83 protein-coding genes, 2 tRNA genes, 3 rRNA genes, 1 other RNA gene and 1 pseudogene (2 of these 90 running past the window's edge) are annotated in these 115,343 nt (G+C 60.0%); 51 read left to right on the forward strand and 39 right to left on the reverse strand.

Annotation, left to right across the window (positions count from 1 at the left end; genetic code table 11):
- The 8 genes from tsaB to PSDT_RS02990 form a co-directional block, all read left to right on the forward strand.
- Positions 1 to 415: the final stretch of a tRNA (adenosine(37)-N6)-threonylcarbamoyltransferase complex dimerization subunit type 1 TsaB gene (gene tsaB, locus PSDT_RS02955; protein WP_006290523.1), read on the forward strand. The gene continues 725 nt to the left of window position 1, outside the view; only the last 415 of its 1,140 coding nucleotides appear in the window; its start codon lies off the left edge, out of view; its stop codon occupies positions 413 to 415.
- Positions 412 to 1,023: a ribosomal protein S18-alanine N-acetyltransferase gene (rimI, locus tag PSDT_RS02960; protein ID WP_006289944.1), complete on the forward strand. Its 612-nt coding sequence runs from the start codon at positions 412 to 414 to the stop codon at positions 1,021 to 1,023. Before tsaB ends, rimI begins: the two co-directional genes overlap by 4 nt.
- Positions 1,024 to 1,071: 48 nt before the next feature.
- Positions 1,072 to 2,118, forward strand: a complete 1,047-nt coding sequence (tsaD, locus tag PSDT_RS02965; protein ID WP_006289945.1) for a tRNA (adenosine(37)-N6)-threonylcarbamoyltransferase complex transferase subunit TsaD — start codon at positions 1,072 to 1,074, stop codon at positions 2,116 to 2,118.
- 21 nt (positions 2,119 to 2,139) lie between these two features.
- On the forward strand, positions 2,140 to 3,573 hold the full coding sequence (locus PSDT_RS02970) for an alpha/beta hydrolase (protein WP_006290521.1): 1,434 nt from the start codon (positions 2,140 to 2,142) through the stop codon (positions 3,571 to 3,573).
- Positions 3,574 to 3,747: 174 nt separating this feature from the next.
- A complete protein-coding gene (locus PSDT_RS02975; protein WP_006289947.1) occupies positions 3,748 to 6,426 on the forward strand; it encodes a bifunctional lysylphosphatidylglycerol flippase/synthetase MprF in 2,679 nt (892 codons plus the stop codon).
- 273 nt (positions 6,427 to 6,699) lie between these two features.
- Positions 6,700 to 6,773 (forward strand) — tRNA-Arg (locus tag PSDT_RS02980).
- A 129-nt stretch (positions 6,774 to 6,902) separates the two neighbouring features.
- Positions 6,903 to 8,243: a Na+/H+ antiporter NhaA gene (locus PSDT_RS02985; protein ID WP_006290520.1), complete on the forward strand. Its 1,341-nt coding sequence runs from the start codon at positions 6,903 to 6,905 to the stop codon at positions 8,241 to 8,243.
- 361 nt (positions 8,244 to 8,604) lie between these two features.
- Positions 8,605 to 9,246: an LOG family protein gene (locus PSDT_RS02990; RefSeq protein WP_006289948.1), complete on the forward strand. Its 642-nt coding sequence runs from the start codon at positions 8,605 to 8,607 to the stop codon at positions 9,244 to 9,246.
- A gap of 146 nt (positions 9,247 to 9,392) precedes the next feature.
- Here PSDT_RS02990 and PSDT_RS02995 read toward each other — a convergent pair whose 3' ends face one another.
- The 9 genes from PSDT_RS02995 to PSDT_RS08335 all read right to left on the reverse strand — a co-directional run bounded on the left by PSDT_RS02995 (position 9,393) and on the right by PSDT_RS08335 (position 19,027).
- Entirely contained in the window at positions 9,393 to 10,088 is a 696-nt protein-coding gene (locus PSDT_RS02995; protein WP_006289949.1) for an O-methyltransferase, read from the reverse strand.
- A 57-nt stretch (positions 10,089 to 10,145) separates the two neighbouring features.
- Positions 10,146 to 11,021 carry a succinate dehydrogenase/fumarate reductase iron-sulfur subunit gene (locus tag PSDT_RS03000; protein WP_143828325.1) on the reverse strand — a complete coding sequence of 292 codons (876 nt, stop codon included), beginning with the start codon at positions 11,019 to 11,021 and terminating at the stop codon, positions 10,146 to 10,148.
- A gap of 795 nt (positions 11,022 to 11,816) precedes the next feature.
- Positions 11,817 to 14,045, reverse strand: a complete 2,229-nt coding sequence (locus PSDT_RS03005; RefSeq protein ID WP_006289951.1) for an FAD-binding protein — start codon at positions 14,043 to 14,045, stop codon at positions 11,817 to 11,819.
- Between the two features lie 22 nt (positions 14,046 to 14,067).
- The gene (locus PSDT_RS08560; protein WP_006289952.1) at positions 14,068 to 14,688 is read right to left on the reverse strand and encodes a DNA-processing protein DprA; all 621 of its coding nucleotides are present in this window, start codon (positions 14,686 to 14,688) and stop codon (positions 14,068 to 14,070) included.
- A complete protein-coding gene (locus PSDT_RS08565; RefSeq protein ID WP_006289953.1) occupies positions 14,661 to 15,389 on the reverse strand; it encodes a hypothetical protein in 729 nt (242 codons plus the stop codon). Before PSDT_RS08565 ends, PSDT_RS08560 begins: the two co-directional genes overlap by 28 nt.
- Positions 15,382 to 17,040, reverse strand: coding sequence for a YifB family Mg chelatase-like AAA ATPase (locus tag PSDT_RS03020; RefSeq protein WP_006289954.1), 1,659 nt, complete (start codon positions 17,038 to 17,040; stop codon positions 15,382 to 15,384). Before PSDT_RS03020 ends, PSDT_RS08565 begins: the two co-directional genes overlap by 8 nt.
- Positions 17,040 to 17,492, reverse strand: coding sequence for a YraN family protein (locus PSDT_RS03025; protein WP_006290516.1), 453 nt, complete (start codon positions 17,490 to 17,492; stop codon positions 17,040 to 17,042). The genes PSDT_RS03020 and PSDT_RS03025 overlap by 1 nt, the downstream gene beginning before the upstream one ends.
- Positions 17,493 to 17,608: 116 nt before the next feature.
- Entirely contained in the window at positions 17,609 to 18,508 is a 900-nt protein-coding gene (locus tag PSDT_RS03030; protein WP_006289956.1) for a pyridoxamine kinase, read from the reverse strand.
- Positions 18,509 to 18,850: 342 nt separating this feature from the next.
- Positions 18,851 to 19,027, reverse strand: coding sequence for a hypothetical protein (locus PSDT_RS08335; RefSeq protein ID WP_154645718.1), 177 nt, complete (start codon positions 19,025 to 19,027; stop codon positions 18,851 to 18,853).
- Positions 19,028 to 19,033: 6 nt separating this feature from the next.
- Between PSDT_RS08335 and PSDT_RS03035 the strand changes: the two genes are divergently transcribed.
- The 3 genes from PSDT_RS03035 to rrf all read left to right on the forward strand — a co-directional run bounded on the left by PSDT_RS03035 (position 19,034) and on the right by rrf (position 24,298).
- A 16S ribosomal RNA gene (locus PSDT_RS03035) occupies positions 19,034 to 20,561 on the forward strand.
- A 400-nt stretch (positions 20,562 to 20,961) separates the two neighbouring features.
- Positions 20,962 to 24,032 (forward strand): 23S ribosomal RNA (locus PSDT_RS03040).
- Between the two features lie 149 nt (positions 24,033 to 24,181).
- Positions 24,182 to 24,298, forward strand: a 5S ribosomal RNA gene (rrf, locus tag PSDT_RS03045).
- Together the 16S, 23S and 5S rRNA genes form the textbook arrangement of a ribosomal RNA operon.
- A 265-nt stretch (positions 24,299 to 24,563) precedes the next feature.
- Here rrf and PSDT_RS03050 read toward each other — a convergent pair.
- The 3 genes from PSDT_RS03050 to PSDT_RS03060 all read right to left on the reverse strand — a co-directional run bounded on the left by PSDT_RS03050 (position 24,564) and on the right by PSDT_RS03060 (position 29,121).
- On the reverse strand, positions 24,564 to 24,923 hold the full coding sequence (locus tag PSDT_RS03050) for a YccF domain-containing protein (RefSeq protein WP_006289435.1): 360 nt from the start codon (positions 24,921 to 24,923) through the stop codon (positions 24,564 to 24,566).
- Between the two features lie 563 nt (positions 24,924 to 25,486).
- A complete protein-coding gene (locus PSDT_RS03055; RefSeq protein WP_006289434.1) occupies positions 25,487 to 28,081 on the reverse strand; it encodes a mannosyltransferase YkcB-related protein in 2,595 nt (864 codons plus the stop codon).
- A gap of 50 nt (positions 28,082 to 28,131) precedes the next feature.
- Positions 28,132 to 29,121: a dolichyl-phosphate beta-glucosyltransferase gene (locus PSDT_RS03060; RefSeq protein ID WP_006290514.1), complete on the reverse strand. Its 990-nt coding sequence runs from the start codon at positions 29,119 to 29,121 to the stop codon at positions 28,132 to 28,134.
- Positions 29,122 to 29,461: 340 nt separating this feature from the next.
- Between PSDT_RS03060 and purE the strand changes: the two genes are divergently transcribed.
- The 4 genes from purE to PSDT_RS03080 all read left to right on the forward strand — a co-directional run bounded on the left by purE (position 29,462) and on the right by PSDT_RS03080 (position 33,757).
- Complete coding sequence (gene purE / locus PSDT_RS03065; protein ID WP_006289431.1) at positions 29,462 to 29,971, forward strand: 5-(carboxyamino)imidazole ribonucleotide mutase; 510 nt, start codon at positions 29,462 to 29,464, stop codon at positions 29,969 to 29,971.
- Positions 29,955 to 31,142, forward strand: coding sequence for a 5-(carboxyamino)imidazole ribonucleotide synthase (purK, locus tag PSDT_RS03070; protein WP_006289429.1), 1,188 nt, complete (start codon positions 29,955 to 29,957; stop codon positions 31,140 to 31,142). Before purE ends, purK begins: the two co-directional genes overlap by 17 nt.
- A gap of 76 nt (positions 31,143 to 31,218) precedes the next feature.
- On the forward strand, positions 31,219 to 32,214 hold the full coding sequence (locus tag PSDT_RS03075; RefSeq protein ID WP_006289427.1) for an Rgg/GadR/MutR family transcriptional regulator: 996 nt from the start codon (positions 31,219 to 31,221) through the stop codon (positions 32,212 to 32,214).
- A gap of 199 nt (positions 32,215 to 32,413) precedes the next feature.
- Entirely contained in the window at positions 32,414 to 33,757 is a 1,344-nt protein-coding gene (locus PSDT_RS03080; RefSeq protein ID WP_006289426.1) for an MFS transporter, read from the forward strand.
- A gap of 268 nt (positions 33,758 to 34,025) precedes the next feature.
- Here PSDT_RS03080 and PSDT_RS03090 read toward each other — a convergent pair whose 3' ends face one another.
- From PSDT_RS03090 to purT, 8 genes are all read right to left on the reverse strand, one after another.
- Positions 34,026 to 34,508: an HIT family protein gene (locus tag PSDT_RS03090; protein ID WP_006290511.1), complete on the reverse strand. Its 483-nt coding sequence runs from the start codon at positions 34,506 to 34,508 to the stop codon at positions 34,026 to 34,028.
- A gap of 5 nt (positions 34,509 to 34,513) precedes the next feature.
- Positions 34,514 to 35,296, reverse strand: coding sequence for a class I SAM-dependent methyltransferase (locus PSDT_RS03095; RefSeq protein ID WP_006289422.1), 783 nt, complete (start codon positions 35,294 to 35,296; stop codon positions 34,514 to 34,516).
- Positions 35,297 to 35,328: 32 nt separating this feature from the next.
- Positions 35,329 to 36,645 (reverse strand): phosphoribosylamine--glycine ligase, encoded by a 1,317-nt coding sequence (gene purD, locus PSDT_RS03100; protein WP_006289421.1) that lies wholly within the window; start codon positions 36,643 to 36,645, stop codon positions 35,329 to 35,331.
- A gap of 87 nt (positions 36,646 to 36,732) precedes the next feature.
- Positions 36,733 to 37,779, reverse strand: a complete 1,047-nt coding sequence (gene purM, locus PSDT_RS03105; protein ID WP_006289420.1) for a phosphoribosylformylglycinamidine cyclo-ligase — start codon at positions 37,777 to 37,779, stop codon at positions 36,733 to 36,735.
- A gap of 57 nt (positions 37,780 to 37,836) precedes the next feature.
- Entirely contained in the window at positions 37,837 to 39,375 is a 1,539-nt protein-coding gene (gene purF / locus PSDT_RS03110; RefSeq protein WP_006289419.1) for an amidophosphoribosyltransferase, read from the reverse strand.
- A 110-nt stretch (positions 39,376 to 39,485) separates the two neighbouring features.
- Positions 39,486 to 43,298 carry a phosphoribosylformylglycinamidine synthase gene (locus tag PSDT_RS03115; protein WP_006289418.1) on the reverse strand — a complete coding sequence of 1,271 codons (3,813 nt, stop codon included), beginning with the start codon at positions 43,296 to 43,298 and terminating at the stop codon, positions 39,486 to 39,488.
- Positions 43,299 to 43,317: 19 nt separating this feature from the next.
- Positions 43,318 to 44,073 (reverse strand): phosphoribosylaminoimidazolesuccinocarboxamide synthase, encoded by a 756-nt coding sequence (purC, locus tag PSDT_RS03120; protein WP_006289417.1) that lies wholly within the window; start codon positions 44,071 to 44,073, stop codon positions 43,318 to 43,320.
- A 170-nt stretch (positions 44,074 to 44,243) separates the two neighbouring features.
- Complete coding sequence (gene purT, locus PSDT_RS03125; RefSeq protein WP_006289416.1) at positions 44,244 to 45,605, reverse strand: formate-dependent phosphoribosylglycinamide formyltransferase; 1,362 nt, start codon at positions 45,603 to 45,605, stop codon at positions 44,244 to 44,246.
- Positions 45,606 to 45,729: 124 nt separating this feature from the next.
- Here purT and PSDT_RS03130 point away from each other — a divergent pair, with 124 nt between their 5' ends.
- Together PSDT_RS03130 and PSDT_RS03135 are read left to right on the forward strand one after the other, a co-directional pair.
- Entirely contained in the window at positions 45,730 to 46,836 is a 1,107-nt protein-coding gene (locus PSDT_RS03130) for a D-2-hydroxyacid dehydrogenase (RefSeq protein WP_006290509.1), read from the forward strand.
- A 212-nt stretch (positions 46,837 to 47,048) separates the two neighbouring features.
- The gene (locus PSDT_RS03135; protein WP_006291560.1) at positions 47,049 to 47,795 is read left to right on the forward strand and encodes a hypothetical protein; all 747 of its coding nucleotides are present in this window, start codon (positions 47,049 to 47,051) and stop codon (positions 47,793 to 47,795) included.
- A 339-nt stretch (positions 47,796 to 48,134) separates the two neighbouring features.
- On the opposite strand, the gene PSDT_RS03140 is transcribed toward PSDT_RS03135, so the two are convergent.
- Together PSDT_RS03140 and PSDT_RS03145 are read right to left on the reverse strand one after the other, a co-directional pair.
- Positions 48,135 to 48,210: transfer RNA gene (locus tag PSDT_RS03140), tRNA-His, on the reverse strand.
- An 81-nt stretch (positions 48,211 to 48,291) separates the two neighbouring features.
- A complete protein-coding gene (locus PSDT_RS03145; RefSeq protein ID WP_006289413.1) occupies positions 48,292 to 50,364 on the reverse strand; it encodes a glycoside hydrolase family 2 protein in 2,073 nt (690 codons plus the stop codon).
- A 167-nt stretch (positions 50,365 to 50,531) separates the two neighbouring features.
- Here PSDT_RS03145 and PSDT_RS03150 point away from each other — a divergent pair, with 167 nt between their 5' ends.
- The 8 genes from PSDT_RS03150 (at position 50,532) to dnaG (ending at position 60,970) form a co-directional block, all read left to right on the forward strand.
- Complete coding sequence (locus tag PSDT_RS03150) at positions 50,532 to 52,244, forward strand: ABC transporter substrate-binding protein (protein WP_006289412.1); 1,713 nt, start codon at positions 50,532 to 50,534, stop codon at positions 52,242 to 52,244.
- A 37-nt stretch (positions 52,245 to 52,281) separates the two neighbouring features.
- Positions 52,282 to 53,265, forward strand: coding sequence for an ABC transporter permease (locus PSDT_RS03155; protein WP_263053135.1), 984 nt, complete (start codon positions 52,282 to 52,284; stop codon positions 53,263 to 53,265).
- Positions 53,262 to 54,221, forward strand: a complete 960-nt coding sequence (locus tag PSDT_RS03160) for an ABC transporter permease (RefSeq protein ID WP_006289410.1) — start codon at positions 53,262 to 53,264, stop codon at positions 54,219 to 54,221. The genes PSDT_RS03155 and PSDT_RS03160 overlap by 4 nt, the downstream gene beginning before the upstream one ends.
- Positions 54,202 to 55,014, forward strand: coding sequence for an ATP-binding cassette domain-containing protein (locus tag PSDT_RS03165; protein ID WP_006289409.1), 813 nt, complete (start codon positions 54,202 to 54,204; stop codon positions 55,012 to 55,014). The genes PSDT_RS03160 and PSDT_RS03165 overlap by 20 nt, the downstream gene beginning before the upstream one ends.
- Positions 55,001 to 55,870, forward strand: coding sequence for an ABC transporter ATP-binding protein (locus tag PSDT_RS03170; protein WP_006290500.1), 870 nt, complete (start codon positions 55,001 to 55,003; stop codon positions 55,868 to 55,870). Before PSDT_RS03165 ends, PSDT_RS03170 begins: the two co-directional genes overlap by 14 nt.
- Positions 55,871 to 55,930: 60 nt before the next feature.
- A complete protein-coding gene (alr, locus tag PSDT_RS03175; RefSeq protein WP_006289407.1) occupies positions 55,931 to 57,286 on the forward strand; it encodes an alanine racemase in 1,356 nt (451 codons plus the stop codon).
- A gap of 57 nt (positions 57,287 to 57,343) precedes the next feature.
- Positions 57,344 to 58,642, forward strand: a complete 1,299-nt coding sequence (locus PSDT_RS03180; RefSeq protein ID WP_006289406.1) for a deoxyguanosinetriphosphate triphosphohydrolase — start codon at positions 57,344 to 57,346, stop codon at positions 58,640 to 58,642.
- A 156-nt stretch (positions 58,643 to 58,798) separates the two neighbouring features.
- A complete protein-coding gene (gene dnaG / locus PSDT_RS03185; protein WP_006289405.1) occupies positions 58,799 to 60,970 on the forward strand; it encodes a DNA primase in 2,172 nt (723 codons plus the stop codon).
- Positions 60,971 to 61,136: 166 nt separating this feature from the next.
- Here the strand turns inward: dnaG and lexA are convergent, their stop codons facing one another.
- Positions 61,137 to 61,967 (reverse strand): transcriptional repressor LexA, encoded by an 831-nt coding sequence (lexA, locus tag PSDT_RS03190; RefSeq protein WP_006289404.1) that lies wholly within the window; start codon positions 61,965 to 61,967, stop codon positions 61,137 to 61,139.
- A 271-nt stretch (positions 61,968 to 62,238) separates the two neighbouring features.
- On the opposite strand from lexA, the gene PSDT_RS03195 reads away from it, so the two are divergent.
- The 4 genes from PSDT_RS03195 (at position 62,239) to nrdR (ending at position 66,234) form a co-directional block, all read left to right on the forward strand.
- Complete coding sequence (locus tag PSDT_RS03195; protein ID WP_006291550.1) at positions 62,239 to 62,610, forward strand: LysM peptidoglycan-binding domain-containing protein; 372 nt, start codon at positions 62,239 to 62,241, stop codon at positions 62,608 to 62,610.
- Positions 62,611 to 62,830: 220 nt separating this feature from the next.
- Positions 62,831 to 63,931 carry a beta-carotene 15,15'-monooxygenase gene (locus PSDT_RS03200; protein WP_143828291.1) on the forward strand — a complete coding sequence of 367 codons (1,101 nt, stop codon included), beginning with the start codon at positions 62,831 to 62,833 and terminating at the stop codon, positions 63,929 to 63,931.
- Between the two features lie 9 nt (positions 63,932 to 63,940).
- Positions 63,941 to 65,638 (forward strand): zinc ribbon domain-containing protein, encoded by a 1,698-nt coding sequence (locus PSDT_RS03205; RefSeq protein ID WP_006290494.1) that lies wholly within the window; start codon positions 63,941 to 63,943, stop codon positions 65,636 to 65,638.
- Positions 65,639 to 65,757: 119 nt separating this feature from the next.
- Positions 65,758 to 66,234, forward strand: coding sequence for a transcriptional regulator NrdR (gene nrdR / locus PSDT_RS03210; RefSeq protein ID WP_006289400.1), 477 nt, complete (start codon positions 65,758 to 65,760; stop codon positions 66,232 to 66,234).
- Positions 66,235 to 66,382: 148 nt separating this feature from the next.
- Here nrdR and PSDT_RS03215 read toward each other — a convergent pair whose 3' ends face one another.
- Positions 66,383 to 68,686, reverse strand: coding sequence for a HelD family protein (locus PSDT_RS03215; protein WP_006289399.1), 2,304 nt, complete (start codon positions 68,684 to 68,686; stop codon positions 66,383 to 66,385).
- 421 nt (positions 68,687 to 69,107) lie between these two features.
- Between PSDT_RS03215 and mraZ the strand changes: the two genes are divergently transcribed.
- From mraZ to PSDT_RS03275, 12 genes are all read left to right on the forward strand, one after another.
- Positions 69,108 to 69,578: a division/cell wall cluster transcriptional repressor MraZ gene (gene mraZ, locus PSDT_RS03220; protein ID WP_397224561.1), complete on the forward strand. Its 471-nt coding sequence runs from the start codon at positions 69,108 to 69,110 to the stop codon at positions 69,576 to 69,578.
- Positions 69,578 to 70,624: a 16S rRNA (cytosine(1402)-N(4))-methyltransferase RsmH gene (gene rsmH / locus PSDT_RS03225; protein WP_006289393.1), complete on the forward strand. Its 1,047-nt coding sequence runs from the start codon at positions 69,578 to 69,580 to the stop codon at positions 70,622 to 70,624. The genes mraZ and rsmH overlap by 1 nt, the downstream gene beginning before the upstream one ends.
- Positions 70,625 to 70,733: 109 nt before the next feature.
- Positions 70,734 to 71,192, forward strand: coding sequence for a hypothetical protein (locus PSDT_RS03230; RefSeq protein WP_006289392.1), 459 nt, complete (start codon positions 70,734 to 70,736; stop codon positions 71,190 to 71,192).
- Positions 71,193 to 71,307: 115 nt separating this feature from the next.
- The gene (locus tag PSDT_RS03235; RefSeq protein ID WP_006290492.1) at positions 71,308 to 73,164 is read left to right on the forward strand and encodes a peptidoglycan D,D-transpeptidase FtsI family protein; all 1,857 of its coding nucleotides are present in this window, start codon (positions 71,308 to 71,310) and stop codon (positions 73,162 to 73,164) included.
- Positions 73,165 to 73,309: 145 nt separating this feature from the next.
- Positions 73,310 to 74,551 carry a hypothetical protein gene (locus tag PSDT_RS03240; RefSeq protein WP_006289389.1) on the forward strand — a complete coding sequence of 414 codons (1,242 nt, stop codon included), beginning with the start codon at positions 73,310 to 73,312 and terminating at the stop codon, positions 74,549 to 74,551.
- A gap of 123 nt (positions 74,552 to 74,674) precedes the next feature.
- The gene (locus tag PSDT_RS03245; protein ID WP_006289388.1) at positions 74,675 to 76,252 is read left to right on the forward strand and encodes a UDP-N-acetylmuramoyl-tripeptide--D-alanyl-D-alanine ligase; all 1,578 of its coding nucleotides are present in this window, start codon (positions 74,675 to 74,677) and stop codon (positions 76,250 to 76,252) included.
- Between the two features lie 4 nt (positions 76,253 to 76,256).
- A complete protein-coding gene (gene mraY / locus PSDT_RS03250) occupies positions 76,257 to 77,378 on the forward strand; it encodes a phospho-N-acetylmuramoyl-pentapeptide-transferase (RefSeq protein ID WP_006290491.1) in 1,122 nt (373 codons plus the stop codon).
- 133 nt (positions 77,379 to 77,511) lie between these two features.
- Positions 77,512 to 78,996, forward strand: a complete 1,485-nt coding sequence (gene murD / locus PSDT_RS03255) for a UDP-N-acetylmuramoyl-L-alanine--D-glutamate ligase (RefSeq protein ID WP_223293584.1) — start codon at positions 77,512 to 77,514, stop codon at positions 78,994 to 78,996.
- Positions 78,997 to 79,006: 10 nt separating this feature from the next.
- Positions 79,007 to 80,383 carry an FtsW/RodA/SpoVE family cell cycle protein gene (locus PSDT_RS03260; protein ID WP_006289385.1) on the forward strand — a complete coding sequence of 459 codons (1,377 nt, stop codon included), beginning with the start codon at positions 79,007 to 79,009 and terminating at the stop codon, positions 80,381 to 80,383.
- Between the two features lie 23 nt (positions 80,384 to 80,406).
- On the forward strand, positions 80,407 to 81,588 hold the full coding sequence (murG, locus tag PSDT_RS03265; RefSeq protein ID WP_006289384.1) for an undecaprenyldiphospho-muramoylpentapeptide beta-N-acetylglucosaminyltransferase: 1,182 nt from the start codon (positions 80,407 to 80,409) through the stop codon (positions 81,586 to 81,588).
- A gap of 98 nt (positions 81,589 to 81,686) precedes the next feature.
- Entirely contained in the window at positions 81,687 to 83,273 is a 1,587-nt protein-coding gene (locus tag PSDT_RS03270) for a UDP-N-acetylmuramate--L-alanine ligase (RefSeq protein ID WP_006289383.1), read from the forward strand.
- Positions 83,273 to 84,244, forward strand: a complete 972-nt coding sequence (locus tag PSDT_RS03275) for a cell division protein FtsQ/DivIB (protein ID WP_006289382.1) — start codon at positions 83,273 to 83,275, stop codon at positions 84,242 to 84,244. The genes PSDT_RS03270 and PSDT_RS03275 overlap by 1 nt, the downstream gene beginning before the upstream one ends.
- Before the next feature lie 59 nt (positions 84,245 to 84,303).
- Here PSDT_RS03275 and ssrA read toward each other — a convergent pair.
- From ssrA to PSDT_RS03285, 3 genes are all read right to left on the reverse strand, one after another.
- Positions 84,304 to 84,701: a transfer-messenger RNA gene (gene ssrA, locus PSDT_RS07915) on the reverse strand.
- A 133-nt stretch (positions 84,702 to 84,834) separates the two neighbouring features.
- Positions 84,835 to 85,788 carry a PfkB family carbohydrate kinase gene (locus PSDT_RS03280; protein ID WP_006289381.1) on the reverse strand — a complete coding sequence of 318 codons (954 nt, stop codon included), beginning with the start codon at positions 85,786 to 85,788 and terminating at the stop codon, positions 84,835 to 84,837.
- A 234-nt stretch (positions 85,789 to 86,022) separates the two neighbouring features.
- Entirely contained in the window at positions 86,023 to 87,630 is a 1,608-nt protein-coding gene (locus tag PSDT_RS03285) for an aminopeptidase P family protein (protein WP_006289380.1), read from the reverse strand.
- Positions 87,631 to 87,752: 122 nt separating this feature from the next.
- Between PSDT_RS03285 and PSDT_RS03290 the strand changes: the two genes are divergently transcribed.
- Both PSDT_RS03290 and smc read left to right on the forward strand, forming a co-directional pair.
- The gene (locus PSDT_RS03290) at positions 87,753 to 89,345 is read left to right on the forward strand and encodes a bifunctional folylpolyglutamate synthase/dihydrofolate synthase (protein WP_006289379.1); all 1,593 of its coding nucleotides are present in this window, start codon (positions 87,753 to 87,755) and stop codon (positions 89,343 to 89,345) included.
- 2 nt (positions 89,346 to 89,347) lie between these two features.
- Positions 89,348 to 93,025: a chromosome segregation protein SMC gene (smc, locus tag PSDT_RS03295; RefSeq protein WP_006289378.1), complete on the forward strand. Its 3,678-nt coding sequence runs from the start codon at positions 89,348 to 89,350 to the stop codon at positions 93,023 to 93,025.
- Position 93,026: 1 nt separating this feature from the next.
- Here the strand turns inward: smc and PSDT_RS03300 are convergent, their stop codons facing one another.
- Positions 93,027 to 94,667, reverse strand: a complete 1,641-nt coding sequence (locus PSDT_RS03300; protein WP_006289377.1) for a Mur ligase family protein — start codon at positions 94,665 to 94,667, stop codon at positions 93,027 to 93,029.
- Positions 94,668 to 94,729: 62 nt separating this feature from the next.
- Positions 94,730 to 95,497, reverse strand: a complete 768-nt coding sequence (locus PSDT_RS03305) for an exonuclease domain-containing protein (RefSeq protein WP_036737430.1) — start codon at positions 95,495 to 95,497, stop codon at positions 94,730 to 94,732.
- 201 nt (positions 95,498 to 95,698) lie between these two features.
- Here PSDT_RS03305 and PSDT_RS03310 point away from each other — a divergent pair, with 201 nt between their 5' ends.
- Both PSDT_RS03310 and PSDT_RS03315 read left to right on the forward strand, forming a co-directional pair.
- The gene (locus tag PSDT_RS03310) at positions 95,699 to 96,454 is read left to right on the forward strand and encodes a sigma-70 family RNA polymerase sigma factor (protein WP_006289375.1); all 756 of its coding nucleotides are present in this window, start codon (positions 95,699 to 95,701) and stop codon (positions 96,452 to 96,454) included.
- Positions 96,455 to 96,789: 335 nt separating this feature from the next.
- Positions 96,790 to 97,167: a hypothetical protein gene (locus PSDT_RS03315; protein ID WP_006289374.1), complete on the forward strand. Its 378-nt coding sequence runs from the start codon at positions 96,790 to 96,792 to the stop codon at positions 97,165 to 97,167.
- A 704-nt stretch (positions 97,168 to 97,871) separates the two neighbouring features.
- Here the strand turns inward: PSDT_RS03315 and PSDT_RS08725 are convergent.
- The 9 genes from PSDT_RS08725 to PSDT_RS03355 form a co-directional block, all read right to left on the reverse strand.
- Positions 97,872 to 97,946: a 50S ribosomal protein bL37 gene (locus tag PSDT_RS08725; RefSeq protein ID WP_372656330.1), complete on the reverse strand. Its 75-nt coding sequence runs from the start codon at positions 97,944 to 97,946 to the stop codon at positions 97,872 to 97,874.
- Between the two features lie 88 nt (positions 97,947 to 98,034).
- Positions 98,035 to 98,988 (reverse strand): aldose 1-epimerase family protein, encoded by a 954-nt coding sequence (locus PSDT_RS03320; RefSeq protein WP_006289373.1) that lies wholly within the window; start codon positions 98,986 to 98,988, stop codon positions 98,035 to 98,037.
- 88 nt (positions 98,989 to 99,076) lie between these two features.
- Positions 99,077 to 99,607 carry a YbaK/EbsC family protein gene (locus PSDT_RS03325; RefSeq protein ID WP_006289372.1) on the reverse strand — a complete coding sequence of 177 codons (531 nt, stop codon included), beginning with the start codon at positions 99,605 to 99,607 and terminating at the stop codon, positions 99,077 to 99,079.
- Positions 99,608 to 99,805: 198 nt separating this feature from the next.
- The gene (gene gap, locus PSDT_RS03330; protein WP_006289371.1) at positions 99,806 to 100,861 is read right to left on the reverse strand and encodes a type I glyceraldehyde-3-phosphate dehydrogenase; all 1,056 of its coding nucleotides are present in this window, start codon (positions 100,859 to 100,861) and stop codon (positions 99,806 to 99,808) included.
- A gap of 401 nt (positions 100,862 to 101,262) precedes the next feature.
- The gene (gene ptsP, locus PSDT_RS03335) at positions 101,263 to 102,954 is read right to left on the reverse strand and encodes a phosphoenolpyruvate--protein phosphotransferase (protein WP_006289370.1); all 1,692 of its coding nucleotides are present in this window, start codon (positions 102,952 to 102,954) and stop codon (positions 101,263 to 101,265) included.
- Positions 102,955 to 103,022: 68 nt separating this feature from the next.
- Entirely contained in the window at positions 103,023 to 103,289 is a 267-nt protein-coding gene (locus tag PSDT_RS03340; RefSeq protein WP_006289369.1) for an HPr family phosphocarrier protein, read from the reverse strand.
- A gap of 88 nt (positions 103,290 to 103,377) precedes the next feature.
- Positions 103,378 to 104,283 (reverse strand): PRD domain-containing protein, encoded by a 906-nt coding sequence (locus PSDT_RS03345; RefSeq protein ID WP_048349446.1) that lies wholly within the window; start codon positions 104,281 to 104,283, stop codon positions 103,378 to 103,380.
- A 37-nt stretch (positions 104,284 to 104,320) separates the two neighbouring features.
- Positions 104,321 to 106,432, reverse strand: coding sequence for a glucose PTS transporter subunit IIA (locus PSDT_RS03350; protein ID WP_006289367.1), 2,112 nt, complete (start codon positions 106,430 to 106,432; stop codon positions 104,321 to 104,323).
- A gap of 284 nt (positions 106,433 to 106,716) precedes the next feature.
- On the reverse strand, positions 106,717 to 107,361 hold the full coding sequence (locus PSDT_RS03355) for a PTS sugar transporter subunit IIA (RefSeq protein WP_006289366.1): 645 nt from the start codon (positions 107,359 to 107,361) through the stop codon (positions 106,717 to 106,719).
- Positions 107,362 to 107,544: 183 nt separating this feature from the next.
- Here PSDT_RS03355 and PSDT_RS08570 point away from each other — a divergent pair.
- From PSDT_RS08570 to PSDT_RS03365, 3 genes and pseudogenes are all read left to right on the forward strand, one after another.
- Positions 107,545 to 107,820, forward strand: a pseudogene (locus tag PSDT_RS08570) (LytR/AlgR family response regulator transcription factor); the annotation flags it as partial.
- A gap of 200 nt (positions 107,821 to 108,020) precedes the next feature.
- Positions 108,021 to 108,266, forward strand: coding sequence for a LytTR family DNA-binding domain-containing protein (locus PSDT_RS08575; protein WP_231859837.1), 246 nt, complete (start codon positions 108,021 to 108,023; stop codon positions 108,264 to 108,266).
- Positions 108,256 to 109,671 carry an ATP-binding protein gene (locus PSDT_RS03365; protein ID WP_006290483.1) on the forward strand — a complete coding sequence of 472 codons (1,416 nt, stop codon included), beginning with the start codon at positions 108,256 to 108,258 and terminating at the stop codon, positions 109,669 to 109,671. The genes PSDT_RS08575 and PSDT_RS03365 overlap by 11 nt, the downstream gene beginning before the upstream one ends.
- A 5-nt stretch (positions 109,672 to 109,676) precedes the next feature.
- On the opposite strand, the gene PSDT_RS03370 is transcribed toward PSDT_RS03365, so the two are convergent.
- Positions 109,677 to 110,540: a thiamine diphosphokinase gene (locus PSDT_RS03370; protein ID WP_006290482.1), complete on the reverse strand. Its 864-nt coding sequence runs from the start codon at positions 110,538 to 110,540 to the stop codon at positions 109,677 to 109,679.
- 51 nt (positions 110,541 to 110,591) lie between these two features.
- Here PSDT_RS03370 and PSDT_RS03375 point away from each other — a divergent pair, with 51 nt between their 5' ends.
- The 3 genes from PSDT_RS03375 to PSDT_RS03385 all read left to right on the forward strand — a co-directional run.
- Complete coding sequence (locus PSDT_RS03375) at positions 110,592 to 111,401, forward strand: Cof-type HAD-IIB family hydrolase (protein WP_006289363.1); 810 nt, start codon at positions 110,592 to 110,594, stop codon at positions 111,399 to 111,401.
- Positions 111,402 to 111,589: 188 nt separating this feature from the next.
- Complete coding sequence (locus tag PSDT_RS03380) at positions 111,590 to 114,157, forward strand: beta-glucosidase (protein WP_006289362.1); 2,568 nt, start codon at positions 111,590 to 111,592, stop codon at positions 114,155 to 114,157.
- Between the two features lie 297 nt (positions 114,158 to 114,454).
- Positions 114,455 to 115,343: the 5' portion of an amino acid ABC transporter ATP-binding protein gene (locus PSDT_RS03385; protein WP_006290481.1), read on the forward strand. The gene runs 44 nt beyond the window's last position; 889 of the gene's 933 nt are visible here — the first part of the coding sequence; it begins with the start codon at positions 114,455 to 114,457; its stop codon lies beyond the right edge, outside the window.

Raw genomic sequence — 115,343 nt, forward strand, 5'->3', positions numbered from 1 at the left:
ATCCGGCGAGGGGGTCGGAGGGATTTCCGTCCAGGTCGATGTGGTCGGCCATGGGGCCGGAAAGTACGCATCCTCCTGGGCGGGTCTGCGACCTTATCTGGGGGAGGTCAGGGACCAGTCCCCTCTGGGGGATGGCGGCAGGAAGGGCCTGGCCCTTTTCGCCCAGACGGCGCTTTTCCACCGGAGTCAAGGGGATTCCTGCCTGACGGATCCGCTGTACTTGCGTCGGCCGGACATCAGCCTTCCTCCAGCCCGCAAACACGCTTTAGGCCAGACGGGGATTTCGCTCACCCTACCTGACATGCAGACCGACGCTCAGACCGACACGGGCGGCGACTCGCAAAACGGTTCGCCCAGCCAGGAAGGGCAAGCCGGGTCCCCGTCCGCTTTTCCCCAGTCTGTGAGACTTTTATGAGCGATTCGATCCAGAAGGCAAGCGATTCGGCCCAGAACGAGTCAAACGGGAAAGCAGAGGCCTTAAGGAGAGGCGGACAGGCCGCGCTCCCGGACTCCTTGGTGGTGAGGCCCTTGGAGGAATCGGATTTGGACGCCATCGCTGGTCTGGAAAGCGATCTTTTCGCCGAAGGGGCCTGGAGTCGAGACCTAGTGGAGGAGGAGGTCCATTCCCCGACACGTACCTACCTGGTCGTCTCGGACATGGCCGATCCCTCCCATCCACTGGCTTACGGCGGTTTCTGGTTCGACGGCGATGACGCGGAGCTCATGACCATCGGCGTGGACCGGGCTTGGCAGGGCAGGGGCATCGGGAAGACCCTCCTTCGGACCCTCATGGACCGGGCCAGGATCCTCAAAGCCCGACGGATGCTCCTGGAAGTGCGGGTGGATAACGATCCCGCCCTGGTCCTTTACCGCGGCCTCGGCTTCAGTATCCTAGGAATCCGGAAAAGATACTATCAGCCCGGAAACGTGGACGCGTACACGATGTCGGTGGATTTGGGAGTGCGGCCTGGAAGGAAACCGGCCGGCTTCAGCCTGCCCGTCCAGCCTTCGGCCGACATGTAGTGCCTGCGGGTATGATGGCAGAAGCAAAACGAAGGGATGGCAGAGGTCATGAGCGAACCGATTGTTCTGGGCATCGAATCCACCTGTGATGAGACGGCGGCGGCCGTAGTGGAGGGCGGCAAGCTTTTGTCCAACGTCGTCGCCTCTTCCATGGACGAACACGCCCGTTATGGTGGCGTGATCCCTGAACTGGCTTCCCGCGCCCATGCGGAGGCCTTCGTCCCCGTCATCTCCCAAGCCTTGGCCGACGCTGGGCTGGATCTGTCACAAGTGGACGCCATCGCCGTGTCCGCCGGCCCCGGTCTGGCGGGCTGCCTGGCGGTCGGGGTCTCCGGGGCCAAAGCCCTGGCTTACGCCGCAGGCAAGCCTTTGTATGGAATCAACCACGTGATCGGGCACATCGCCGTCACCCAGCTGCAATTCGGCCCCTTCCCCCCGGATACCTTGGCACTCATCGTCTCCGGAGGCCATACCTCCCTCCTGCATGTCCGGGACGTCGCCCGTCAGGTGGATGTAGTGGGGACCACCCTGGATGACGCGGCGGGGGAGTGCTTCGACAAGATCGCCCGCCTGCTCGGCTTCCCCTACCCCGGAGGCCCGCATATCGACCGGCACGCCCAGAAAGGCGACCCCCATGCCCTTAAGGTCCCGCAAGGACTGACCCAGGGCCGGTCCGCCGCAAAACATCCGTATGATTTCAGTTTTTCCGGGGTGAAAACGGCGGTGGCCCGGTGGTTGGAAGAGCAGGATTCCCTAGGCAGGCCGATTCCGGTCGATGACGTCTGCGCCTCCTTGGCCGACTCCGTGGCCACCGTTTTGGCGCGCAAGGCCATCGAAGGCTGCAAACGCTACGATTCCCAGATCTTGATCGTCGGCGGCGGTTTCAGCGCCAACTCCCAGCTGAGGGGGAAACTCCAGGAATTCGGCCAGACGGCGGGGATCGAGATCCGCATTCCCCGGTTTGAACTGTGCACCGACAACGGGGCCATGGTGGCCATGCTCGGCTCGAACCTGGTCTCAGCCGGCCTGCCCCCTTCCCCGGAGGACTTCTCCATTGATTCATCCATGCCCATGGATCAGATCTACATGGCGTGAAAGCCAAGGAAAGGTAGACGGATGAAACAGTTGTGGGCGCATATCTCCACATGGTTCTTGGAGGTCCCCTTGAACAAGGGGGTCTTCCCTCAAGCGGTCGCGGGCCTGGCCCTGCTCCTGCTGGTGGTTCTCTTGCCCTATTCCGCCACCAAGATGAAAGGATGGGCGGCCAAGAGGAAACATCCACGCGCGAGCCTCCTCCTGATGCAGCTTTTAGTGGCGGCCGGCCTGTATGGGATCGGCTTCGGCCTGACCTACCTCCTGTCCAACGTCTGGGTGGTTTTCGGGGTCGAACTCGGGCTTCTGGTCATCCGGAAGGTGGCCTTGGCCTTGGCCTTGCTTGGGTTCTCCATCATCAGTCTGGTCTCTTACCGGGGCTGGCGCAAAGTCGTCTCCGTCTTCCTGCTCATCGTCTCCCTCCTTTACGGGACTTTGGGGGTGAACGCCATTTACGGGCAATATCCCACCCTCAAATCCCTCCTGGGCTATAGGTCTTTCCCCTGGCTGTCGAGCTCGGAGGTCCATCAGGCCGACAGGACCGTCGCCCAGTGGCAGAAACAGGCCGAGAAGGGGACCCTACCGGCCATGCCGGCCAAAGGGATCGTGCGGACGGTGGTCATTCCCGCCTCCCAGTCCGGCTTCGTCGCCCGGCCCGCCACGATTTATCTGCCCCCCGCGGCTCTGAGCAAACATCCGCCCAAGCTGCCGGTCATGATCGTCCTCGCCGGGCAGCCGGGCAGCCCGGATCGCTTTTTCCTAGCCGGGGATTACCAGGCCTATCTCAACGCTTTCGCCGCCCGCCACCATGGGTTGGCCCCCATCGTGGTCTCTCCCGACCAGCTTGGCGCTTCCAGCCATAACACCCTCTGTTCCGACACCCCGATCTACGGGAAGGCCGAGACCTACATCAGCAAGGACGTCCCCGCCTGGATCTCCTCCACCCTCCCGGTAGAACATCCGGGGAAAAGCTGGCTGATCGGCGGGTTTTCCATGGGAGGGACTTGCGCCACCCACCTCGGTCCGCGTTACCACGACACTTTCGGCAACGTCATTTCGGTGGGAGGGGAGATCCACGAGACCGATGGCAGCGAGCAGGAGATGATCTCCCGTTTCTACCGGGGGGACCGGGAAGCTTATGAAGACCATATTCCCGCCCGGGCCATCGAGAAATACGGACGCAGTTGGCAGACCTTCCTTTTCGGGGATGGACAGTACGACCAGATCGGGCAAAAGAACGCCAAGGCCATAGCCAAGGCGGCCTTGCGCAAGGGCATGAGGGTCAAGGCTTTCGTTGCTGATGGCAGCGGGCATGACTGGCATACCGTCCAAGCTGTTTTCGACTATGGCCTCCATCAGTTCTGTTGGGACCAGGGATTGACGAGCCAGGAGCCCAATCTCAAAGACTTCAAGAAGCTTTCGCCCCTGGCCCTCAATGAGCCGGAAACGGGGTTATGATAGGGCAAGAAGCTATCGGAACCGCATCAGGCGGATCAAGCATGTAAAGTGATAAGACATATCAGGTTTATCAGGCATATACATACAAAGTGAAGGCCCTAACCCAATCCGGAACTGCGGAACCTTCACCAAGATTCGGACCAACCGAAGATCGAAAGAAGCGAAGGTAGAACGATGACCGAACAGACAAAGCGTTCGCAGACGGCAGTCAAGGCCAAGAAACCCTTGGATTCCGCCCGGCACCCCCTGGCCGCCCTTCTGCGCGACTGCGGCGATTGGAACCGGGGACACCCCCTGACCCTGTCCATGGTCCTTTTCTTCCTCTTGGTCAACGTCCTAGTGAGGATCTTCGCCCTCCACCACGCCAATCTCAGTCCTTTGACCACTTTCGGCGGGCAGAACGACTTCAGGACCAGCTTCATCAAACTGGCCCATGGCCGATGGTATACGGCCATCAATTCCACCTTCTTCGTGGACGCCGTTTGGCAGATCGTCCTGGGGGTCATCGTCATCCTCTTCGCCATGGGGGTGGCCGAGACTTATCTCAGCCGGGTGAAGATCGGGGCCACGATCGTCGTCACCTACATCATCGGCCTCAGTTCGGGTTTGGCCCTGTGTTATCTTTTCCAGCATTTCTCCATGGCCTGGCGCACCTTGTCGGTCATGTCACTCTCCTTGGGGCCGGGGATCCTGATCATCGGACCCTTCATGGCGGCCGGGGCGGCCTTGAGCCCCCTCTGGCGCCGTCGTCTGTACATCTTCACCTACGCCTTGATCTCCGTCGACTTGCTTTACCGGGGGGAACCCATCGATTACGCCCTCTTGGTCGGGGCTTTCGTCGGTCAGGCCTGCGGCTTCATGTTCGTCAGGCAGGACGTCAGCGATTTCGTCGTGGAGCCGGCAGAGGCGTCAGAAGTCTGGAACATCCTGGGGATCATCACGGCAATCACCGGCCTGGGTCCTCTGGTCTCAGCCACGTCGCCCATCCATGCCGGACCTTTGTCCACCATCGGCCTCCTGCTGAGTCCGGCTCAGGAGGATTTCGGGGCGGTGGCCCGCTGCATGCACGGGGCCAAACGTATCGATTGCTACGCCCATTATGGGATCATCCGCGCCCACAACCCCAGCCTCGTGGCTGTCTCCGCCCTCGCCCTGGTGGCTATCCTGATCATCGCTTGGGGCATTTATCGCGGTCGGAGGACGGCCGTCAACATAGCCATCGCCTGGAACGCGGCCGAGATCATCCTGGCCGTCATCTACTACTTCCTCCTGCCGGTCTTGCTTGACGTCCTCATGTATGATGAAAAGTCCAATGTCACCATCCTCAGCATGATAGCGCATGGGTCTTTGCACGCTTTCCTGGTGACCAGCCTCTTGCCTTTCGTCCTCATCGTCATTTACGCTTCCCAGCACCGCCGTTTCCACATCGTCACCCGCCGCAGCCGTCTGTATGCCGGCATGGTCATCATCGCCGTCTCTTTCGTGGGATTGAGCCTCCTCTACTATCTGACCGCTCGCCTCACATCGGGGCCGTGGGTCTACGAAGGTGATTTCTTGTCTTCGGAACAGATGGGCGATTTCGACATCTTCGTCTCTCTACTGACCCAGTACATGCCGATCGGGTTCCTCTCCTTCCTGCGACTGGAGCCCCATCCTCTGGCCGCCTTCCCTCGGTTGCTCTTCCACTTGATCGGGCCGCTCGTGTGGATCATCGCCATCAGGGTCCTCATCTCATGGTTCTCCCAGGACGGGGTGGTCGGCTTCCGGGAGCACAGGCAGGCTGACCGTCTGGTTGAGCAAGGCGGCGAGTCCATGTCCTTCATGACCACTTGGGAAGGCAATGAGTACTGGTTCTCTCCCAGCGGCAAGTCTGCCATCGCTTACCGGGTCTATCTGGGCATCGCTTTGACGGTGACCGGGCCTTTCGGCGACCCCCAGGAATACAAACAGGACCTCATCGACTTCACCCGCTTCTGCGAGAAGAACTCGTGGATGCCCGTTTTCTACGCCGTCCACGAAGATCAGCGGCAGGCGTTGGAGGACATGCAGTGGAGCAGCCTGGACGTGGGCACGGAGATGATCATCGACCCTCGGCAATGGAAAACCACTGGGAAGAAATGGCAGGACGTGCGCACGGCCATCAATAAGGCCAAGCGGCAGGGGATCGTGGACGTTCTCAGCACTTACCAGGAAGCCTCGCTGGACGTTCGCTCCCAAATCATCGGAATCTCCGATTCCTGGGCGGACGAGAAGTCCCTTCCGGAGATGAAGTTCACCCTTGGCGGGGTGGAGGAGCTGCGGGATCCCCGGGTGAAGCTGCTCTACGCCGTGGACGCCCAAGGCGAAGTGATCGCCGTGACTTCCTGGCTGCCCACCTACCGCCAGGGGAAGGTGGTCGGCTGGACTTTGGACTTCATGCGTCATCGGCCCGACGCCGTCAACGGCATCATGGAGTTCCTCATCGCCCGCATGGCTGAGCGCCTGAGGGATGGGCAGTCGGACAACCCGCAAGGGGCCGATACGGACGATCCGACCATGAAGGACGTGGAATTCCTCAGCCTGTCCGCCGCCCCTTTGTCGGGAATCCAGCCCCTAGGCAAGGGGTCTGCCGTCCCGACCCATGTCCTGCAGATGACCGCGAAGATCTTGGAACCGGCGTACGGCTTCCATTCCTTGCTCTTCTTCAAGAAGAAGTTCCAGCCTCAGGAGAGCCACGTCTTCGTGGCCTATCCTGACGCCTCCCGGCTGCCTCAGCTGGCCTTGGCCGTCACTCACGCCTATCTGCCCGATATGAGCATGAGGGATGTCATCTCCCTGATGGAGGCCGTCTCCAAGAAGAAGGAGGAAAAGTAGGCGGAAGTAAGCACGAGACGGATGCAGGTGGTTGGCCTGAGCCATGAAGCTATGCTGGCTGCTGGCTGCCGGCCTGGGTGAGGAGCCGTGGGAAGCTGCAGTTGGCATGCTTAGGCGAGGAGCTGGTTGTCGCATGATTGATTGGCGGTATGGCTGATTGGCAAAGAACTGAGAGCGGGGCCAGGGGCTGCGCCAGCAACACGCCGTGTTTGCTTTTTCCGCATATCGTGCTTAAATAGATGACTGTTGTCAGGAAGAAATGAATGACGGCATGCGCCAGTAGCCCAACGGATTAGAGCATCTGACTACGGATCAGAAGGTTGCAGGTTCGAATCCTGTCTGGCGCACGGACAAGCCGGGAGCAATCGCTTCCGGCTTTTTCTGTTTGCTTCCGTGTGCGGCTTCAATCCGTCGCATATCCGATTGGCGCGGCGTCCCCGCGCCACACCCCTAGGCCGGTTTTCGAAAGGAATCTCATGACCGAAGAGGCAAGGTTGGACACCGACTTCCATCAGGTGGCCCTAGACGAGGAGCGGGGAAGGGGCCGAACGCTGACCCTGGTGGCCCGCTTGTCTTACTCGGACCGGGCTTCCGGTCTGATCATGCTCGCCTTCGCCCTCGCCGGGCTCCTGTGCGCCAACCTTCCCTTGACTAGAGGCTTCTACCATGGTCTTTCGGAGTGGACCATCGGTCTGCCCGGGACGAATCTCATGCTGGGGATAGGGCATTGGGCCCAGGACGGCCTGCTGACCATCTTCTTCCTGGTGGTGGGGTTGGAGCTGAAACAGGAGTTGACGACCGGTTCCTTGGCCAATCCCCGGGCCGCGGCTGTCCCGATGATCGCCGCCTTAGGTGGAGTCCTTCTGCCCCCTGCGGTTTTTCTGGTAGTGGCGGGCATCGGTTCCCGCCTGGACCTGATGCATGGGTTGGCCTTCTCCTTGGTCGCTCACGGATGGGCGGTGCCGACCGCCACGGACATCGCTTTCTCCCTGGCCATCCTGGCGATTTTCGCCAAAAGCCTGCCCGGCTCCATCCGGGCCTTTCTCATGACCCTGGCCACGGTCGATGACCTCTTGGGAATCATCATCATCGCCCTTTTCTACTCGTCTTTGAACGCCTGGTATTGGTTCCTGGCGGTCATCATCCTGGCCGCCTGTTGGGCCTTTCTGGTCCGCCGCCGGCGGGTTCCGTGGGTCCTGGTCGCTCTTGTGGGGATTTGCGCCTGGGCGGCCATGTATGAGGCCGGAATCCATCCCACCCTGGCCGGGGTCCTTGTGGGGCTTTTGACCCCTTCGCGTCCTCTGTTTGAGGAGGAATCGCCCCGGGCGGAGCGTTACCATGACAAGCTGCAGCCCTTCTCCGCCCTTCTGGCCCTGCCGATTTTCGCCTTTTTCGCCACGGGCATCAGTTTTACCGGCTCCGAGGCTGGGATTGCGGCTGCAGCTGGCTCCGCGGCTGGAACCGCTGCTGGTTCGGTCTCGGCTTTCACCTTGTCTCCCATCGTCTGGGGGATCGTCGCGGCCTTGGTCATCGGCAAGCCTGTGGGGGTGGTAGCCGCCACCTGGATCAGCACCCACCTTTTCCGACTCAAGCTCGCTCCCGGTCTGAAGGTCAGGGCCTTGATTCCCATGGCCACGGCTTGCGGCATCGGTTTCACCGTCGCCTTCCTCATGGCCTCCTTGGCCTATCATCATGAGCTTTTGCAGAATGAGGCCCGATTCGGCGTTTTGATTGGCTCTCTCCTGTCCGCCGCCTTGGCCGCTATTCTTTTGCGCAGGCAGGAGAAACGGTTCAAGCGGACGGGGGCCTTGGCCTGAGTATTTGCTGGCACTGAATCAGCTGGGGGACTTTAAGGCCTCTTGGTATCTTTTAGATCCTCTAGGGGCCTGGACGCTTCTCGTGATTCTGAGGCTTCCCTGGCTTTGAGTCTTCCTTGCCCCATGATTTCCCCGCCCTTTTTCTCCTCCCGCCGGGCAGACATTGACGAATCGCGTTAAGCATCGTTTACTGGTACCTTTTTCCCTCGGGCAGACAAGGCGCTAGAGTGAGGGAGGACGTTGGGGAGCGGGGGAAGTGGGGATAGGACGATGAGATAGGGGAGCGGGGGGATGAAAGAACCAAATGAAGGGCACAAGGGATGGATGCCGGCGAATGGCATCCAGGAAATGAAGGATCATCATGACTGAAGCGGATTTTTCCGGCATTGGCGAAGAGAACGCGGAGCAATGGATCGATGGGGTGGCGGAGGAATTCCGCGAAGGTTTCCAGACCCTTTCCGCCATCGGCCCCGCCATTTCCATCTTTGGCTCCGCCCGGCTCTCCCAAGATAACAAGTACTGCCTGGCGGCCGAGAGGATGGCCCGGCTGGCCGTCGGAAAGGGGAGGGCCGTCATCACCGGCGGAGGGCCGGGAATCATGGAGGCCGCCAACCGAGGGGCCAAACTGGCCGGGGGAAGGTCGGTCGGCTTGGGCATCATCCTCCCGCATGAGCAAAAGCTGAACCCCTACGTGGACACCTCCATCACCTTCAAACACTTCTTCGTGCGCAAGACCATGTTCATGCAGCATTCGCAAGGTATCATCGTCTGCCCGGGCGGTTTCGGCACTTTCGACGAGATGTTCGAGGCCCTGACCCTGGTCCAGACGCATAAGGCCCCGCACATGCCCATCGTCCTGTTCGAAAAAGACTATTGGCAGGAGCTATTCACGTGGCTGAAGACCACGGTCCTGGATAGCGGGATGATCTCCACCTTCGACCCGGGGACGGTTTTCTTCACAAACAGCGAGGCCGAAGCCGTCGACCTGGTCACCCGGGACTGAGCCAATTCACGAAGCATCAAGCATTTTCAGATTCTGGAATCCGGACTCTGAAAATGGAATCAGGAATCCGGAACCCAAGGCAGAGCCAACCAATCTGAAATCTGAATCCGGAATCAGAAATTTTCCGAATTCAGAGACGAAAAATCCTACCGACGGACGGAGAAGAAAAGACCAGTGCCGATGGGAAGGAGGACGGAAGAGAAATCTTCGTCCTCGGGCAGCTGCGCGACTAGGTCCCTCATAGCCACGGTTTGGCTCGTGCGGTCGGCTGGGTTGACCACTCCGCCCTTATTCCCCGGGTTGCTGAGGGCCATGAGGTCGTTGATGATTAGGACGCCCCCTGACCGCAGAAGGCGGGAAGACATGGTGATGGCCTGGTCCCAGTCGCTGACGCCTTTGCCGAGGATGACCAGGTCGTAATCGTTTTCGTTCAACCGGGGCAAGTAGTTCTCCACGGCCGCGTTCACCATACGCAGGGTGAGGGCGGTCTCGTTCTGGATTCGGGTCAGTTCACGGCGGGTTTCCTCGTTGGCGTGTCCGCTGGGATTCACCACGGTGACGACGGCTTCGTCGGATAGGACCTTGACCAAGTGCAAGGTCTCCAGCAGGGGGTTGGTGCTGATGATGATCACCGACGTGGCCTGCGAAGCAAGGGCCTGGTTGGCGATGAAGGCGCACTGTCCAGCGCTCGCGCAAGCCGGGCTGGGGAAGGGAAAGTCGGAAGAGGCGGCCGCCGTCTCTTTGCCCCGGATCGCCCGGGTGCGTTCGTCCTCCTGATCCAACTCATGCTGTTCGATGAATTCCCACATCTTGGCTATCGAAGTATGTCGTGCACTGTCCATACTTCGATTGTAAAGGATTCGTGCGAAATCACAGGCTGCGGATTCGCCGGGCGTCTCCTACTCGTTGCGCTGATTCTGGAGTCGCTTTTTCTTGGTGATCGCCTGCCAGATGACTTCGCCGACGTCAATGCCTTGTGGACAGTTCAGAGAACAGGCGCGGACGGATTGGCAGGCAGACAGGGCGTCGGATGCGCCCAGGTCGGTCCAGCGCTTTTCCGTCGCCTGATCGCGGGAATCCTCGATGAAACGCATCTCGTGGACCAGGGCCGCAGGACCGACGAAAGCTTCTCCGCCGGAATAGATCGGACAAGCCCCTTCGCAGACCCCGCAGGAGATGCAGGTGGAGAGCTGCTCGAACCTGGTCAGTTCCTGTGGGCTTTGCAGATATTCGAAAGCGTCGATTTTGCCGGATTCGGTCGTTTTCAGCTGACCTGTCGCCTGCAGGTAAGGTTGGAAACGTTTGATTGCCTCCAGCATCGGGTCGATGTCCACAATCAAGTCCTTGAGGATGGGGAAGCCGGCCAAGGGGGAGATATCGATGACCTTCGCAGGAGCGGGACCGTCGGACGGCTCGCTTTGAGCGTCCCTGGTATCCTTGGTGTCTTCGGCCTTAATCCGAGTTTTTCCGACCAGAGTTTCCTCCTCGCCTGTCTCCCCGACCTGGGCGGGCGCGGGAATGGTCCTTCGGAAAAGACGATGACCGTTTTCCGCCGCGTCCTTGGCCCAATACTCCACGGTCGCCGTGCATAAGAGGGTAGGAGCGCCGTTGACCCGGACCGCGTCGGACCCGCACATGCCGTGTCCGCAGGAGTAGCGGAAGGCCAGTCCGGGATCTTGCTGGCGTTTGATCATCAGCAGGACGTTCAGAAGGGTCTCCTGTTTGGGGACGGTCACTTCGTACTCTTGCACCCACGAGATCCCCTGCTTTTGCACCGGAGTTTCAGTCTGGATCTGGTCAAGAGCCGATGGCTGATTTTGTCGGGAACCATGGTTCAAGTTTTCGGCGGTTGCGGCAGCGGTGACGGTTGGGATAGCCGCGGCCGTTGAGACCTCAGTGGCGGTTGCGGCATCAAAGGTGTCATCTATGCCAATGGAGCCGGATAGGCTTGCGGACGAGTTTTCGGATGAGGACCTCGGATTCTCGTCATTCGTCGAAGCTGTTTGGAAGGGATTGCTGTGATGCCGCTGACACAAGCCCCCTGTTCTTACGGCTGCTTCCTCAACAGAGGTTCTCCTCGAAGAAGTCTGAGAAGAATTGGATATGTCCTGAGCATCCACCGAGGCGAAGGGATTGCTGCGATGGTGCCTTCGTGGCAGGGGCCGTGTTTGATTCGCGGCGGAGGCAGAGCTGTTCGAAGAGGAATTCGCCAGGGGGAAGGCCCGCGACGCCGAACCTGCGGATGAGACGTTGGATGGCTCATCGGCGAAGGCCGGTTGGGGGGAGAACCTATGCACTCGCATGGTGACCGTCATCAAATGTTCGGTTCGCTGCTTGTTCATGTTCTCACACTTTCCATCGTTTCGGGCTTGCCTCTATGCGGAATCGCCTTCATCCGGTCCACATGTCTTTTCATACCGCATGTTTCTTCAGCCGATTTTATGCGCATTGATAGATTTGGCTTATCGTGGTTTTTGCGCCCGGATGTTTCCAATCTGATGCATGCGTATGGGGGAGGAGGCCTTATAGGCATGCATTATGCTGATGGAGAGCGGATGGAGAAATGAGACTCAATAGTCTCTTCGGCTGATGGCGAAACGCGTCACAACCACTGGCTTGCGGCGTATGGCCCCATCTTGGTCGATGAAGGTGTGAGTAAGGAAATGCTCATCGTCGCGAAGGGGGAAATCTCTGCGGTAGAAGGAGCCGCGGGATTCCTGACGATCAAGAGCGCTACGGATCAGAGTCTGGGCCACCAAGAGCAGGTTCTTGGCTTCCATGATGGCGACCAGCTCCTGATTGAAGACCATGCTTTGGTCGTGCGCGCGTAGGTTCTCGGCTAGGGGGGTGAGCTCCACATCGAGTTCTTCCTGCGCTTGCTCAAGGGAATCGGCGTCGCAGCGAATGGCGAAATATCTCTCGAGGCATCGTCCCAGCCGGACGATGAATTCATACGGATTCGTCTCGGTTCCGGCCTCCGGCGAACCGGTGTCTCCCATTCGTCCATCACTCTTGCCGACCTCGCGGCCAAGCAGAAAAGCGATGTCCCTTTTCCTTCTGGCATAGGACTGGTCCAGAGGGGACAGGGCGTCTTCGTCGATTCGGTCCATCTCGGACTCGGACTGACTGCGATCAACGGATCTGTCTGATTCGTCTGATCCGGCGGCTTCGAAAGGCTCGTTGGACCGAATGGCTATGGATGATGCCAGCGCTCCCGAAATCGACTCGGCGAGCTTTTGCCCTGCTCGGTGACCGAAGAGACAGGCGTCAAGCAAGGAATTCGCCCCCAAGCGGTTGGCTCCGTGAACGCTGAGACAAGAGCACTCGCCAGCGGCGAAAAGACCGCGCACGATGGTCGTCTCGCCGACCGTTTCCCCCTGTACTTCCGGCTGGTCTTCCGGCTGCCTGTTGGGCTGATTGCTAGGCTGATCATCAGGTTGATCATCAGGCTGATTCATCTCCGTGGAAGTGGCCGTCGATTCATCCGGTTGCCGGCGTCCCCAGGTATCGACTTGTCCCCATTCGTCGATGGGGATGCCTCCCATGGTGTAATGGGCGGTCGGTTTGACGGGGACCAAGTCGACGCTGGGATTAAGGCCGGCATACCGTTCAATCGTTTGCAGTACTTCGGGTAGGGATTTTTCCATGTCGGAGCGGTCGATTGAGCGCAAATCCAGCCAAACGCAGTCTGCGGGACCATCGGGGTCTTGCGGGTCGCGGACGCCTCGACCGGCATCGATTTCGGACATGATGGCGCGGGTGACCACGTCGCGGGCCGCCAAATCCTTATGTTCAGGGGCATAGCCTTCCATGAAGGCCTCTCCACTGGAGTTGCGTAAGACCCCGCCTTCGCCACGTGCCGCTTCTGACAGGAGGATGCCCGTGTGAGCGAGTCCAGTGGGATGGAATTGGACGAATTCCATATCTTCCAATTGCAAGCCGGCGCGTAGGACCAAAGCCATCCCATCCCCGGTCAAATCCCAGGAATTCGACGTGGTATGGAACAGATGACCCGCCCCGCCGGTGGCGAGGAGCACGTTCTTCGCCGCCAACTTGCGCAAACAGCCCGCCTTGAAGTCGAAGACGATAATGCCTTCGACCTTTTTTCCACCGGTTTCGCCCGTATTCTCCGCCCTGACTGTTTCACCGTCCTTTACGGCTTTTCCTGCCTTGTCTACTTCCCCAACCAAGTTTGTCCTATCAGCGTCTTCTTCGCCAGCCTCTCCTTTCTGCTGGAGAGGGCGGGCGATTGGGCTGAGGACCAGGTCAGTCACATACCATTCCTCGGCGAATTCCACGCCTTCTTTCACGCACTGCTGCCAGAGGGAATAGAGGATCTGATGCCCGATGCGGTCGGCCGCATAAGCGGTACGCTCGATCGGTTCTTTGCCGAAGTCAGCTGTGTGCCCACCGAACTTACGTTGGGCGATTTTCCCATTCTCCATTCGGCTGAAAGCAACCCCATCATGTTCGAGGGCGATCACCGTTTGAGGGGCGTCCTTCGCGAGAATCTCCGCCTTATCCTGGTCAACCAGCCAATCTCCCCCCTTGACTGTGTCATACCAATGCCATTCCCACGAATCCGGACGCTTATTACCCAAACTTGCGGCGATACCGCCTTCCGCCGATCCGGTATGGGAACGCAAAGCCTCAAGTTTGGAAACGACAAGGACACTTGGTCTGCCGGACAGACCTCGGTCTTCCCATGTCCTCAGCAGTTCCAGCGTCGCGGAAAGACCCGCGGCCCCTGCTCCCACGATGATTGCGTCATAGCTTTCATGGATCGTCGTTGGTGTCATACTGCGATTCTGTCACGGTCCTTCAACATTTTTCATGATCATGCTCCTTTCCACAAATGCTCGAAAAGTCATTGTCCGATTGGAGAAGAACCGCTTTTTGCTGGGCGATCAGGGCGTTGCATCCGGTGTTGTAAGGCTTGTTGATGTCGCCGGGAGCCGCATAGACCAAGCGGTTCAAGTCCGCAGCCCATGTCGCTGTGTTCAGGGCTCCCGAACGATGCCGCGCCTGCGCCACGATGATAATCTTCGATAGGGCCGCTATCAGCCTGTTGCGCATGAGAAACCGATACCCTTCAGGCACGGTGTCGGGTGGCAATTCGGAGATGAGCGCACCACCTCGCAGACGGATTTGATCAAAAAGGCGGGAATTGCTCAGTGGGCCACAATTGTTGAGTCCCCCGGCGAAGATAGCGATCGTTTTTCCCGCGTTCTCGCCCAGATCGGGGAAGGCGGAGAGGGCGCCCCAGTGCGCCGTCGCATCGACCCCGCTCGCTCCTCCGGAAATGACCGTATGGCCGAGCAAGGCGGCCTGTCTTCCTGCGTGGAAGGCGATGTTCTTCCCATAATCGGTACAATCGCGGGAACCGACGACCCCTACCGGCTGGACGCAGGCCATCAAGGCGGAAGAATCGCCCTGCCCCATAGGCAAAGCGGAGGCGTGCTGTCTGCCATGGTCGCCAGATCATCAAGATGCCGCGGCCACAGCGGGGATTGAGGACTGATGATCCACAATTTCCCATTTTGCGTGAAATACGTTTCCCTCTGCCTATCGTCCATATCTCTGATAGGCCCCATCCTTTCCACCCATCGCTCAAGTGCTTGGTTGAAGGCCGCGACGGCGGATGACGGCTTGCGAAGATGACCGGTGACGATCGTCTTTTCCAAAGCTTTCAGAAGCAGGGGACTCTCCATCCGCCCTAAGTCATGAAGTCTTTCAAGCTCGTGGACGATGCGTTCCGGCTCCAGGCCGTACCTACCGGGACTTGTCCTGTATGGCTGCAACACATGTGGCTGAGATTCTTGCGATTGCGATTCATACGTTCGCTTCCCCAGTCCCTCGCTCTCCGGTTGCTGGTCCGCGGTTTCCCTGGCGGTCTTTTGCCCGCCCCCCATGCGGGGAATCACGAGCTCGGATTTCACGGAGTCGGAGGAGGCGCCCAAGGGATGAGGCCTCCCTTGGTCGGCTGCCTCGGGATACGGCCCTCCTTGATCCAACATTTCCTGGAAATATCCCTCTTGAGGGTAAATGAGATGATACATGATGGCGCTCGCCGTATTGCAGCAATAAGTGAGCGTAGCCAAAGCCAGGGTATGGCGGTCGACCCTCAGCAGTGTGTCAGTCATCGATGCCTCCCAACCTCAAATCCATGGCCTGGAGGATGTCCTCTTCTTTTGGCTTGTTCCGTCCAGAAAGATCGCTCAGAGTCCAAGCAAGCCGAAGGACCCTGTCAGCTCCTCGCATGCTCAGGTCTTGTTTGTGCAAGGCGGAATTCACCATACGAAGGCAAGGTACAGGGGTCGTCTCCCTCAGCCATCCTCCCGGCGCCTGGGCGTTGGTGGACCAGGGGAAGGCGTCGAAACGGCGGGAGGCATGGTCGCGGGCTTCGATGACGCGGTCTCGCATCCGGGAAGATGAGTGGCGATCGTCCGCGACCGCCTGGCCGTCTTTTTCCAAGAGGCGGCGGGTGGTTTCCGCCGTGATCATGCTGGGCGAACCGACGGGGATATGGAGGTCGATCCTGTCCATGATCGGTCCCGATAATCTCCCCCAATATTTCTGCCTCTGACGGGGAGTGCAGGTGCATCTTTCCCCATTTCCCCAGTTGAAGCCACAAGGGCAAGGGTTCGCCGCCATCACCAGTTGGAAACGTGCGGGATAAAATGTCGTTCCCTTGGAGCGCGAAAGGCTGATCACCCCGTTTTCCAACGGTTCGCGGAGGGCCTGAATGCAGGCCGTCGAAAACTCAGGCGCCTCATCCATGAAAAGGACCCCATGATGCGCCCGGGTGATGGCTCCGGGTTGGGCGAATCCGTTCCCTCCCCCGATGAGCGAAGGGACGCTGGCCGTATGATGCGGAGCTTCGAAAGGAGGCAGAAAATCCATCGAATTGGCCTGCAAAGTCCCACAGAGGGATTTGATGGAAGCGACCTCTATTCTCTCCTGAGGATCCAGCGGTGGAAGGATCGTCGGGAGGCGTTTGGCCAGCATAGTTTTCCCCGCTCCTGGAGGGCCGGTCATGATGAGATGGTGCCCGCCGGCTGCTGCCACGACCAAAGCCTCTTTCGCCTGGTCTTGACCGATGACTTGGTCGAAATCCAAGACTTGAGGGTCTTCGTTCAAAGCGTCGGAGGAGTCCGAAAAGTCAGGAGGGCAGGAACGCTGTTTGAAGGGAAGGACGCGCTCCCATTCTTGGCTCGCTGCCAGAGGGCCTTTCAGGATGAGGCTTCCGAATCGTTTCCCCATGGTCGCCGATAATTCCGCATTGGGGTGGCAATTGGCGATGAATTGGCCGATATGGCTCAACCCAATCAGGTCCATCCCTTCCACCAGTCGGGCCTCCGCCAGGTTCGCTTCAGGCAGGTAGACCGTCCGTAACCCGCTTTTCTTAGCGAAAAGCAACATGGGAAGTATGCCACGCACTGGCATAATGCTTCCATCCAGATTGAGCTCTCCGATGAGGAGGCTATCGGCCAGGTAGGAAGGGTCGATCGCCCGCGAGGAAGCCAGTATGCTCGCCGCGATCGCAAGGTCGAAGGACGAACCGGACTTGGGCAAAGAAGCTGGCGAGAGATTGACTGTCACCCGTGTTTGTGGCCAGGAGAATCCCGTGACCGTGCAGGCTGATTTCACGCGTTCCCTTGCCTCGCCAAGAGAGGTATCCGGCAAGCCGATGATGGAGAAGTAGGGGAGACCATTGCTGGTGAAAGCCTGAACCTGGATGATATAGGCCTTCAACCCCCACAGGCCTATGCAATAGGAAGTTCCGATAGCCATCAGACCTCCTTCACATGGGAGATGATCGGGGCATAACCGTGCTCATCTTCATGCAGGGAAATCCCGATGACGTCGATTCTCATGGGGTGATGTGGAAAATGGGGATGGGCGTCCAACCAGAGGAAAGCGGCCCGGCGCAAGTGGGCGAGTTTACGGTCGGTGACCGCTTCCAAAGGAGAACCGCAGATGTCCGTGCGTCTGGTCTTGACTTCCGCAACCACGATGAATTGCTTGGAATGAAAGGGCGGAGAGAGGGCGACGATATCCAGCTCCCCATAGCGGCAATTCCAGTTACGGTCAAGAATGCGGTAACCGAGGCTGCCGAGATAATCGGCGGCTATGTCTTCGCCGATTCTCCCGACCTCCTTCCCGGTCAGGTCATTCAGTCGTGTGTACATGTGGCCCGGACCGCTGACGTGGTCGATCGCGGACTCTAGCAGTTGCTGTGTCATACTTGACATTTCAGCACAAAACCGGAGGGGATGGCCACTTATTTTTCGAATGTGGTCAAATGTGTGACACGCCTGCGATCATTGGGAAAAAGCGATGTGGATGGATTGTGGAAAACTCAGCGGGAAGCCACCAGACCGGTGAGTTCGGAAAGGGTGAGTTCAAAACTCACTCCCCGTTCTTCGAAATTGGGCTGGTTTCTCGTCGATTCCATGGCATGCCGCACGAATTCGCCTGCGATATGGGCTGCCTGGGGCACGGTGCGCTCCGCCATGATGGCCCCGCAGAGGGCGGAAGCGAAGGCGTCCCCCGTCCCGTGAATCATATACGGCAGTTTGACGTGGGCAAGCTCCGCCTTCCGCTCCACTCCGGCTGCGGCGGAAGCCACGTAGTTGTGCAGTTTCCCATCCTCGTGGTCGATTCCTTTGAGGACGACGTTTTTCGCACCCAGGTTGAGCAGGCTTTCCAGGACTTCGTTCACCTGGGCATCGGTCAGGTTCTGGCCAGCGTATTCCTGGTGGGTAAGGATGGAGGCCTCCGTCAGATTGGGCATGAGGACGTCCGCCCCGTCCGCCAAGCGGCCCATGGCGTCGCAGAGCTCCTGCGTATAAGTCGGATACATCTGCCCCCCGTCGCCCATGACGGGATCGACGAGGCGCAAGGCATGCGGATATTCCGAATACAGGCGTTCGATCAGAGAGACCTGCCCCGCGTTGCCGAGGAAACCGGAGTAGATGGCGTCCAAGTCAACGTTTTCCTGCCTCCAAGCGTCAAGATATCCCGAAAGGATATCGGTCGTGTCATGCATGGTGAATACCTGATACCGCGTATGGGCGGACAGGATGGCCGTCGGCACCGGGCAGACGTCGCAACCGGCGGCGGAGAGGATGGGGATCGCCGCGGTCAGGGAGCACTTTCCATAACCGCACATGTCATGCACGGCGGCGACGCGGGGGATGTAAAGAGGGTCCCGTCGGTAGAGGGGCTGCGGTGTCGGCTGGATAGTCTGAACTGTCATGGTTCCCTTTCTGATGATCGATGTTTCATATGTTTATCTCATATGTCTATGTGGAGAACCCACGAAAAGGCGGCTCCACGAGTCGTTCCCGTAAGAATTTCCTCCTCCAGTGTATTGCGGACATTGGTCCGAATGCGATGAAGGACCGCGACACGCCGAGAGACATGGTCTGAAGACCTTTGTTTCCAAGGGTTTGAGAATGAAGCCTGAAATAGGGGCTTGCTTTCTAGCGTGCTTCGTGTATAGTTCTTTTTTGCTGCCTGGTGCGGTGGCTTGCTGGTTCGTCTGGTGGGTCGCTTGTTGGTGTGGTGGTGGTTTGAGAACTCAAGAGCGTGTTTTGTGCTACTTTTTATGCTTGATCGACTGGGCATTCCTGTTTGGGGGTGTTTGGTTGTTTTTGGTTATTGTTTTTTGATATGCCAGTTTGTGTGCTTCCATGGGTTCTGCCGGGTTTTCGTTTGGTGGGGTTTGTGGTTGCGCCGTTTTTTCTTGTTTTTGTTGGGCCGTTTGGCTTTCCATGAGTTTTTTGTGGAGGGTTCGATTCTGGCTCAGGACGAACGCTGGCGGCGTGCTTAACACATGCAAGTCGAACGGGATCCTCTCCAGCTTGCTGGGGGGGTGAGAGTGGCGAACGGGTGAGTAATGCGTGACTAACCTGCCTCATGGTCTGGAATAGCTCCTGGAAACGGGTGGTAATGCCGGATGGTCCAACTTTCCGCATGGTTTGTTGGGAAAGCTTTTGCGCCATGGGATGGGGTCGCGTCCTATCAGCTTGTTGGTGGGGTGTTGGCCTACCAAGGCTTCGACGGGTAGCCGGCCTAAGAGGGCGACCGGCCACATTGGGACTGAGATACGGCCCAGACTCCTACGGGAGGCAGCAGTGGGGAATATTGCACAATGGGGGGAACCCTGATGCAGCGACGCCGCGTGCGGGATGGAGGCCTTCGGGTCGTGAACCGCTTTTACAGGGGAGCAAGCTTTCGGGTGAGTTAACTTTGTGAATAAGCACCGGCTAACTACGTGCCAGCAGCCGCGGTAATACGTAGGGTGCAAGCGTTGTCCGGATTTATTGGGCGTAAAGGGCTCGTAGGCGGTTCGTCGCGTCTGGTGTGAAAGCCCGCTGCTTAACGGTGGGTTTGCGTTGGATACGGGCGGGCTTGAGTGCAGTAGGGGAGACTGGAATTCTCGGTGTAACGGTGGAATGTGTAGATATCGGGAAGAACACCTATGGCGAAGGCAGGTCTCTGGGCTGTTACTGACGCTGAGGAGCGAAAGCGTGGGGAGCGAACAGGATTAGATACCCTGGTAGTCCACGCTGTAAACGGTGGACGCTGGATGTGGGGCCCATTTCCACGGGTTCCGTGTCGGAGCTAACGCGTTAAGCGTCCCGCCTGGGGAGTACGGCCGCAAGGCTAAAACTCAAAGAAATTGACGGGGGCCCGCACAAGCGGCGGAGCATGCGGATTAATTCGATGCAACGCGAAGAACCTTACCAGGGCTTGACATGTTGACGATCGCCTCAGAGATGGGGCTTCCCTTCGGGGCGTCTTCACAGGTGGTGCATGGTCGTCGTCAGCTCGTGTCGTGAGATGTTGGGTTAAGTCCCGCAACGAGCGCAACCCTCGCTTTGTGTTGCCAGCGGGTCGTGCCGGGTACTCGCAAGGGACCGCCGGGGTTAACTCGGAGGAAGGTGGGGATGACGTCAGATCATCATGCCCCTTACGTCCTGGGCTTCACGCATGCTACAATGGCCGGTACAGCGGGATGCGATGCCGTGAGGCGGAGCGGATCCTGTAAAACCGGTCTCAGTTCGGATCGGAGCCTGCAACTCGGCTCCGTGAAGGTGGAGTCGCTAGTAATCGCGGATCAGCAACGCCGCGGTGAATGCGTTCCCGGGCCTTGTACACACCGCCCGTCAAGTCATGAAAGTGGGCAGCACCCGAAGCCGGTGGCCTAACCCTTGTGGGGGGAGCCGTCTAAGGTGAGGTCCGCGATTGGGACTAAGTCGTAACAAGGTAGCCGTACCGGAAGGTGCGGCTGGATCACCTCCTTTCTACGGAGAATTTTCAGGGCGCCTGGTTGGGCGCCTGTCGTGTGGGCCGGCGTTCCGCCGGTCGTGGTGTGGAGAATGTCAAGAGACATGAAGTGGTATGGGGCGCGCTGTTGGGTTCCCGGATCGCGACTGCGAGACGGGTAGGGCCCTCCGGTTCGGGGGCGTGGGGCGTGGTTCCTCGTCGTCGGCTGGTGTGGCGTGGTTGTTTGAGAACTGGATAGTGGACGCGAGCAGACACCGGCCTTTTTCGCGGCTGGTGTTTGTGTTGCATTTCATCAGGTTCCACGGTGTGTTTCACCGTGGTTCTTGTTTGGATGCTTTAGTTTAGTGTGATCATTTGATTTGTTGTGATGATTTGTGTTGTCTGGATTGATAGGCTGTGAGTGTTTTGGCGTTGCGTTGATTTGCTTGCTAAGGCTCATGGTGGATGCCTGGGCGCGCATTGCCGATGAAAGACGCGTGGGGCCGCGATAGGCCTCGGGGAGCCGCCGACTGGGCTTTGATCCGAGGGTGTCTGAATGGGGGAACCCGCCAGCTTGTGGCTGGCACCGCCGTTGAGGCGGGGGGTACGCAGGGAAGTGAAACATCTCAGTACCTGCAGGAAAGGATATTCCGTGAGTAGTGGCGAGCGAAAGCGGAGCAGACCAAACCGGTCGCGTGTGATAGGCTCCAGCCGTTGCGCGTCCGGTGTTGTGGGACGCTGCTGCGCCCTCCTGGAGGGGGGTGGGGCAGTGATAAAGCCGTGTGTGAGCCGAGAGCGGTTGAATACGCTGCCGGAGAGGGTGATGGCCCCGTAGGCGAAGGCGCACGGCCTGTCTTGTGGCGTTCCCAAGTAGCGCGGGACTCGTGGAATCCCGCGTGAATCCGCCCCGACCGTGGGGTAAGTCTAAATATGAGTGCGTGACCGATAGTGGACGAGTACCGTGAGGGAAAGGTGAAAAGTAGCCCGGGAGGGTAGTGAAATAGTTCCTGAAACCATGTGCTGTCAAACCGTCAGAGCCTTGAGGGGTGATGGCGTGCCTATCGAAAAATGAGTCTGCGAGTCAGTGGCGTGTAGCGAGGTTAAGCCGTGTGGCGGAGCCGTAGCGAAAGCGAGTGTGAAGAGCGCGATTTTCTAGTTGCATGTTCTGGACCCGAAGCGGGATGATCTAGCCTTGAGCAGGTTGAAGCGCGGGTGAGACCGCGTGGAGGACCGCACCCACCTAGGTTGAAAACTGGGGGGATGACTTGTGGCTAGGGGTGAAAGGCCAATCAAATTCCGTGATAGCTGGTTCTCTCCGAAATGCATTTAGGTGCAGCGTCAACGGCCGCCTGGTGGGGGTAGAGCTACTGGATGCCAAAGGGCCCGTCTGGGGTACCGATGGCAACCAAACTCCGAATACCATGCAGGTTTCGCGTTGGCAGTGAGTCAGCGGGGGATAAGCTCCGTTGTCGAAAGGGAAACAGCCCAGATCGTCGTCTAAGGTCCCTAAGCGTGTGCTAAGTGGGAAAGGATGTGGAGTCGCATGGACAGCCAGGAGGTTGGCTCAGAAGCAGCTATCCTTGAAAGAGTGCGTAACAGCTCACTGGTCTAGTGGTTCCGCGCCGACAATGTAGCGGGGCTCAAGCACACCACCGAAGACGCGGCGACCGGTATTCTTGCTGGTTGGGTAGGAGAGCGTTCCCCAGGGGGTGAAGCGGCGGTGGAAACCGTCGTGGACCGTGGGGAAGTGAGAATGCAGACATGAGTAACGAGACGCGGGGTACGATCCCGCGCGCTGGATGACCGAGGGTTCCGGGGCCACGTTCGACGTCCCCGGGTGAGTCGGGTCCTAAGGCGAGGCCGACAGGCGTAGTCGAATGGATGAACGGGTTGATATTCCCGTACCGGTTCGCAACCGTCCGATCCGAGGCGTCAGGCCTCATGGTCGGCTGGCGGCCGCCCGCCCCTTCGGGGGCGGCTGGTCCGCTTGTCTTTCCGTGATGGCGGGCGTAGTAGGGTAGCAGAGGAGTGACGCATGGGGGATGCCGCGCGGCCTGGTGGTTATGGTCGTGCAAGCAGGTAGGCCGCGGGAGAGGCAAATCCGTCCCGCTTGAGGCTGAGATGTGACGCCGTCGGCCCTTCTGGGGTCGGCGTGCGGCTGGTCCTCGTGCCGAGAAAAGCTTCGCTGCGAGGGTGCGGACCGCCCGTACCGCAAACCGACACTGGTGGTCAAGTAGAGTATACTAAAGCGTTCGAGTGAATCCTGGTCAAGGAACTCGGCAAATTGCTCCCGTGCCTTCGGCATAAGGGAGACCCCGGGGGGTGAAGCCACACGCTGGTGGAGCCTTCTGGGGTGGCACAGGCCAGGGGGTAGCGACTGTTTACCAAAAACACAGGTGCATGCGAAGACGTAAGTCGCTGTATATGCACTGACGCCTGCCCGGTGCCGGAAGGTTAAGAGGATCCGTCAACGCTTCGGCGCGAAGCGGTGAATTCAAGCCCCGGTAAACGGCGGTGGTAACTATAACCATCCTAAGGTAGCGAAATTCCTTGTCGGGTAAGTTCCGACCTGCACGAATGGCGTAACGACTTCCCCACTGTCTCGACCAGGACCTCGGTGAAATTGCAGTACGAGTAAAGATGCTCGTTAAGCGCAGAAGGACGAAAAGACCCCGGGACCTTTACTATACCTTGGTATTGTCGTTCGCTGCTGGTTGTGTAGAATAGGCGGGAGACCGTGAAGCGTGGACGCTAGTTCGTGCGGAGTCGCCAAGTGAAATACCGTTCTGCTGGCAGTGGGCGTCTAACCTGGAACAGTCATCCTGTTCAGGGACAGTGCCTGGCGGGTAGTTTAACTGGGGCGGTTGCCTCCTAAAGAGTAACGGAGGCGCTCAAAGGTTCCCTCAACCCGGTTGGCAATCGGGTGGTGAGTGTAATCGCACAAGGGAGCTTGACTGCGAGAGTGACGGCTCGAGCAGGGACGAAAGTCGGAGATAGTGATCCGGTGCCGGTGTACGGACGCGGCATCGCTCAACGGATAAAAGGTACCCCGGGGATAACAGGCTGATCATTCCCAAGAGTCCATATCGACGGGATGGTTTGGCACCTCGATGTCGGCTCGTCGCATCCTGGGGCTGGAGCAGGTCCCAAGGGTTCGGCCGTTCGCCGATTAAAGCGGCACGCGAGCTGGGTTCAGAACGTCGTGAGACAGTTTGGTCTCTATCCTCTGCGCTCGTTGGAATCTTGAGGAGCCCTGCCCATAGTACGAGAGGACCTGGGTGGACGAACCTCTGGTATGCCAGTTGTCACGCCAGTGGCACGGCTGGTTAGCTACGTTCGGAGGGGATAACCGCTGAAAGCATCTAAGCGGGAAGCCCTCTCCCAGATAAGGATTCCTTCCCACCTCGAGTGGGTGAAGCCTCCCCGCCAGAACACGGGGTCGATAGGCCGGACGTGGAAGCATGGCGACATGCGCAGCCGACCGGTACTAACAGGCGACGGCAAACACACGCATCACACACTCCTTACTGCAGCCTGCGATCCTTGACGACACAAGGAACAGCGGATTCACACGCGATCACACGCGGCGTCCACCATCCGGTCCCCCGACAACCACACAACCCCCCACCACCCGGTGGGGACGCATAACAGAAAGACTTGTGGCGGCCATGGCCCAGGGGAAACGCCCAGCACCATTCCGAACCTGGAAGCTAAGACCTGGCACGGCAATGATACTCCACCCGACAGGGTGCGGGAAAGTAGCACGCCGCCACACCACAACGCGGAAGCCCCTCCCGACGAACAACCCGGAAGGGGCCTCCCCTTATATATACACCCGCCCCCCTCGCAACAGCGTAAGACGACAACCAACAACACCGACAACCACAAAAACAACCACACACACAACCGCCCGATCCTCCGTCCGCACATCCATCCAGCGCAAAAACGTACAAGATATACATCTCTATGTCGTGCGATGACGCACATCATATTCCTGCGGACGATGACCTGTTAATTCTGTCTCTTGTTCGATCTCCCGTTCAGTCGTTTGTGACGACGGCTCCGAAAGGCCAGGCAGCCAGGGCGGCTAGCTTCATCGATTGCCGTCCAAACGGTATGCCGATGATGGTGATGTAATTCAGCAAGGCAAAAACGACATAAGCGGAAGCAAGCTCCCATCCGAAGAAAATCAGCCAAAGGATATTAAAGAAGATCGTATTCTGGGAAAGGCGGACGCTTTTTCCGAATGGAGCGAGGGTCAATCCCGCGAATTTGAAGCATTGAACGCCTAACGGTACGCCGATAATGGTGATGCAGAAGGCGATTCCAAGCAAGGACCAAACAAGAGCCGTGATGAGGCCACCCAAAAGAAGCCAGATCAGATTTCCAAGGAAGCGCATTATATCCTCCGTTTGTCTTAGGGACATTGAGCGATGTCTAAAAGTCAGAGAGTCAGCGCTGTGGACCGACTCTTGGGTCTGCATCAGAAATTATCTTGATACCGTTGGTATTGGATTGTACCAGAGAACTTCCACCGGAGGAGAGTTTCAGCGGAGGAGGATCAATCATCTCGGAAGATTTGTGTCGGCAAATGATTCATGTCGCCCGAGGGTGGATTGGGCAATAAGGTGCTTGGGCAATAAGGGGATTGAGCGATAAGGTGTTTAGACAATACGCGGATTGGGTAACACGCGGATCTCCACGAAGCATGAATCCTGGACGAGAATTGCGGCCTGAATAAGATAAGCCCCAGCCGATTGAACAGCCGGGGCCCATTTTTCAATTGCTAATTTTTCAATCCAAAGATCATCCTCCCTTCACCGGGCTTCGGACTCTCATCTGGCTCTGAACTTTCACCAGGGTCTGAACTTTCACTAGGATCCGGATTTTCATCAGGCTCTGGCATACTATTGGGTTATATTATTGGTTTGTCGTGTCCCGCAGTCGTTGTTGGACCATACGGTCACTTGCCTTTTGTCAGATCGTAAACGGTAGTTCCGTTGACGGTCTTGGCGGTGAAATTCTTCGCGACCCAGGCAGCGATGGCGGAAGCTGAGGATGAACCGCCGTTCTGCTGTCCTCCCATGCCTCCACCTGCGATGAAGTAGTGGATCAATCCTTGTGAGACGTACTCTTTGAATTGAGCCAGGGTGGGATAGTTATCGGATCCGTTGAATCCGCCTATCGCCATCACCGCTTCTTCGCTGGCCAGCTGATAACCGGCCGCTGATTGGGACCCCACGGTCGCGGCGACCCATCGGTAAGAGGAGGCGTTCTTCTTGAGCATGGACACGAGCGTGCTGTTGGTCGAAGCTCCTTGTCCGCCCATAAGACCGCCGTTCAGGCCGCCTCCCATTCCATCCTTTGCACTCTCACGGGGACCAAATCCGAAACGATTGCCTTGGCTGCCTTGGTTCCCCTGGGATCCTTGGGCGCCCTGAAGCCCTTGTAAGCCTTGGGAATTCATGTCCGAGCCACCATCAGGACCGCCGGTCCCTGATTCACCTGATTCAGGGGACGAAGACATTCCTTGCTGTCCGTTTTGAGAAGGCGGCTGTCCTTGTCCGAATCCCCGCCCTTGCGGCATTTGATTCCCCTGCTGCAGTTGTTGTCTTTGCTGCATTTGCTGCCCTTGGGCATTCTGAGAGTTCTGGGAATTGTTTCCGGGAAGTGATGGGCGAGAGCTAATCGAACCGTCAGAGCCCATCATGCCTTTTCCTTGAGGTCCGCCCATGATGCCACCAAAGCCACCAGCTGTTTGAGGACCAGCCGTCGGCATTGATCCCTGATGACCGGTGGAAATGGTCGCCAGAGTCCACGCGGTCGGTCCGGCGAAGACGGCGAAGGCGGAAAGGACGAGGGCGAAGCTGATGATGCCTTTAGCCGTAAGGCCGACGGGGCTTGAGGATCCTGTGGATTTCGAGGATTCTGAGGCTCCGGAGAGTCTGGAGGACTCCGAAAGGCCTGAAAGTCCTGAGGACCTTGCAGGACCAGAAAGGTCGCGGGTTTGGGCGGGTGTAGCAGCCCTGTTTCGATGAATCAGATGAGCGAGTCCAGGAAGAATCAGGAGGATTCCTCCAAGGATTCCGCAGATCAGGATGGCCGTGGCAAGGGCGGAGTAGCCGTTCGCGGAAGAGACCAGCTTATGAGACCAGAGTGAGGTAAGGATTGCCAGGCCGCCTGCTGTCAGCGGAGCCCAAGCCGTGGACCTGCGTGACCAGAGCCCCACGATGGCGATGGCGGTCAGGACGGCGATGGCCGGAGCTAGCGCGACCGTATAGTAAGCGTGGAAAATCCCGGACATGAAACTGAAAGTCAGCCAGGTGACCAGGAGCCAGCCGCCGAAAATCAGGGTCGAAGCCCGGCGAAGGCTGGTCCGCTTGCTCTTCCGGCTGAGAATCAGGCCGATGACCAGGCCAGCGAGGGCGAAGAGGGCCAGCCAGGTGATTTGCCCGGCGAATTCAGAGCCGAACAGGCGGGTCCAACCGGTTTCGCCCCACATGCCTCCTTTACTGCCCATGGTGCCGTTGGCTCCCATGGTGCCGGCGCCGCCGGCAGGAGCTTCGGTTCCCATGCCGTGGCCGGAGGCTTCGAGCCCGGTCCCATTCGCCCCGGCTCCATTCCGCCCGTCGCCGGGAACGACGGACCCTGTTTCATTTCCGGTCAGACGCCCGAAGCCATTATAACCGAAGGTCAGTTCCAGGAAGGAGTTGTTTTGCGACCCACCGATATAAGGACGATCCGAGGCGGGAACGATGACGGTGAGCAGAACCCACCAGCCGGCGGAGATGATCATGGAGACGATCGCAGCCAGACTATCAAGGATTCTTCGGCCGATTTTGGTGGGAGAGGCGAGGAGGAAGGCGACCGCGATTCCAGGGAGGATCAGCATGACTTGCAGCTGCTTGGTCAGGAATCCGAAGCCGACGAACATGCCGGCGAGGATCATCCACCTGGTCCGCGCCCGATTTCCTTTACGACTGGTATCCAGTTCCAAAGACCGCATGACCGCGTAGCAGGCGGCGACCATCAGCAGGACCAGCAGGGCGTCAGGATTGTTGAAACGGAACATGAGAGCGGTGACCGGGGTCGTGATGAAGGAAGCTCCGGCGATGATTCCGGCCCAGTTGCCCCAGTATCGGCGTACCAGAGCGTAAATCAGGTAGGTGGTCGTCACGCCCATCAAGGCTTGCGGGAGAAGAATCGCGAAAGAGTTGAGTCCGAAAAGACGCACCGAGAGGGCCATGAACCAGAGCGAGGCAGGTGGCTTATCCACGGTGATGGCGTTCCCCGAGTCGAGCGATCCCCACAGGAAGGCTTTCCAGCTCTTCGACCCGGCTTGGGCTGCGGCCGAGTAGAATTCGTTCGCATAACCGGAAGCCGTCAGATTGATGAAGAAGACGCAAGCGGCCGCGATGAGCAGCAGGCCGACCGCAGCCCAATCAGTCGCTCGTCTTTTAGGGAGGAGGAAACGGTTGGCGTTGGTCAGGCCGTTTTCCCTTTGAGTTCTTCGAATTCTTTGAAGAACTCTTTGAGGTTGTTGGACCGATGAGGTCATGATGGTTCCTTTCCTTTCCGAAGGCAAGACTTGGATGATGAAGTCGAGCGCTATACCGTATAGCTCAACTTGCGCGGAATCAGGGCCCCACGGAAATCGGGGAGGAGAGCCGGCGCTGGATTCGCGCTGGCGCCTGCGCCCGCCTTCGCCGTAGCATTCGCTCCGGTCTTCGCTCTGGCATTCTCCTTTTCGCCTGTGCCCTCCGAAGAGAGCGAATTCAGGGTTCTGCGCGTCCGGGCCATCCCTTGAAGGTCTTTGACCGCGGTGTCGAAGATGTCCACTGTGGACCCCGCATCCTCCACCCAGCGGACCGGAATCTCTCGCAGCCGCAGGCCTTGGTACTGAGCCAAAAGAAGGAGCTCGGTGTCGAAGAACCAGGCGTCATCCTGAATCAGGGGCAACAGTTTCCGCGCGGTTTCAAGCCTCAGGGCTTTAAACCCGCATTGGGCATCATGGAAACGGGCCTGGCAGTAGGTCCGCAGCAGCAGGTTATAAGAGCGGGAAATGAACTCGCGCTTGATCGAGCGCCGAATCCGGGACTGGGGAAGCAGGCGGGATCCAATCGCCAGATCGGCCTGGTTGCCCAGCAAAGGCAGAATCAGGTCGTCAAGATTGGCCAGGCTGGTGGAAAGATCCACATCCATGTAAGCGACGACCCGGGCTTGCGACTGGCCCCAAGCCGTTTTGAGCGCGCGTCCACGACCCTTCTCGTCAAGGTGAATGGCCCTGATAAAGCCGGGGAAATCCTCGCAGAGCTTGGCCGCAATCGCCCAAGTGAAATCCGTGCTGGCGTTATCGGCTATGACGATGTTCCAGGTGAAAGCGGCTCTGGTCCCATCGGCGACAGGGGCTCCGAACTCGTTCGTGCGCCCGAGGAGATAGGAGGCGAGGAGCCGGACCGAATCGTCCAATTCCTCCTCTTCGTTATAGACCGGGATGACCAGGTCCACATCCACCCGTTTGGGGCGGACCCAGCTGATGATGCCTCCCTCGCTTTCGGTATGTGCAACGTTTTCCGTGGCGCTGTCGATGACAGTCATGATTTCCTCCAATCAGTCAGTGGCCGGGTGGGAAACGCGGCCGGAATCCAACGGAATTGATTTTGATTTAAGGCCCCTTACCTGCGTGACTGGTCCCAAGCCCGTAGGAAGGGACGGTGAATCCGGTCGGCTTTTTCTGGATTTTTCTCGGAAGGAAGCTGGGAATGACGGATTCCGACATATGAAATCCCAGTCTTGGGAACCACTCGGATACATAGGCGTCTGAGGATAAAATCAAAGAAAGGTCCAGCTCGATACGACCGTCGAACGGCTGTTGAACGGTCATCGAACGGTCGTTGAACGGACGGAGTGGATAACCGGACCATAAGCAGGAGGAATCATGGCTCACTATCAGCAATCGGATAAGCCCGTGGTGGCGGTCGTCATGGGATCTGCCAGCGATTGGGAGACCATGAAGAAAGCTTGCGACATTCTGGACCTTTTCAAAGTCCCCTACAGCAAGCAGGTCGTCTCCGCTCATCGGACCCCTGAATTGATGGCTGATTTCGCTCACGGCGCTCGCGAGAAGGGAATCCATGTCATTATTGCCGGAGCTGGGGGAGCCGCCCATTTGCCCGGTATGATCGCCGCCCAGACCACTGTGCCGGTCATCGGCGTTCCTGTGCGCTCGCATGCTTTGAGCGGTTGGGATTCTTTGCTGTCCATCGTTCAGATGCCGGGCGGCATCCCCGTGGCCACCACCGCAGTCGGCAATTCCGGGGCTACCAACGCTGGCCTTCTGGCGGTCAGCATCCTGTCGACCACGGACGAGGTTCTGGCTCAGGCTCTGGCCGATTATCGGCAGGAGCTGAAGGACCTGGTGGAGGAATCGAATGCCAAGCTTGTCTGAAATCACGGAGGGAAGGATTCTCAGCTTGGGCAGGGGAGCGACCGTAGGCATCGTCGGTGGAGGCCAGCTGGGGCGGATGATGGCCATCTCCGCCCGGTACATGGGGTTGAAGGTCGGCGTCTTGGACCCTACTGATGATTGCCCGACCGGGCAGGTGGCCGATTTTCAGATTGTGGCCGACTACGATGACCAGGAGGCCATTCGTCAATTAGCCCAGCGCTGCGACGTGCTCACCTACGAGTTTGAGAACGTGGATGCCGACGCTTTGGACCAGGTGTCCGATTTGGTCGCCATTCCCCAGGGGACGGATCTGCTCCGGGTGACCCAGCATCGGATTCATGAGAAGACTTTCATCAACCAGCATGGCATCGAAACCGCCCCCTGGAAACAGGTGGATTCCCGCTTTGACTTGGAAGCCGCTCTGAGCGAGATCGGTTATCCAGCCGTCTTGAAAACAGCGACCGGTGGTTACGACGGCCACGGTCAGCTGGTCATCAAATCCGAGGATGACCTTGAACAGCTGGATAAGCTCCAGCCGTGGGCCGGCCACCGGACTTCCGCTGATGGCTTCCCTCCCTGTGTTCTTGAAGGCTTTGTCGACTTCGACTTCGAGGCCTCCATCCTGGTTTCCGGCAATGGCCGCGACTATGTGACTTTCCCCCTGGTCCGCAATGACCACAGGAACAACATCCTGCATATGACCATCGCTCCCGCCCAAGTGCCGGAAACGGTTGCTGATGAAGCCTGGAAATTGGCCCTGACCTTAGCCGAAGGATTCCGACTCGCCGGCACCTTGGCCATCGAGCTTTTCGTCACCAAGAATGGGCGGGTCCTGGTCAACGAGCTGGCCCCCCGGCCCCATAATTCCGGTCATTACACCATAGAGGCCTGCTCGATCAGCCAGTATGACGCCCATATCCGTGGCATCATCGGCTGGGATCTGGAGCAGCCTCGTCTGCTCAGCCCCGCCGTCATGGTCAACATTCTTGGCCAGCATGTGGCCGCCACGCAGAAGCTGGCTCCCAGCCATCCGGAGTGGAACGTCCATGATTACGGCAAGGCCCAGATCAAGACCAACCGGAAGATGGGCCATATCACCGTTTTGACAGAAGATACCGGGCGAACAGTCCAGGAGCTGGAAGCGACCGGCTGCTGGGATGACCTCGACTAGGGTCTTCGGGGGCGGGATCACAGCTCGGAAGCATTGTTGAGAATCAAATTTCGGAACCACATTTCAGGATCATTTTATGGGCTTCAGTTTAGGCGGCGCTTTCAAAAGTTTGCGGGAGTCCCGGCACATGTCCCTGGCTCAGGCGACAGGCGGACAGTTCTCGAGGTCCATGCTGTCTAAATTCGAATCAGGGGAGCATGATATTTCCGCCACCAAACTTTTGCAGGCTTTGAATAATATTCATTGTTCCTGGGACGATTTCATGTCTTTGGCGATTCCCGAAGAGGCTCGCCAAACGGACCCGACCAGTCCCGCGGATGAAACAAGGCAGTCCGGCTTGGCCAGTGGCCCAGGCAGCGATGATTTCGCTTTCCTGGATAAGGAATTGAATGACCTGATGGGACGGTTGGCTATGGATAAGGTCCCTTTCGCCTTGAAGGAGATTTATGAGCGGGAATCCGCTATCGCGGATCAAGGGGTCGAGTGCGCTTACTTCATGCTGCGGGCCATTGTGGTCAAGTCCGTCTGGGTTGCCTACGATGACTCGGTCCGTCTGACCGACCAGGAGGAGGAACTTCTCAGCGATTATCTTTTCGGCATCGGCTTCTGGACCCAAATGGATTATTTTATCCTTTCCCATGTCAGCACCCTGATGCCGGCCGCGCGATTCACCGCCTATGTGAAGGAGATGCTGGAGAAGAGCCGATACTTCCACACAGAGAAAACAAACCATATGGCCATGGTGACCGCCTTGCTCAACGGGTATCTGCGTTGCATAGGCCAGCATGACTTTCCCGATGCCGCCTTTCTGCGCAAGCGGCTGGGCTCGTTGCTGGATCCCGGCACCGACGGCTACATCCAGATCGTCTTCCTTTTCGCCCAGGGATACGAGCTCTACGCGAGGGGGAAGAGAGCCGACGGCGAGAGGAAGATGAAGCAGACCATCCTAATTCTGCGGCTCTTGGGGGATAATCAGCAGGCTGCTTACTATCTGCAAAGCATGAAGGGGATCTTCCAGGAGGAAGGATACGATTCCGAAGATTCCGTCACGTCTGATGAGGCGGATGAGTGAGCAAAGCTTGAATCAACAAGGCATGAATCAATAAAACTTGAATCAATAAAGCAAAAACATCCCTCATATCGTCTCATATATTCAACAAAAGCGATGAATCGGGTTTCCTCTCTGTAGGGTGAAAACTATTCACATTCCTCCACGAAAGGACAGGTCGCTGATTATGAGGCTGCTATTCAGAAACAAGTTCTTCAGGTTCATGACTTTATCCAGGGTCCTGAGCGCTCTGGGATCATCCATTTACAACCTGGTCTTCGTCGTTTTCGCCGCCAGCATGTATCACTCGTCCATCGCCGTCAACATCGCCAACATCACCATGGCCCTGCCGGCCCTTTTCACGGTTTTCGTGGGAATGGCCGCTGATAAGACCAGGGAGAAAGCCCGCTGGGTGATTGTTTTCGGCTTCGCCCAGGCGGTGATCTTCACCCTCGTGGCCATCGTCGTCAGGCAAAGCGGTTGGTTCGCCTTCTCCGTAGTCTGTCTGTTCAATGTGATTTCCGATGTGATGGGGGATTACGGGACCGGACTGCGGATGCCGATGATCCAAAGAAACGTGGCCAAGGATGATCTGATGGAGGCTTTTTCCTTCTCCTCGGTCATGGGGACGCTCTGCTCTTTGGCTGGTCAGGCATTGGGGGTCTGGATCCTGAAGATTTCCGCAAATAATTATTCCATCGTGGCCTTGTTCAACGCCCTTTCCTTCCTCCTGGCCAGCCTGGTCCTCTTCTTCATCAGGGACATGCTCACCTACGGTCCCTCCGTGGAAGGGGAGTCGGGAAGGGGCTCAAAAGAGGGCTCGAAAAGGGACGGCACTCTGGAAAAAGACACCGCGGAGGCGGACTTTCGAGAGGATGGCGAACCGCAGGTTGAAGACAGGCCTCAGGAAGGGCAGAGGCCTCAATCGGAGAAAAACGGCTTCATATCGCACATGAAGACCTTGTTCGGCAACCTGCAGAAAATCTTCGACCAGAATGGGGAGGGAGGCTTCATCGGCCTGCTGACCACAGCGCTCTTCATCAACGCTTTAGGCGGGAGCGTGGAAGGCATCTATAACATCTACTTGCTTCACCATTCCATTTTCTCTTTGACCTACAGCCAGTCCCTGCTCCTGGTCTCGGTGATTCTGGTCGTCGGTCAGCTGGCGGGTGGCTTGACTCCTCATGACTTTTTCGCCAAGCAGTCCTTCGGCACTTTGATCACTCTTATCTCAGGTGTTTTCCTGACTATGGGCCTGTTGAACACCCTCAATGCTCCCGTGCTGATTTCCCTGGTGGTCTACGCCTTTGGAGTCTTCCTGTCAGGAAAGGTCAACCCTAAGATGAGCTCCATGATCATGACGAGCCTGCCTGCGGATGTGCTTGCGGAGACCAGCAATCTGCTCACTCTGCTTTTCACCCTTTCCATTCCTATCGGCACGGCCCTGTTCGGGACCATCGCCGCCTGGAATGTAAAGGCCGGATGGATCGTCTTCCTGGTCCTTTCCGTGGTCACTCTTATGGTCGCCTTGCTGAATCGGAAAGGAATCGATGGGAAGAAGCGCTAGATTGCGCGATTCCGTGGAAAACTCGTCATGCGCAGAAGCAGGTACTGCTCGGCGGCTCCGAGTCCGCGTTTTAGAGCTGATATGTTTGAACGTCGCCAATCGCGTCATCCACCTTTCGCAGAAGTTCATATTTGAGATTTACGCACTCGTCATTGACCGGGGAGACTTTGATGTTGAGATGGATGGGCGGCGGTCATGCAGTTTTTGACGACAGCGCAGAAACACCGTTTTGCATCCTTTATGCCGCATATTGGATAAATCGACATTATCATAACAACATGCTTTCAAGTTCTTTCCGTAAGGTTTGCTTCATTGCTTCAAGCTCCTTATCGCTCGGCCTGTTGCAATCCGAATACATCTTTTCCCTTGGATACCACCAAACAGGGCCCCTGCCATTGTTCCCATAGTCTTCAAGGTCGCCTGTCGTTCTTGGGAACAGGTGCCAGTGCAGATGTGCGTCACCGTTTCCTAAGCATTCATAGTTCATCTTTTCCGCACAAAAAGCCTTCGAAACCGCTTGTGCTACAGTGGTCATTTCTTCAAGGAACCGTGCTTTGATATCCCCTTCAAGGTCAAAAAGTTCTGTTACATGTTCCTTCAGCAAAAACAATGTGTATCCCTTGAAGTGCTGATTATCCCCAAGAACAACGTATCCCGTTTCAAGCTCTTTCACAAAATATGGATTTGTGCCATTTCTTATCATCTGTATTCTTTCACAAATAATGCACATCTGCTTCTCCTTAAAACTCAATGTGTCTATCGCTTCTTTCTTGCCACGATATAAAATCTGTGGATGCTTCCCTCAATCACGCCATTCTTATCAAAGATGTCCTGCGCCTTGCAAAGTTGTTCGAGTCTGTTTTTCACGGAAAAACCGGGAAACTCCCACTCTATGATTCTTGCAAACCAGACAAGAGCGCCCACGTCAAAAAAACGGATCGGCTGGTGGGCTTCTCCGCTTTCCAGCACTTCAAAGCCGTCTTCGAGAAGCTCCGCTTTTCTCACATCAAGGTATTGTTTGGGATAAGGGACTTTCGAGATATGGGGAAGAAGAAGCTGAACCAACTCCCGGTCATTTTCGGCTCCCACCTGCTGAGTAAGGAACAACCCATCCGGTTTCAATACGCGCCGCAGCTCTGCGGCGTCATAATCGCCATGCCGGTTTGTGATCATATCAAAACTTTCGTCAGAGAATGGAAGTGTTTCGCCTCCGTCAGCCTCCTTAAAATCAATTCCCAGCGGCGGCAGAACTTCTTCGCATAATTCCACGTTGGGCGGGTATCCCTCAATTGCCGCTGTATTTTCATTGGGGTGATGAAGCGAAAGCAGGAACTCTCCGCCGCCGGTTTCCATATCCATCAGCTCCATGCTGTCTTTCCGATAGCTCTGAATGACCGCTCGAAAGTCCCACGGCAAAACATCTTCTTCCTCGTATCTGCCGTGGATATGGGAAAAATCCCATCCGTGGGTATGGGCAATGGATTCTTCCTGTTTCCAGAGTTCTTTTAATTGTGCTGTGTTTAATCGGTCTGCGTTCATTTTACTGCTTCTTCATTGAGAATGCCTGAGGCTTACTCCTGCAAGGCTTTGCTCCCGATGTCATGACGGTAGAAGAAGCCTTCGGCCTGATGGGAATCCAACAAGGAATAGATTCGCTCCCGGGCCTCGGGGATGGTGTCCGCCGTGGTCTCTACCAGCAGGACGCGGCCCGAGGAAGACACTAGTCCGGCCTGAGGGTCGCCAGCCTGGTCGATATCGGACAAGGCGGCTCCTGCATAGTAGATATGGGTGGAATCGGCCAGTCCAGCCTGATTGATCGCCTCCTGAAGCGGGGGAAGGGGAGAACCGGTCCGGGGCTTTTCCGGGTATCCTTCTGAAGCGAGGACCACTCCCAAAGTGACCTTGTCCGCAGGCTCCCAGGTGAATTGTGGCTCCTGATCGGTCAGGATCGCCTTGATGGCGGCCCCGAAATCGGAAGTCAGGCGGGGCAGGATCACCTCGGCCTCCGGATCTCCGAAGCGGGCGTTAAATTCAATGACCTTGGAACCGTCGGCGGTCGCGATGAGACCAGCGTAAAGGACTCCGGTGAAAGGCGTTCCTTCCGCTTCCATGCCTTCCACCACAGGGCGGATGATGGTGGCAACGGCGGTCCGCACGGTCTGTTCCGAAATCTGGGGGACCGGGCAATAGGCTCCCATGCCGCCGGTATTGGGCCCTTTATCGCCGTCACAGGCCCGCTTATGGTCCTGGGAGATGGGCATGGTCCAGAACCTGCCACCCTTGACGAAGCTCATCAGGGAGAACTCCTGGCCTTCCAGAAACTCTTCGATGACCACGGACGAACCGGCGGAACCGAATTTATTGTCCACGAAAATATCCCGCAAGGCGGCTTCGGCAGTCTCCACGTCCATGGCCACGGTCACGCCTTTTCCGGCGGCCAGGCCGTCGGCCTTGACCACGATGGGAGCGCCTTCCCGCTCCACATAAGCCAGGGAGGCCTCCAAATCGTCAAAATGGGCGTAACGGGCGGTCGGCACCTGATGGCGGCCCATCAGTTCCTTGGCGAAAGTCTTGGACCCCTCAATCTGTGCCGCGGCTCGGGAAGGGCCAAAAGCCTTGATCCCCGCCTCTTCCAGATCGTCGACCAGGCCTTCCATCAAAGGATTCTCGGGGCCAACGAAGACCCAGTCCACTCCCTTATCCTGAGCGAAACGAATGATGGCCGCGTGATTAGTCTGAGCCAGGTGGACCACCTGGATGCCATCAGCCAGCATGCCAGGATTGCCAGGGGCGCAGTAGACCTCCTCCACCGATTTTCCCTTCAGCAGGGTCTGCGCGATCACATGCTCGCGAGCGCCTGAGCCGATGACCAAAACCTTGTCTGCCATTGTCATTCCTATCCCTAGTGTCTGAGTTTTGAATCTGTCTTTGAAAGAGTCGAAGAATTCAAGGAATTCGCTTTACCGGCCTACATACTACTTGTCGGACGCGCTATGAAGCTCCACCCGGTCTTCATTCTGCTTGATGATGGAACCCACCTGGTAATGGGTTTCGTCATGGGCGTCCAGAATCGATTCGACTTGCCCCACATCCGCGGGCCGGACCATGAGGACCATGCCGATGCCCATGTTGAAGATGTTGTACATCTCCTTATGATCCACCTGGCCGTACTTCTCCAGGACCTGGAAGATGGGAGGAACTGGCCAGGAATCGATGTCGAAGCTGGCCGCCAGACCTTCGGGGATGATGCGGGGGACCTTCTCCAGGAAAGCGCCGCCGGTGATGTGGGCGATGCCTTGCAGGATGCCTTTGCCGAAGAGGGGTTTGAGGGCCTGGGCGTAAATGCGGGTGGGGGTCAGCAGGACCTGGCCCAGGCTCTGGTCTCCCAGCTCGGGCAGGCGCGAATCCACGGTCAAGCCGCCATCCTTGAAAAGGGCCTTGCGGACCAGGGAGAAGCCGTTGGAATGGACTCCGGATGAAGGCAGGCCGATCAGGACGTCCCCTTCCTGAATGGTGGAACCGTCAATGACCTGGCTCTTTTCGACCACGCCGGAAGTGAAACCGGCCAGATCGTATTCATCGGGATCGTACATATCGGGCATCTCCGCGGTTTCCCCGCCGACCAAGGCGGCCCCGGCCTGAACGCAGCCTTCGGCGACCCCAGCCACGACCTGCTCCAGGAGGGCGGGATCGTTCTTGCCGCAAGCGATGTAATCCAGGAAGTAAAGGGGCTCAGCGCCTTGAGCCAGGATGTCGTTGACGCACATGGCCACGCAGTCGATGCCAATGGTGTCGTGCCTGCCCATCATCTTGGCGATCAGGAGCTTGGTTCCCACCCCATCGGTGCCGGACACGAGGACCGGCTCCTTCACCTGCAGGCTGGACAGGTCGAAGAGGCCGCCGAAGCCTCCGATGCCGCCGGCGTCGGGGCGGGCCGTTCTAGCGACATGCTGCTGAATCCGGCGGACCACCTCGTATCCGGCCTCGACGCTGACTCCCGCCTTTTCGTATGCTTCTGGCATGGCTCTTCCTTTCGGTCCGTGGTCTTTCCACGAAGTTTTTGTCTGATTATCGGTTGTTTACGCTTGGTCTTGGTCTTGGTCTTCGGCCTGCTCATGGCCAATGAACTCATTGCCTAGGTAATGGGAATGGTCTTTGGCGTAGGCGGGGATCCGGGCCTGGTCCTCAGGGCTGAGGGAGGAGAGGAATTCGCGTTCATAGTCCCCGAGACTGGTCGGGTAGTCCCCGTTGAAATAAGCCACGCAGAGCCCCCCGTAAGGAGAGTCGGCCTTCAAGCCCACGGTCTCCACCAGGCCATCCAGGCTCAGATAAGCCAAAGAATCGGCCTCGATGTACTGACGGATCTCCTCCACCGACTTCTTGGCGGCGATCAGCTCGGAAGTGCGGGAGATGTCGATTCCGTAGTAGCAAGGGTATTTCAAGGGCGGGGAGGCGATGCGCATATGGACCTCGCGGGCTCCGGCCTCGCGCAGCAGGCGGACGATGCGTTTGGAGGTGGTGCCGCGGACGATGGAATCGTCCACCACGATCACCCTCTTGCCTTCCACCACGCCCCGCACGGCGGACAGCTTCATGCGGACCCCTTGCTCGCGCAGTTCCTGGGTCGGCTGGATGAAGGTGCGGGCCACGTACTGGTTCTTGACCAGACCCATCTCGTTGGGAATCCCGGACGCTTCCGAATAGCCGGAAGCGGCTGAGAGGGAAGAATTGGGGACGGCCACCACCATGTCGGCCTCGACCGGGGATTCCTGGGCCAGACGGGCTCCGGCCCGTTTGCGGGCCGAGTGGACGTTGACCCCGTAAATGTTGGAATCGGGGCGGGCGAAGTAGATGAATTCCATGGAGCAGATGGCCTTCTGCACATGGTCCGTGTACCTGACGATCCGGTAGCCCTGGTCGTCGATGATGATGATTTCGCCCGGTTCGATGTCCCGGATGAATTCGGCGGAGACGATGTCCAAAGCGCAGGTCTCGGAAGCCAGGACGTAAGCCCCGTTCTTCATGCGGCCCAGGCTCAGGGGGCGGAAACCATTGGGGTCCAAGGCCCCATACATGGCGTCGGGGGTCATGAGCAGGTAGGCGAAACCTCCGTGAACGGTGTTGAGGGAATCCTTGAGTTTGTCCAGGAAAGTCTCTTCCAAGGAGCGACGGATCAGGTGCATGAGCACTTCCGTATCCGAATTGGAATGGAAGATGGCCCCATCGTTCTCCAACTGGGTGCGCAGGGTATCGCAATTGGTCAGGTTCCCGTTGTGGCAGAGGGCTACGTCCCCGTCATGGAAGTGGAAGAGGAAAGGCTGCACGTTGTTGAGGCTGCCGGTGCCTGACGCCCCGGAGGTGGCGTAACGCACATGCCCGATCGCCCTTTCCCCCTGAAGCCCGGCCAGGTCGTAATCGTTCTTGAAGACTTCGCTGAGCAGGCCCAAACCGGTATGGGCCTTCAGCCGGCCCTGGTCATTGACGACTATGCCCGCCCCTTCCTGACCGCGGTGTTGCAAGGCATGGAGGCCGAAGTAGGTCAGGCGGGCGGCGTCGGGATGGCCCCAAACGCCGAAGATGCCGCATTCCTCGTGAAGGCCTTCAAGCTCCGCTGACATGACCCCACCTTTCTTTTGGATTTGGACTGGTTTTGGATTTGGACTGGTTTGCGTAGGTTTACATAGGTATATTAGGTTATAAATTTTGGACGGGTTCGGGTCGGTCCCGGCTAATCCAGGAAGTAGCCGACTCCGCCTTCGAACAGGGGCTGGAAAGCATCGCCAGGGACGTTCTGGAAAACGTCTCGGCCACCGCGTTCGGTGTGTCCCATTTTACCGAGGACACGCCCATCCTGGCTGGTGATTCCTTCCACGGCCAGGAGGGACCCGTTCGGGTTGACATCCAGGCTGTAGGAGGGGTTCCCCTCCCGGTCCACGTACTGGGTGGCGATCTGGCCGCCTTCGATCAACCTCCGGACCGTCTGTTCGTTCGCCACGAAACGGCCTTCCCCATGGGAGATGGCGATGGTGTGGATGTCGCCGACTTCCATTCGGGACAGCCAGGGGCTCTTGGTAGAAGCGACCCGGGTGCGCACCAGACGGCTTTGATGGCGGCCGATGGTGTTGAAAGTCAAGGTGGGGCAGGACTCATCCATGGGGACGATATCGCCGAAAGGCACCAGGCCCAGCTTGATCAGGGCCTGGAAACCGTTGCAGATGCCCAGCATGAGCCCGTCCCGGTTCTGCAGCAGGTCCCGGACCGCGTCCGTCACCTGGGGGGAGCGGAAGAAGGAAGCGATGAATTTGGCCGAACCATCAGGCTCGTCTCCTCCGGAGAAGCCCCCGGGGATCATGACGATCTGGCTCTTGCGAATCCGGTCCGCCAACTCCCGCGAACTGGCGGTGATGGACTGGGCGTCCAGATTGTTGATCACGAAGACGTCGGCCTCCGCCCCCGCCTGATGGAAGGCCTTGGCGGAATCGTATTCGCAATTGTTGCCGGGAAAGACGGGGATGATCACCCGGGGCTTGGCCAGGCGGAAGGAAGGATGGGGAAGAGGGGGCCGGCCATCGGCGGCAGGAACCTGGTAAGAAATCCGGGGCAGGTCCTGCCTGGTCCTGTCCTCGTTTCCGGCGGCCTTGTCCCTATAAGGGAAGACGGACTCCATCCCGGACTCCCAGATCTCCCGGAGAGAGGCCAGATCCAGGTCATCATCGCCGAATTTCAGACGGAAATCCTCCCTGGTATGTCCAATGATTTCAGCATGGAAGTCAGCCGATTCCACAGCCTGGGTCAGAAGGTCTCCGCTAGCTGCCGCCTGGTCGGACAATTCCAGGAGGAAGGAACCATAACGGGGCTGGAAAAGGTCATCCAAACGGAGGGAGGAAGCCGCATCCAGGTCCGCCCCGATCCCATTGCCCACGGTCTGCAGGAAGAGGGCCTGGGCCAGACCACCGAAGCCAGGAGTCGTGGCGGCGGATACGGGGCCGGCCTGGGCCAGATTCTGCACGCAATTCATGACTTTCACCAAGCTGGTAGGCTCTGGGGTGAGCCCATCGGCCTGATAGGCGGGAGTCAGCAGGAGCAGGCGGTGCCCGGCCTGTTTGAACTCGGGGGAGAGGGCCTGCTGGGCCCTGCCGACGGAGACGGCGAAGGAAACCAAGGTGGGAGGGACGTCCAGATCCTCGAAGGACCCGCTCATGGAATCCTTGCCTCCGATGGCTCCGACCCCCAGATCGATCTGGGCCATAAGGGCCCCCAAAAGGGCCGCGGTCGGCTTGCCCCAACGGCTGGGATCCTGACGAAGCTTCTCGAAATATTCCTGGAAGGACAGGTAAGCCTTCTCCCTGAGGAAACCGGCCGCGACCAGTTTGGCAATCGACTCGACCACGGACAGGTAGGCCCCGGTGAACTGGTTGGCCTCCATCAGATAAGGGTTGAAACCCCAGGCCATGGCGCTGGCCGTGTTGGTCTGACCGTCGGTGGGGAACTTGGCAACCATGGCCATGGTGGGGGTCAGCTGGTTCTTGCCGCCGAAAGGCATAAGGACGGTGGCGGCGCCGATAGTGGAATCGAACCGCTCCGACAGGCCCTTGTTGGAAGCCACATTGATATTGGACAGGAGAGCTTCCAGGCGGTCCTGCAGGCTGCCCTGGGACCAGGATTCGGGAATCGTGTAAGCCTTCTGGGCTTCCACATGCACTGCTTGATGCTTGGGGACCCCATTGGAGGCCAGGAATCGACGGGAGAGGTCCACGATCGTCTCTCCTCGCCAGCTCATACGCATGCGGCCGGAATCGGTGACCGTAGCCACCAGGCTGGCTTCCAGATTCTCTTCACGGGCGATGGACAGGAAACGGTCCAAGTCTTGTGGATCCAAGACCACGGCCATGCGTTCTTGGCTCTCCGAGATCGCCAGTTCGGTCCCATCCAGGCCTTCGTATTTCTTGGGGACTTCGTCCAGATTCACATCCAGGCTGTCAGCCAATTCGCCCACGGCGACGGAGACGCCGCCGGCCCCAAAATCGTTGCAACGCTTGATCAGGCTGGCAGCGTCCTGACGGCGGAAAAGGCGCTGGAGCTTGCGCTCTTCTGGAGCGTTGCCCTTTTGGACTTCGGCCCCGTCTTTTTCAATCGATTCCACATTATGGGACTTGGACGCGCCGGTCGCTCCCCCGATTCCATCGCGGCCTGTGCGCCCGCCCAAGAGGATGATCAGGTCTCCGGGAACCGGCTTCTCCCGCTTCACGTTGGTCTGGGGGGCGGCGCCTACGACGGCTCCCGCTTCCAGGCGTTTGGCTACGTAGCCCGGATGGTAAAGCTCATTCACCTGACCGTTGGCCAGGCCGATCTGATTGCCATAAGAAGAGTAGCCGGCCGCGGCGGTGGTGACCAGCTTCCGCTGGGGAAGTTTGCCTTTCAAAGTCTGGCTGATGGGCTGACGGGGGTCTCCGGCTCCGGTGACCCTCATGGCCTGGTAAACGTAGCTGCGGCCGGAAAGGGGGTCGCGGATGCAGCCGCCGATGCAGGTGGCCGCGCCGCCGAAAGGCTCGATTTCCGTGGGATGGTTATGGGTCTCGTTCTTGAAGAGGAAGAGCCAATCCTGGTCATGGCCGTCCACATCCACGGTCACTTTGACCGTGCAGGCGTTGATTTCCTCCGATTCGTCCAGATTCTTCAGAATGCCCTGGCTCTTGAGGTATTTGGCCCCGATGGTCCCCATATCCATGAGGGTGACAGGGTGGTCTTGCCGGCCCAGCTCCTGCCGCATCAGCAGATACTTCCGGAAGGCGGCGGCCACGGCCTTGTCATCGATCTCCACCCGGTCCAGTTCGGTCCCGAAAGTGGTGTGGCGGCAGTGGTCGGACCAATAGGTGTCAATCACCCTGATCTCGGTGATGGAGGGGTCCCGGTCTTCCTGGCGGAAATAGTCCTGGCAGAAAAGGAGATCGGCCTGATCCATAGCCAGACCATAAAAATCAATGAAGGATTGCAGGTCTTGCTCACCCATCTGACGGAACCCGTCCAAAACGGCCACCGGCTGAGGTTGGGGGACGGTCAGGGTCAAGGTTTCCGGCTTATCCAGACGGGCCAGGCGGGAATCCACCGGGTTGATCACATAAGACCGGATCGCTTGGGCATCGGTTTCGGTCAGATCCTGGCCTTCCAAAAGATAGACTTCGGCCGTGCGCACGGTTGGTCGCTCGCCTTGGGAGATGAGCTGGACGCATTCGCTCGCCGAGGCGGCCCGCTGATCGAATTGTCCGGGCAGGGATTCCACTGCGAAAACATGGAGGGAGTCGGACCCGTCAATGCCGGCATCGGACAGATGGGCATAGGTCAGATCGGTCTGGGGCTCCGAAAAAACGGTAGGGACGCAGGTCCGCATGAGCTCAGGCGAGATGCCTTCCACATCGTACCTTTTGAGCAGACGCAGGCCGGTCAGGGAGCTGACCCCCACGATGGTCCTCAGCTCAGCGAACAGCTGAGCGGTAGGGGTGTCGAACTGGGGCCTTTTTTCCACATAGATGCGTTCTACCACGGGAATCCCTTGATCCTTCCTAGTCGACCTGGTTGAGGGGGTGGGACTGGTGAAGCTTGGTCAGTCGGTCCAGGATATCTTCATAGGCGGGAATGATGTCGCCCAAATCGCGGCGGAAAAGATCCTTGTCCAGATGCTCCACGTGGCCTTCGCCCGTCTTGGACTTGTCCCAGAGGCGGCAGGTGTCGGGGGTGATCTCATCGGCCAGGAGGATGGTGTCATCGCTGGTCTTGCCCATCTCCACCTTGAAGTCCACCAAAGTGACGTCGATGTCGTTGAAGATGGCGGTCAAAGCGTGATTGATCTCGCGGGCCTTGGCGGCGATGATTTCCAGCTCGTCGGCGGTGGCCAGGCCCAGACCCTGGATGTCGTCATCGTTGATGAAGGGGTCGCCCAAAGCGTCATCCTTGAGGCAGAGCTCCAAAGTCGGACGCTTGAGGAGGGTGCCTTCCTCCACTCCGTAACGCTGGGAGAAGGAGCCTGCGGCCACGTTGCGCATGATGATTTCCAAAGGATACATATCCATCTTGCGGACCAGTTGTTCGGTCTCGCTGATCCGGGAAATAAAATGGCTCGCGATACCGCGGTACGCGAGCTCTTGAAAGATGACGGTCGTGATCTGGTTGTTCAGACGCCCTTTGCCTTCGATCTGGGCCTTCTTGGCCCCGTTGCCCGCAGTGGCCTGGTTCATGTACTCGACCCAGAGAACCTCGGGGTTGTCGGTCGCGTACATTTTCTTGGCTTTGCCCATGTAGAGCTGCGTCAATTTCTGCATGATGACGAATCGCCTTTCTTGTGGATGATGGCATGAAAGCAAGCAGATCAGGCCCGCCCAGCAGTCTCCAATCTACTCGAAATGGACTACACGGGCAGAGGCGGAAAGGGGCGGGGTCTCATCATACGGACCCTGGTCAAAGGGATGGAGAGTCCCTGCCTGCGATCTGTTTATTGTTTGTCGTCGGGCTGTTGGCTTGCTGGGGAAAGAGTGATTTCCAAACGACCCATCAGTTCCTCCGTTTTCCGCCGGGCCTGCTCGACCGTGTCCGCAAAGGCCAGGGCCACTCCCATCCGGCGGTGGCCATGGACCTCCGGCTTGCCGAAGATCCGCAGATCACTGTCTGGCAGACTCAGGGCCTGAGGAAGATGGGAGAAAGCCGCATGCCCTTCCCCGTTGACGACTATGGCCCGGCTGGCCGCAGCCTGGCAAGGATGGAGGAGCCGCAAGGCTTCTTCCGGGATGGGGACCCCCAAAACGGCCCGGGCATGCAAGGCGAATTCGCTCAACCGCTGGGAGATCATGGTGACCATGCCCGTATCGTGCGGGCGAGGGGAGACCTCATTGAAAAGCACCCGCCCGTCGGTCAAAACGAAAAGCTCCACCCCGTAAAGACCCCAACCGCGCTCGCCGGTCTTCGCGGCCTCTTTCACCAGCCCGCCTACCATGGTCTTGGCGATCGTCTGGCCTTGAACCAGGACCTGGTCGGGCACCTGGGCAGGCTGCCAGGATTCGCGGTAATCACCGTCTTTTTGAACATGGCCGATCGGAGCGCAAGTGACGACTCCGGCAGACGAGGCGACGGTCAGGATGGTGAGCTCATAATCCAGAGGGACCAAGGCTTCCACGATCACCCGGGAGACCTGCCCTTCGCGGGCCGCTCGCCGGCCTTCCTGTGCGTTCTCCCAGGCTTGAGGCAGCTCTTGCTCCGATCGGACGACGGTCTGCCCGTGGCCGGACGAGCTCATGATTGGTTTGACGACGCAAGGGAAACCCACCTGCCGGGCCCCTTCCTGGAGCTCTTTCGGACTATCGGCGAAGCGGTAAGGGGTGGTGGGCAGGTCCAGAATCTCATGGGCCAGGACCCGCAAGGCCTGCCGGTCCATGCAGGTTTGCGCTATGGAGGCCGAAGGGACCACCTGAATCCCCTCCCTGGCGGCCGAGCTGAGGACGTCAGTGGCTATGGCTTCGACTTCGGGGATGATGATGTCCGGCCGGATACGATCGATCAAGGCCTGCAGTTGATGGGAGTCGGACATGTCGATCACGGCCGACCCCTGGGCCACCTGCATGGCGGGGGCTGGGGAGTAGGAGTCGACGGCGATGACGACGACCCCCAGGCGGATGAGCTCGATGGCGATCTCCTTGCCCAGCTCCCCCGACCCGAGGAGCATGGCCGTGACCGCACGCTCGGAAGTCGGGTATGGGTCCGTCTGACCATCCTGAGAGGGGGTAGGGGGGAGGAGGAAGGGGTCCGGCAATCCGTAGCGGCGATTCCGGTCGGTCGTATCGAACGTGTCGAAGTCTGTCATAATCCCATTGTGCCATCGGGGCCGGTGCTGGGGGCCGGGTCTTCTCAGTCTCTGGTCGTTTCCGTCCGCTTCCCGTTCTCGTGAGCCCTCGTCGGCCGTGCCGGACACTGGCTAAAATGAAAGCATGACCACTATCGTTAGTTTCGTTTCTTTGAAACCGGCCCTTCTGCAAGACTTGCGCCGGGCCATTCCCGATCTGGATTTCCGCTATCTGGGCGACGGCGGCGGGCGGAAGGATCGGAGAGAGAACCACAAGGAGGGCCGGGGAGAGTCGCAGGAGGAGGCCGTCTCCCAAGCCGATATCATCTTCGGTTGGTCGCCTCTCGTGGAGCGGGTCTTGAGACAAGGGAGGACGGATGAGCAAGGAAAGGCCGCGCAGGGGAAAGCCAGGCAGGGGAAAGCCGACGAGCAAGGAACGGCTGGCGAGCAAGGAAAGGTCGGACCGGGAAACCCGCCCCTAAAATGGATCCAGACCTGGTCGGCCGGGGTTGACTACCTGCCTCTGGACCTTCTGAAGGAGCTGGACATAGTGGTCACCACCTCCAGTGGGGCTAACGCTCCCTCCATCGCCCAACAGACCTTGGCCTGCCTGCTGTCCTGGACCCGCTGCCTGCCCCAATTGGCCCAGGCCCAAGCGCGCAAAGAATGGATTACCCTGCATGGCTACGGGGAAGCGACCGGGAAGACCCTGCTTATTTTGGGCACCGGTCATATCGGGCGGACTCTGGCCAGTTATTGCCTCGCTCTCGGCATGCGGGTGGTGGGAGCCAATTGGTCCGGACATCCCCAGCCCCCGTTCGAGCGGACCATATCCATCCAGGATGCGGACTCCCTCCAAGCGGCGGTGGCCTCAGCCGATTTCGTGGTCAACGCCCTGCCTTTGACCCAAGAGACCTATCATTTGGCGGATGAGGGCTTCCTCGGATGGATGAAGGCCTCCGCTTATTACGTCAACGTCGGTCGGGGGAAGACCACGGATACTGAGGCCTTGCGGCTCGCCTTGGAAGAGGGGAGATTGGCCGGGGCGGCATTGGACGTCTTCGAGGAAGAGCCCCTGCCTGCCGTCAGCCCTCTGTGGGGGACCAGGAATCTGATCATCACCCCGCATACGGCCGGTTTAGCCGAGGACTACAACAGGCGGACCGTGGCCATTTTCCTGGAGAACTGGGCCAGTCTGCAGGCTGGGCATGGTCTCCGCCGTAACTTGGTCGATTTCCGGCGTCAGTACTGAGCTATCGGATGATCGCCCGCAAAGCCGGACTGTTCTTCGGTAATCAGGCTTCCCTTGGACGGGCAGGAAAGTTGCCAAGGAAGGTCGCCAGGGAAAGCTGGCAGGGAAGTTTTCAGGAGAAGCTCGTAAGGGGAGAGTATAAAGAGTGGAAAGAAACAAAAGAGATGCAGTTAAGATACGGGGCTGCGAAAAAGGCGGAAAGGATCCTGAGTATGGACGAGAGCCAGGAAGGAATGAAGGAAATCGAAGAGATGGAGGGTGAAAAGATCGCGGGGGAAGCCGCTTATGCGGAAACAGATTACGCGGCTGGCCACCCGCAGACCAATCCCGTAAGGGACGAGTCCGGGAGCAGCCTTCCTTCTTATGATATTTTGAAGAAGATGACCTGGTGGCAGGTCCCTTTTCTGGTTGAAGGTCTTTTCGTCGTCACCCTGGTCCTCTATGCCTTTCTGGCCTTCCGCTTCCCGTCTTTCTTGGATGGAGGGGAAGGGTCTTTCGCGGTCGTCCTGTACGTCGGCTATGTGGTGGGGATCATGATAGCCATCATATGGATAGTGGCTGGCATTGGGGAAGGATTCGCCTTGCATTACGCGAGGGTATCGATGAAGTCATCGGCTTCCCCCGATCCTTTGGTGAAGTCTTACCAGGCGGGGGCCAACCTTATGCTGGTCGGCGCGATAGGAGGGGTCTTACTCATCTTATCCATCTTCCTGCGTTACGTGGCGGCAGTGTATTACGTGACGGCAGTGTATTACGTGGCGTCAGTGGCGGCAGCGACGTCCCCCCTTTTCCTGCTTATGGCCGTCATCGGGATGACCATCTGTTGGCTCTGCCTTCACGGGATGTGGAAGCGCATGGATTCGCTTGATGAATTCTGGCGCATCGTCCGTGGCGCCGCCATCATCCTGCTGGTTCTGGTCCTCATCCCGGTGGCGGTCGTGATGAACTCTTCTCGGTGAGTTCTCATAGGGGGTGCGAAGTCTCATTCCCGTTGGTTGGACATGTGGTATACGGGTTCGGATAGTGCGGCGGCTGGGTTCGCTTCCGGGCTGGTCGGCGTGCGGGTGCCCGTGGCGAAGACCCGGATGTGGAGAACTCGAGGCCGGGTCGACGTGCGTAGGACGGATGAGCCGGGATTGTACCGTTGGAACATCTCGACTTTGGCGAGGCAGGCTTCCCGGTTGAAGTAGGGTCGTCGACTTGTGTACCACGTGTGTCATGCCCGGGCATGTCCCGGTGGTCGTCGGTGGCGTTGGGGGAACCCTTGGAATCTTCGTGGTTCCAAGGGTTTCATCATATGGGGTGGCTGACGCGGCTCGAACGCGCGACCTCCTGAACCACAATCAGGTGCTCTACCAACTGAGCTACAGCCACCATGCGCAGGTAATTTCCATCATGTGACCGACCAAGGTCTCATGGGGCTCATTACCGCAACAGATGAAAACTATATACCATTCAGTGGACCCGTGGTGGCTGCGCCACGCCGAGGGGGCCGCCTGGGGAATCGCCGGGAGGAACACCGAGCTTATTGACCCTGCGGTCGTAGGTGAGGATCCCGTTGGTCTCTTCTTCCACGTCCGATACCTGCGTATAGATGTAGCCGCTGAAACCTTTGGATTCCAAGGCGCCCGCGGCCGCCAGCATCCTGGTCAGTCCTTCCCGCCAGGCCTGCGGGTCGGGGAAGGAATGGTAGCCATAGACGGATCCATACATGGTGTGGCCTTCCACAGGCAGGGTCAGTCCTCCGAATTCCGACAGGATGATGGCCCTGCCGTCTCCCGTTCCCCGCTTCCGCCTCCCTTTTCCGCAGGTGGTTTTACGGGTGCCCCTGCGGATGCTTTTGCGGATGTCCCTGCGGATGAAAGCGGGGAGGAAGTCCAGATCACGGAAATAGTTGTGCAGGCTGAAGTAATCCCCGCAGGATTGGTCATACCAGCCGCTGGTCGCATCGATGGGCCGGGTCCGGTCCAGACCGCGGACCATCCGGGCGGCGCGGCGCGCGTCGAACTGCCCCCACCCTTCGTTGAAAAGAACCCAGGTGACGATCGAAGGATGGTTGCGCAGGGTCCGCACCGTGTCCCGGCATTGCCCAAGCCATTCATCCTGGAATCGGGGGTCGGCCCCTCCCAGCCGGGCCTGCCTGCGTCTGCCCCGGTCGCTGACGTGACTCCAGGACCAGCTGAAGAGGGTGGGCCGCTGGTTGCTGGGCCAGGGGCAGTAAGGCTCGTCCCCGCCGGAGACCATGTCTTGCCAGACCAGCATCCCCAGCTTGTCGCAGAGATAGTACCAGCGTTCGCTCTCCACCTTTATATGCATGCGAAGCATGGTGAATCCCAGGGACTTCATGGTTTGGATATCGCTGATCAGGGCTTCTTCGCCGGGGGCGGTCAGGAGGCCGTCAGGCCAGTATCCCTGGTCCAGCAGGCCTTTCAGGAAGAAAGGCCGATGATTCAGGCAGAACCGGGGGAGGCCGGCCTCATCCTTTTCTATGCCGACCGTGCGGAAGGCGCAGTAAGACTCCACCTGGTCCACGGTTTCACCTCCCAGAAGGAGGCCTATGGTCAGGCTGTAGAGAAAAGGGTCGTCGGGGAACCAGGGGTGGGGATCCTCCAGGGGGAGGACCAGGCCGAGCCGGTCGCCATGGACGGTCACCTCGGTTTGGGCGTGGACGGTGCCCTGGGGGTCTTTCAGGATGAGGTTCAGGCGCAGACTGCCCGCCTGGTCCTGGTTTTTTCCTCCTGGTGCGGTCGGTTTCGCCACAGTCAGGCGGAGGCGGAGGACTTGGGCGTCCAGGTCCGGATCCAGCTCCAGGTCCGTCAGGCTGATGGCGGGCAGGGCTTCCAGCCAGACGGTCTGCCAGACGCCGCTGGTGGCCGTATACCAGATGGATTCGGCCTCCAACCTTTGTTTTCCTTTCGGCTGGGGGCCGGCTTCGGTCGGGTCCCAGGCGCACAGGTCTATGCTCAAGGTCCCTTTTTTCAGGGCTTCCGCCGGAATCGGGCAGGAGAAAGGAAGATAGCCGCCTTCATGCTGGGCGGATTTCCTCCCGTTGATATAGCAGGCGCAGGCGTAATCCACCGCCTGGAAATGGAGGAGGTAGCGGGAGCCGGTCGGCAGGTCGGACAGGGGGATTTCCTTGTGGTACCAGAGCAAGTCGTCCGGTTCGACGGGCCGATGGATGCCCGACAAGGGGGACTCAGGGCAGAAGGGGACCAGAATCGTCTCTTCCCAGGCAGCAGGAGGTGTCAGCTTGTCCCAATCGGGCTGATCGCCCTGGGTCAGGCGGGAGGAACCGGTCCGGACGGGCCGGGGGACTTGGGCGAAGTCCCAAGGGCCATTGAGGTTGAGCCAGGTCTGGTCGCCTCTTTTCAGCTGCGGACGAGGATAAGAGGGGAAGAGGGGGACCAGCCTGCCTGAAGAACGGGAGTCCAGTATCTCCCGGCCCCAGGGGGTCGTCAAATCCCTCTGGGGGCCTTTGCCATGTTTCCGGGGCCGACTGGCCCATACTCGTTTGAGGTCAAGCATCATGCCCTCCTTTGCCGCTCCATCGCTGGAGGATTCCCATCTCCATGATAGCGGTCAGCGATGAACGGTAAAATGGGCTTGTCAACATCCCAAGGCGGGCAACGACTCGGAAGCGGTCCGAGCGGGGACCCGCCACGGACAAGCTGCTGTGGCGGCGGAATGGTTTCATCATGCGTGATTTGCACAGGCCTCCAAGGGCCAGGGAGAACGATCAGGGATCCTTCAAGGGGACGGAAGGATCCGGCGAACCCGAAGGGCTCGACGAATCCGAGGGGCCGAAGAAGTCCGGGGAATCCCAGGGACCAGACCCGTATCAAGTCTCGGATTTGCTGAATCAGGGGGGGAGAAAAGGCAAGAGTCTTTGGGTCACGGTTTCGCTGATCATCCTTGTCTGCATCATCGTCTTCGGCTGCGTCTGCGCTTTCGTCATCAACCAATCCAAAGCCGGCCGGAAAAGATCCGGGACCGAGAGTTCCTCCTCCCTGTCCATCGGCCTTCAGCTGGCCCCCACCAATCTGGACATCCGCACCCAATCCGGATCCACCTTGGACCAGCTGCTCATCGGCAACGTTTACGAAGGTTTGGTCTCGCGGACGTCCAGGAACTCCGTGGCCCCCGGATTGGCCAAAGATTGGGGGAAATCGGCGGACGGCAAGACCTACACCTTCCATTTGAACGAGAACATGCATTTTTCCAATGGGGACCGTCTGGACGCTTCGGATGTGGCCTGGTCCATCCAGACCATGATGGAGAGGAAATACCAGGGATCGACCCTGATCAGGAACTTCCGTTCCGTCAAGGCCGCAGGCCCCCGCACCGTGGTCATCAACCTGTCCGCCCCTTACTCCGAACTGCTCTGGCAGCTGTCGGGCAGGGCCGGCCTGGTCTTCGACAAACAGGCCCGTTATCAGCCCAAGACGGAAGCGGTCGGATCCGGCCCTTACCTGGTCTCCTCTTACAAACCCGGCTCTGCGGTCACGCTCACGGCCGATCCGCGGTATTGGGGAAAGAACCGCCCCTTCCTGACCACCATCACCATCCGCTACTATGCGGACACCAACGCCGGCCTCAACGCCCTCAAATCCGGTCAGGTGCAGGTCCTGGCCCCCGTCTCCGACAGGCTGGCGGACTCCCTGAAGAAGGACTCCCGTTTCCAGGTGAAGGTGGGCAACGACACGGACAAATACGTGCTCGCCTTCAACAACAAGAAGGCCCCGTTCACCGACCGCCGGGTGCGGCAGGCCATCCGCTTCGGAATCGACCATCAGGCGATCATCCGGGCCAGGGGTGGCTATGACCTGGCCCTGGGCGGGCCCATCACCCGGTTTGACCCTGGCTATGAAGACCTGACCGGCCTTTACCCCCACGACCAGGCTAAAGCCGTCCAGCTCATGAAAGAGGCCGGATATGACAAGGACCATCCTCTGACCATCAGCCTGGAATACGCCAACATCTATCCTTCCGAGATCGCGGACCAGCTCAAATCCCAGCTGGCCGAGATCGGGGTCAAGCTGACGGTGAACCGGGTGGACTTCAACACCTGGCTGGCCGAGGTCTATCAGAAGCACGATTACGACCTTTCCCTGGTGGATCACAACGAAAGCCATGACTTCCACCAATGGTCCCAGGCGGATTACTATTACGGATACGATAATCCCCAGGTCCAGAAGCTTTATTCCCAAGCCCTGGCTGCGACCACGGACGCGGAACGGGATTCCAGACTGGCCCAGGCGGCCCGTTTGGTCAGCCAGGACGCGGCCGCTGACTGGCTCTTCAATTATCGGGTGGTCACCGCCTGGAGGCAGGGGGTCCATGGTTTTCCCACGGATCTCAACCAGGTCTACATGCCTTTGTGGCGCGTGACTTATCAGCGACAGGCATGAGGGGAGAGGCGAAACGAAACGTTCGAACAGGGCGCTCCTGTGGCGCGGATTGGGCCGACGGGTGCTTTTCTTCCTTCTGGCCCTCTTCCTCCTTTCTCTTCTGCTTTTCGCTCTACTGAGGGTCCTGCCGGGTGATCAGGCCCTGCTGGCGGCGGGGATGAACTCCAGCAAGGAGCAGGTCGCCCGCCTGCGGCAGGACTGGGGGCTGGACCGTCCTTACCCTGTCCAGTACCTGACCTGGTTGGTCGGCATCTTTCGGGGGGACCTGGGGACCTCCGTTTTGACCGGGGAATCCGTCGCCGCTCAGGTCGGGCAACGCTCGCAGGTCACTTTCCCCCTCATCCTCCTCAGCCTCCTCATCGCCGGTCTGATCGGAGTCCCTCTGGGGTTGGCTGGGGCCGGCGCCCGCAAGCCCCTGGCACAGGAGGTCTACCGGATGGCGGCCATCGTGGCCGCGTCCATCCCGGCCTTATGGTCCGGGCTCCTGCTCATCCTTCTTTTCGGGCGGGGCGTGGGTCTGGTCGGGCTCTTTCCCGTCTCCGGTTTCCCCGACCAGGGCTGGGCTTCGCCTGGCCGGGCCTTGGCGAGCCTGATCCTGCCCGCGGTGAGCGTGGGGATCCTCACCGCCGCCTCCATCATGCGTTACACCCGGTCCGCCCTGCTGGACCTGGCCCAGTCGGACGCCATCGCCATGAGCATGGCGGCCGGGATGACCCGGCGGCAGGCCTTGGCCCGTACCGGCCTGCGTCTGGCCTTGCCCCAGCTGGTTTCCGTCTTCGGCCTCACCTTCGCGGGCATGGTCACCGGGGTCCTTGTGGTCGAACAGCTTTTCGCCTTGCCGGGCCTGTCCGGCATGTTGATGCGGGACATCCAGAACCGGGACCTCCTGGCCGCCCAGACGGAAATCCTCCTACTGGCTTTGCTTTTCTTCCTGGTCGGGTTTCTGGTCGACGTGACCCATTCCCTTGTGGACCCCCGGCTGAAGCTCGGGGCCGGAGACCATCAGGAGGCGGCCAGATGAGGAACTTGAAGAGCGTCCCAGCCCTCTCCGGCAGGACTTCCAAGACTTCGAAAGCCGGCCGGACTTCGTCGGCGGCCAGAACCATCATCTCCACCCTCTGGTCCAAACCGAGCGGGACCGTCTCGCAGATCATCCTGATCTCCTGGATCGTGGTCTGCCTCATCAGCCTGGTCTGGACCCCCTATGACCTCCTCCACCAGGAGGGGGACCATATCCTGTCCGCCCCTTCCTGGGCCCATCCCCTGGGGACTGACGGGGCCGGGGCTGACATCCTGTCGTGGCTGATGAGGGGGGGAGTCAGCGAATTGGTCATCGTCTTCCTGGTCGCCGCCTTCACCTTCCTTCTGGGGTGCGCGGGAACGGCTTTGACCGTCTCCTCCCGGCCGGCGGTCTCGGCTCTCTCCCGGGTCCTCCTGGATCTGGTCATCTCCATTCCCACCATCGTCATAGCCATGGTGGTGGCCGTTCCCCTGGGAAAATCCTTGGCCATCGTGATCATCGCCTGCTCCCTGGCGTACTCCTTCAATCTCATGAGGATCGTCCGCCCCCAGGCCGTCCTGGCCGCCCGGTCGGACTACGCCCTGGCCTCTCGCTGGGCCGGGGAAGGGGATTGGGGGGTGTTCCGCAAACATGTCCTCCCGACCATCCTGCCGACCATGGCCGTGCAGATCTCCCACAGCGCCGGAACCGCCATCCTGGCGGAAGTCGGCCTGACTTATCTGGGCATCGGGGTCCCGGCGGACATACCGTCCTGGGGCCACTCCCTGCAGACCTCCTCCCAACTGATCAGCGTCTACCCCATGACCGTGGTCTGGTCCGGCCTGGCCGTCACCCTGGTGGTCGCCGCTGTGAACATCTTCGGGGACTGCCTGCGGGAGGCTTGCGATCCCGTGGCTTCCCCCGCTTTGAGGCAGGCCGTCGGCCAGGAGGTGACCCATGGCTCTTTCGATCGCTGACCTGACCATCACCCTGGGATCCGTGGAAATCGTCCGCCATATCTCCTTGCGGGTCGACCAGGAGGAAAGAGTGGGGCTCATCGGGGCATCCGGCTCCGGCAAATCCATGATCATCAAGGCCATTCTGGGCCTCCTTCCTCTCCAGGCACACGCCTCCGGACGGATCGAACTGGACGGGGTCGATCTTCTGACCTTGCCAGACAAAAAGATGGCCCGCCTTCGGGGGACCTATCTGGGAGCCGTCTTCCAGAACCCCATCACCGCCCTCAATCCTGTGGCGACGGTGGAAAGGAACATCCTCCTGCCGACGAAACTGCACGCCTCTTCCGGACGACGGTTGACGGCGGCCGAGAGGGAGCGCAAGGCAGCTCAGGCTTTGGAATCCGTTGGTCTTCCGCCCGCTTTGGCCGACCGCTATCCTGGCCAGCTGTCAGGGGGGCAGGCCCAGCGGGTGGCCATCGCCGAAGCCCTGGTCAACGAGCCTCGGCTCATTCTGACTGATGAGCCGACCACGGCCTTGGACGCCCTCGCTCAAAGGGAGATCGTGGACCTGCTGACCAGAGAAGTGGCCCGACTGCGGGCTTCCCTCCTTTTCGTCACCCATGATTTCGCCCTCCTGTCCCGCATCGCCCACCGCTGTTACGTCATCGACCAAGGGCGTCTGGTGGAGGAAGGGGCTTGCCAGGGGATCCTGGAGAATCCGCAGGAGGACGTCACCCGTCACCTGGTGGAATCCGCCCGAGCCTTGTCTTTACGCAAGGACTCAGAGAGAGGGCCGCATGAGCATGAATAAAACGGACGCCGAGAATGACGGGAATACTGTGAATGGCAGGAATGGCGTGGGTACCGTGAAAGAGGCGGACGCCGGGAATGGTGAGAAGGAGGCCGGCCGTCCCCTCCTGGAAGTGAAAGAAATCGGCAAACGGTACGCTGGCTCTTCCCAGCCGGCTGTTGACAGGATCTCCTTCCGCCTTTTCCCCGGGCAGGCTTTGGCCTTGGTCGGGGAGTCCGGCTCAGGGAAGTCGACGACCCTCCGCTTGGCACTTGGGCTGGACCAAGCCGACCAGGGTCAGGTTTTCTTCGAAGGGCGGAGTCTGGATCAACCCGCGGTTTCGTCCGATCTGAAGGCGCAGACCGGTCTGGTCTTCCAAAACCCCTTCACCTCCCTCAACCCCCGGTGGACGGTGGCCTCGATTGTCTCCGAACCCTTGCTGATCAAACGCCGGGGGGAGCGAAGAATGGGGAAGGAGGAAGTGCGGGCCCGGGTGCTGCAAGCCTTGACTCAGGTATCTCTGGACCCCCGGGACTTTCTCGGCCGTTTCCCCCAGGACCTGTCGGGCGGCCAGGCCCAAAGGGTGGCCATGGCCCGGGCCCTGGTTCGTCATCCCCGGCTTTTCGTCGCCGATGAGCCGGTGAGCGCCGTGGACGTGGGCGGCCGTTTGAGCGTGGTCCGCGCCTTCCAGGGTCTGAAAGAGGAAGGGAAGTCCTTGCTCTTGGTCCTTCATGACCTGGGAATCGCCCAACAGCTGGCCGACCGGATAATGGTCATGCGCCAAGGGCGTTTGGTCGAGGAGGGGACGGCCGAGGACGTGATCGGACATCCCCGGCAGGCTTATACACGTCAGCTGCTCGCCGCCGCTGAATGGTAGATTTCGAATGGTAGATTTGAATGGTCAACCAGGGGCAGACCGCAGGCAAAAGAGGGTGGCATGACTTTATCGGCAGTGCAATGGGATTTCGCCAGTCAAAAGGCTGAGGATAACTATCGGCGGGCTTTGCGCCGGTATCCGGCCCAGGTGGTGGTGGATCTGGCCACGTTGAGGGACAATATGAAGGCCATGGTCGATCGGGTCCATGCCGTCAGCCCTTCCACGGCCGTTCTGGGAGTGGTCAAGGCCGACGCCTACGGGCATGGCCTCTTGCCGACCGCCCTAGCCGCCTTGGCTGGAGGGGCCACCTGGCTGGGGACGGCCCAGTCCCGCGAAGCCCTGCTCCTGCGCCAGAAAGGGGTCGGCCCTGATCGGGCCCGGATCATCACCTGGCTCTATAACGGCCGGCAAGACCCCTTCGATCGGCTGATTTCCCAAGACATCGACCTGGCGGTCGGCTCCTTGGCTGGAATCGACGCCATCGTCCGCGGGGCCCAGAAGATCGGTCGCCCGGCCCGGGTGCATGTGAAAGTGGACACCGGTTTCGGCAGGAACGGTTTCACCCCGGAAGAGTTTGACCAGGCTTTGACCCGCTTGCGTCAGGGGGTGGATGCCGGCCAGCTGGAAGTGGTCGGCCAATGGAGCCACCTGTCCGTGGCCGACGCCCCCGAGGACCCGGCCAGCAGACGGGCGACCGACGATCAGATAGCCCTCTTCAACGAATTCACCGACCGCATGAAGGTCGCCGGCCTTCCTCCTTCCATACGGCATCTGGCAAATACGGCCGCCACTTTCACCCGGCCGGAGATTTATTTCGAGCTGGTCCGCCCCGGGGTGGGGCTTTACGGGTACGAGCCGGATCCGGTCATGGGGACCGGGGAGGATTACGGCCTCAAGCCGGCCATGACCTTACAGGCTCAACTGGGGACGGTCAAGAACCTTCCGGCCGGCCATTCCATCTCTTATGGCCGCACCTATCTGACCGAAGGGGAGACCTCCACGGCTGATCTGCCTTTGGGCTACGCCGACGGGATCCCCCGTTCCGCTTCCGGTTTCAACCGGGCCGGGGCCTTAGGGGTGGATCATCCTGGCGGCCCCGTCCGGATCATGACCAACCAGGGGCCTCGCCTGGTCCGGGTCAGCGGTCGGGTCTGCATGGATCAGTGCATCCTGGACCTGCATGGGTCGGCCGAGGATTGGGGGGTGAGCGAAGGCGACACGGTGGAGCTTTTCGGACCTGGTCGGGGAGAGGCTTACGCCGAGCCGACCGCCGATGATTGGGCCCGGGCAGCCGGGACCATATCCTATGAGATCTTCACCTGCCTGCGTAACCGGATCCCCCGTCTCTACCTCCATGCCCAGAACGTCCTGTCTGCGGAGGACGTGGGCCTGCTGGACCCGACCACGGTGATCTGATTTCCCAAAGAGTTGAAATTCCAAGGAAAATCGAGCCTTCCCCTTAGAGTTCAAGGTATGGCAGGTCATCTGGATGAATTCGACGCCGAGAAGTCCTTGCGGTCTGAAGGGTATTCGGCTTTTGACGAGGAGCGGTGGGCCCCTGAAGCGGCCAAGTCGCGCAAAAGGACCGAATTCGAACGGGACCGGGCCCGCATCGTCCATTCATCGGCCTTGCGCAGGCTGGGGGCAAAGACCCAGATCCTGGTCGCCGGCACCGATGATTTCGCCCGTACCCGTCTCACCCATACCTTGGAGGTCGCCCAGATCGGCCGGCAAATCGCCCAAATGGTCGGCTGCGACCCGGATGTGGTCGATTGCGCCTGTCTCTGCCACGATTTGGGGCATCCTCCTTTCGGCCATAACGGGGAGAAAAAGCTGGCGGAGATCGCCGAGCCCATCGGAGGTTTCGAAGGCAACGCCCAGACCTTCCGCCTCCTGACCCGTTTAGAGCCGAAGATCTTCCGCCCCGACGGCCGCAGCGCCGGGGTCAACCTGACCAGGACGGCCTTGGACGCCGCCACCAAATACCCTTGGACCAAGGAGGAAGGGGCCAGACATCCCGATGGCCCCCGGGGCAACAAATTCTGCGTCTACCCCGACGACCGGGAGGCTTTCGACTGGCTGAAGATCGGGGCCCGACCTTGGGCCAAACCCATGGAATGCCAAATCATGGACCTGTCCGATGACATCGCCTACAGCGTGCATGATGTGGAGGACGCCATCGTCGCCTCCTCCTTCGACCCCCTGGCCATGAGGGACGCGAAGGTCCTGGACGGGTTCGTGGCCGCGACCAGGGACTGGTACGGGAGCTCCTGGGATGGGGAGGGGCTCCTGGCGGCCATCGAACGGCTGCAGAAAGACAAGGTCTTCCCCGAATATTTCACCGGGACCCGGCACTCCCTGGCCCAGCTAAAGAACACCACCTCCCGCCTGATCGGGCGGTTCACGGCTTCGGCCGAAAGGGCTACCAGGGAAAAGTACGGCCAGGGGAACCTGACCCGCTACAGCGCCTCCATGATCGTCCCCGAACAAACCCAGTACGAAATCATCGCTTTGAAGGGGATCGCGGCCTACTTCGTCATGGAACCCCGGGAGCATGAGGCCTTCCACCACGAGCAGCTGACCATCATCGAGGACTTGGTGGACTTGTTCATGAAGGATTCCCCCCACATGAGCGACGCTTTGGACCCCGCCTTCATCGAGGACTGGGAGGAGGCCACCAACGACGAGGAGCGCTTGCGGGTGGCCATCGACCAGGTGGCCAGTCTCACTGATGGTTCCGCCTTGACCTTGCATTCGCTTTTCTTCAGTTGAGTTTCCCGGGCCGCCGTGTCTTTCATCGCTGTCTTACTTACCGTCGGCCCATTCACCGTCGTGTCTTTCAGGTTGAGGCTGGGGTAGAATAAAATTCCTTGACTTGGTGCCCGGGCAATCGTCTCAGGCCTGATCGCCAAATCGGAAAGGAGTGCCATGCCTGGCTATATCAGCAAGAAAAGCGTGGAGCAGGTTCGGGCGGCGGCCGACCTGTACGATATCGTCAGCGCTGATGTCACCCTGAAAAATAGCGGGGCTGGCTCCTTCGTCGGTCTCTGCCCCTTCCATGACGAGAAGACCGGCTCCTTCCACGTGCGTCCCTCTCTGGGGACCTGGCACTGCTTCGGCTGCGGGCTGGGCGGGGACGTCTTCGGCTATGTGGAGCAGAAGGAGAACGTCGATTTCGCCCAAGCCGTGGAGCTTTTGGCCGACCGTTACCATATCGAGCTGGAATACGAGGACCAGGGCCGGGGGAAGACGGACCGTCAGCGCAAAGGGGCCACCCGTGCCCGGCTGCTCGAAGTCTGCGAACAGACCCAGAAGTTCTTCGCCTCCCAGCTGCCCACCGATGATGCCCTCCCCGCCCGCAAACTTCTGGGCGGCCGCAATTTCACCCAAAGCGATTGCGAACGATTCGGCTGCGGCTACGCCCCACAAGGCTGGGACACTTTGGTCCGGCATCTGTCCTCCTTGGGCTACACCCAGGAAGAGATGGTGGAGGCGGGCGTGGCCCGTCGGGGGCAGAACAATTCTGCCTATGATTATTTCCGAGGCCGGGCCACCTGGCCCATCCGCGATTCCACTGGCAGGACGGTCGGTTTCGGGGCCCGCCGCCTTTACGATGACGACAAGATCGAAGCCAAGTACATCAACACCCCGGATACGGCCCTCTACCATAAGAACCAGGTCCTTTACGGGATCGACATCGCCAAGCCCAACATCGTCAAAAAGAGGCAGATCGTCATCGTGGAAGGCTACACCGATGTGATGGCCTGTCATCTGGCTGGGGTGGATGTGGCCGTGGCCACTTGCGGCACCGCTTTCGGCCAGGAGCACGCCAAGATCGTCCGCAGGTTCATCCGCGACGATTCCCTGGGCGCCGTCCAGCTGGTCGGGCCTACCCATGGGTCCGGGGTCATCTTCACCTTTGATGGGGATGCGGCCGGGCAGAAGGCGGCCTTGCACGCTTTCGGCCTGGATGACGCATTTCTGACCCAGACTTTCGTGGCGGTGGCCCGCGAGAATCTGGACCCTTGCGATTTACGCATCAAATACGGGGACGAAGCCGTCCGCAACCTCATCCATGATCGGGTCCCGCTTTACGACTTCGTCATCCAAGCGGCCATCCGTTCCTTTGACACCCAATTCACGACCGGCCTGGTCGGCGCCATGAAGGCGGTTGCTCCGGTCATAGCCAAAATCCGGGATGACTCTTTGTTGGATTCCTACACCCGCAAATACGCCGGGCAGATTGGGGTGAGCGTGGGGGACCTGCGTCGGGAGGTCTTGGCGGAACGCAGGAGGCAGCGGATTGCCTCCGCTGACGCCTACGTTCCGCGGCGGTCCGCTTATGGGACAGGCTCTTATGAAAACTCTTTCGGCTACGGGGGCGGGGCTGGCAGCGGTCCGGGAGGATTCGAATCGGACCGTTCCTCGGATTCGCAGCCTTTGGATCGCCGCCTCTTCCAGGAATGGGCCAATAGGAAGAAAGCTATCGACAAAGGCTATTACCGGGTCGATGACACGGTCTTCTCCACCGAACAACAGTTTTTCGGCATCCTCATCCAATCGCCTCTGGCCTTGACCGGCCCGATGAACGCCGAGCTTTTCTCCCGCTTGACCCGGCGCTGTTTCACCACGCCCGTTTTCCGCAGCATGTTCGACGCCTTGGAAGTGGCCGGGGGACTCCCGCAGTCCGATACACCTCAAGGGCTATGGATCCATGAGCTGACCAAGGCGGCCGGCCCCGTCCTCACCCGGGTGATCAATGAACTGGCGGTCCTGCCTCTGCCTTTGTCGGCGAAGAACCGGACTTCGGCCGGGTCCGATCAGACGGCGTCCTCGACTGGTCCCGGACCTTCTGGTCGTCCTCAAGGACCGGCTCCGGTGCAGCTGGCCCCAGCCACGGAGGCCGAGGTCAAGTTCGCCCATCAGCTTCTCGTAGGGATTCTGGACGCTGACGCCATGAGGGCAATAGCCCAGTTGAAACGCAAGATGAATCGCTTGCCTGAAGGCGAGGAGAAGATCCGCCTGCTGGGGACCATGAACACCATTGAAACCTGGCGGAAGGACCTGACCGCCCAAGCTTACGGGAACACCAACTATTAAGACGATTGAAGACGATTGAAGGCTATTTAGGGCTATGGAGTCAGTGGAGTCTGACCGTTGACCGGGTCTTAGGGAAGTCCTGTGCGCGATCTTACCGGCGTTTGTGCTTGCAGAATGTGGCTTGCTGGAACCGTTTTTGCCAGAGAGCGGTTTTGCCGGAGATCAGCTAGATTTTGCGCAGGACGGTCACCACTTTGCCCATGATCTGGGCATAGGTCCCGTCGATGGGGGAGTAGGCCGGATTGTGAGGCATGAGCCAGACATGCCCGCTTTTGTCCCTGCGGAAGGTCTTGACCGTGGCCTCATCGTCCAGAAGGGCGGCCACGATGTCCCCATTCTCGGCCGTCTTCTGCTCGCGGATGACCACGAAGTCCCCGTCGCAGATGGCGGCGTCGACCATGGAATCGCCATGAACCTCCAACATGAAGAGGGTCCCTTCCCCTGTCAGGCGTTCCGGCAGGCGCATGACATCGTCCACATGCTGTTCCGCCGTGATGGGCACGCCGGCCGCGATGCGTCCGACTAGGGGGACGTCGTGGGATTGGGCGATGGATTCGCTTTCGGATTGTGAAGGGAATGGGTAGATTTCCGCTCGTGCGCTGGTTGGCCGTCCGGATCCCTCGTTTTCGGCTGTTTCTCGGTCTTGATTCTCGTCCTTTGGTTCGAGGTCGGATTCACCGTCTGAGATCTCCTGTTCGGTGATCGACTGGGGCTCCTCACTCGTGATGAGCTCTATAGCCCGCCCCTTATTGGCGGCCATGCGGATATAGCCTTTCTTCTCCAAGACGTCCAATTGATGTTTGACGGATGAAGTCGACTTGAGGCCCACCAAGGCCGCGATTTCGCGGAAAGAGGGGATATAACCCTGGCTGGTCGAATAGTGGCGGATGGCCTCCAGAACTTGAAGCTGACGGACCGTCAAGCCAAGGGACCGGGCTGTATCCGGCTGTGCGGGGGTTCCGTTCGTGGCGTGTGCGCCAAAGGGGACTGTCGTCATAATCATTCCTCACTGTGGGTCTTGTTCTCGATTATAGCGTGAATTCTTTGTAAAGGCAAACAGATGTTCGAAAAATGGTCTTGAAATAGTCGAACAGATGTGCGAAAATAAGAACACCTGTTCGAAACATCTCTTCGACGATGGTTGGAAAAAGACGTAGAAAAGACATGGAAGCAAGAGCTGATGCGGGAATGGGGACAACGTGAACAAGGGCCCGGCGGAAACCGGGCGACTTGAAGGAGGAACAATGACTCAGGCATATGCAAGGAGCATGAACCGAATTGGTGGCGGCCGGGCCGCCACCATGCGGAAGTCCGGACGGCGTCATCACATCAGGGTGAGGCTGACCCCCTTGGGCAAGGGTTTCGTCGGTTTGCTTTGCTTTGGCGTTTTCGCCGGCGGATTCGGTCTGGCCCATCGGGCCCAAGCCCAGCCGGAGGATACAAGGCCCCAGGTCGTCCATTCTTATGTGGTCGGGCCGGGAGACAGTCTCTGGAAATTCGCTCAAGAGAATTTGCCGGAAGGTCAGAGCGTGGACGAGTACATGATTTATCTGGCCAAACTCAATCATCTGACTTCCACCACCTTGGTCACCGGTCAGAGGATCGTCGTCCCGGAAAGCCAGGACAATCTGACCAAATAGTGAACCGAACAACCTCCTTGATTGCCACGGACTGCTAGGAACGGCTAGGAAAGCGGATGGGTGAAGGGAAGTGTGCGCGCTATAGATAGTGAGTCATGCCAGATGGGATGGTCTCCCGTTGCGTCTTCTTCGGGTAGTAACCTGGGAACGCATTCATTTTCGGTATAAAGAGAGATGGATTATTATGACTCGAGAGGACTGGATAGAGTATTTTGAAGCGGTGAATTCTCGTACTCCTTCCGAAGAAGAGATATCCCAGGCCTTGGCGGACGGTGAGTTCCAGGAGGGATCTCAGCCGGCTCCGGCCTTCCCTGCTGCGGCTCAGCCGACTTACGTCCCAACAGCTTATCCTTATACGCAACAGACACAGGCTCAGACGGCTCAAAGTCAGCCGGCTCCGGTTCAGGTGACACGAACCCTGACTCAACCGCAAACACAAGCGCAGCCGCGGGCGATACCGCTTCAACAAGCGGCCGTTAATGGTGGTCAGACGCTACCGAGGGTCTGGCAGAAGGGTGGCAATTATTTCTCTTGGTTCGCGCATTGCCTGAAAAACCCTCAGGGGATCGCCGGGGAAAGTCGTCCCGGTGCTGGCCTGGTGACCATGGTGGTCTCCGCTCTCCTTCTCGGGTTCGCCATCGTCAACGCCTTGCACCGCGTCGTCAACTCCTTCTTCAACGGGATCGAGCAATTGATGCGGGCGAGCATATCCTCCTCCACGGCGGATTTCTCCGCTCTTAATCTCCTGCGTTCCTACCTTGATCAGAACATGGGGTGGGGGCAAGCCTTCCTGTATTCCTTGCTCGTCTTCGTCATCTATCTGGTGGCTCTGGTCCTGCCGGCAGGCTTCAATCGTCTTGCGACCAAGGGTCAGCCCCAGCAGGAAGGTTTCATTGATTTCTGTGGACGTTATCTGACCTTGTACCCCCTGATGGTCATCATCAATCTGGTCGCTCTCATCGTCAGTTTCTTCGTCCCCAGCACCCTTTTGCTGACCACGTCCAGCTTCGGCGCGCTCACGTCCGTCTTCAGCGCCCCGCCCCAGGATTGGGCGAAGAGAATGGCCGATGCAGTCCCCGATCTCGGGGGCTCTTTGGCGGCCATGTCCATCATCATGACGTTGATCGTGATCGGTTTCGTCTGGATCTTGGTCGTCTTCGCCAAATCGTCGGCCAGCTCCCTGGGGAAGGTCAACAACATCTACATGACCTTCTTCCTCATGCTTCTCCTCATCCTCGTCGCATATCTGGTGGCCCGTTTCGTAGGAGGCAACCTCACGTCGCTCTTCACTGGGATGTCCCAGGTCTCAAAGAATTTCTAAGGAGGGAAAATGAACGAGAAAGAACAATGGGTGGCCGCTTTCCAAGAGGCCATGGGGCGCAACCCCTCTCCCCGGGAATTCATGGATGGGAAAGCGGCTGGCTTTTCTCTTGATAGCCTGCCTGCATCCACACCGCAGGCGTTTGACGAAAGCGTTGACCGCGTCGAAGGCGGCAGCAAGGTTGAGAACGTCGAAAGCGACGGGCAAGCCGAGGCTCAGACCGGCAGGATGCCGGTTGAAGAGGCGCAAACGGGAAGGGTTGATGAACCGACCGGGCGAATCCTGACCCCGCAGTCGGCCACTCAGGCGGAGACCACTGTCCTGCCCCCTGTGACCGCCCCAGCAGTCCAAACCGCCCCGGCTCCCGCCGTCATGCCGGCCCGGATTCCTCCGCAAAACCAGGCGGCATCGGCTTCGGCGACGGCAACGTCAGCAACGGCGACGAAGAAAAAGATGCCGGTCTGGGGGAAGGTCCTCATCGCGGTTTTCGCCTTCCTGGTCGTTGCCTTCATTGTCTTCTATTTCATCGGTTCCCAGTATTTCTCCCGTCAATCCGTGGTCAACCGGTACATAGAAGCCAGTCATCAGGGTCCTCAGGCAGTACTCAAATACCAAGTCTGGGCGGACGACAACCGGGGAATCAGCCCAGCCGATTTGGCTTACGCAGATCAGGGCAAGATCCAGATGCCGACCCAGAAGGAAGTCTTCGAAGGTTCCGCCATGCGGAACGTCGGCCATACGCTTCTCATCTTCCCCGACTGGAAAGTAGTGGTCAAGCCCGCTTCGGCCACGCTCAAGACCAATACCTCCGGTCTGGACCTGACCATCAACGGTCACAAGGTGGGAACCTCGCAGTCCTCCTCCTATCAGAAGATCTTCTCCCACCTTTATCCGGGGACTTACGTCTTCGCGGCCAGTGGGAAAGTGAACAACCAGGACATCAACGTGTCCACCAGCAAGGATCTGACTGCCGGCAACCAGGAGATCCGCCTAGCCGTGCGTTATATCAGTTTCGATGTGCTCAGCAACCTGTCTGACGGAGACCTTTATGTGGGCGGCCAGAAGGTGAGCACCCTGTCGGACGGGACCGGGTCCGTTACCAAACTCCCCGTGGCCGAAAGCGCGGACGTCTACGTGCGTAAATCCTTCGCCGATGGGACCAGCGTCAAGACCAAGACGACGAAAGCGTCCGACATCTCCGATGGGGAGACGGTCTATCTGAACGCCGCCCACATCCTGGACAGGGACACGGCCAACGACCTCATGACCAAGGCCCACGGCATGCTCCAGTACTACGCCGATAATCAGACCACGGCCAGCGACTTGGACGACGTCTTCCTGGGAGGGACGAGCAACAAGTTCTATTCCGACGTGAAGAACAACATCGACCTCAACATGACCAATGCCAAGAACCGCAAGGCGGACAGCATCACCTTCAGCGACGTCAACGTCACCAAGGTGACCCAGACCGGCAAGAACACCTATAAGGTCGACTTCACCTTGAAAGAGGATTTCTACTACAGCTACAACTCGGACGATGACAACTCCGGAGACATCATCGAGAATCTGACTTGGTCGGCCAATGTCAAGTACGTGGGAGGAAGCAGCTCGTACGACGAGAACGGCACCGCCTACGTCAGCGACTTCCGGGTCGTCTCCCCGAACGGCAACGGCAAGGTGACCCATACCGAGAACACCATCGAGTAATCAAGTAAGAGGGTGAAGTCCTTGGGCAGTAGCTCTTGAGCAGTCCATGGATAGACCCTGGGCAGAGCTCGGATGGTCCTCGGGCAGTCCTCAGGTAGGCCTCGCGATAGGGTGAACCTATGCATTGCCCCTTTTGTCAGAACCCTCAGACCAAAGTCCTCGATACGCGCGTCGGCGAGGATGGTTACGCCATCCGCCGCCGGCGCGAGTGTCTGAAATGCCATAAGCGTTTCACTACCCAAGAGACCATCGTCCTGTCCATCATCAAGCATTCGGGGGCCACCGAGCCCTTCGACCGCAAGAAGGTGATCTCAGGCGTCAGGCGGGCCTGTCAGGGGAGGAACATCAGCGATGAGGCCCTCAACCGCTTGGGACAGCAGGTGGAAGAGAACCTGAGGGCCCGGGGCCAAGCGGAGATCAGGTCCGAAGAGGTGGGCAAGGCCATCCTTCCCCCTCTAAGGGACCTGGATGTCGTCGCTTATTTGCGTTTCGCCAGCGTTTACCAGCATTTCGATTCCTTGGACGACTACGAGAAGGAAATCGACTCCGTCCGCCGCTACCAAGAGGAAAAGCGCCATGAAGGGGAAGAGCAGTAAATAGGGGAGAGGCCCGATCGTCCCCAAGGTCGAATACCGACGGATCGATCCTCAGCTTGACTTGACTTGGTTTCAGTCTTTATTTGGCTTTGGCTGCGGCCTTAGCTTCGACGTCTGCCTCGTCATCAGTCTCGTCTTGGTTTTCGACTCATGCTTCTGTTTCTGCTTCGGCGAAGTCGATCGATTCCTGGTCGTCTTTGGTCTGGATGATGACCAGCCTTTGGGTCGGCCGGGTGAGGGCCACGTAGAGGTCGGAGGCGGCCACGATTCGGGAGGCCGCGTTCTCCATGATGAGGCCGGGGTTAGCCACGATGACCGCGTCGAATTCCAGTCCCTTGACCTCTTGGGGTCCATAGACCCGGACCTGCGCTTCCCAATCCGGCTGGGAGGTGAGCCGGATGAATTCCTCTTGCCCTAAGGCTTGGCTGGACCGCAAAGCGAGACGCAAGGATTTTTCCACCTGGTCGCGGATCTGAGGGTCGACGATGATGGCCAGGCGGCCGCTGCCGTCTTGCGAAACGAAATCATGGATGGCCTCGATCGCCTGATCGTTGATGGCATCCAGGAAGCCATGCCGGGGGGAGGCGATCCGCCTGACCGAATCGGGGACCTGCCTGGCCGCGCTCACGGTGGAGACATGGAGCCCCTCATCGCTGGCGAAGCGCGAGGAGAGGTCGCAGACCTGGGCCGGGTTGCGGTAATCGATGGTCAACTCGTTCACGGTCCACCTGCCTTGGCCGAAGAGGGGGTTCATGGTCCTCGCCCAAGAGCGGGTGCCGGCCAAGGAGGAAGTCTGGGCCACGTCCCCGACGATGGTGAAAGAGCGGGAAGGGCAGCGGCGGATCAGCATACGCCATTCCATCGGGGTCAGCTCCTGGGCTTCGTCCACGACGATATGGCCATAGGTCCATTCCCGGTCGTTGCCGGCCCGGGAGGCCAGACTGGAATCATCCCCGCCGGACATGCTGTCAAGCAAGTCGCCGGCGTTCACCAGGGAGGGGTCCACCCCGGCGATCCGCATGGATTGGAGGGCGTATTCCTCCTCGCGTTTACGGTCCAGGTCCTTTCCGGCCTGCCGGGCTTGTTCCCGGGGGTCCGGCCCCAAAAGATTCAAGGCCTCGTCCAGCAAGGCCACGTCGGACCGGGTGAAGGGGGCGTCTTTGGACCTGGTCAGCTGGGCGATCTCCTCTTCTTTGAGCCAAGGAGCGAACTGCCGCATCCGATGGGGCTTGGAGAACATGTCGGCCAGCATCCATGAGGCGGACATGGGGAGCCAGGCGGTGTTGAGGGTCTTCTTCAGAGCCGAGCTCAGGCGCAGGGTGGCGCGGGCGTTGTCGAGTTCCTCCTGCTCGGGGATGTAGTCCAGCTGGTCCCGGTAAAGGTTGACCATGAGGCTGAGCATGGAGTTGATGAAGGTCTCCCGGGCCTGGTTATGCGGCTTCCGGGAGCTGCGGGCGTTCCGCTGGGCCTGTTCCAGGTCGCTGCGGCGGACGGGGACCTTGACCCCGTTGATCGGGATGGTCGGCAGGAGACTGGGGATGCGAACCCGGGCGGCGATGGCGTTGCGGATCATGGTCACCATGCGTTTGCTCCCCTTGATGGCGGCCGTGTAAGGGTCGTCTTCGGCCGTCGCCACCAAGCCGGGGATGAGGTCGCCGATGGTGCGGGAGACGACTCCGGTCTCGCCCAAGGAAGGCAGGACCTGATCGATGTAATGGAGGAAGGTGGGGCTGGGTCCGACGACGAGGACCCCGGACCTTTCCAAGGTGCGCCGGTGGGTATAGAGCAGATAGGCGGCCCGGTGAAGGGCGACGGCGGTTTTCCCGGTTCCGGGCCCGCCTTGCACGACGACCGCTTGGTTGAGGTCGGAACGGATGATCTTGTCCTGTTCGGCCTGGATGGTGGCGACGATGTCGGTCATTTTCCCTGTCCGCCGGGAGCTGAGCGAAGCCAGGAGAGCCCCTTCCCCGGTCAGGGTCCCTTGGTGATGGGCTTGGGAGACTTGCTGGGAATGGATGTCCAGCACCTCGTCTTCCAAGGCGGCCACTTGGCGCAGGTTCAGGGTGATGTGGCGGCGCATGGTGGCGTCCCCGTGGTTCTCCGGGGTGGCTTCGTAAAAGGGCCGGGCCGCATCCGCCCTCCAGTCGGTCAGAATGGGCTCATGCCTCTCGTCCGACAGGCCGATCCGGCCGATGTGTCGCTGATTGCCGTGGACGTCGTCAATGCGGCCGAAGACCAGCCGGTCTTCCACCGATCTTAGCTGGATGAGCCGGTCTTCGTACATGACGGCGAAAGAGTCGCGTTCCGACCTTTGGGTGGGGGAGCCGTGGCCACCGCGGGCGCGCACGGAATCAAGCCGTCCCTTGATTTGGGAGCGCAGGTCGTCCAGGCGCTGGTAGGCCCGGTCGACCACTTCCTGTTCCTGCTGGATTTGGTCGGAATAGTCACTCACGGTGATCCCCTCGTCGTTTTCGCTTGCCTTCGCGGCTGTTGTTCCCTCCATCGATGCGCCTCGGCTATGCGCCACAGGCCGCTCGGAAGGGTCGGTAAAAAGAGCGAATAACAGTTTACACGCTTGCCCCCACCGTCTGTCCGGCCTGTCGCGGAAAGCGGAGTTTTCTCCCCAGGAATGATTCCCGACAGGATGAGTCCCGGCCTTTCCTGGCAGAGAGGATTTTTGGTAGTTAATTTTTTAGCAGCCCTCGCCTCTTCCTTGGCGAATTTGATTTTCCGGTTCTTTTCGATTTCTTCCGAAAAAAGTCCATGAATTTTCGACTTAGTGGGGAGTTGTGGAGGAATGTGGGGTAAAGTGGTGATTAATTGGAGGTAGCATGACAAATCCCACGGAGAATAGCGTCTTCGAAGACGCCGGGATGGCCGACGGAGCCGTCTCTTCTCCTTTGCCTGCCCTCCTTCTGGGAACCTACGCCCCCAAGATCGACGCCAAGGGGCGGGTGGCCCTTCCTGCCAAATTCCGCTCCCAGCTGGGGCAGGGCTGCGTTTTGGCTCGGGGACAAGAGCGATGCATCTACCTCCTTCCTTTCGGCGAATTCCGCCGCATCGCCGCACAGATCCAGCGGACCAGCCTGAGCAACAAGGCCGCCCGTAATTACCTGCGCGTCTTCCTGTCCGGGGCGGTGGATCAGGAGCCCGACAAGCAGGGCCGGGTGATCCTCCCCTCCATCCTGCGCGATTACGCCCATATAGATAAGGACATCGTGATCATCGGAGTGGGGACCCGGGCCGAGATCTGGAATAAGGCCGATTGGGACGCTTACCTGGCCGAGCAAGAGGACGGATACAGCGACATCGCCGACGACGTCCTGCCGGAGGTGAGCTTCTGATGACCGACCTCGCTTCCATCCACACCCCCGTGCTTTTGGACGACTGCGTCCGTCTGATCACCGACGGTCGCCAAGCCCCCCTGATCGTGGATTGCACCTTGGGCCTGGCCGGGCATGCCAGCGCCTTCCTCCAGGCCGATCCCCAGGCCCGGCTGATCGGCATCGACCGCGACCAGGAGGCTTTGACCCTGGCGACCGAGCGGATGCGCGACCTGGGCCTGTCCGACCGGTTCACCCCGGTCCACGCCGCCTTCGACAGCTTTTCCCAAGTCTTGGATGAGCAGGGAATCAAGACGGTGGACGCGGTCTTCATGGACTTGGGCCTGTCCAGCCTGCAGATCGACGAGAACGACCGGGGTTTCTCCTACAGTCATGACGCTCCTTTGGACATGAGGATGGATCCCGGTCAAAGCCTGACCGCCCGCGACGTCCTGCTTACTTACGGCAGGCAGGACCTGGCCCGGATCTTCCGCGAATACGGGCAGGAGCGTTTCGCCGGCCCCATCGCCTCCCGCTTGGTCAAGGCCAGGGAAGAGGGGGAGACCCCGCGCAGCACGGGGCAATTGGTGGCCTTGGTGGACCAGGTGATTCCCCGGGCCCACCGCGCTCCCGGCAATCCGGCCAAGAGGGTTTTCCAAGCTTTGAGGATCGAAGTCAACGGGGAGTTGGACAAACTGCGGATGACCCTGCCTCAGGCGGCCTGCCGCCTGAACCTGGGCGGCTGTCTGGTGGTGGAGTCCTATCACTCTTTGGAGGACAGGATCACCAAGACCTTCATGGCCTCCGGCATCCATGCCGACGTCCCCGCCGGCCTGCCCGTCATCCCTCAGGAAGCCCAGCCTTTTTTCGCCGACCTGACCCGGGGGGCGGTCAAGGCGGGCCAAGCCGAAGCGGCCCATAATTCCCGGTCCACTTCGGTCAGGCTGAGGGCGGTGGAGCTGATCCGCCCCATCCCTGAAGTCAGGAAGGCCGAAATGATGCGGTCGGCGATGAAGTCCGTGCGAACGGGAGAGGGGCCCCGGCGACGGGGTCGACCGAAGGGCTAAGAGGCCGGAAGCTACAAGGCTGAAGCCGCGGAGGCTGAAAGCAATAAAAGCCGCGAAAAACAAAAAGTCAATACCACCACAAGAATCACCACAAGAATGAGGAGTCACCATGGCAGCACAGGCAGCTCAAGTCCGCACAACCCGGCAGCGCATGTCCGAACGGAGCATCCGCAAGGGGTCCGCCGGCGCCCGTCCCAGCGGCATCACCCGGCCTGGCCTCTCCGTCATCTCCCGGACCGACCAGCGGATCGACTCCGCTTCGCGGACTTCCGGATCCGCGGCCCAGGCCAAGCGGAGCCTGCGGGGCCGGATGGTCCTGTGGATGGCTGTCGTCCTGGTCGTCGTCCTCAGCTTCCTGGGAGTCCTGGTGGTCAGGGTGAAAATGGCCGAAGACGCCTTCGCCATCTCGGAGACCCAGCAGAACATCTCCGTGCTCACCCAGGATGTGGAGCAGGAGCAGGCCAAACTGGACAAACTCCAGGCTTCCTTGCCGCAGAAGGCCCAGAAGCTGGGGATGACCCCTTCGTCCGACTCCTTGACGGTCGATATGGCCGGAACCGGTCAGTGAACCAAGCCTTTCGTTATACTGGAAGGGCGGACCACCATCGCACGGTCCCGTCATGCAACGAACATCGGGGACACCCTAAAGGAACACGGACGAGAGCAAAGAGCGCCAAGCCATCATGAGCAAGAAAAAACAGCCATCACCATTCTCGCGGAAACTATCCCGCTTCTGGGAGACCCTGTCCGCAGATAGCCAGGATGCGGCTTACAGCCGGACCTTTCGCAGGCGGACTGTGGTTTTCGGCCTGGCCATCGTCGTCCTCATCGTCGCCCTCATCATCCGTTTGACCTTCGTCCAGTTGGTCGAAGGACCGGCCATCGCCCAAGACGCCATCCAGATGCGTACGGTGGATTACACCGTCCAGGCCCTGCGAGGGACCATCACGGATGTGAACGGGGTGGTCATGGCTCAAAGTCAGCAAAGGTACACCATCTACGCCGACCAGAACGGCGCCCGCAACTTCCAGCCGAAAAAATGCACCGGGGACAACAAGGCTATCTGCCATTCCCTCGACGGCAAGCCCGTGCCTGGGTCCGGTCCCGGCGCCGTGGCCAAGATGCTGGCCCCGGTCCTCAAAATGAACGTCATGGAGCTGGGGGCCAAGCTGGCCGGGGTCAACTCCTACATCGTCCTGAAGAAGAACGTGACCCCGGCGACCAAACGAGCGGTCGACAACCTCCACCTGTCCGGGGTCATAGGGTCCGAACTGACCGTCACCCGTTCCTATCCCAGCGGGGCGACCGCCGGGGCCATCATCGGCGGGGTCAACAACGACGACGTGGGCGTGGCCGGGGTCGAGAAGATGTCGCAGGATTCCCTCAAAGGGGAGAACGGCAAGCAGGTCTACCAGAGGGGGGAAAGCGGGGAGAAGATCCCCGGGACCGAATCGGTCACCAAACCGGCTAAAAACGGGGGCAAAGTCCGTCTGACCATCGACCGCGACGTCCAATGGTTCGTGGAGAAGTCCTTGCAGGACCAGGAGAATAAGATTCACGCCCAATGGGGGATCGTCGTCGTGCAGGAAGTCAAGACCGGCCGTATCCTGGCCGTCGCCGACACCAACCAGTATTCCGCTGGCGGCCCGGACGCCATCCTCAAAGGGTCCCTGTCCATGACGGCCACCTTCGAACCGGGGTCGGTCGGCAAGCTCATCACCTCTTCCGGCCTGATCCAAGAGGGCTTTGCCAAAGGATCCAGCCGTTACACCGTCCCCTACAGCTTCGTCTACCAGGGGCAGACCTACCACGACGCCGTCTACCATCCTGTGGAAAGGCTGACCCTGGCCGGTATCATCAACGAATCCTCCAACGTGGGCATGGTCAAATCAGCCGAGAAGTACCCGGTCAACCTGCGCTACGAATACCTGAAGAAATTCGGCATAGGGGAGCCGACTGGAATCGACTTCCCCGGAATCTCCTCCGGCGTCCTGTCTCCCGCCTCCTCCTGGGACGACCGCACCCGTCAGACCATCCTCTTCGGGCAGGGATACACCGTCAACGCCTTGCAGCTGACCAACATCGTGGCCACCATCGCCAACGGGGGAGTGCGTATGGGGCAGAGCCTGGTCGCTTCCTCCACCGATCAGGAAGGCAGGGACACGACCCCCCAGCCTCATGCCCCCACCCGGGTAATCTCCAAATCCACCTCGGAGGACATGATGGACATGATGGAATCCGTCATGGACGAGGAATACGCCAACGTCTTCAAAGTCAACGGCTACCGTCTGGCGGGCAAGACCGGAACGGCGGAAGTCGTGGGTTCCAAAGGAGGCCTGACCCAGATCGTGGGCGACTCCTCGGTGGTCATCCCGGCCGACGACCCCCGTTTCGTCATCACCGTGGCCTTCATGGATTCCTCCCAGCACGGCGGTTACGCCACCTCTCCGGTGACCAATCCTATTGGTGAATTCCTTATGCAGAAGTACAAGGTTCCCCAGTCCACCCCCCGCAAGAATGCTATAAGTACTACATGGTGATGCGGGGTTGTGCGGCATATGCGGCATATGGTTCAGGGGCGGCCCCGGCGGCAGGGCAAGGAAACGCGAATGAGGAAATCGAGGAAAGCCGCGTCGGCGGCAAGCGAAGACGGATCGGATTTCCGGCGGAATTCAGGAGGTGGCTATGAGCTTCTTGGCTGAGGCGACTTCGGTGCACTACCGGGTGGAAGACCTGGTTCTCCGGTTCGGGGCCAAAGCTTTCTTCCCCTATGGGCAGGATGTGACCATCACTTTTCTGACGGACGATATAGACGCCGTTTGCCCGGGAGCCCTCTACCTAGGGTGGGGGGACTCCTCCAGCCGGCAGGAGGACCTTTACCGCCAGATCCGCCAAGCCCAGGACAAGGGGGCGTACAGCATCCTCTTCCCTTCGGTTCTCTCCCATCTGGCGACCAAGGACGAGCTGGCGGCCGTGGCCAGCGTCCCCATTCTTTTCGGCGACCTCAACCAGCATGACTTGGGCCATTTAGCCTTCATCATGGCCGGGCAGCCGACCGATTCCCTGGCGACTTTCGGCCTGACCGGCCCCCAGGCGACCTATGCGTCCGATTACCTGGCCCAGCTCTTGCATCTTCTGGGCAATCCCATCGGGGTGATCGATTCCCGCAAGTCCTTCTCTTTGGAAAGGGAGTTGGATTGTTCCTATCCCTTGGGGCCCATCGATACGCAGATGATCCTCTCCCAGATGTTGGAGGACGGGGTCAATACGGTCATCCTGACCATGGACGAGGAGACCTTCGCCCCGGGCGCCCTGAGCCAGGTGAGCCTGGACGTCTGCGGCCGCACCCAGTCGGTGGACCTGGACCAGATCCCCGATACGGCCAAGGTCACCCGGTCGGGGCAGATGGACGGCGTCCGGCTTTCCGACGAATCAGCTGATGGTGCGGCCTCGGATGGGGAAGGGTCGGGCAAGGTCGGCTCCGGCCAGGGTTCCGGCTCGAAGACTGGGTCGGATTCCGGGATCGGCTCAGGCAAGCCGGACAGGGACAAGGCCACCAGCCGGTCCTGGTCCCGCTGGAGGTCCTCCTCCCGTAAGGCGATCATCCATGAAGCCCAGGAGGGCCTGCGCCCCCAGCTGCGGCGGGCGGTCAAGGATTTCGGGGCCGTCATCGATGACGACGCCCATTGCGTGATCCCCACCTTGGTTTCCCGGGACATCGCCTCCACGGTCGTCGAGACCCCCTTGGACCATCCCGACGAACTCTATCTGGCCGTTGCCATGGCCATGAGCGTGGGGGTGCGCAAGAACAACGTCCGGTCCGCCCTCCTGCTGGCACAAGAGATAGCCAAGCGGCAGGCGGCCGGTCCCCATCGGTCCGAAACCGATCGGGAAGGCCGTCCTCCGCATGTCGCCAGGAGCCGGTGACATGAGCGAAGACAGAGACTCGAGGGTGACCCGCAAGGCGGGAATCCCAGCCGGACCGGTCGGGTCCATCATCAGAACCTGCCGGCTTGGAACATCCCGCAGATCCCTAAGAAAGGTGAATCCATGATTTCCATGACCCTGGCCGAGACCGCTCAGGCCATGTCAGGCAAGCTCCTCGTTTTCGAGTCCGCTTCCGCTTCCATCGATAGTCAGGCCCAGGTCGATTCCGCCGTGACCGATTCCCGGCAGGTCCGCCCTGGCTCCCTCTTCGTGGCCATCAAAGGGGAACGCGTGGACGGGCATGCCTATCTGGAGCAGGCGGCCGCTGCGGGGGCCGTCGCCGCCGTGGTCGATCATGAAGTCGCCGGGGCCTCCTTGCCTCAGATTCTGGTGGAGGACACGGTCCGCGCTTTGGGCTTTCTGGCCCGTCATAACATCGAAAAACGCCGGAGCCTGGCCGGCCAGGCTAGGACCCCCTTCACCATCGTCGGCATCACCGGTTCGGTGGGCAAGACCACGACCAAAGACCTGATCCGCGCCTTGCTGTCCCCCTTGGGGCCGACGATCGCCCCCCAGGGTTCCTTCAACAACGAGATCGGCCTGCCCCTCACCGCCTTGCAGGTGGGGGAGGAGACCCGTTTCCTGGTGGCGGAGATGGGGGCTTCAGCCGTTGGGGAAATCGCATACTTGACCACCATCGCCCGGCCGGACCTAGCCGTCGAGCTGAAGGTGGGGGTGGCCCATCTGGGTGGATTCGGTTCCGTGGAGAACATCCGCCAGGCCAAGAGCGAGCTGGTGAGGGCCTTGCCCCCCTCCGGCCTGGCCATCCTCAACGAGAACGACGAGAACATCCGCCTGATGCCGGAGATGACCGGGGTCAGGAACCTCCTTTGGTTCGGTCTGCACGAGGACCGCCCCGATGAGGACCGCTCTGATGAGAGCGAGACCGCTTATCCCTCGGTCCCCTCCGCCATGTCCGCCGCCGAGATCTACGGCGACCAGGTGCAGGTGGATGACCAGGACCGCCCGTCCTTCACCGTCCATTTCCCTGACGGGACTGGCTGCCCCATGAGCCTGGCTTTGCCGGGGCGGCACAACGTCATGAACGCCTTGGCCGCCATCTGCGTGGCCTACGCCATGGACCTGCCCACCGAGGCCATCGCAGGTATCCTGGCCCATCAAGGGGCCCAGAGCCCCCATCGCATGGACATCAGGCAGGTGCCCTTCCGTCCGGATTCCGACCTGGCCTTCACCCTCATCGATGACTCCTTCAACGCTAACCCCGATTCCATGAAGGCGGGCTTGGACGGCTTGGCCGCCTGGCATGCTGAAAGCCGGACCCGGGACGAGCGCCCCTACCGGGTGGCCGTACTGGGCTCCATGCTGGAGTTGGGCCCCAACGAGAAGGAGCTCCATCAGCGGATGGGGGCCTACGCCCTTTCCGTCGCCGACATGGTGATCGCCGTCGGCAGCGAGGAGGAGCCCCATCTGGACGAGCTGGCCCATGACTTCGTTCTCGGAGCCGACCATGACCAAAAAGAGGCCGGGTCCATCCACTGGGTCCATTCGGCCGAGCAGGCGGCCGACCTGGTCAGGGGTTTGGAAGGGGAGCATAGGCAGACTGTAGTATTGTTGAAAGGGTCCCACGCGTCCGGTTTGCAAGGGCTAGCGGATTACTGGCTGGGACAGGCACGGAAGTAGCGTCATGATTGCTCTCATTATTGGTTTGGTCGTTTCCCTGGTGGTGATCTTCGTCGGGACCCCCATCATGATCCGGGTGGTGGAGAAGTTTCATTACGGGCAGTACATCCGACAGGACGGGCCCCAGTCCCACTTGGTCAAAAGGGGGACCCCGACCATGGGCGGGGTCGTCATCAACCTGGCCATCCTCCTGGGTTGGCTGGCCTCGGCCCTTTACCGGGTGATCGCCTTCCACGCCCGCATCTCCGTGCCCGCTTTGCTGGTCCTGTTCACCATGGTCTCCATGGGCCTGCTCGGTTTCATCGACGATTTCGCCAAAGTGTCCAAAAAACAGAACGAAGGCCTGAGCATCCACGGCAAGTTCATCGGCCAGATCATCTTCGCCACCATCTACGCCGTCCTTTCCCTGGTCGCCACTTCGGCCGGAGGGCCGGCCGCCCATCCGGGCATCTCCTTCGACGAGAACTTCATCATCGATTTCCAAGGGCTGGGCTTCATCATCTCGACCGTTCTTTACGTGATTTGGGTCAACCTGCTCATGTCCGCCTGGACCAACGCCTTCAACCTGACCGACGGCTTGGATGGCCTGTGCGCCGGGAATTCCATGATCGCCTTCCTGGGCTATGGCCTCATCGCTTTCTGGCAGTCCTACCATAGCGTGGGCCATCCTCACCATCCGGGGCCTTTCGGCTTCGAACAAGGGATGACCTACACGGTGGCCGACCCCCAAGACCTGACCATCATCGCCGCCTGCGCCATCGCCGCCTGTTTCGGCTTCCTCTGGTACAACACGAATCCGGCCGAGATCTTCATGGGGGACACGGGCTCCCTGGCCTTGGGCGGTCTCTTCGCCGCCCTGTCCGTGGCCACCCACACCGAAGTTCTGGCCGTCATCATCGGGGGCCTGTTCGTGGTGGAGACCTTGTCGGACGTCATCCAAATCGGGGCCTTCAAACTGCGGCATAAGCGGGTCTTCAAAATGGCCCCCATCCATCATCATTTCGAACTGGAAGGTTGGCCGGAGACCAAGGTCGTCGTCCGCTTCTGGATGGTGGAGATGATCTTCGTCCTTCTAGGGCTCATCATCTTCTACGGCAGCTGGGTGGTACGTTCCGGTTTGGTCTGATGTGGCCGGGTCCGAGACCGGATGGTTCAGGGAAGACGTATAGATCAAGAACATAAGATATCAAGAAACATTCAAAGAAGGCATCGTGAATTCTCAAATCATCGCTCAGACCGAAGCGGAAGGCAAGACCATCATGGTGGCCGGTTTGGGAGTGGGAGGGGCCAGCGTGGCCCGGATCCTGCGCGACCGCCAGGCTTTGGTGGTGACGGTGGATGACAGGAAGCCGGCTGATTACCGCTTCGATCAAGTCCTGACCGATGATTTCGACTGGTCGCCTTTCGGCTGCCTGATCACCTCCCCGGGTTTCTCCCCCCACAGCCCCTTCCTGACCAAAGCCGCGGCCCAGGGGCTGCCCATCCTGTCCGAAGTGGAATTCGCCTGGCAGACCCGGGCCATCAATCCTCAGACCGGCCAGCCCGCTGTCTGGGTGGGGATCACCGGCACCAATGGCAAGACCTCCACCACCGAGATGACTTCGGAGATCCTTCAAGCCGCCGGTTACCAGGCCCCGGCCGTGGGCAACATCGGGGTCCCCGTCTCCCAAGCGGCCCAAGACCCGAGCAACCGATACCTGGTGGTCGAGCTGAGCTCCTTCCAACTGCATTACACGGATGACCTCGCCTTGGCGGGGGCGGCCATCACCAACCTGGCCGACGACCATCTGGACTGGCATGGGGGTTTCGAGAATTACGCGGCCGACAAGGCCAAGGTCTACTCCGGGGTCTCGCAGGTCCTGGTCTATAACGCCGACGACCCCCGGGTCAGCGCGAAGGCCCGGGAAGCCAGGCCCGCCCCCGGCTGCCGCAGGGTCGGCTTCAGCCTGGAGGCGCCCCAACCCGGGACCATCGGCATCGACCAGGGCTGGATCGTCAACCTCAGCCCGGTCGGTCCCCAAGGCAGGCTGGCCCCGGTGACAGACTTCCCTCACCTGTGCGAACCGGATGGGACGGTCTACCCCCATCTTCTGGCCGACGCCCTGACCGCCCTGGCCCTGGCCCTCGGGCTGGGGGTCGATTGTCAGGTCGCCGTGAAGGCCTTGTCTTCCTTCGCTCCGGGAGGCCATCGGATCCAGAAGGTGGCTTCCTACCAGGATCCCTCCAACGGGAAGATCATCCGCTTCGTTGACGATTCCAAGGCGACCAACGCCCATGCGGCCGCGGCCTCCTTGAGTTCTTTCCCCCGCAAATCCGTGGTCTGGATCGCAGGCGGTCTGGCGAAAGGAGCCGAATTCTCCTCCCTGGTCTCCCGGCAGCGAGAGGTCATCAAGGCCGCGGTCGTCATCGGCCAAGACCAGTCCCTGATGGAAGAAGCCTTGGAAACCCAGGCCCCTGACATTCCTTACACCCTCATCGACCCAGCCGACAAGGGGACCGTCATGGCCAGGGCCATCCAGGCGGCGACCGCTTACGTTCACGGAGGCGATGTGATCCTCCTGGCCCCGGCCTGCGCCTCCATGGACCAGTTCGTCTCTTACGCCGACCGGGGCGACCAGTTCGCCGCCCAAGCCCGCTCCTGGATCCAGGCTCAGGGCCTGGCCGATCAGGAGGCCGCTTCAGCCGCAACGGAAACTCCACCCGCACCCGCCGTTTCTGATTCGGAAGACCACCCACAAGCGTAGAGGAGGAGGGATGGCTCGATACGCCAAAAAGACAGGGAACGACCCCCAGTTGAAAGGCCTGGACAAGGCCGTGGCCATGGTCACCCGGGGCTCTCGGATCGAGGATTCCGGCTCTTCCTCGCGGGGCTCCCGCCCGGGCTCGGCCTCGGCTTTCGCCCGCCGGGCGTCATCCGGCCCGACGGCCGCCCTGCCTGAAGACAACCAGGTCTACTCGGGTTGGCGGTCGGTCTTCAATCCGGTCTATTGCTTCTATGGCATGATCGCCTGCGTGGGGATTCTCACCGTCTTCGGCATCATCATGGTTTTCTCCTCTTCCTCCGTGAACCTGATTTCCGGGGGCTTTTCCCCCTGGCGGGACGCCTCCCGCCAGCTGGTCTTCGCCTTGGGCGGCCTCCTGGTTGGCGGGGTGCTCATCCTTTTCGCCAATCGTTTCGCCGGGCTCTTGAGGATCCTCAGCGTCCTCGCCTTGCTGGGCTCCTGGGGCCTGCAAGCCTTGACCATGACCAGTCTGGGCCGCAGCGTCAACGGAAACACCGGATGGCTGGTCCTCGGCCCCGTCCAGTTCCAGCCTGCGGAAGTGATGAAACTGGCCCTCTGCCTGTGGATGCCCTTCTCCGTCACCCAAGCCTCCGCCCGGGCGGCCAAGGTGAAGGGGACCTGGGACAAGCTCCTCAAGTACGCTCCGCCTTTCTTCTCCTTCCTTATATCCTTCGCCCTCATCATGTTCGGCAAGGACCTGGGGACCGCCATGATCATCGCCTTGATCTGCCTGACCGCCCTCTACGTGGGCGGTTTCCCTTTGGGGCCTCTGGCCACCCTGACCGGCCTGGGGGCCTTCGCCGTCGGCTACTTCATGGTCTTCGGGTCCGCCAACCGCCGAGACCGTTTTTCCGCCACCTACAGCGGTTGCACCGGAGGGCCCAACCAGTTCGGCTGTTTCCAGATCGTCCACGGCAAATACGCCTTGGCCTCGGGCGGCCTTCTGGGCAAAGGCCTGGGTGGGTCCTTGGAGAAATGGAACTACCTGCCCGAAGCCAAGAACGACTTCATCTTCGCCGTCATCGGCGAGGAGATGGGATATATCGGGGCCTTGGGGATCATCCTCCTATTCATCATCCTGGCATGGTGCATGATCAATATCGCCTTGCGCACCCGCGACTGCTTCTCCCAGACCGTCATCCTCTGCGTGGCCTCCTGGATCAGCTTCCAGGCCATCATCAACATCGGCGTGGTCACCTCCCTCTTGCCCGTCATCGGTCTTCCCTTGCCTTTCATTTCTTCCGGCGGCAGCGCCTTGGTCGTCACTTTGACCGCCATGGGCGTGGTCATTGGCCTGTCCCGGCGTCAGGACGAAATCAAGGCCGCCACCAGCCGTATCCGTTCATAGGCGCGTCGCGGTATGCTCAAGCTATGGGAACAACGGAACAGCCTTATCACATCGTTCTAGCCGGTGGCGGGACTGCCGGTCATGTCAATCCTCTGCTCAGCATCGCCACGGCTTTGAAGGATTTGGACCCGCAGGTCCGGCTGAGCGTCATCGGGACCCCGATCGGCCTGGAGGCCCGTCTGGTCCCGGCAGCCGGCTTGGAGATCGATTACATTGACAAGGTTCCCTTCCCCCGCAGGCCGAATAAGGCGGCCTTGGCCTTTCCCCGTCGGTGGGCCCAAGAGCGGGCCAAAGTGAGGAAAATCATGGAGGAAAGGCGTCCCGACTTGGTGGTCGGCGTCGGTGGGTACGCGGCGGCGCCGGCTTATTCCGTCGCTCATTCCTTGAAGATCCCTTTGGTCATCCACGAGCAGAACGCCCGGGCGGGCATGGCCAACCGGCTGGGAGTCCGGTGGGCCGACTTCGTGGGCACGGTTTATGACGATACCGGAATCCGTCCTGGCAAAAAGACCAGGGTCCAAAAGGTGGGCCTTCCTTTGCGGGCGGTGATTTCCGACATGGCCTCGCGCCTGGAATCCGACCCGGAAGGGACCCGGTCCCAGGCTCGGCGGGAGCTGGGTCTGCGTGAGGACAAGCCCCTGATCCTGGTGACGGGGGGATCCCTGGGGGCGCTCAGCATCAATGAAGCCGTTTCCGGCGCCGCGGCTGACCTGGTCGCCTGCGCCCAAGTCCTCCATTTGACCGGGAGAGGCAAGCTGGACCAGGTGGAGAAGACAGTGGCCTCCCTGGTGGGCGGCGACGGTTCGTCGGCCAAAGATTATCGGGCCATCGATTATTGGGAACGGATGGACCTGGCTTTCGCCGCGGCCGACCTGATCATCTGCCGGTCCGGGGCCGGGACCGTCGCCGAGGTCTCCGCCTTGGGCCGACCTGCCATTTACGTCCCCCTGCCGATCGGCAACGGGGAACAGAGGCTGAACGCCGAGCCCCTGGTCCGTTCGGGCGGGGGGATCATGGTCGCGGATGCGGCCTTCACTTCCGACTGGGTGCGTTCCCACGTGCCGGCTTTGGTGTCCGATAAGGACCGGCTGGGGGCCATGGCCCGAGCCGCCTGGAATTATGGGGTCCGGGATGCGGCGACTGTAATGGCTCGGCGGATATTGGACCTCGCCGCCTCTCACGCCGCCTCCGATCGGTTACAATAGGCCACAGGAATCAGATGGGTCGGCCGAAGCCTCCAGCCTCCGGCGGCCTCCAAGGACATTTCGTCATGGCCTTGGCCATGGGAAAGAATGACTGACATATGGAAAACGAGACCTCACAAGGAACGGGGACGATTCTCTTGGACCCCACCAAGCAGGCGGTGGATTACGACCATTTCCCCCTGGAACGGCTGGGCCGCACCCACTTCATCGGCATCGGGGGAGCCGGGATGAGCGTCTTGGCGGAGATGCTTCTGGAAAAGGGGATTCCGGTCTCCGGGTCCGACAGGGAATCCAATTCCAAGACGGAACGGTTGGAAGCCTTGGGGGCCACCATCTACCTGGGGCAGAAGGCTCAGAACGTTGCTCAGGCGGATACGGTCGTCTGGTCATCGGCCATCAAGCCTGACAACCCGGAAATCGTGGCCGCCCACGCCCAAGGGGCCCTCCTGATGCATCGGTCCGATCTCCTGGCCCTTCTCATGGCTCATTCCCGGGCGGTGACGGTGGCCGGCGCCCATGGGAAGACCACCACGTCGGCCATGGCCGCGCAGATCCTGGTCTCCGCCGGATCCGGACAGCTGGCCGACCCTTCTTTCGCCATCGGAGGCTCCATCCGCACTTCAGAAGGAACCGCCGACGGCGGTCATGCGGGCAAAGGGGCCGTCCTTGTGGCCGAAGCCGACGAATCCGATGGGAGTTTCGAGAAATACCGGCCTTTCATCGCCATCATCACCAACGTGGAACCGGACCATCTGGATCATTACGGTTCGGCCCAGGCCTTCCATCAGGCTTTCCTGGAGCACGCCGGTCACGCCAGCGGCCATGTGGTCCTGTGTGGGGACGATCCGGGGGCCTTGGACCTTTTGAAGGCCTTGTCCCCCGAGCAGGCGGCCACGGCTGTGGTCTACTCCACCCAGCCCGACCTGCCTTTGGGCGGCAGCCCCGCCTCCTTCGTCTACATCGGGGGAGAGAAGGAAGCGGCCTCCGACCAGGAGGTGGATCCGCAGGTCGCCGAAAGTTTCAGCTTGGTGCTTCCCCCTGGCCTGATGGCTCAGTCCCTGTCGGCCGAGGTCCGCGATTCCAGCTCCGGAAAGTTCAGGGTGAACCTGAGGGTCCCGGGCATCCATAACGCCCGCAACGCCGCGGCGGCCATCATCGCCGCCGTCTTGCTGGGGGTCTCCCCCCAGAAGGCCTGCCAGGCGGCTTTCGACTTCTACGGCGCGAAGCGGCGTTTCGAAAAGAGGGGAGAGGTCAACGGGGTGACGGTGGTGGACGATTACGCCCATCATCCCACCGAGATCTCCGCCCTCCTGCAGGCCGCCCACCGCCGCTACCCCCAGGCGGCCACCCGCGTGGTCTTCCAGCCTCATCTTTACTCCCGGACCCACTTCTTCGCCCGGGAATTCGCCCAGGCTTTGAGCCTGGCCGATGACGTGATCGTGACAGGGATCTTCCCCGCCCGCGAGAAACAGGAGGATTGGCCGCAGGTAGGCCCGGACATAGTCGTCTCCCTGATCGACCAGGAGGGCGGCCGGGTCAAGGCCCGTTCCGTGGAGGACATGGATGAGGCCGGCCGCCTCATCGCCGCGGACGCCCAGCCCGGTGACCTGATCCTGACCGTGGGGGCCGGATCCATCACCCAGGTGGCCGATACCATCCTGGACGCTTTGAAGGACCAGGCCTGATGCCTCGCCGCCTGACCTCCCATCCTGCCCCTGCTTCATCGGACCGGTCGGCCCAGTCCGGACGTTCCCGCCGGCCCGATGAGCCCCGCAGGTCCGACGGTTTCGCCGACCCCCGCCGGCTGCGGTCCGACGCTTCCCTGTCCGACCGGCTGGACCAGCCCGAGGCCGGAGGGACGGGCATGGCGGTCAGACCCAAGGTCATCTCTTTCTCCGAAAGGCAGGAAGAGCGCAAAAAAGCTGGTCGCCGGCACCTGATCAAACGCGTTTTGGTCCTCGTCCTGATCCTGGCCTTGGTCTTCGCCTTGGTTTGGGGGCTTTTCTTCTCCTCCCTCCTGTCTATGCGGGTGGGGGACGTGACCATCGAAGGGACCAACGCCTGGGTGACGAAGGATATGATCGCCTCCGTGGTCAAAGAGCAGGAAGGCAAGTCGATCCTGTTGGTGGATGCCAACCGGATGAGCAAGGAAGTGGCTGCCATCCCCGGGGCCAGCGGCATCGACCTGCGTCGGCGCCCCCTTCACGGGTTGACCATCACCGTCAAAGCGCAGAAGCCGACGGCCATTCTCAAAGACCCCTCCAACCAGATGAGGCCGGTGGACGCCCAAGGCCGGATGATGACGGCCGACAAGGCCTCGGTCCAGGGGATCCCGGTCATCTCGGTGACGAATTTCGACCTGGCCTTGCGCACCAACGCCGTCAAAGAGGCCATCAAAGTCCTGGCGGGTCTGCCCGAATCCCTGCGGTCCCAGATAGCCTCGACCACGGCCAAGACCCAGGATTCGGTCACGACCACCTTGACCAACGGCTATATCGTGATCTGGGGCAACTCCTCCCAAATCGCCTTCAAAACGGCCGTCGTGCAAAGGACTTTGCAGACCCTGCGGACCACGGACGGGAACACCTACCGGGTCATCGACGCTTCGGCCCCGGACAATCCCATAGTCCGGCAGTCCTTGGAAACCAAAAAATAAAACCGGGAAATGAAAAAGGCTGGAACCCTAGTGTTTTCCTGGGTTCCAGCCTTGTAAAATGGTGGAGCCGCGGGGAATCGAACCCCGGTCCGGTAACCGTACCCGCTGTCTTCTACGTGCGTAGTTTGCTGGCCGTTTGGCTATCTGTCTGCCCCCGCGCTGACGCAAACCACGCGCGGCAGGCATAGACGCAATGAAAGTCCCTGAAACGCCTTGAGTCTCAACGCTTCAGGCAAGTCTTCTCATAACGCTCAGCATCCCTCCGAAGACGAGGGGGAGTGAACGGAGTCGCGAACTCGCTGGTTAGATCCTAGCGCGAAGCTTAGGCAGCAAGGGCGAACTCAGTGCGATTGGATTTAGCACTTGATTTTTGCAGGAGGACATTAACGAGCGGACCCCTGCGTTCTCGGCACGCTTCCCAGTGACGAACAGATCACCGTCGAAACCGATCGACCCCATATTGATTTGTCTGACTTCATACGCACGGGAAAGGTTGGGCCCTCCCGGCGCCTGCCTTTAAAGACAACTCAACCAGCCTAAATCATATTCCGACCGAATGCAAATCGGCTGGGGGAGAAACATGGCTCGGATCAGCCGACCGTGGTCTCGCGCAGATGCTGCCAAGTCACGTAGTCGGGGATGCTGTCCGGCAGAGGGGTCCAGTTTTCCCGCTGGGTGCAGACGTAAGCAGCCACGTTGACCGCCTTCTGATGCCCTTCTTCCATCGGCGCCCCCCGCAGGATCTCCGCGGCCAGGACCCCGGAGAAGACGTCCCCGGCTCCGACGGAGTTGAGGGCGTTCACATGCGGGGTGCGGATGCGGGAGGCGCGGCCATCGGCGCTCATGACCAGGGAGTAGGACCTGCCGGCCGTCATGGCGATCATCCGTAGATTGGGGTAATGACGGAAGAACCAGGCGCAGGCCTCTTCGTCGTCCATCCCGTCTTCGTTGGCCTCTTCCATCCCCAGCAGGCTTTTGAGGAAGGCGAATTCGCTTTGGTTCATCTTGAAATGGGTGGAAAGGCGCAGGAGCTGGTCGATCAGGTCCCTGTCGTAATAGTCCCCTCGCAGATTGACATCGAAGAAACGCAGGCAGGAGGTGGGGGCGTCGTCGATCAGATTGAGGATGGTCTGCCGGGATTCGGGGCTGCGCAGGGCCAAGGTCCCATAAGTGATTCCGTCGGCCCGGGAGATGATCTTCTGGACTTCGTCGGTCTCCCTCAGATGGTCCCAGGCGGCTCCTTCGGTGATGGAATAGGAGAAGGTGTCGTCATCTCCGGCCATGATCCCGGCCGTGCCGGTGGGGTAGTCATTGCGTTCGAAGTAGTAGGGGATGCCGGCTTTCCTGACGGTCTCTTCCAGCTCGGATCCCAGTTGGTCGTTGCCCAAAGCGCTGACCGAGTAACCGTCGACCCCGTCCTGCATGGCGTGATAGATGAAATTTACAGGGGCCCCGCCGGCCGTTTTACCTTCGGGAAGCATGTCCCAGAGGACCTCCCCCAAAGAGATGACCAATGGTTTCCACTCCTGTGTGATTTCAGCCACGCGCGCTCCTTTTCGTCCATCTCATCGCCTGTGGGAAGGATCTTTCCGATTCCTGAAGAAGGCTATTTCTGCTGGTTTGTCCCCGGTCCGATCGCTAATCGTAGTGGTTGGCCGCAAACGATACCAGTATAACCCGAGGGTCAGGATAGGTCGGGTCCGCCCTGCGGGCCGCTCTTAGACAGGGCGGCCCGGCTTCGGGAAGCAGATGTGGGCGGCTCAGATCGCTCAGATCGCTCAGGCAGCGCGATTTGCTTGGGCGGCGCAGTCGGCCATCCACTTCTCCACATCGTCCACCTGCTTGGGGATGCCGATGCTGAGCCATTCGGGCCCTTTTTCCGTCATGAGGACGTCGTCCTCGATGCGGATGCCGACTCCGCGGAATTCGGGCGGGACCAGCATGTCGTTCTCCTTGAAGTAGAGGCCGGGCTCGATGGTGAAGATCATGCCGGGGGTCAAAGCGGCGCCCTGGTACTCTTCGTACCGGGCCTGGGAGCAGTCATGGACGTCCAAACCCAGATGATGGGCGACGCCGCAGGCGTGCCAACGACGGTGCTGCTGGCCTTGGGGGCTGAGGGATTCCTCCACGCTCACCGGCAGGATGCCCCACTGATACAGGGCCTCGGCCAGGACCCTCATGCAGGCCTTATGGATATCGGAATAAGTGGCGCCGGGCTTGGCGGCTTCGAAACCGGCCTGCTGGGCGTCCAGGACCACCTGGTACATCTGGCGCTGCAGGTCGCTGAAATGACCGTTGGTGGGGAAGGTGCGGGTGATGTCGGCCGTGTAAAGGCTGTCGACTTCCACCCCGGCGTCGATAAGCAGGAGCTCGCCGGACTCGATGGTCCCGGTGTTGCGCATCCAATGCAGGGTGGGGGCGTGCGCGCCGGAAGCCACGATGGTGTCGTAGCCTTCGTTGTTGCCTTGTTCACGGGCGTTGGCGTTGAACTGGCCTTCCAGGATGCGCTCGCTGCGAGGTCTGCCGATAGCCGCCGGCAGGGCTGTCAACATGCGGAAGAAGCCGTCTTTGGTGGCGGCGATGGCCTTGCGCATTTCGCCCACTTCGTAGGAATCCTTGAGCATGCGCTGGACGGAGGTGGCCTGGTAGAAGGCGTCGTCATCGGCTTGAGTCTTGCCGTCGTCGGAGAAGCCATTATCGTGACGGATCAGGTCGACGGATTCGGTGATCTGGGGGTCCACATTGCGCACGACCCGCAGCTGGACGGCCCCTTGCTCAGGTCCTACGTTCTTGGCGACGGCGTCGTCGAAGTCGGCGATGTCGGCCGTATGCAGGCCGGTCATCACGGCCAGTCCCTTGAGGCCGGGCCGGGCGCCGACCCAGTATTCGCCGTAGGAGGCGGATCGGTAGTATTCCTGGGTTGTCTGGTCGCTGCGGGGATGGGTGTACAAGGTGGCCGTATGGGTCTGGCCTTCTTTGGCCTCCGGGCTGTCCGGATCCACGGGGTTGAGGACCAGTACGGCCCCGGCTTCGTAATCCTGGCCCAGGCCGGTGTAATAGGCGAAGGCGCTGTCCGGGCGGAAGGCGTAATCGCAGTCATCGTTGCGGACTTTGGCCTGGCCGGCGGGGATGATCAGGCGCTGGCCGGGGAACTTGGCTCCCAAGGCTTTGAGACGGTCGGGCACGAAGCGGGATGATTCCAAGGGTTCGACCTCGTTGTCCTCTTCCCCCCAGCCGGACAGCATGAACCGCTCGAAAGTGCTGCCGGTCGGCCGCAGGGTCCGGTTGTGGCTGCGCTGGGTCTGGGTGGACTCGGCGGCCAGGGTGGTCTCGTCCGGGTGGAGCTGACCTTCCGACTTCTGATTATCTGTCATCGATTCCTCCATATGGTCAAATCATTCCGATGATTCCTGCCCCTATAGTAAGCCATCAAGGCGATGAAGGAGGGGGCCGGAAGTCGTCTGCGCCCAAGGCTTGAAGTCCTTTGAATGGCTTAAAATCAAGCGTTATGTCTCAAGAATTTCCGGAAAATCATGATGCCGGCCTTTCCCAGGTCTATCGTGAGATAATGTCCCGCGCCCCCGAACACGATTTCGATCCCTCTTTGGACCGTATGAAGATGGTCGTCGATTACCTGGGACACCCGGAAGAGTCTTTCCGGGTCATCCATGTGACCGGGACCAACGGCAAAGGGTCCACCGCCCGCATGGCCGAAGCCATCTGCCGGGCTTATGGGCTGCGCACCGGCCTTTACACCTCCCCCCATGTGCAGAAGGTGACTGAACGCATAGCCATCGATGGGCAGCGCATCAGCGACGAGGCCTTCGTCGACCTTTACTATCAGGTCAAGGGTTTCATCGACTTGGTGGACAAGGAATCCCAGGCCCAGGGCGGTCCCAGGATGAGTTTTTTCGAAGTCCTGACCACCATGGCCATCTGGGCTTTCGCCGACGCCCCTGTGGATGTGGCCATCGTGGAGGTGGGCATGGGCGGCCGTTGGGATGCGACCAACGTTCTGAATGCTGACGCCGCCGTCATCGGCCCGGTGGATATGGACCATATGCAGTGGCTGGGGGATACGGTCGAACAGATCGCCCAGGAGAAGGCCGGGATCATCAAACCGGATTCCACCGTGGTCATTGGGCCCCAGCCCCATGCGGAAGCGGTCGAGCTCATTCTGGAAGACCAGGCTCAGGAAGTCGGGGCCAGGACCCTGCTGCGCGATGGTCAGGAATTGCAAGTCGTCTCCCGGATGCCGGCAGTCGGCGGGCAGGTGGCCAGTCTGCGGACCCCGCGCGGCCTTTATGAAGACATCACCATAGCCATGTTCGGCCAACATCAGGCCCATAACGCCTTGGCCGCCCTGGCCGCCGCGGAGACGGTCATCCCCGTTTCCGACCAGCTGGACCCCGACCTGGTGGCTTCGGCCTTGCAAGGAGTGAAGGTGCCGGGCCGCATCGAGGTCATCCGCTCTTCCCCCACCATCATCATCGATGGGAGTCATAACGTCCAGGCCGTCTCCGCCTTGCGGGACGCCTTGGAGGAAAATTTCGACTTCAAACAGATCGTCGGCGTGGTCTCCATGATGAAGGACAAGGAGGTGGAGGCCGTTTTGGGCGTGATGGAGCCTGTTTTGGACAAGATCGTGGTCACTGAGAACTCTTGGTCGGCCCGGGTCATGCCGGTCGACCAATTGGAGCAGATCGCCAGCCAGGTCTTCGGGCCGGATCGGGTCATCCGGGGAGAGGATTTCCCCGACGCCATCCAGAAGGCGGTCGATCTGGTGGATGTGGACGACGAGACCGGGGTCGGCTATGGGCATGGAATCGTGATTTTCGGCTCCTTCGTCACCGCCGGGGACGCCCGCACCCTCTTGGAGGAGAAACCCAACGCCGACTTGGCCAAGACCAGGCAGGAGCGGGTCCACGGCCTTCCCGCCGCCTCCGGCTTGGCCCCGCAGGAAGCCGCCGAGGCCGAAGAGGATGAAAAGGACAAAGAGGAGGGGTTGGCCTCCTACTTACAGGCCGTTCTTCATGATGACTTCGGGAATGAGGGAAGCGATGGAGGATCCGACTCCGGCCGCGCGGAGGTAAACGAGTAAGCATGTACGTCAAAGAGCTGACCCTGCGGGGGTTCAAATCCTTCGCCAACGCCACCACCTTGCGTTTCGAGCCCGGCATCACCGCCGTGGTGGGGCCCAACGGCTCCGGCAAATCCAACATCGTGGACGCCTTGGCCTGGGTGATGGGGGAGCAGGGGGCCAAGACCCTGCGCGGAACCTCCATGGAGGACGTGATCTTCGCCGGCACCTCCTCGAGGCCTCCCCTGGGTCGGGCCCAAGTCTCTTTGACCATCGACAACTCCGACAGGACTTTGGACATCGACTATTCCGAAGTGACCATCTCCCGTACCATCTATCGCAACGGGGGCTCGGAATACGCCATCAACGGGTCTCCGGCCCGCCTTCTGGACGTGCAGGAGCTGTTGAGCGACATCGGCCTGGGCGCCCACATGCATGTGGTGGTGGGCCAGGGCCGGCTGGATTCCATCCTTCGGGCCACCCCGGCCGACAACCGGGCCTTCATCGAGGAGGCCGCCGGAATCCTCAAACACCGCAAACGCAAGGAGCGGGCCTTGCGCAAGCTCCAATCCACCCAGGAGAACGTGGAACGCCTGGACGACCTGCTCACGGAGATCAAACGGCAGCTAGGGCCTTTGCGCCGCCAAGCTCGGGTGTCCCGCAAGGCTGACAGCATCCAGATCAGCCTTCGCGACGCCATGAGCCGCCTCTACGCGGACGACGCCGTGCAGGTCATGGCCAGCCGCGACCAAGTCCGTTCCGATCTGGCCCAGATCCGCGGCGACCTGGCCCGGGAACAGCAGGAGCTGACCCGGGTCAAACTGCAGATCGAGCGTCTGGAAGACCTGGCCAGCCAATCCTCCCCGGCCATGGAGGCCATCAACCAGACCTGGCACCAGATGTCCCAACTGGAAGAACGGTTCAAATCCTTGGCAGCCTTGGCTTCCGAAAGGTCGCGGTCCTGGACTTCGCAAATCGTCTCCATAGGGGGAGATGACCCTGACATCCTCCTGAAACGGGCCGGCGAGCTGGCCGCCTTGGCCCGCAGTGAGGAAGGCAGGAACCAGGACCAACGGTTGGCCTTCGACAAAGAGACCGAGTCCCGGGCGGCGGCGGAAAAGGAGCTGGCCTCCATCCGTCAGATGATCACCCAGCTGCGGAAGGACGCCCAGGAACGCGACGCCCACATCGCCTCCGTGCGGGAAATGATCGCCCGGCAGGAGGCCCGGAAGCAAGGCTTGGATGGGCGGGAGTCCGACCTGGCCTCCCAGAAGGCTTCTTTGGCGACGCTCAGGCAGGAGACCCAGGCCAGGCTGGATTCCTTGCACGCTCAGGAGCAGGCTCCGGAAGAGGTCGATGAAGACCGGCTGGAAGCCTTGCGCTCGGCCATGGACGAGGCCCGTGGCCGGCGGGACGAGGCCCGGAACAAGCAGAGGGACCTGCAGTCCACGGTCATCTCCTTGAAAGCCAAGGCCGACGCTTTGGGCGACACTTTGGAGGCCCGGACGACTTCCACGGATATGGAGAAGCAGGAGGGGGTCGACGTTCGCGGTCGGCTCGCTTCCTTCATCCGGGTCGAGGAAGGGTGGGAGGAAGCGATCTCCAAGGCCTTGGGGCCGTTCGCCTCCGCCTTGGTCCTGCCGGATTCCACCCATCTTTTGCCGGCCATGGCCCTGGCCCGTCAGGAGAAGTTGGGCCGGGCCGTCGCTTTGGTCCCAAGGATCAGGCTTTCTGATTCTTTCAAGCTTTCTGATTCTTCTGATCTGGCAGACCGATTGGGCCTGATTTGGGCCGGGAAGGTCGTGACCCCCAATCCGCTTGCCGAAGATGCCGATTTGGCCTGCCAAATCGCTCAATCCGTCCGTTTCCTTCTTTCCGACGTCTTCCTGGCCGCGGACTTGGACCAGGTCCAGGAAGTCTTGACCCGAGCGGACTGGGGTCTGGATGATTGTCCTTTCGGCCAGATAGCCGTGCGGACCGGGGAAGTCATCACCCCGGTGGGGGCTCTGGGAGGTTCCTCCCAGTCCCCAAGCGACCTGAGCCTGGCCGCCCGCCGGGACAAGGCCCTGGCCCAGGCGGGCAAGGCCCAGGATGAGGCTGATTCCTGCCAGGAGTCCATCGATTCCAATGACAAGGCTTATACCGATTTACGGGCCCAGGTGGAAGAGACCAAGACCAAGTTGACCGAACTGCGTCTTCGCCGTCAGCAGGCGGACAGGGACTTGGCTGCCACCCAACAATCCTTGGAGAGCCTGGACCGCAGACAGGCGGATCTGGACCGGAAATTGGCTTCCTTGGCCGATGAGAGGCAAGGCTTGGATTCCACCTTGACGACTTTGCAGGAAGACCTGCGTTCGGCCCAGACCGTGGAGAAGGCCGACCTCAATCCGGATGACCTGGCCCGGCAGGAGCATGACCGCGAAGCCAGGCTCGCCTCCCAACGGGAGAAGGAAGTGGCGGCCAAGATCTCTTGGAACGAGTCCAGCCAAAAACTGCAATCCTACAAGCGCCAGGCCGACCTCCTGCGTTCCCAGGCCCAGCAGGCGCAAAGCCGCCGGGCCCGGATCGAGGAAGAGAACCAGGAGCGCCGGGCCAAGGCCGTCCAGGCCGTCCAGGTCGCTTCCCTGGCCACTCAGGCCGCCCAGACCCTGATGGTCCACATGGATCAGGTCAGCGCCAAACGGCAGGAATTGCAGGCCCAGGCCTCCTCCCATGACGAAGAGTTGACCGTCTTGCGGGCCCGGCGCAGGGATTTGGAGCCCCGGGTCAACGCCTTGATTCAGCGGGAGCATGACAGCGACGTTCTTCGCGAACGGGTGGCGGCCCAGGTGGGCCAGGTCACGCAGAAGGTCATGGATGATCTGGGTCTGAACCTGGACGAGCTTTTGCACAGCTACAGTCCCGATCTTCCGGTCCCGCTTTTGGACGATTACGGGCGGCCGATTCCCCTGGATCAGGCCGTAAACGGCGAAGGGGACGATCGCGAGGAAACCGATGACTCGCAGGGCCGTTTCCGCACGGAGCCTTATGACCGGCAGAAACAGGAGAAACGTCTGGCCCAGGCCCGGCGGGACCTGGCCGCTTTGGGCAAGGTCAACCCTTTGGCCACCGAGGAATACGACGCTTTGCAGACCCGTCATCAGTACCTGAGCGAGCAGAGGAACGAAGTGGTCACCTCCCGCGACAACCTCATGAAGCTGATCAGGGACTTGGATTCCACCATGGTCACCGTTTTCAAAGAGGCCTTCGATGATACCGCCGCCGCCTTCGAAAAGGTCTTCGGCACCCTGTTCCAGGGCGGGCATGGGCGTTTGCGCCTGGAAGACCCGGATGACCTGCTCAACACGGGGGTCATCGTGGAGGCCAGCCCGGCGGGGAAAAGGGTCCGGCAGTTGACCCTCCTGTCGGGAGGGGAGAGGTCTTTGACCGCCCTGGCCCTGCTCTTCGCCATCTTCACGGCCCGCCCCAGCCCCTTCTACATCCTCGACGAAGTGGAGGCCGCCTTGGACGACATCAACCTGACCCGCCTGCTTAAAGCCTTCAACAACCTTCGTCAGCGCTCCCAGCTCATCATCATCACCCATCAACAGAGGACCATGAGCATAGCAGACGCCTTGTATGGGGTGACCATGCGGTCCGATGGGGTCACGGCGGTCATCTCCCAGAAACTCCAGCAGGGGAAGGTGGACCTGGAAGGCTGATTCAGGCTTCCAAAAGCCGGGAGAGGACCTTGTCGTCGCCTTCATAGGCCACGTGCTTGTTCAGATGCTTGATCCAGCGCTCGTTCCCTTTGCCGATGGCCAGGATGACGGTCATCCCCCCTTCTTCTTGGTGCCTGGCGGCGTCGCGGACCGCTTCTTCCAAGGCATGGGTCCTGTCCAGGACGATCCCGTGCTCCACCTGGGGGTTGGTCACCGCCTGGTCCATCTGCTGGCAGATCTCTTCCATGGGTTCGGTGTCGGTATCCTCTTCGGTGAAGATGAAGCGGGCGATGCGGTCCTGGGCGGCTTGGACGATCTCCTGCCGGCGGTCGTAGGCCTTATTGCCTGCCGAACCGGTCACCAGGATGATGCGCGGGTCCATCTTCCCATAAGCCTTGTCCACGTAATCCAGCAAGGCGGTGGTGGAGACCCCGTTATGGGCGTAATCGACCACGGCCAGACTCCCCTGGGGGCTGCTGAAGGTCTCCATCCTCCCCGAGATGGTCACCTTCTCCATGGCTTCCAAGGCTTGGGCGATGGCCGGGTCAGTCAGGTCCATCCCTAAGGACTTGACAATGGCGATGGCGGCGGCGGCGTTGGCGTAGTTGAAGTCGCCGGCGATGCTGAGGCGGAAGTCTTTGCTGAATCCCTGCCCATCGCTGATGCGGAACCCCAGCGTCGGATCCGGATCCAGAGGGCTGGCGGTGACGGTGGGGAGGGAAGCCAGACGGGAGTCTTCAGCCTCTTCGTGATGGGCTGATCCGCTTTCCCCCTGAACCAGGCGGAAAGCGGACAGGCCAGCCCCATGGGCCCGCGCGTCCTCGGCCACCAAAGAGGCATGGGCCATGGTCGCGTTCATGACCAGATTGTCGCTATTGGCCGCGATCTGGCGTTTGCAGTAGAAATAATCCTCGAAAGTGGGATGCTCGATGGGGCTGATGTGATCGGGGGAGATGTTGATGAAAGCCCCCACAGCCATCCTCAGACCGAAGACACGCTGGACCTTGTAAGCCTGGGAGGAGACCTCCATGACCAGGTATTCCATGCCCGCGTCCACCGCCTGCCGCATCATCCGGTAGAGGTCCAGGGACTCGGGGGTGGTCAGGTTGGATTCCGTGAAGGTGGTCCCGTCCACGCAGTTGTCCACGGACGACAGGAGGGCGGCTTTGCCTCCGGAGTAGGCGGACAGGATGGCATGGGTGAAGTAGGCGGTCGTGGTCTTGCCTTTTGTCCCGGTGATGCCGACCACTTTCAACTGGCTGGCGGGGTCGCCATAGAAGGCGGCGGAAAGGAGGGCCAGGGCTTGACGGACGTCGGTGACGATGATTCCCAAAGCCTTGGTCGCCGAGCTGAAATCCTCCTGGGCCACGTAGCAGGGCAGGCCGAGGGCGTCGGCCTGGTCCAGGTAGGAGCTGTGGAAACGGCCTTTGCAGACCAGGAGGCTGGCCGAGTCGATGGTACGGGAGTCATAAGTCAGGTTGCTGAAAACGATGGAGCTCAGGTCCTTCCCCAGCTGGGAACCCAGGCTTTCCAGGCTGTCCGCCCAGACCTCCCCGGCTATCAGCTCCCGCAGCAGACCATGGGAGGAGAGGATTTCAACGGCGTGAGAAAGGGTGATTCGGCCCTGAACGTTTTCAGTCATAAGCATCATGGTAGAAGGTAGGCTAGATGGCCGCGGGCACGACGGACTTCCCCTCGCTGAACTTACCGATTCCTGGGGAACCAGGAGTCGGTCACCGGCCGCCGCCCGCGGGAGATCAGATAGTCGTTGAACTGGTCTTTCCAGGCTTCATGGGCCTGACGCTGCCAATCCATCAAAGAAGCCAGGTCCAGCTGGCCCACTTGCGGGTAAAGAGTAACCATGGGGGCCACCAGGTCCACGGCCGCGATCGTATCCGCTGTGGCGTCGTGGAAGGAACCATGCGGCTGGACCCCGTAATAATAGGTGGTGTCGGTCAAAGTCCGCTTGCCTTTGCGATGGCTGACCGACCGGTCCAAGACCAGGGGGTCCACAATCAAAAGCTCATGGCCCAGGTCCTGCGTCTGCTGGTTCAGGTTCCTGTCTCCCAGCCGCCGCAAATCCCCATCGAGCATGGCCACGTCAAAGGGGGCGTTGTAGGCCAGCAGGGGGATCCGCTTGCTTTGGGCCAGGAGGATGGTCTCGGCGATCTGGCCTATGGCTTCGGCCTGGTCCTGGCCGTGCTCTTGCAGGTAGGCGTCGGTGAAGCCGTTGACTTGGGAAGCGAAGGGATTCATCGGAACCCCGGGGTTGATGATCCACTGACTGATCCGGTCTCCTGGGAATCCGGCCGCCGGGTCCCTCAGAACCAAGGAGGCGGAGGCGATGGCGTCCGTGCCGTAGCAGGCGCCGGTGGTTTCCGTGTCGAAGCCCAAGAGGTAAGAGTCTTTCAAAGGCGTATCCCAGGCCTGATCTTCCAAGGAATTCAGTTGGTCCACAATCGTTGTATCCATGTCTCCATGGTATCGGTCCAAGGGGAAGAGAGTGGTCGGGCCTTGGGCTGAAGCCGCCCGCAGGTCCGGGAATCGGCCGATGACGTGCCTAAAGACATGCCCAAGTGACATATCTAAGGGACATACCTAAATGCCATACCTAAATGACATGCCCAAGGGCCGGGAATCAAGAAGGTGTGGAAAAATGGAGGGGTGGAAACAGTGGAAACCGAATCGGATAAGGAAAATGGCCAAGAGTGGAGCCTAGGGCAGAGGCAAAGCCTAGGTCAGGAGCAAAATGCAGGCCAGGGCGCAGGCCAAGAGCAAAGCCCAAGCCAAGAGCGCGAGGAGGGCCAATCCTTCCAAGAGCTGGCGACCCCGCTCATCGACAGTCTTTACCGCTATGCCATGAAATTGACCAACAATCCGGAAGACGCCCAAGACCTGGTCCAGGACACGTTCGAAAGAGGCTACAAGCATTTCGATTCCTTCACCCAAGGGACCAATTTCGCCGCTTGGATGACCACCATCGAGCGCAACCTCTTCTTCAACCAATACCAGAAGGCCAAACGCAGTCCCAAGCGGGCCAATGACGCCACGGGCGAATACAACGATTGGGACATCTACGCCGCCTCGGAGCATCAGGGGTCAGGCCTCAAATCGGCCGAGCAGACCTATGCCGACGCCTATCCTCCGGAGGAGATCATGGACGCCCTGGCCAAGCTCTCTCCCGAACGCAGGGAGGTCTTCATCCTGGCTGCCATCGACGGCAAGTCCTATCAGGAGGTGGCCGACGAGCTGGGCATCAAGATCGGCACGGTCATGAGCCGCTTGAACCGGGCCAGGACTCAGCTGAAGAAGGAGCTGCAGTCCTATGCCATGGAAAGGGGCTATTCCCGGATCCATCTTCCCGGCAGACAGGGGTCCCCGGCCCACCCAGGCCCGGGCAAGGCCAACAAAGACGGGGAGGAAGGGTGATGTGGCTGGCGCTTTCATGGATTTCCGTGGCTGCTGTGGTATCTGTGGCTTCTGTGACCCCTGCGATTTCACTGATTGTGAATCATCCTTCCTGGTTGGAAGAATCCGGACGCTGTCCAGTTATCCTTTGCGTAGGAGCGGATTGGGTCCGGTGTAGCCGCCCGAAACCGCCATCCCGACGGCTTCGGTTGCGGTGGCGTCGGATGTGACGAGCCAGGCAAGATAATCCGGACAAGACGATTCAGAGGCAACCCAACAGCAACTCAAATTAGACAACCCAGCAACTCGACAACAAAGCGTTAGCGGAAAAGCTAATGGCGACCTGAAGGATAGACATGGCAAGGTATGTACGAAGCGGATACGCAGTGGAGGTCTTCCGCGGCTTTCAGACCCAGATCACCTGTGTGCAAAGGGTGAGGGGGCATTTCGACGACTCCGATTTCGCCTATGAGTGTGGCCAGGTGAGGCACTGTCTGAGGCGGTCGACCGGCCGCGCCTCGACTTCGGTCAGCTATATCCCCACTGTCTCCGTCGTGGAAAGGATCGCCTGCGATTGCGGCGATTGCTTCTCGGAGAAGGACCTGGATTCTCTGGAGGAAGTGGCCATGCTGGACTGCATCAAACGGACTTTGCGCCCTCAGTCGGCGCCTGACCAGGTGAAAAGCCGGCTTTTCCAGAGTCTTGAAAGGATTTGTTCCTGCGGTTGTGACTAGGCTCTCCGGATTGTTGACTCATCCGGGTGATTGAACTGCCAAATGAATGGGCTACAGGCTGTTTGGGCTGCCGGTTGGTTGAATCACCGGCATTGCCCTTCCTTCATTACACCTTTTGCACCTTTAAGGCGTATACGAAACGAGGTTACAGAAAAGTGACCGCCATTTCCAATGGTGTTTTTCTGTAACCTCGTTTCGTATACACGTCCGGTTTTTGAAGGTTGCTTTGACCCAAGTTTTGCCCAATTTTGGCTTCCTCGGCGGTCTTTGCCAAGGCATTTTGATGATTTTTGGGCAATGCGGCATTGTTTTAAGGGTGGTGGGATTGTTCAAGGCGGGCAAAGCCTCCCCTTGACTATCATGGTTGGGAGGATGGGATGTCCACAATCTGGGGGGATTCACAATCTAGGTCATTTCAGTCTGAGATGGTGGCCATTTGAGCTGTTGACAATGGGGAAGGCTTGGAATCTGGTGATCTGGAACTTGCAATCTGAGAGTTTGGATCTGTGTACTCTGGGGGAATCTTGCATTTTAAGGCCGTCTGGAGCTTTGCGACCTAGGGATTTTGGAATTTGTAATCTGGGAGGGATCTAGAGAAACTTGGAAAATCTAGGGCCACTTAAGACCAAACGACACTTGGGAAAAGGAAAAGCCCCGCACGTGGCGGGGCTTTACGCATTCATTGGGAAGAATGCTAACGAAGCTTAAGCATTTGGCCTTTTGCCGTGGTTAGCAGCCTTCTTGCGGCGCTCGCGACGCATACGTCCACGCTTGCCCATAATGGCCTCCTTTAAGAATTTGTACCTTTGGTATTATTCCATAGTCCACAGACGAGTGGATTTCTAGTGGATTTTGGCAGCTTAGTCTTTACTTTTCTTCGGCATGGAAGGAGAAGGTGGTGCTGACTTCGCCGTCAGGCTCGATGCTCAGCAAGTCGATGCCGGTCCGGAAGGCGTTGGCATAGGCGGTCTGTGGCTCCACGGCCACCCCCTGCGGACGGTTCTGGGGAGCGAATCCCGTCCCGGTGCACACCTGGAAGGAGGTGACGGACCTATCGCCGCTCAGGGTGACGGTGATCCCGTCAGGCCTGGTGAAAACGGCGGAAGTCAAGCCCGTGGCGGGGTCATGGTCCACAGAGGTCCAGGCATCATCGAAAGGCCGGCCTTCCAAGCTGGGGCCTTCCCGCAGGTCGTATGTCGTCCCTTCCACCGGCTCCTGCCCGGTCGGCAGGAGCCGGTCGTTGACGGTCACGTGGGTGTCGGAGGGGATGGTCAGGTGGCACATCCCGTTGGCCTGGTCCACGGCGTCGCCTTCCGCTTGATCGGACCCATTGAAAAGCCAAGGATGGATGGCGCAGGCCCAAGGAGCCTCGCGGGAGTCGTGGTTATGAGCGGTCACGGTCAGGCCCAGGCCATCTTCGCTGAGCCGCCAGCAGGCGGTCACGGTCAGGTCGAAGGGATATCCGGCCAAGTAAGGGGTCTGCCAAGAGAGGGTGACCGACCCGGCGTCCAAGGAGACCAGGTCCCACATGGCCCGATAGCCGTACCCATGGATGGCGTTATTCCGGTCATGCTCGTCGATGGGCAGGAGGTAGTGGTTCCCGTCGAAGTCGTATTCCCCATCTTCGATGCGGTTAGGGAAAGGGATGAGGATCTGGCCGCAGCAGGCATGCACGGTCTGGTCCGTAGGGGAGGGGACCACGATTTTCTTCCCCTGCCAAGTCAGGGATTGCAAGGCGGCCCCTTGCTGGAGGATGATGGCCCGGTAGTCGCCGGCCTCGATAGTGTATTCATTTCCCCTATGATGGGTGCGGATGGTCATCGGTTTTCTCCTTTGAAAATGAAGAGTGAAAATTGAAAGCGAAAGAGGACGCGAACAGTGATATTTTAGGTCAGCCCCTTACCAATCTTCACCAAGCGGCGATGTCGGCCTTGGTCGCCGGCTTCCGTTTGTTCAGGACCGCCAGCAGGTCTTCCGGTTTGATTCCCAGACTGATACCCCTTTTGCCTCCGGAGACCAGCATCTCCTCGTAGTCGAAGGCGGATGTGTTGATCACCGTCCGATGGGCGGTTTTCTGACCAAGAGGGGAGATTCCTCCCACCACGTAGCCAGTCACCCTCATGGCCTCGGCCGGTTCCGCCATGGCCGCTTTCTTCGCCCCGACAGCGGCGGCCAAGGCTTTGAGGCTGAGATGGCCGGTCACGGGAACGACTGCGGTGATGAATTCTCCATCCGCCTTGACCAGTAGAGTCTTGAAGATCTGACCGGCCTCATGGCCGCTGATCTGGGAGGCCACTTCCCATCCATAGCCTTGGTCCATGTGATCGGCTGAATGCGTATAGGTGTAGACGGCGAAAACCGCGCCGGCTTTCTCCAGCTCCTGGACCGCCGGAGTGGAAACGTGCTCATTCGTGGGCGTGTTTTTCCGTTTCTTGGACATGCCTCCATAGTGGTCCGCCAGCTAGACGAGCTAGACAAGGAAAACAGGAAAACAGGAAGGCGGGTTAGGGGAAAAAGACAGAAACGGCAAGCTAAGCAAGCGAAGCTAAGGAGGTAGGAGGCAAAAAGACAGGAAAACAAAAAGCCCCCATCATGATGACGGGGGCTTGAGCCAATTGGACTTGGCTAAACGACTCCCTTACTCGCTGATCTCAGCGAAGTAGAGGAGGGTACGAATCATATTGGAGGTGAAGCCGTACTCATTGTCGTAGAAGGCCACGGTCTGGACCAGCTGCTTGTCGCCGGCGGTGTTGACCACGGTCTGGGTGGGATCGAAGACGCCACCGTGGGTGTCTCCGATGATGTCGGAGGAGACGATGCCGTCGCCATTGAAGCCGTAATACTCGCAGTCGGAATACTTCTCTTCGAAGACCTTGTTGATCTCGTCAGCGGTGACCTTCTTGGACAGCTCGACGGTCAGCTCGGTGATGGAGCCGGAAGGCACCTGCACGCGCTGGGCGTGGCCCTGCAGCTTGCCGTCCACGGAAGGAACGACCTTGCCGATGGCCTTGGCGGCGCCGGTGCTGTGAGGAATGGTGTTCACGGCGGCGGCGCGGTTGTTGCGTGGCTTGGGATAACGAGGTCCATCGAGGATCATCTGGGTTCCGGTATAGGCATGGATGGTGGTCATGAAACCGACCTCGATGCCCCAGTTCTCGTCCAGGGTCTGAACCATGGCCGCCAGGGAGTTGGTGGTGCAGGATCCGGCGGAGACGATCTGGTCGGAAGCCTTGAGGATCTCATGGTTGACGCCGTAGACCACGGTGGGGGTGGTGTCATCCTTGGCGGGAGCGGAGATGAGGACCTTCTTGGCGCCGGCGTTCAGGTGGGCCTGGCTCTTCTCGGCGGAGGTGTAGAAACCGGTGCATTCGAGCACATACTCGACTCCATCGTTCTTCACCCAAGGAATGTTGTTCGCGTCCTTCTCGGCGTAAACGGGGTATTCCTTGCCTTCGACCACGAGGGCGGTATCCGTGGAGGAAACCTGCACGGGACGGCCGTCAACGTGGCGGAAGGAGCCCTGGCTGCTGTCATACTTGAGCAGGTAGGCGAGCATGGACGGGGTTGTCAGATCATTGATAGCTGCAACTTCAATGTCACCAGCTTCGCCACCCTTTTCCTGCAATTCGAAAATACGGCGGAATGCAAGGCGGCCGATACGGCCGAAACCGTTGATACCAATCTTTACTGTCATATAATTACTCCCTTAGGGAAATAAGTCATTGATCTGCCTGGTGGCACATCAAAATTGGGCCTTTGCCAACGCCTTCCAGTCTACTGTTGGGGCTGTACGATGCAAGACCGTTTGACCCCAGGCTGAAGTTCTTCCAGAGCTTGGAATCAGTGGTCTGCCACGGCGACAGTATCAAGACAGGTGCAAGACTGGGCCAAGGTAGTAGGCAGGACAAAGGGTAAAGTGCGGTCGGGAGGGGAAGATGATAAGAAAGTCCACGAAAAAAAGGCCTCGCGCATGCGCACGCGAGGCCCGATGTTGTGAATTATTCAGTTTTCCCATATTCAGTTATCGGTTGCCTCTCTTCCTACCTCTTTAAGGGAGGCAAGGGGTGGGTAGGGTTCAGAGGAGATCCGGCAATTTCAGAGAAGATCCAGCAATTGCGGATCGGCCAGTGCGATGACGGCTGCCCGGGCGTCTTCGGCGGTGCGGGCGTCCAGAGCGTAAGCGGCCATCTGCTGGCAGGTGGACAGGTCATGCAGACGCAAGGCGGCCCGGACTGCGTTGACCTTGGTGGCGGCCATGGACAGGGAGTTGACTCCCAACCCGGCCAGGACCAGGGCCATGAGCGGGTCTCCGCCGGCCTCGCCGCAGACTCCGACTGGCTTGCCGGTGGCGGCTCCGCCTTCGCAGGCGAACTTGATCATCCGCAGGACGGCCGGCTGCCAGGGGGTCAGCAGGTTGGCCAGTTCGCCATTGAGCCTGTCGGAGGCCATGGTATACTGGGCCAGGTCGTTGGTGCCCAAAGAGCAGAAGTCGCATTCGGACAGGACCTGGTTGGAGCGGATGGCGGCGGCCGGGACCTCCACCATGACGCCCACGGTGGGCAGGCCGTAAGCCTTGGCCTTCTTGACGAACCATTCGGTCTCATCCACGGTGGAGACCATGGGGGCCATGACCCACAGCTCGGCATGGGTCTTCTCATAGGCCGCGGCCAAAGCCTGCAGCTGGGTGTCGATCAGGTCCTCCCGCCGCATGCTCAAACGCAGGCCGCGCACGCCCAAAGCCGGGTTCTCTTCCTTCTCCTGGTTGGCGAAGGCCAAAGGCTTGTCGGCGCCGGCGTCCAGAGTGCGAACGACCACGTGGCGGCCGCCGAAGGCTTCCAAGACCTTGGTGTAGATGTCGGTCTGCTCTTCCAGGCTGGGGGCTTCCATCCGTCCCAGGAAGAGGAATTCGGTGCGGAAGAGGCCGCAGCCTTCCAAGTCGAAGCTTGCTGCCCGCTTGGCGTCATCCACGTTGCCGATGTTGGCGTACAAGGCCACATGATGGCCGTCGCGGGTGGCTCCCTGCCCGGAGGACCCGGCCAAGGCCAGGGCCCGGCGGCGGGAACGTTCGGCCAACTGGTCCACTTCGGCTTCGGTGGGGGAGACGATCACTTCGCCCACGCCCCCATCCAAGGCCACCGTGTCTTCAGGAGACAGGTTCTCCAGCAGGCCGGACACTTTGACGGCGCAGGGGATGCCCAGTTGGGCGGCCAGAATGGCCGTATGGCTGGTGGGGCCGCCTTCTTCGGTCACGATGCCCAGAACCTTGTCCCGGTTGAGGGTGGCGGTCTCGGCTGGGGCCAGGTCGCGGGCGACCACGATGGAAGGGGTCTCGATCTGCGGGACTCCGGGGGCGGGCAGGCCACGCAACTGGGCGATGGTGCGGTCCCGCACGTCGCGCAGGTCGGTCACGCGTTCGGCCATATAGCCGCCCAGCTTCTTGAGTAGGGCGGAATAGTCCTCCACGGCGCTGTAGACGGCGTGGGTGATGCCTTCGCCCTTCTTGAGCTTCTTATCCACGGCCTTGGCCAGGCCCTTGTCGGAAGCCAGTTGCGCGGTCGCCTGCAGGACGGCTTTGGATTTTTGGTCTTCCGTCCCCTCGGCACGTTTCTTCAGGCTTTCCGAGACGAGGGCCATGGCCTGGCGAATATGCTCGCCATCGGCGGCGGGGTCGGAGCAGGGACCTTCGGCTTCATCCACGCCCGGGGCGGCTACCACAAAGGCCAAAGGCCCGTGGGCGGTTCCGGCGCAGACGCCGATTCCATGAAGTACTTGATGCGTATCAGTCATATATGCCTCCTTGAAGCAGGCGCCGCATGTCGGCGACGCCGTGGTCGATACAGATACAGAACCGACGCTTACTCGGCGTCCAGGTCGCGGGCGAGCATCTGGGCCAGTTCGTCCATTTCGGCCTCTTTGCTGTCGTCGTCGCAGGTGATCTCCACCTGGTCGCCGCCTTTGACGCCCAAGGTCATGATCTCCAAGGCGGAAGCGGCGTCGGCCTCTTCCCCGTTGAATTTCATGGTCACGTCCATATCTTTGTCGTTCACCGCCTCGGCGAAGAGGGCTGCGGGACGGGCGTGGAGGCCAACGGATGCTCCTACGGTCGCGGTGCGAGAAATCATGGTTGTTCCTTTCGGTTGTGTTTTTGTTTTGGGATTTTTAATTTTGTTTTTTACTTGGTTGAAGTTGAGGGCCGGCCCCGGCTGACGATCAGGTCAGAGGGGATTCTCCTTCTTGCCTATTCTGTTGTTTGTTTTCCATCCGTCTCTCCGCTTCCTCCCGCAAGGCCTGTTCATGGACCCGGGCCACGTGGAGGGTCAGGTAGGCCACTTCGTCGGTGGTGATGGGCCCGTTCAGCCTCAGCTCCAGCAAGGCGGCGATGGTCGACGCGCATTGGAATTCCTGGGGATAGGACTCGCAGATGGCCTTGGTAATCGGCTGAGGGGAGTCCTTCAACTGTTGGTGCTGGTAAGAACGGACGAAGAGGTAGCGCAGGTGGGTGATGAAACGGCCGATGCTGACCGAGCTTTGATCCACGTCGATGGAGAAGGTCTCTTCCACGATTTTGAGGATCTGCTGGATCAGACCGGTCATTTGGTAAGTGTAGGAGAGATCCCCGGTGGAGAAGCCCGCGTTCACCAGATGAAGGGCGAAGGCGACGGATTCCTCTTGGGGCAGGGCCTGATCGAGATGATTATTCAGGTAGGTCAGGAAGGCCTGGGCCTGGATGTATTCATCCGGGTAAAGCGTGGTCACTTCGGCCACTAAAGGATAGGTTACATGGATCCCGGCCTTCAGCCGCCTGAGGACGCCCACGACGTGGTCGGCCAAGGCGACTGTGAGGATGGGATTGACGGCGCTTCCTTTGGTGATGCCGCAGTCGGTCATGGCATCGGCGACCAAAGAGACGATCTCTGGGGGAATATCAGCCAGCATCATGGCCATGTGGTCGGGGTCCCGCCCGTCCACGGGGATGAATTCCTTGCTGATGCGAGACTCATCCACGCTCTGCCCTGCCTTCGCTTGAAAGCCCAGGCCGCGGCCGGTCAGGATCACTTCCTGGCCTCCATCGCGGGCGAGGATGACGTTGTTATTGAATACTCGCAAGATTTCCATGGGGTCGCCTTTGGTCTCCACCTTGACTATCTGCCTGTCACCGGACGACATCGATGACCGGGTCCCCGGTCTTGACGTCGAAGTCGATGTGGGGGATGACCGAGTTCATCTTCTTGGTGTTGGCCACCGTCATGATGGTGGTGGTCTTATAGCCGGCTGCGCGGATCTTGGGATAATCCACATCCACCAGTTTATCGCCCGCGTTCACCCGATCGCCTTTGGCCACGGCCACGGCGAAACCTTCGCCTTTGAGCTTGACGGTGTCGATGCCCACGTGGACCAGGATTTCCACCCCGTCGTCGGTCTTGATTCCGTAGGCGTGTCCGGTTTCGGCCACGGTCTTGAGGATCCCGCTGACAGGGGCGTAGACGGAAGGCTTGCTTTCATCAGGCACCAGGCCGACCCCGTCTCCCAAGACGTGGGAGGCGAAGACCTTGTCTCCGGCGTCTTCCAGAGAGATGGTCCGACCGGTCAGGGGGGAGAAGACGTGCTCGGTTCGCGTCGCCTCGGAGCTTTCAGCCGTTCCAGCGCTCGGAGCGGTAGTGACCTTATCGATATCGACTGCAGAGGACTTCCGCGAAGCGGAAACGATCGCAGCTTTCTCTTCCGGTGTCCGATAGTCGAAAACGACGATCATGAATGCGGATACGCAGAAAGCGACGAGAATGGAGACCGCATAAACCCACATCTGGTTGAAGACCGGGATGGTCAGCAGGGAAGTGAAGGCGAAGACTCCGGTCGTCACTCCGCGGACCGTTCCGCCATGAATGGAAGAGGGGAAAAGCCAACCCAAGATGGCGATGGTGACGCCGCCGGCGCCGCAGCCAACCAGCATGCGGGAATAGATCTTCTTGAACCGGAGATGGATTCCATACAGGGATGGCTCGGAAACGCCTCCCAGAAGGCCTGCGGCCAAAGCGCCTGCAGCGGTTTCGCGCATCCGGACGTCCTTATCCCGAATCGCCAAAATCAAAACACCAAGGGTGGCGCCGAAGCAGGCGAAATTCCATGTGCCCATCGGGCCTTGGATGAAGTCATATCCCAGAGATTGGATATTCGCGAGCATGAGTGCGTTCAGAGGCCAATGAAGCCCCAAGGGGACGAGGAAAGGATAGATGAGAGGTATTGCGATGGCGAAGAGGAAGGGGACGTGCTGATTCATCCAACCGAACACGAAGCCCAAGCCGTTGCCGACCCATACGCCCAGCGGGCCCAAAAGGAAGGCGGTGACCGGAATCATGATGATCATGGACAGGAAGGGCACGAAGACCAGTTGCACGCTGTTAGGAATGATCTTTTGCAGTCCCTTATAAACCAAGGCAAGCACTACAACCATGAAGAGGGGAACGAAGACGTTTCCTGAGTAATCGTTCAGCTGCAGAGGTAAACCGAAAACCCTGGTGGAGCAATTCTGGGTGCCTGCCACGGTTCCCGCAACGCAGTGCAGAACGCCTTTCGCCGCCTTTAAACCATCGCTGTTCCCGAAAACGCTTTTATAGGTGTCGGGTGCGGACAAGGCCATGAACTGAGGGGTCATGACCGCCGCCATGACAGCGGTCCCCACCCAGGGATCTACTTTCAGTTTCTTGGCGCCATTGTAAGCGATCATGAGTGGCAAGAAGTAGAAGACGCCCTTCCACATGGCCTGGACGAAGATCAAAGTGGGGTTGGCCGTGTCATTTGGTATCAGATGGCAAGCGATGAGGACATTGACGATGGCGATGATAAGGGAGGCGCCCAAGAGGACGCCGATGATGGGGCGGAAGGAGTCGGACAAAAATTCGAAGAAGGAATCGACGAAGCGATTCTTGCCCTTGACTTTCGCCCTTTCTTGCGCCTTTACATCGGCATCGGACATGCCGGTTTCACTTTCTTGGGGGGTGCCCTTAGCAACATTATTCATCTCGGGCAGGGCCATGATGTCGTTGTAGACGGCTTCCACACCGCCTCCGATGACCACCTGGTAGTTGTTCGAACCCTGGGGGATGGCGGCCAAGACGCCGGGGATGTCCTCCAACTTGTTCGAGTCGATATGAGTCGCGTCCTTGAGGGCGAAGCGCAAACGGGTCGCGCAATGCGTCAGGGTCACGATATTGCCGGGGCCACCGATTTCTTTGATGATGGCTTGGGCGTTTTCCCTATTTCCCATAAGGAATCCTTTCTCAACTGTGAGTTTTTCTCCTTCAAGCCGGTTCTCGGGTCGCGAGGATCGGCCAAAGGGATAAGGAGGTTGTCGGGAGATGATTCCTGCTGACAGCGCTGCCAGCGTACAAAAAAGGCCTGGAGCCAGACTTGACGTCCGACCCCAGGTCTTGCCTCATCAGAGTAACAACCCTGTTATCGCTAACAGGAACCACCATACACCTATTTTTTGGAAAAAGCAACAATCAAAGCCGCGTTTTTTGCTTTCGAGGGCGAACAATCCGGGGAATTTTAGTGCGTGACCTCAATGATGGGGGTTCCGACGTCGACGTTGATGTCCTCCCAGGCGATGACTTCCTCCATCTTGCGGGAATTGGTGACGGTCATGATGGTCACGTTGCTGTAGCAGGCCTTTTTGATCGCCCGGTAATCCACGTCGGCCAGTTTGTCGCCCACATGGACGTGGTCCCCGGCCGAGACGTGCTTGCGGAAGCCCTTCCCTTTCATCTTGACCGTGCCCACCCCGATGTGCAGGAGAATCTCCACCCCGCTTTTGGTCTCGATCCCGTAGGCATGGCCGGTGTCAGGGGCCGTCTTGATGGTCCCTGACACCGGGGAATAGACGCCTGAGTAGGACTTATCAGGGATGATGCCGACCCCTTCCCCCAGGATATGGGAGGAGAAGACCTTGTACCCCGTCTCTTCCAGGGCCACGGTATGGCCGACGATGGGGGAGTAGACCTCCTCCAGATCGTGCTCGCCCCTCTTCTCGCCGCTCCCGGCCTTACGGAAGGGAGAGGAGAAGAAGGATCCCAAGCGGATGAGCAAGGTGTTGATCAGGCGCAGGGTGGTATGGGCCAGGCTGGACCTGCGGGTGGAGCGGGAATGGTCGCGCGCCTGCTTCTGGCGCTTCTTCAGCTTATCGTGATCGTCCATGGCCGCCTCCTCGTCCGTCCTTGCCGGTGTATTCAGGCCTTCCAGTCTACTCGGGCGAAAGGATAGGGGGGCAGGCGGGGCCGGATGATTGTTACAATATTAAGACTGTTACAATATTCAAGGTTGTTTCATCAGACAAGCGGAAGACCGAAGACGATCAAGCCCGACAGGCAAGGAGCCGGAATGCTGACAGTGGCGATAGTGGAGGACGAGCCAGACGACGCGCGTCGCCTGGATTCCTGCCTGCAGCGGTACGGGGCCGAGCGCGGAGTGGACTTCCGCCTTGAGCATTTCGGCCGGCCTTCCGACTTCCTGGATTCCTACAAGGCCCGCTACGACCTGGTCTTCATGGACATCGAGATGCCGGGCATGGACGGCCTGTCCGCCGCCAAACGCCTGCGGCAGTTCGACCAGGAAGTGATCCTCATCTTCGTGACCAACCTGGCCCAGTACGCCTCCCGGGGCTATGAGGTGAACGCCTTGGATTATGTGATGAAGCCCATGGAATACCAGACTTTCGAACGCAAAATGGATCGGGCCGTCCGGGCCTGCCGGAACAATTCCGACAGCGTCATCGTGGCCCAGAGGGGTACGCCCAGAGAATCCTCCTGCGCAACATCAAATACATCGAAGTCCACCGGCACGACCTGCGTTATCACCTGGAAGGCCCCGGCGAAAGGGTGCTCAACTCGGTGGGCAGCATGCAGGAGGCGTCGGACCGCTTGGGGGACAAGGGCTTCCTCCGCTGCGACCGGCAGCACCTGGTCAACGTCCGGCAGATCGAATCCATCTCCGGCTCCACCGTGACCTTGGTGGACGGGGACGAGCTGCCCATCGGCCGGGCCTATAAGAAGGACTTCTTCGCCCAACTGGCCCAGGAGTTGGGGGCCGGCTATGCGGCTTAACCCCTTCTATGACTTCCTGGCCGCCTCCGGCCAGGGTCTGGTCTCCTTCTTCTCCGCTTCCGGCTTCGTCTTGGAACTTCTCCTGTCGGTCATCCTTTTCACATGGAAGATCAAAAGGAAAAAAGGATGGGCTTGGAAGGGCCTGCTGTGTCTGGCCGCCTTGCTGGCCATAGGCAACTTCTGGGCCACCTATGTGCCGGCCAACGCAGCCACGACCATCGTCCGGTGTCTGGTCTTCTACGCCGGCCTCTTCTTCACCATGTGGGTCTGTCTGGAATCGGACGTCCGCCATCTCCTGCTTTACCTGGTGGCCGGGGTGACGGCCCAGCATTTCATCTACTGCGGGGCCCAGGTGACCACTTACGGCCTGGTCAAACTGATCGGTCCGGCGGGGGAGACCTCCTGGCTTTCCTTGGTCCTTTACCCCCTCTGCCTCATTCCCTTCTTCGTCCTCGCCTACCTGCTTTTCGCCCGCCGCATCGCTTGGCAGTCCCTGGACGTGGTGATCGGGGCCCGGATCCTGGCCCTCGTCATCGGCGTCTTCCTCTGCGTGACCATCTTCGCCAGTCTGTATAACGGATCCACGACCGGGGAGCAGGTCAGCCCCCTCATCTTCGTCACTTTCATCATGACCCGCATGATCACCTGCGGTTTCCTGCTTGAACTCATGACCGAGATCGGAGACCGCTTCGCCACCATCCACGAATCGGCCGTCCTCCAGCAACTTCTCAACGAGCAGAAGAACAAGCTGGCGGCTGATAAGGAGACCATCGAGCTGATCAACGTCAAGACCCATGACCTGAAAAAGCAACTCAACCTTCTGGGAGGGAAGATCCCCGACGACCAGATCCAGGACCTGGGCCGGCTGGTCTCTTTCTACGATTCGTCCCTCCATTCAGGCAATGAGGCCTTGGACGTCCTTCTGACCAACAAATCCCTGATCTGCACCGAACGGTCGATCCAGCTGGAGAGGATGATCGACGGGTCCAAGCTTTCCTTCATGAAGCCCCAAGACATCTACTCCCTTTTCGGAAACGCCTTGGACAACGCAATCGAAGCCGTCTCCAAGATCTCCGACCCCTCCCGCCGCTACATCCGCATGACCGTCCGGGAAGACAAGGGGATGGTCATCTTCCATATCGAGAACCCCTACGAAGGGGTGCTCACTTACCGGGACAACAACAATCGGATCGTGCGCGCCCGGTCGATCAGCTCCCATGCCGACCCCGACCGTCGGGAGAAGCGGGTCCTGCGCACCAGCAAGGAAGACAAGCGCTACCACGGTTTCGGGGTCCAATCCATCCGTTTGGTGGCCCAGCAATACAAGGGCTTGGTAACTATCAATGCCCATGACGGCCTCTTCCTCCTAGACGTGCTCATCCCTCGTTCGGGAGGCTTGGACTAGGCCTTTCAGGCTTGGGAATTCCAGGCTTGCCGGTTCAGGCGGTCGGAGACGGTACGGGCGATGGGCCCCAAGGTATCAGCCGGGGCCAAGCGGGTGACGATGGTGGGGTAAGGGGCTTCGCTGGGATAGGTGACCAGGAGGGTCCCTTGGTCCAGGCTGATCGTGGCCCGCCTGTCCGGCAGGAACTCGTTGCGGGAACCGAAATCATGGGAATTGTCCACCTGGGCGTGGCTCAGTTCGTATTTGAGCCCTTCGATGGTCAGGTCGGAGCAGGTGCGGCTGTGGGCGAAGAGGGAGATCATCCGGCGGGGGGACACATAGCCGGCCGGGAAGGTCATGGTCGCCTGGCTGATGGCGGTCACGATGGTCCTGTCCCCGTGGAGGAAAGCGATGCCTCCGGCTTCGGCCACCAGGGCGATTGCTTTCAGGCTGGCGATGGTGTGGTCGATCTGCCCGCCCAAGGCTCCATAGATGTCGAACTGGTGGATCCCTTGCTCCCAGCCGTATTTGATGGCGGCGACCAGGTCCGTGTCATCCTTTTGGCTGGGCAGGGTGATCAACTCGGTGTCCGGATCCAGGCCCTGACACACGGATGGGTCCCGCAGGGAGTCGTCATCCCCGATGACCGCATGGGGGGTGATGCCCAAGGAGCTGATGTAATCCAAGCCGCCGTCCGCGGCCACGATCAGGTAGGACTTGTCCAGGTAGGGGGGATCTTCGTAGTAGCTGCCGGCGGCGAAGATGGCGCATCGGCTGTGCTCGGCCCCCTCCTTTTCCGCTTGCGGCCCCAGGCCGGCGAAGTCGGTGGCGTTGAGAAGATGGTCCACGGATTCGGTCATGAAGACCAGTATAGTGAGCCATTCGTCCATTTTCCTTTCGTGGCCGCAGAAAGCTCAAGCGGCCACGGTAGATTAGGGGGTATGACTGTCTCCACCCCCATCACCGCCCTTTTCTTCGACATCGACGGGACCCTCACTTCCTTCAAGACCAGCCAGGTGCCGGCTTCCACCCGGGCCGCCATCTCCGCCTGCCGGGAACAGGGGATCAAGGCCTCTTTGGCGACCGGTCGGTCCCCTCATGAATACGAGGCGGTCAAGAAAGTGCTGGGCATGGAATTCGACGGCACCGTCTGCATGACGGGCCAGGTGGCTTACGACGAGCGGGGGTACCAGAGGCGGGAGCCTTTGGATCAAGGGGACGTCCGCCTCCTGCTCGACTACCTCAAGACCCATCCCGAGACTGGGGTCCATTTCTCCGAGCTGGAATACGGTTATCTCAATTTCCTTTCCCCTGAGGCGAAGAAGCTTTATGACAGCTTGAAGGACACGGCCCCTTCAGCGGTCATCGACGACCCTTATGAGCGGACCAAGACGCATGAGCTTTACCAGTTCAGCATCTATCTGACTGCGGAAAGGGTGGTTGAAGTGACCGGAATCTTCCACCATACCCGGGCTCTGCGCTGGCATAAGGATTTCGCCGACTTCATCCCCGCCGACGGAGGGAAGGACAAGGGGATCGCCGCCTTGTTGGATTCCTGGGGGCTTAAGCGGGAGAACTGCATGGTCTTCGGCGACGGCGAGAACGACATCGATATGATCGACTACGCCGGGATTGGGGTGGCCATGGGGAACGCCAGCGACCTGGTGAAATCCCACGCCGACTACGTGACCAGCAGCGTCGATGAGGACGGGATTTATCGGGCCCTCCAACATTTCGGCGTGTTGGGCTGAACGTTTCCCCGAATATTCGGGGCCGGATTATAATGAAAACGGATGCCCGTTTCGTCTTTGGCGAGGATGCCGGGATGAGCAGGCGGCGTTCGGCATACGTCCCTTCGAGTGTTCCCTCGCCATGACGTCTTCGTCATCCGTGGCGTCATCAAATCATCTTCATCAAGAGCGTCAAGTAAGGAGCTTTCATGACCATTCGTATCAAGAATCCGGACAAACAGGCCTTTGAAGAGGCCCATGAGGGGACCGTGCGCAAACTGGCCCCCGAATGCATGGTCCTCTTGCGCAACGACGGGACCCTGCCTTTGAAGGATCCGCGGTCCATCGCCCTTTACGGCAACGGGGCCCGGCAGACCATCAAAGGCGGAACCGGCTCCGGCGACGTGAACGTCCGCCATTTCGTCTCCGTGGAGGAAGGGCTGACCCGGGCGGGGGTCGCCATCACCACCACGGCCTGGCTGGACGCCTACGACCAGGTGGTCGACCAGACCAAGCGGTCCTTCTACACGGGCATCAGGGCCGAGGCGGAAAAGGCCGGGATCAACCCGATCCTGGCCACCATGGGCAAGTCCCCGCTGGAACCCGACTATGACATCCCCCTGGAGCCGGAAGGGCAAGGAGGGGAAGCCGACGTGGCCGTCTACGTCCTGGCCCGCAACTCCGGTGAAGGGTCCGACCGGCGTCCGGTCAGAGGGGACATCAAGCTGACCGAAAGCGAGCTGCGTGACATCACCGCCCTCAACGAGGAATATGACAAGTTCGTGCTCGTCCTCAACGTCGGCGGGGTGGTTGACCTGTCGGAGCTCGACCAGGTCAAGACCATCCTCCTCTTAGGACAGCTGGGAACGGCGACCGGGGACGCCTGCGCCGATGTCTTGCTGGGCCGAAGCTACCCCTCGGGCAAGCTGACCACTACCTGGGCCCCTATCGAGGATTATCCTTCCACCGAAGGCTTCGGGGACCCGAACAACACCGAATACAAGGAGGGCGTCTTCGTCGGCTACCGGTACTTCGATTCGGCCGGCCTGTCTCCTTCCTACCCCTTCGGTTATGGCTTGGGGTACACCTCCTTCACGGTGGAGCCGGCGGGCTTCAGCCTGGAAGGGGACCAGGTGACCGTCGAGGCCGTGGTGACCAACACCGGCGAAGCCCTTGGCAAGGATGTGGTTCAGGTCTACCTGTCCGCTCCGCAGGGGTCCCGCGGAATCGCCAAGCCATACCAGACCCTGGTCGATTTCGCCAAGAGCGGCGAACTGCGGCCGGGGGAGTCCCAGACCCTGCGGATCAGCTTCGGTCTGGCCTCCTTGGCCTCCTATGATCAGGAAGAGTCCGCCTACGTGGTGGAAGCCGGTTCCTACCTGGTCCGGATGGGGGACTCTTCCCGGTCCACCCACGTGGCCGGCGTCCTCACTGTGGATTCCGACTTCATCACCGAACAGCTCCACTCCATCGGAGGAGATTGCGGCTTCGAAGACTCGGTTCCGGCCGGTCAGCCCATCGGCTACCCGCAGGAAGAGGCTGAAATCGCCGCCGCCCCGGTAGTGGCCGTTCCGGCTGGAGCCATCCAACCCGCGAGGGTGGAATACCAGGCGGAGCCGCAGGAGCTGTCTGCAGTCGAGCCATTCTCCTGGAAAGAGGTGGTCGCGGGCAAGAGGAGCGTCGATGCCTTCGTGGCATCCTTGACCGAGGAAGAGCTCACCTACCTCTGCATCGGTTCCTTCAAGGAATCAGGCGACCTGATGGAAGTGACCGGCAACGCCTCCAGCACGGTGGCCGGGGCCGCGGGGGAGACCACGCATAAGCTGGAAGACCGCGACCTGCCTGTCCTGGTCATGTCGGACGGCCCCGCCGGCCTGCGCCTGTCCCAGAAGTACTATTTGGATCAGGAAGGCAAGGCCGTCTCCCTCATGCCTTCCATGGCCGGGGACATCACCTACATGTTCACGCCCGAGGAAAGGGAGACCGTCCTCAGCGGGGGAGCCAAGTCGCCGGAATCGACCTTGACCTACTACCAGTACTGCACGGCCATCCCCATCGGCACGGAGCTGGCCCAGGCCTGGAACGACGACCTGGTCGCCGACTGCGGCGATCTGGTGGGCGATGAGATGGAGTCCTATGGGGTGCACCTGTGGCTGGCTCCGGCCATGAACATCCACCGGTCCCCCCTGTGCGGCCGTGACTTCGAGTACTATTCCGAGGACCCCCTGGTAGCCGGCCGGACCGCCGTCGCCATCACCAACGGGGTTCACCGCCATCCCGGCTGCGCGACCACAATCAAGCATTTCGCCGCCAACAACCAGGAGACCAACCGCTACTTCCAGAACAACAAGATCTCCGAAAGGGCTCTGCGAGAGATCTATCTGAAAGGATTCGAGATCTGCGTCAAGCTCTCCCATCCCCGCACCGTCATGACCTCCTACAACCTGGTCAACGGGGAGCACACCTGCAACCGCCGCGACCTGGTGACCGAGGCCTTAAGGGATGAGTGGGGCTTCGACGGCTTCGTCATGACCGACTGGCTGGTGACCGGCGGGATGGGTCCCAAGGGGGACCAATGGCCGTGCGCTTCCGCCGCCGGGGACATCAAAGCCGGCAACGACGTGACCATGCCCGGCATCCCTTCGGATAAGAAGGACATCCTCGACGCCTTGGCCGACCCGCAGCATCCTTACGCCTTGACCAAGGCCGACCTGCAGCTGTCCGCCAAGCGGGTCCTGTCGATGATCCTGGAGTTGACCGAAGCGGCTCAAGGCTGATCTTCCGGGTTCCGGGGCTTGCGGGACTTCCGCAGGTTCCGGATCTATAAGCCGGCCTAGCATGCGCTGAGCCAAGAACGGCTCCTGCTTCTTTCCTGATGCAGGGGTCGTTCTTTATGTTTTTATACATAGAAAGTGGGGGTGATGTTCGCCATCTGAACCTTGATATTCAGTCGATTCAGGCCGGTGGCAAACAGCTATGCTATGGTTGATAGGAAAAAGAAAGAGAAAAAAGCTTGGATTCCAGAGAAGGGATTCATCAAAGCCAATAAGGAATAGTACGGGAGGTGCAAGAAAATGTCTGATGATATGCAGAAGGACCTTTTGGCTTCCGCCCGGAGCGCGGAAGCGGATGAGCGGATGAAGGACGCAACGGATACAGCGGATAAAACAGATAAAATCGATATAACCGATAAAACCGATCAAACGACGGACGGGAAAGACACGACCGGTCAAGGTGGCCATGCCGGCCAGTCGGACAAGAAAGACCCCACCCACGCCCTGGTCCAGCTCCGGCATGTGGAGAAGCACTACGGTTCCCTCCACGTGCTCAAGGACATCAACCTGGAAGTGACCAAAGGCGAAGTGCTGGTGGTCCTGGGGCCTTCCGGCTCCGGCAAGTCCACCATGTGCCGCACCATCAACCGTTTGGAGACCATCGACTCCGGCACCATCCTCATCGACGGCGAGCCCCTCCCTCAGGAGGGGAAGGCCTTGGCCGGCCTCAGGGCCGAAGTCGGCATGGTCTTCCAGCAGTTCAATCTTTTCGCCAACAAGACCATTCTGGACAACGTGACCCTGGCCCCCATCAAAGTCAGGCATATGAAGAAGCAAGAGGCTCAGGACGAGGCCATGGAGCTTCTGGCCCGGGTGGGGGTGGATTCCCAGGCCTCCAAGATGCCTTCCCAGCTGTCCGGCGGTCAGCAGCAGCGTGTGGCCATCGCCCGGGCCCTGGCCATGCATCCCAAGGTCATGCTGTTCGATGAGCCGACCTCCGCCTTGGATCCGGAGATGGTCAACGAAGTCCTGGACGTCATGACTTCCTTGGCCAACGAGGGGATGACCATGATCTGCGTGACCCATGAGATGGGCTTCGCCCGCAAGGCGGCAGACCGGATCATCTTCATGGCCGATGGCAAGGTCCTGGAATCGGCCAAGCCGGATGACTTCTTCGAGCATCCGCAGA

The organism is Parascardovia denticolens DSM 10105 = JCM 12538, from assembly GCF_001042675.1.
In the GTDB taxonomy this organism is placed as follows: Bacteria; Actinomycetota; Actinomycetes; order Actinomycetales; family Bifidobacteriaceae; genus Scardovia; species Scardovia denticolens.

Excerpts from the sequence above, each read along its gene's own strand:
- rimI (WP_006289944.1), top strand. The coding sequence starts at position 412 with ATGAGCGATTCGATCCAGAAGGCAAGCGATTCGGCCCAGAACGAGTCA.
- tsaD (WP_006289945.1), top strand. The coding sequence starts at position 1,072 with ATGAGCGAACCGATTGTTCTGGGCATCGAATCCACCTGTGATGAGACG.
- PSDT_RS02970 (WP_006290521.1), top strand. The coding sequence starts at position 2,140 with ATGAAACAGTTGTGGGCGCATATCTCCACATGGTTCTTGGAGGTCCCC.
- PSDT_RS02975 (WP_006289947.1), top strand. The coding sequence starts at position 3,748 with ATGACCGAACAGACAAAGCGTTCGCAGACGGCAGTCAAGGCCAAGAAA.
- PSDT_RS02985 (WP_006290520.1), top strand. The coding sequence starts at position 6,903 with ATGACCGAAGAGGCAAGGTTGGACACCGACTTCCATCAGGTGGCCCTA.
- PSDT_RS02990 (WP_006289948.1), top strand. The coding sequence starts at position 8,605 with ATGACTGAAGCGGATTTTTCCGGCATTGGCGAAGAGAACGCGGAGCAA.
- PSDT_RS02995 (WP_006289949.1), bottom strand. The coding sequence starts at position 10,088 with ATGGACAGTGCACGACATACTTCGATAGCCAAGATGTGGGAATTCATC.
- PSDT_RS03005 (WP_006289951.1), bottom strand. The coding sequence starts at position 14,045 with ATGACACCAACGACGATCCATGAAAGCTATGACGCAATCATCGTGGGA.
- PSDT_RS08560 (WP_006289952.1), bottom strand. The coding sequence starts at position 14,688 with ATGGGGCAGGGCGATTCTTCCGCCTTGATGGCCTGCGTCCAGCCGGTA.
- PSDT_RS08565 (WP_006289953.1), bottom strand. The coding sequence starts at position 15,389 with ATGACTGACACACTGCTGAGGGTCGACCGCCATACCCTGGCTTTGGCT.
- PSDT_RS03020 (WP_006289954.1), bottom strand. The coding sequence starts at position 17,040 with ATGGCTATCGGAACTTCCTATTGCATAGGCCTGTGGGGGTTGAAGGCC.
- PSDT_RS03025 (WP_006290516.1), bottom strand. The coding sequence starts at position 17,492 with ATGACACAGCAACTGCTAGAGTCCGCGATCGACCACGTCAGCGGTCCG.
- PSDT_RS03030 (WP_006289956.1), bottom strand. The coding sequence starts at position 18,508 with ATGACAGTTCAGACTATCCAGCCGACACCGCAGCCCCTCTACCGACGG.
- PSDT_RS08335 (WP_154645718.1), bottom strand. The coding sequence starts at position 19,027 with ATGGAAAGCCAAACGGCCCAACAAAAACAAGAAAAAACGGCGCAACCA.
- PSDT_RS03050 (WP_006289435.1), bottom strand. The coding sequence starts at position 24,923 with ATGCGCTTCCTTGGAAATCTGATCTGGCTTCTTTTGGGTGGCCTCATC.
- PSDT_RS03055 (WP_006289434.1), bottom strand. The coding sequence starts at position 28,081 with ATGACCTCATCGGTCCAACAACCTCAAAGAGTTCTTCAAAGAATTCGA.
- PSDT_RS03060 (WP_006290514.1), bottom strand. The coding sequence starts at position 29,121 with ATGACTGTCATCGACAGCGCCACGGAAAACGTTGCACATACCGAAAGC.
- purE (WP_006289431.1), top strand. The coding sequence starts at position 29,462 with ATGGCTCACTATCAGCAATCGGATAAGCCCGTGGTGGCGGTCGTCATG.
- purK (WP_006289429.1), top strand. The coding sequence starts at position 29,955 with ATGCCAAGCTTGTCTGAAATCACGGAGGGAAGGATTCTCAGCTTGGGC.
- PSDT_RS03075 (WP_006289427.1), top strand. The coding sequence starts at position 31,219 with ATGGGCTTCAGTTTAGGCGGCGCTTTCAAAAGTTTGCGGGAGTCCCGG.
- PSDT_RS03080 (WP_006289426.1), top strand. The coding sequence starts at position 32,414 with ATGACTTTATCCAGGGTCCTGAGCGCTCTGGGATCATCCATTTACAAC.
- PSDT_RS03095 (WP_006289422.1), bottom strand. The coding sequence starts at position 35,296 with ATGAACGCAGACCGATTAAACACAGCACAATTAAAAGAACTCTGGAAA.
- purD (WP_006289421.1), bottom strand. The coding sequence starts at position 36,645 with ATGGCAGACAAGGTTTTGGTCATCGGCTCAGGCGCTCGCGAGCATGTG.
- purM (WP_006289420.1), bottom strand. The coding sequence starts at position 37,779 with ATGCCAGAAGCATACGAAAAGGCGGGAGTCAGCGTCGAGGCCGGATAC.
- purF (WP_006289419.1), bottom strand. The coding sequence starts at position 39,375 with ATGTCAGCGGAGCTTGAAGGCCTTCACGAGGAATGCGGCATCTTCGGC.
- purC (WP_006289417.1), bottom strand. The coding sequence starts at position 44,073 with ATGCAGAAATTGACGCAGCTCTACATGGGCAAAGCCAAGAAAATGTAC.
- purT (WP_006289416.1), bottom strand. The coding sequence starts at position 45,605 with ATGACAGACTTCGACACGTTCGATACGACCGACCGGAATCGCCGCTAC.
- PSDT_RS03130 (WP_006290509.1), top strand. The coding sequence starts at position 45,730 with ATGACCACTATCGTTAGTTTCGTTTCTTTGAAACCGGCCCTTCTGCAA.
- PSDT_RS03135 (WP_006291560.1), top strand. The coding sequence starts at position 47,049 with ATGGACGAGAGCCAGGAAGGAATGAAGGAAATCGAAGAGATGGAGGGT.
- PSDT_RS03145 (WP_006289413.1), bottom strand. The coding sequence starts at position 50,364 with ATGATGCTTGACCTCAAACGAGTATGGGCCAGTCGGCCCCGGAAACAT.
- PSDT_RS03150 (WP_006289412.1), top strand. The coding sequence starts at position 50,532 with ATGCGTGATTTGCACAGGCCTCCAAGGGCCAGGGAGAACGATCAGGGA.
- PSDT_RS03160 (WP_006289410.1), top strand. The coding sequence starts at position 53,262 with ATGAGGAACTTGAAGAGCGTCCCAGCCCTCTCCGGCAGGACTTCCAAG.
- PSDT_RS03165 (WP_006289409.1), top strand. The coding sequence starts at position 54,202 with ATGGCTCTTTCGATCGCTGACCTGACCATCACCCTGGGATCCGTGGAA.
- PSDT_RS03170 (WP_006290500.1), top strand. The coding sequence starts at position 55,001 with ATGAGCATGAATAAAACGGACGCCGAGAATGACGGGAATACTGTGAAT.
- alr (WP_006289407.1), top strand. The coding sequence starts at position 55,931 with ATGACTTTATCGGCAGTGCAATGGGATTTCGCCAGTCAAAAGGCTGAG.
- PSDT_RS03180 (WP_006289406.1), top strand. The coding sequence starts at position 57,344 with ATGGCAGGTCATCTGGATGAATTCGACGCCGAGAAGTCCTTGCGGTCT.
- dnaG (WP_006289405.1), top strand. The coding sequence starts at position 58,799 with ATGCCTGGCTATATCAGCAAGAAAAGCGTGGAGCAGGTTCGGGCGGCG.
- lexA (WP_006289404.1), bottom strand. The coding sequence starts at position 61,967 with ATGACGACAGTCCCCTTTGGCGCACACGCCACGAACGGAACCCCCGCA.
- PSDT_RS03195 (WP_006291550.1), top strand. The coding sequence starts at position 62,239 with ATGAACCGAATTGGTGGCGGCCGGGCCGCCACCATGCGGAAGTCCGGA.
- PSDT_RS03205 (WP_006290494.1), top strand. The coding sequence starts at position 63,941 with ATGAACGAGAAAGAACAATGGGTGGCCGCTTTCCAAGAGGCCATGGGG.
- nrdR (WP_006289400.1), top strand. The coding sequence starts at position 65,758 with ATGCATTGCCCCTTTTGTCAGAACCCTCAGACCAAAGTCCTCGATACG.
- mraZ (WP_397224561.1), top strand. The coding sequence starts at position 69,108 with ATGGCCGACGGAGCCGTCTCTTCTCCTTTGCCTGCCCTCCTTCTGGGA.
- rsmH (WP_006289393.1), top strand. The coding sequence starts at position 69,578 with ATGACCGACCTCGCTTCCATCCACACCCCCGTGCTTTTGGACGACTGC.
- PSDT_RS03230 (WP_006289392.1), top strand. The coding sequence starts at position 70,734 with ATGGCAGCACAGGCAGCTCAAGTCCGCACAACCCGGCAGCGCATGTCC.
- PSDT_RS03235 (WP_006290492.1), top strand. The coding sequence starts at position 71,308 with ATGAGCAAGAAAAAACAGCCATCACCATTCTCGCGGAAACTATCCCGC.
- PSDT_RS03240 (WP_006289389.1), top strand. The coding sequence starts at position 73,310 with ATGAGCTTCTTGGCTGAGGCGACTTCGGTGCACTACCGGGTGGAAGAC.
- PSDT_RS03245 (WP_006289388.1), top strand. The coding sequence starts at position 74,675 with ATGATTTCCATGACCCTGGCCGAGACCGCTCAGGCCATGTCAGGCAAG.
- mraY (WP_006290491.1), top strand. The coding sequence starts at position 76,257 with ATGATTGCTCTCATTATTGGTTTGGTCGTTTCCCTGGTGGTGATCTTC.
- murD (WP_223293584.1), top strand. The coding sequence starts at position 77,512 with ATGGTGGCCGGTTTGGGAGTGGGAGGGGCCAGCGTGGCCCGGATCCTG.
- PSDT_RS03260 (WP_006289385.1), top strand. The coding sequence starts at position 79,007 with ATGGCTCGATACGCCAAAAAGACAGGGAACGACCCCCAGTTGAAAGGC.
- murG (WP_006289384.1), top strand. The coding sequence starts at position 80,407 with ATGGGAACAACGGAACAGCCTTATCACATCGTTCTAGCCGGTGGCGGG.
- PSDT_RS03270 (WP_006289383.1), top strand. The coding sequence starts at position 81,687 with ATGGAAAACGAGACCTCACAAGGAACGGGGACGATTCTCTTGGACCCC.
- PSDT_RS03275 (WP_006289382.1), top strand. The coding sequence starts at position 83,273 with ATGCCTCGCCGCCTGACCTCCCATCCTGCCCCTGCTTCATCGGACCGG.
- PSDT_RS03285 (WP_006289380.1), bottom strand. The coding sequence starts at position 87,630 with ATGGAGGAATCGATGACAGATAATCAGAAGTCGGAAGGTCAGCTCCAC.
- PSDT_RS03290 (WP_006289379.1), top strand. The coding sequence starts at position 87,753 with ATGTCTCAAGAATTTCCGGAAAATCATGATGCCGGCCTTTCCCAGGTC.
- smc (WP_006289378.1), top strand. The coding sequence starts at position 89,348 with ATGTACGTCAAAGAGCTGACCCTGCGGGGGTTCAAATCCTTCGCCAAC.
- PSDT_RS03300 (WP_006289377.1), bottom strand. The coding sequence starts at position 94,667 with ATGACTGAAAACGTTCAGGGCCGAATCACCCTTTCTCACGCCGTTGAA.
- PSDT_RS03305 (WP_036737430.1), bottom strand. The coding sequence starts at position 95,497 with ATGGATACAACGATTGTGGACCAACTGAATTCCTTGGAAGATCAGGCC.
- PSDT_RS03315 (WP_006289374.1), top strand. The coding sequence starts at position 96,790 with ATGGCAAGGTATGTACGAAGCGGATACGCAGTGGAGGTCTTCCGCGGC.
- PSDT_RS03320 (WP_006289373.1), bottom strand. The coding sequence starts at position 98,988 with ATGACCATCCGCACCCATCATAGGGGAAATGAATACACTATCGAGGCC.
- PSDT_RS03325 (WP_006289372.1), bottom strand. The coding sequence starts at position 99,607 with ATGTCCAAGAAACGGAAAAACACGCCCACGAATGAGCACGTTTCCACT.
- gap (WP_006289371.1), bottom strand. The coding sequence starts at position 100,861 with ATGACAGTAAAGATTGGTATCAACGGTTTCGGCCGTATCGGCCGCCTT.
- ptsP (WP_006289370.1), bottom strand. The coding sequence starts at position 102,954 with ATGACTGATACGCATCAAGTACTTCATGGAATCGGCGTCTGCGCCGGA.
- PSDT_RS03340 (WP_006289369.1), bottom strand. The coding sequence starts at position 103,289 with ATGATTTCTCGCACCGCGACCGTAGGAGCATCCGTTGGCCTCCACGCC.
- PSDT_RS03345 (WP_048349446.1), bottom strand. The coding sequence starts at position 104,283 with ATGGAAATCTTGCGAGTATTCAATAACAACGTCATCCTCGCCCGCGAT.
- PSDT_RS03350 (WP_006289367.1), bottom strand. The coding sequence starts at position 106,432 with ATGGGAAATAGGGAAAACGCCCAAGCCATCATCAAAGAAATCGGTGGC.
- PSDT_RS03355 (WP_006289366.1), bottom strand. The coding sequence starts at position 107,361 with ATGGACGATCACGATAAGCTGAAGAAGCGCCAGAAGCAGGCGCGCGAC.
- PSDT_RS03365 (WP_006290483.1), top strand. The coding sequence starts at position 108,256 with ATGCGGCTTAACCCCTTCTATGACTTCCTGGCCGCCTCCGGCCAGGGT.
- PSDT_RS03370 (WP_006290482.1), bottom strand. The coding sequence starts at position 110,540 with ATGGACGAATGGCTCACTATACTGGTCTTCATGACCGAATCCGTGGAC.
- PSDT_RS03375 (WP_006289363.1), top strand. The coding sequence starts at position 110,592 with ATGACTGTCTCCACCCCCATCACCGCCCTTTTCTTCGACATCGACGGG.
- PSDT_RS03380 (WP_006289362.1), top strand. The coding sequence starts at position 111,590 with ATGACCATTCGTATCAAGAATCCGGACAAACAGGCCTTTGAAGAGGCC.